Origin of the sequence: Nocardia brasiliensis ATCC 700358 (genome assembly GCF_000250675.2) — a bacterium.
Taxonomy (GTDB): domain Bacteria; phylum Actinomycetota; class Actinomycetes; order Mycobacteriales; family Mycobacteriaceae; genus Nocardia; species Nocardia brasiliensis_B.
In genome coordinates this window covers 115343-230685 of record NC_018681.1, presented here as the reverse complement: position 1 = coordinate 230685, position 115343 = coordinate 115343, and the positions used below count along the sequence as shown (strand labels likewise).

General features: G+C 67.9%; 93 protein-coding genes, 3 tRNA genes and 2 pseudogenes (2 of these 98 running past the window's edge). 50 read left to right on the top strand and 48 right to left on the bottom strand.

Annotated features, from left to right (window positions below; translation table 11 throughout):
- Nucleotides 1-811: the 5' portion of a histidinol-phosphate transaminase gene (gene hisC / locus O3I_RS00990; RefSeq protein WP_014981022.1), read on the bottom strand. The gene continues 269 nt to the left of window position 1, outside the view; the window shows 811 of its 1080 coding nt (coding positions 1-811); its start codon is at nt 809-811; the stop codon falls past the left edge of the window.
- Nucleotides 812-952: 141 nt separating this feature from the next.
- On the opposite strand from hisC, the gene O3I_RS00985 reads away from it, so the two are divergent.
- From O3I_RS00985 to O3I_RS44635, 4 genes are all read left to right on the top strand, one after another.
- Entirely contained in the window at nt 953-1678 is a 726-nt protein-coding gene (locus O3I_RS00985; RefSeq protein ID WP_014981021.1) for a dienelactone hydrolase family protein, read from the top strand.
- A 91-nt stretch (nt 1679-1769) separates the two neighbouring features.
- Nucleotides 1770-1859 (top strand) — tRNA-Ser (locus O3I_RS00980).
- Between the two features lie 35 nt (nt 1860-1894).
- A tRNA-Arg gene (locus O3I_RS00975) sits at nt 1895-1967 on the top strand.
- A gap of 483 nt (nt 1968-2450) precedes the next feature.
- On the top strand, nt 2451-2846 hold the full coding sequence (locus O3I_RS44635) for a hypothetical protein (RefSeq protein ID WP_141691660.1): 396 nt from the start codon (nt 2451-2453) through the stop codon (nt 2844-2846).
- Between the two features lie 40 nt (nt 2847-2886).
- Here O3I_RS44635 and O3I_RS00965 read toward each other — a convergent pair whose 3' ends face one another.
- The 5 genes from O3I_RS00965 to O3I_RS00945 form a co-directional block, all read right to left on the bottom strand.
- Nucleotides 2887-3144 carry a DUF4235 domain-containing protein gene (locus O3I_RS00965; RefSeq protein ID WP_014981019.1) on the bottom strand — a complete coding sequence of 86 codons (258 nt, stop codon included), beginning with the start codon at nt 3142-3144 and terminating at the stop codon, nt 2887-2889.
- Complete coding sequence (locus tag O3I_RS42285) at nt 3141-3632, bottom strand: DUF3618 domain-containing protein (RefSeq protein WP_014981018.1); 492 nt, start codon at nt 3630-3632, stop codon at nt 3141-3143. The genes O3I_RS00965 and O3I_RS42285 overlap by 4 nt, the downstream gene beginning before the upstream one ends.
- Nucleotides 3629-4042: a phage holin family protein gene (locus tag O3I_RS00955; protein ID WP_014981017.1), complete on the bottom strand. Its 414-nt coding sequence runs from the start codon at nt 4040-4042 to the stop codon at nt 3629-3631. The genes O3I_RS42285 and O3I_RS00955 overlap by 4 nt, the downstream gene beginning before the upstream one ends.
- A gap of 416 nt (nt 4043-4458) precedes the next feature.
- A tRNA-Ser gene (locus O3I_RS00950) sits at nt 4459-4543 on the bottom strand.
- Nucleotides 4544-4567: 24 nt separating this feature from the next.
- Nucleotides 4568-5068, bottom strand: coding sequence for a MarR family winged helix-turn-helix transcriptional regulator (locus O3I_RS00945; RefSeq protein ID WP_051066464.1), 501 nt, complete (start codon nt 5066-5068; stop codon nt 4568-4570).
- A gap of 187 nt (nt 5069-5255) precedes the next feature.
- Here O3I_RS00945 and O3I_RS00940 point away from each other — a divergent pair, with 187 nt between their 5' ends.
- A complete protein-coding gene (locus O3I_RS00940) occupies nt 5256-6245 on the top strand; it encodes an NAD(P)H-quinone oxidoreductase (RefSeq protein ID WP_014981015.1) in 990 nt (329 codons plus the stop codon).
- 474 nt (nt 6246-6719) lie between these two features.
- On the opposite strand, the gene O3I_RS00935 is transcribed toward O3I_RS00940, so the two are convergent.
- Complete coding sequence (locus tag O3I_RS00935; RefSeq protein ID WP_014981014.1) at nt 6720-7922, bottom strand: cysteine desulfurase-like protein; 1203 nt, start codon at nt 7920-7922, stop codon at nt 6720-6722.
- A 261-nt stretch (nt 7923-8183) separates the two neighbouring features.
- Here O3I_RS00935 and O3I_RS00930 point away from each other — a divergent pair, with 261 nt between their 5' ends.
- From O3I_RS00930 to O3I_RS00900, 7 genes are all read left to right on the top strand, one after another.
- The gene (locus O3I_RS00930) at nt 8184-8789 is read left to right on the top strand and encodes a bacterial proteasome activator family protein (protein WP_014981013.1); all 606 of its coding nucleotides are present in this window, start codon (nt 8184-8186) and stop codon (nt 8787-8789) included.
- A gap of 377 nt (nt 8790-9166) precedes the next feature.
- Nucleotides 9167-9994, top strand: a complete 828-nt coding sequence (locus O3I_RS00925) for an ABC transporter permease (RefSeq protein ID WP_051066868.1) — start codon at nt 9167-9169, stop codon at nt 9992-9994.
- Between the two features lie 10 nt (nt 9995-10004).
- Nucleotides 10005-10844, top strand: a complete 840-nt coding sequence (locus tag O3I_RS00920) for an ABC transporter ATP-binding protein (protein ID WP_014981011.1) — start codon at nt 10005-10007, stop codon at nt 10842-10844.
- Complete coding sequence (locus tag O3I_RS00915; RefSeq protein ID WP_014981010.1) at nt 10841-11887, top strand: glycosyltransferase; 1047 nt, start codon at nt 10841-10843, stop codon at nt 11885-11887. The genes O3I_RS00920 and O3I_RS00915 overlap by 4 nt, the downstream gene beginning before the upstream one ends.
- A 217-nt stretch (nt 11888-12104) precedes the next feature.
- Nucleotides 12105-13151 (top strand): ribosome small subunit-dependent GTPase A, encoded by a 1047-nt coding sequence (rsgA, locus tag O3I_RS00910; protein ID WP_014981009.1) that lies wholly within the window; start codon nt 12105-12107, stop codon nt 13149-13151.
- 185 nt (nt 13152-13336) lie between these two features.
- The gene (locus O3I_RS00905; RefSeq protein ID WP_014981008.1) at nt 13337-14188 is read left to right on the top strand and encodes an SDR family oxidoreductase; all 852 of its coding nucleotides are present in this window, start codon (nt 13337-13339) and stop codon (nt 14186-14188) included.
- Between the two features lie 153 nt (nt 14189-14341).
- The gene (locus O3I_RS00900) at nt 14342-14629 is read left to right on the top strand and encodes a hypothetical protein (RefSeq protein ID WP_237748233.1); all 288 of its coding nucleotides are present in this window, start codon (nt 14342-14344) and stop codon (nt 14627-14629) included.
- Nucleotides 14630-14712: 83 nt separating this feature from the next.
- On the opposite strand, the gene O3I_RS00895 is transcribed toward O3I_RS00900, so the two are convergent.
- Both O3I_RS00895 and O3I_RS00890 read right to left on the bottom strand, forming a co-directional pair.
- Nucleotides 14713-16614 (bottom strand): glycosyltransferase, encoded by a 1902-nt coding sequence (locus O3I_RS00895; protein WP_041563262.1) that lies wholly within the window; start codon nt 16612-16614, stop codon nt 14713-14715.
- Nucleotides 16615-16742: 128 nt separating this feature from the next.
- Entirely contained in the window at nt 16743-17285 is a 543-nt protein-coding gene (locus O3I_RS00890) for a GtrA family protein (RefSeq protein ID WP_237748232.1), read from the bottom strand.
- 147 nt (nt 17286-17432) lie between these two features.
- Here O3I_RS00890 and O3I_RS00885 point away from each other — a divergent pair, with 147 nt between their 5' ends.
- On the top strand, nt 17433-18425 hold the full coding sequence (locus tag O3I_RS00885) for a glycosyltransferase (protein WP_014981004.1): 993 nt from the start codon (nt 17433-17435) through the stop codon (nt 18423-18425).
- A complete protein-coding gene (locus O3I_RS00880; protein ID WP_014981003.1) occupies nt 18422-20008 on the top strand; it encodes a DUF2142 domain-containing protein in 1587 nt (528 codons plus the stop codon). The genes O3I_RS00885 and O3I_RS00880 overlap by 4 nt, the downstream gene beginning before the upstream one ends.
- Nucleotides 20009-20020: 12 nt before the next feature.
- Here O3I_RS00880 and rfbB read toward each other — a convergent pair whose 3' ends face one another.
- Nucleotides 20021-21022 carry a dTDP-glucose 4,6-dehydratase gene (gene rfbB, locus O3I_RS00875; protein ID WP_014981002.1) on the bottom strand — a complete coding sequence of 334 codons (1002 nt, stop codon included), beginning with the start codon at nt 21020-21022 and terminating at the stop codon, nt 20021-20023.
- A gap of 310 nt (nt 21023-21332) precedes the next feature.
- Between rfbB and O3I_RS00870 the strand changes: the two genes are divergently transcribed.
- Together O3I_RS00870 and O3I_RS00865 are read left to right on the top strand one after the other, a co-directional pair.
- Nucleotides 21333-22055 carry a hypothetical protein gene (locus O3I_RS00870; RefSeq protein WP_014981001.1) on the top strand — a complete coding sequence of 241 codons (723 nt, stop codon included), beginning with the start codon at nt 21333-21335 and terminating at the stop codon, nt 22053-22055.
- A 177-nt stretch (nt 22056-22232) separates the two neighbouring features.
- Entirely contained in the window at nt 22233-22937 is a 705-nt protein-coding gene (locus tag O3I_RS00865; protein WP_014981000.1) for a hypothetical protein, read from the top strand.
- 175 nt (nt 22938-23112) lie between these two features.
- On the opposite strand, the gene O3I_RS00860 is transcribed toward O3I_RS00865, so the two are convergent.
- A complete protein-coding gene (locus O3I_RS00860) occupies nt 23113-24105 on the bottom strand; it encodes an alpha/beta hydrolase (RefSeq protein WP_014980999.1) in 993 nt (330 codons plus the stop codon).
- A 225-nt stretch (nt 24106-24330) separates the two neighbouring features.
- On the opposite strand from O3I_RS00860, the gene rfbA reads away from it, so the two are divergent.
- A complete protein-coding gene (gene rfbA / locus O3I_RS00855; protein WP_014980998.1) occupies nt 24331-25203 on the top strand; it encodes a glucose-1-phosphate thymidylyltransferase RfbA in 873 nt (290 codons plus the stop codon).
- 2 nt (nt 25204-25205) lie between these two features.
- Complete coding sequence (locus O3I_RS00850) at nt 25206-25754, top strand: dTDP-4-dehydrorhamnose 3,5-epimerase family protein (protein ID WP_014980997.1); 549 nt, start codon at nt 25206-25208, stop codon at nt 25752-25754.
- Between the two features lie 65 nt (nt 25755-25819).
- Here the strand turns inward: O3I_RS00850 and O3I_RS00845 are convergent, their stop codons facing one another.
- Nucleotides 25820-27283, bottom strand: a complete 1464-nt coding sequence (locus tag O3I_RS00845) for an MFS transporter (RefSeq protein WP_041562330.1) — start codon at nt 27281-27283, stop codon at nt 25820-25822.
- Between the two features lie 85 nt (nt 27284-27368).
- On the opposite strand from O3I_RS00845, the gene O3I_RS00840 reads away from it, so the two are divergent.
- Complete coding sequence (locus O3I_RS00840) at nt 27369-27794, top strand: MarR family winged helix-turn-helix transcriptional regulator (protein WP_014980995.1); 426 nt, start codon at nt 27369-27371, stop codon at nt 27792-27794.
- Nucleotides 27795-27815: 21 nt separating this feature from the next.
- On the opposite strand, the gene O3I_RS00835 is transcribed toward O3I_RS00840, so the two are convergent.
- Both O3I_RS00835 and O3I_RS00830 read right to left on the bottom strand, forming a co-directional pair.
- Nucleotides 27816-28697: a helix-turn-helix domain-containing protein gene (locus O3I_RS00835; protein WP_014980994.1), complete on the bottom strand. Its 882-nt coding sequence runs from the start codon at nt 28695-28697 to the stop codon at nt 27816-27818.
- Nucleotides 28698-28916: 219 nt separating this feature from the next.
- Nucleotides 28917-29498 (bottom strand): DUF4282 domain-containing protein, encoded by a 582-nt coding sequence (locus O3I_RS00830; protein ID WP_014980993.1) that lies wholly within the window; start codon nt 29496-29498, stop codon nt 28917-28919.
- Between the two features lie 335 nt (nt 29499-29833).
- Between O3I_RS00830 and O3I_RS00825 the strand changes: the two genes are divergently transcribed.
- From O3I_RS00825 to O3I_RS00815, 3 genes are all read left to right on the top strand, one after another.
- On the top strand, nt 29834-30316 hold the full coding sequence (locus O3I_RS00825) for a hypothetical protein (RefSeq protein ID WP_014980992.1): 483 nt from the start codon (nt 29834-29836) through the stop codon (nt 30314-30316).
- A 282-nt stretch (nt 30317-30598) separates the two neighbouring features.
- Nucleotides 30599-32785 (top strand): molybdopterin-dependent oxidoreductase, encoded by a 2187-nt coding sequence (locus O3I_RS00820; protein WP_014980991.1) that lies wholly within the window; start codon nt 30599-30601, stop codon nt 32783-32785.
- A 238-nt stretch (nt 32786-33023) separates the two neighbouring features.
- Nucleotides 33024-33656, top strand: a complete 633-nt coding sequence (locus O3I_RS00815) for a pyridoxamine 5'-phosphate oxidase family protein (RefSeq protein WP_014980990.1) — start codon at nt 33024-33026, stop codon at nt 33654-33656.
- Nucleotides 33657-33669: 13 nt separating this feature from the next.
- Here the strand turns inward: O3I_RS00815 and O3I_RS00810 are convergent, their stop codons facing one another.
- Nucleotides 33670-34125, bottom strand: coding sequence for a GtrA family protein (locus O3I_RS00810; protein WP_167829093.1), 456 nt, complete (start codon nt 34123-34125; stop codon nt 33670-33672).
- Nucleotides 34126-34287: 162 nt separating this feature from the next.
- On the opposite strand from O3I_RS00810, the gene O3I_RS00805 reads away from it, so the two are divergent.
- The 7 genes from O3I_RS00805 to O3I_RS45300 all read left to right on the top strand — a co-directional run bounded on the left by O3I_RS00805 (nt 34288) and on the right by O3I_RS45300 (nt 45050).
- Nucleotides 34288-35775 (top strand): FAD-binding oxidoreductase, encoded by a 1488-nt coding sequence (locus O3I_RS00805; protein WP_014980988.1) that lies wholly within the window; start codon nt 34288-34290, stop codon nt 35773-35775.
- Nucleotides 35772-36533 carry a decaprenylphospho-beta-D-erythro-pentofuranosid-2-ulose 2-reductase gene (locus tag O3I_RS00800; protein WP_014980987.1) on the top strand — a complete coding sequence of 254 codons (762 nt, stop codon included), beginning with the start codon at nt 35772-35774 and terminating at the stop codon, nt 36531-36533. The genes O3I_RS00805 and O3I_RS00800 overlap by 4 nt, the downstream gene beginning before the upstream one ends.
- Nucleotides 36534-36840: 307 nt before the next feature.
- A complete protein-coding gene (locus O3I_RS00795; protein ID WP_424769595.1) occupies nt 36841-38778 on the top strand; it encodes a galactan 5-O-arabinofuranosyltransferase in 1938 nt (645 codons plus the stop codon).
- 126 nt (nt 38779-38904) lie between these two features.
- Complete coding sequence (locus O3I_RS00790; RefSeq protein ID WP_014980985.1) at nt 38905-40773, top strand: hypothetical protein; 1869 nt, start codon at nt 38905-38907, stop codon at nt 40771-40773.
- Between the two features lie 40 nt (nt 40774-40813).
- On the top strand, nt 40814-44209 hold the full coding sequence (locus O3I_RS00785; RefSeq protein WP_014980984.1) for an arabinosyltransferase domain-containing protein: 3396 nt from the start codon (nt 40814-40816) through the stop codon (nt 44207-44209).
- A gap of 136 nt (nt 44210-44345) precedes the next feature.
- On the top strand, nt 44346-44507 hold the full coding sequence (locus tag O3I_RS45305) for a hypothetical protein (RefSeq protein WP_014980983.1): 162 nt from the start codon (nt 44346-44348) through the stop codon (nt 44505-44507).
- A gap of 393 nt (nt 44508-44900) precedes the next feature.
- A complete protein-coding gene (locus O3I_RS45300; RefSeq protein ID WP_167829092.1) occupies nt 44901-45050 on the top strand; it encodes a hypothetical protein in 150 nt (49 codons plus the stop codon).
- Here O3I_RS45300 and O3I_RS00780 read toward each other — a convergent pair.
- Nucleotides 45028-45615: a Uma2 family endonuclease gene (locus O3I_RS00780; protein WP_014980982.1), complete on the bottom strand. Its 588-nt coding sequence runs from the start codon at nt 45613-45615 to the stop codon at nt 45028-45030. The two genes, O3I_RS45300 and O3I_RS00780, sit on opposite strands and share 23 nt — an antisense overlap.
- Before the next feature lie 90 nt (nt 45616-45705).
- Nucleotides 45706-49053 (bottom strand): arabinosyltransferase domain-containing protein, encoded by a 3348-nt coding sequence (locus tag O3I_RS00775; protein WP_014980981.1) that lies wholly within the window; start codon nt 49051-49053, stop codon nt 45706-45708.
- 137 nt (nt 49054-49190) lie between these two features.
- On the opposite strand from O3I_RS00775, the gene O3I_RS00770 reads away from it, so the two are divergent.
- A complete protein-coding gene (locus O3I_RS00770; RefSeq protein WP_014980980.1) occupies nt 49191-49688 on the top strand; it encodes a peptidylprolyl isomerase in 498 nt (165 codons plus the stop codon).
- A gap of 58 nt (nt 49689-49746) precedes the next feature.
- On the opposite strand, the gene O3I_RS00765 is transcribed toward O3I_RS00770, so the two are convergent.
- From O3I_RS00765 to O3I_RS00670, 20 genes are all read right to left on the bottom strand, one after another.
- Nucleotides 49747-51291, bottom strand: coding sequence for an acyl-CoA carboxylase subunit beta (locus O3I_RS00765; protein ID WP_041562329.1), 1545 nt, complete (start codon nt 51289-51291; stop codon nt 49747-49749).
- Nucleotides 51288-56708 (bottom strand): polyketide synthase Pks13, encoded by a 5421-nt coding sequence (gene pks13, locus O3I_RS00760; RefSeq protein WP_014980978.1) that lies wholly within the window; start codon nt 56706-56708, stop codon nt 51288-51290. Before pks13 ends, O3I_RS00765 begins: the two co-directional genes overlap by 4 nt.
- Before the next feature lie 143 nt (nt 56709-56851).
- The gene (fadD32, locus tag O3I_RS00755) at nt 56852-58768 is read right to left on the bottom strand and encodes a long-chain-fatty-acid--AMP ligase FadD32 (protein ID WP_014980977.1); all 1917 of its coding nucleotides are present in this window, start codon (nt 58766-58768) and stop codon (nt 56852-56854) included.
- A gap of 194 nt (nt 58769-58962) precedes the next feature.
- Nucleotides 58963-59982 (bottom strand): LLM class F420-dependent oxidoreductase, encoded by a 1020-nt coding sequence (locus O3I_RS00750; RefSeq protein ID WP_014980976.1) that lies wholly within the window; start codon nt 59980-59982, stop codon nt 58963-58965.
- A gap of 188 nt (nt 59983-60170) precedes the next feature.
- Nucleotides 60171-61157 (bottom strand): cutinase family protein, encoded by a 987-nt coding sequence (locus tag O3I_RS00745; RefSeq protein WP_014980975.1) that lies wholly within the window; start codon nt 61155-61157, stop codon nt 60171-60173.
- The gene (locus O3I_RS00740) at nt 61154-61690 is read right to left on the bottom strand and encodes a DUF732 domain-containing protein (RefSeq protein ID WP_041562328.1); all 537 of its coding nucleotides are present in this window, start codon (nt 61688-61690) and stop codon (nt 61154-61156) included. Before O3I_RS00740 ends, O3I_RS00745 begins: the two co-directional genes overlap by 4 nt.
- 101 nt (nt 61691-61791) lie before the next feature.
- A complete protein-coding gene (locus tag O3I_RS00735; RefSeq protein WP_051066866.1) occupies nt 61792-63585 on the bottom strand; it encodes an alpha/beta hydrolase-fold protein in 1794 nt (597 codons plus the stop codon).
- A gap of 219 nt (nt 63586-63804) precedes the next feature.
- Nucleotides 63805-64839 carry an alpha/beta hydrolase gene (locus tag O3I_RS00730; protein ID WP_014980972.1) on the bottom strand — a complete coding sequence of 345 codons (1035 nt, stop codon included), beginning with the start codon at nt 64837-64839 and terminating at the stop codon, nt 63805-63807.
- Between the two features lie 327 nt (nt 64840-65166).
- Nucleotides 65167-66162 (bottom strand): alpha/beta hydrolase, encoded by a 996-nt coding sequence (locus O3I_RS00725; protein ID WP_014980971.1) that lies wholly within the window; start codon nt 66160-66162, stop codon nt 65167-65169.
- Nucleotides 66163-66509: 347 nt separating this feature from the next.
- The gene (locus O3I_RS00720) at nt 66510-67571 is read right to left on the bottom strand and encodes an alpha/beta hydrolase (RefSeq protein ID WP_051066865.1); all 1062 of its coding nucleotides are present in this window, start codon (nt 67569-67571) and stop codon (nt 66510-66512) included.
- A 303-nt stretch (nt 67572-67874) separates the two neighbouring features.
- Complete coding sequence (locus O3I_RS00715; RefSeq protein WP_014980969.1) at nt 67875-68972, bottom strand: alpha/beta hydrolase; 1098 nt, start codon at nt 68970-68972, stop codon at nt 67875-67877.
- Between the two features lie 238 nt (nt 68973-69210).
- Entirely contained in the window at nt 69211-71169 is a 1959-nt protein-coding gene (gene zomB / locus O3I_RS00710; RefSeq protein ID WP_081593864.1) for a flagellar motor control protein ZomB, read from the bottom strand.
- A 4-nt stretch (nt 71170-71173) separates the two neighbouring features.
- Nucleotides 71174-72100 carry a decaprenyl-phosphate phosphoribosyltransferase gene (locus O3I_RS00705; protein ID WP_014980967.1) on the bottom strand — a complete coding sequence of 309 codons (927 nt, stop codon included), beginning with the start codon at nt 72098-72100 and terminating at the stop codon, nt 71174-71176.
- A gap of 58 nt (nt 72101-72158) precedes the next feature.
- Nucleotides 72159-72668: a phosphatase PAP2 family protein gene (locus O3I_RS00700; RefSeq protein WP_041563253.1), complete on the bottom strand. Its 510-nt coding sequence runs from the start codon at nt 72666-72668 to the stop codon at nt 72159-72161.
- Nucleotides 72669-72781: 113 nt separating this feature from the next.
- A complete protein-coding gene (locus tag O3I_RS00695) occupies nt 72782-74722 on the bottom strand; it encodes a glycosyltransferase (protein WP_041562325.1) in 1941 nt (646 codons plus the stop codon).
- Nucleotides 74719-75945 carry a UDP-galactopyranose mutase gene (gene glf / locus O3I_RS00690; RefSeq protein ID WP_014980964.1) on the bottom strand — a complete coding sequence of 409 codons (1227 nt, stop codon included), beginning with the start codon at nt 75943-75945 and terminating at the stop codon, nt 74719-74721. The genes O3I_RS00695 and glf overlap by 4 nt, the downstream gene beginning before the upstream one ends.
- Nucleotides 75946-76259: 314 nt before the next feature.
- On the bottom strand, nt 76260-76847 hold the full coding sequence (locus O3I_RS00685; protein ID WP_014980963.1) for a hypothetical protein: 588 nt from the start codon (nt 76845-76847) through the stop codon (nt 76260-76262).
- A gap of 87 nt (nt 76848-76934) precedes the next feature.
- Entirely contained in the window at nt 76935-77513 is a 579-nt protein-coding gene (locus tag O3I_RS00680; RefSeq protein WP_014980962.1) for a hypothetical protein, read from the bottom strand.
- An 80-nt stretch (nt 77514-77593) separates the two neighbouring features.
- Nucleotides 77594-78349, bottom strand: a complete 756-nt coding sequence (locus tag O3I_RS00675; RefSeq protein WP_014980961.1) for a MerR family transcriptional regulator — start codon at nt 78347-78349, stop codon at nt 77594-77596.
- Nucleotides 78350-78431: 82 nt separating this feature from the next.
- Nucleotides 78432-79370, bottom strand: coding sequence for an EamA family transporter (locus O3I_RS00670; RefSeq protein WP_014980960.1), 939 nt, complete (start codon nt 79368-79370; stop codon nt 78432-78434).
- 107 nt (nt 79371-79477) lie between these two features.
- Here O3I_RS00670 and O3I_RS00665 point away from each other — a divergent pair, with 107 nt between their 5' ends.
- Nucleotides 79478-79978: a MarR family winged helix-turn-helix transcriptional regulator gene (locus O3I_RS00665; protein WP_014980959.1), complete on the top strand. Its 501-nt coding sequence runs from the start codon at nt 79478-79480 to the stop codon at nt 79976-79978.
- A 32-nt stretch (nt 79979-80010) separates the two neighbouring features.
- Here O3I_RS00665 and O3I_RS00660 read toward each other — a convergent pair whose 3' ends face one another.
- Nucleotides 80011-81303, bottom strand: a complete 1293-nt coding sequence (locus tag O3I_RS00660; protein WP_014980958.1) for a SpoIID/LytB domain-containing protein — start codon at nt 81301-81303, stop codon at nt 80011-80013.
- A 331-nt stretch (nt 81304-81634) separates the two neighbouring features.
- Between O3I_RS00660 and O3I_RS00655 the strand changes: the two genes are divergently transcribed.
- Nucleotides 81635-84226 carry an N-acetylmuramoyl-L-alanine amidase gene (locus O3I_RS00655; protein WP_014980957.1) on the top strand — a complete coding sequence of 864 codons (2592 nt, stop codon included), beginning with the start codon at nt 81635-81637 and terminating at the stop codon, nt 84224-84226.
- 131 nt (nt 84227-84357) lie between these two features.
- Here O3I_RS00655 and O3I_RS00650 read toward each other — a convergent pair whose 3' ends face one another.
- The 3 genes from O3I_RS00650 to O3I_RS00640 form a co-directional block, all read right to left on the bottom strand.
- The gene (locus tag O3I_RS00650) at nt 84358-85158 is read right to left on the bottom strand and encodes a Cof-type HAD-IIB family hydrolase (protein ID WP_041562323.1); all 801 of its coding nucleotides are present in this window, start codon (nt 85156-85158) and stop codon (nt 84358-84360) included.
- A gap of 199 nt (nt 85159-85357) precedes the next feature.
- Nucleotides 85358-86035, bottom strand: coding sequence for a response regulator transcription factor (locus O3I_RS00645; protein WP_014980955.1), 678 nt, complete (start codon nt 86033-86035; stop codon nt 85358-85360).
- Nucleotides 86036-87220: a sensor histidine kinase gene (locus O3I_RS00640; protein ID WP_014980954.1), complete on the bottom strand. Its 1185-nt coding sequence runs from the start codon at nt 87218-87220 to the stop codon at nt 86036-86038.
- A gap of 226 nt (nt 87221-87446) precedes the next feature.
- Between O3I_RS00640 and O3I_RS00635 the strand changes: the two genes are divergently transcribed.
- Complete coding sequence (locus O3I_RS00635; protein ID WP_014980953.1) at nt 87447-88946, top strand: alpha/beta hydrolase; 1500 nt, start codon at nt 87447-87449, stop codon at nt 88944-88946.
- On the opposite strand, the gene O3I_RS42280 is transcribed toward O3I_RS00635, so the two are convergent.
- Nucleotides 88943-89986, bottom strand: coding sequence for a hypothetical protein (locus O3I_RS42280; protein WP_014980952.1), 1044 nt, complete (start codon nt 89984-89986; stop codon nt 88943-88945). The genes O3I_RS00635 and O3I_RS42280 overlap by 4 nt on opposite strands.
- A 158-nt stretch (nt 89987-90144) precedes the next feature.
- Between O3I_RS42280 and O3I_RS00625 the strand changes: the two genes are divergently transcribed.
- The 11 genes and pseudogenes from O3I_RS00625 (at nt 90145) to O3I_RS00575 (ending at nt 104267) form a co-directional block, all read left to right on the top strand.
- Nucleotides 90145-91122, top strand: coding sequence for an ABC transporter permease (locus O3I_RS00625; RefSeq protein WP_014980951.1), 978 nt, complete (start codon nt 90145-90147; stop codon nt 91120-91122).
- Nucleotides 91119-92039 carry an ABC transporter permease gene (locus O3I_RS00620; protein WP_014980950.1) on the top strand — a complete coding sequence of 307 codons (921 nt, stop codon included), beginning with the start codon at nt 91119-91121 and terminating at the stop codon, nt 92037-92039. The genes O3I_RS00625 and O3I_RS00620 overlap by 4 nt, the downstream gene beginning before the upstream one ends.
- Complete coding sequence (locus O3I_RS00615; RefSeq protein ID WP_014980949.1) at nt 92036-93883, top strand: ABC transporter ATP-binding protein; 1848 nt, start codon at nt 92036-92038, stop codon at nt 93881-93883. The genes O3I_RS00620 and O3I_RS00615 overlap by 4 nt, the downstream gene beginning before the upstream one ends.
- A 13-nt stretch (nt 93884-93896) precedes the next feature.
- Nucleotides 93897-95585, top strand: a complete 1689-nt coding sequence (locus tag O3I_RS00610; RefSeq protein WP_014980948.1) for an ABC transporter family substrate-binding protein — start codon at nt 93897-93899, stop codon at nt 95583-95585.
- A 37-nt stretch (nt 95586-95622) separates the two neighbouring features.
- Complete coding sequence (locus O3I_RS00605) at nt 95623-97314, top strand: ABC transporter family substrate-binding protein (protein ID WP_014980947.1); 1692 nt, start codon at nt 95623-95625, stop codon at nt 97312-97314.
- Nucleotides 97311-97967 carry a hypothetical protein gene (locus O3I_RS00600; RefSeq protein WP_014980946.1) on the top strand — a complete coding sequence of 219 codons (657 nt, stop codon included), beginning with the start codon at nt 97311-97313 and terminating at the stop codon, nt 97965-97967. The genes O3I_RS00605 and O3I_RS00600 overlap by 4 nt, the downstream gene beginning before the upstream one ends.
- An 826-nt stretch (nt 97968-98793) precedes the next feature.
- Nucleotides 98794-99165 (top strand): annotated as a pseudogene (locus O3I_RS00595) (FadR/GntR family transcriptional regulator); the annotation flags it as partial.
- A 540-nt stretch (nt 99166-99705) separates the two neighbouring features.
- Nucleotides 99706-100026: pseudogene (locus O3I_RS00590) on the top strand (FCD domain-containing protein); the annotation flags it as partial.
- A 23-nt stretch (nt 100027-100049) separates the two neighbouring features.
- On the top strand, nt 100050-100784 hold the full coding sequence (locus tag O3I_RS00585) for a sterol desaturase family protein (RefSeq protein WP_081593862.1): 735 nt from the start codon (nt 100050-100052) through the stop codon (nt 100782-100784).
- A gap of 286 nt (nt 100785-101070) precedes the next feature.
- Nucleotides 101071-101982 (top strand): hypothetical protein, encoded by a 912-nt coding sequence (locus O3I_RS00580; RefSeq protein ID WP_014980943.1) that lies wholly within the window; start codon nt 101071-101073, stop codon nt 101980-101982.
- A 41-nt stretch (nt 101983-102023) separates the two neighbouring features.
- Complete coding sequence (locus O3I_RS00575; RefSeq protein WP_014980942.1) at nt 102024-104267, top strand: heavy metal translocating P-type ATPase; 2244 nt, start codon at nt 102024-102026, stop codon at nt 104265-104267.
- Nucleotides 104268-104634: 367 nt separating this feature from the next.
- Here the strand turns inward: O3I_RS00575 and O3I_RS00570 are convergent, their stop codons facing one another.
- The 3 genes from O3I_RS00570 to O3I_RS00560 form a co-directional block, all read right to left on the bottom strand.
- Nucleotides 104635-105084, bottom strand: coding sequence for a hypothetical protein (locus O3I_RS00570; protein ID WP_014980941.1), 450 nt, complete (start codon nt 105082-105084; stop codon nt 104635-104637).
- Nucleotides 105085-105320: 236 nt separating this feature from the next.
- A complete protein-coding gene (locus tag O3I_RS00565; protein WP_014980940.1) occupies nt 105321-106064 on the bottom strand; it encodes a lysophospholipid acyltransferase family protein in 744 nt (247 codons plus the stop codon).
- Between the two features lie 16 nt (nt 106065-106080).
- Nucleotides 106081-106827: a lysophospholipid acyltransferase family protein gene (locus tag O3I_RS00560; protein WP_014980939.1), complete on the bottom strand. Its 747-nt coding sequence runs from the start codon at nt 106825-106827 to the stop codon at nt 106081-106083.
- Nucleotides 106828-107058: 231 nt separating this feature from the next.
- On the opposite strand from O3I_RS00560, the gene O3I_RS00555 reads away from it, so the two are divergent.
- The 4 genes from O3I_RS00555 (at nt 107059) to O3I_RS00540 (ending at nt 111165) form a co-directional block, all read left to right on the top strand.
- Nucleotides 107059-107853, top strand: a complete 795-nt coding sequence (locus O3I_RS00555; RefSeq protein WP_141691657.1) for a hypothetical protein — start codon at nt 107059-107061, stop codon at nt 107851-107853.
- Nucleotides 107854-107963: 110 nt separating this feature from the next.
- On the top strand, nt 107964-109499 hold the full coding sequence (locus O3I_RS00550) for a Rieske 2Fe-2S domain-containing protein (RefSeq protein WP_014980937.1): 1536 nt from the start codon (nt 107964-107966) through the stop codon (nt 109497-109499).
- Between the two features lie 65 nt (nt 109500-109564).
- A complete protein-coding gene (locus tag O3I_RS00545) occupies nt 109565-110401 on the top strand; it encodes an LLM class flavin-dependent oxidoreductase (protein WP_014980936.1) in 837 nt (278 codons plus the stop codon).
- Nucleotides 110401-111165, top strand: coding sequence for a class I SAM-dependent methyltransferase (locus tag O3I_RS00540; RefSeq protein ID WP_237748230.1), 765 nt, complete (start codon nt 110401-110403; stop codon nt 111163-111165). The genes O3I_RS00545 and O3I_RS00540 overlap by 1 nt, the downstream gene beginning before the upstream one ends.
- Before the next feature lie 209 nt (nt 111166-111374).
- On the opposite strand, the gene O3I_RS00535 is transcribed toward O3I_RS00540, so the two are convergent.
- Nucleotides 111375-112625, bottom strand: a complete 1251-nt coding sequence (locus O3I_RS00535; protein ID WP_014980934.1) for an oxygenase MpaB family protein — start codon at nt 112623-112625, stop codon at nt 111375-111377.
- Between the two features lie 106 nt (nt 112626-112731).
- Here O3I_RS00535 and O3I_RS00530 point away from each other — a divergent pair, with 106 nt between their 5' ends.
- Complete coding sequence (locus O3I_RS00530; RefSeq protein WP_014980933.1) at nt 112732-113379, top strand: TetR/AcrR family transcriptional regulator; 648 nt, start codon at nt 112732-112734, stop codon at nt 113377-113379.
- Between the two features lie 30 nt (nt 113380-113409).
- On the opposite strand, the gene O3I_RS00525 is transcribed toward O3I_RS00530, so the two are convergent.
- A complete protein-coding gene (locus O3I_RS00525) occupies nt 113410-113901 on the bottom strand; it encodes a nitroreductase/quinone reductase family protein (RefSeq protein ID WP_014980932.1) in 492 nt (163 codons plus the stop codon).
- Nucleotides 113902-113990: 89 nt separating this feature from the next.
- On the opposite strand from O3I_RS00525, the gene O3I_RS00520 reads away from it, so the two are divergent.
- Nucleotides 113991-114587 (top strand): TetR/AcrR family transcriptional regulator, encoded by a 597-nt coding sequence (locus tag O3I_RS00520; RefSeq protein ID WP_041562322.1) that lies wholly within the window; start codon nt 113991-113993, stop codon nt 114585-114587.
- Here the strand turns inward: O3I_RS00520 and O3I_RS00515 are convergent.
- A protein-coding gene (locus tag O3I_RS00515; protein ID WP_014980930.1) for an MFS transporter crosses the window boundary here: on the bottom strand, nt 114577-115343 show its 3' portion. The gene runs 631 nt beyond the window's last position; only the last 767 of its 1398 coding nucleotides appear in the window; its start codon lies off the right edge, out of view; its stop codon occupies nt 114577-114579. The two genes, O3I_RS00520 and O3I_RS00515, sit on opposite strands and share 11 nt — an antisense overlap.

The window sequence follows — 115343 nt, the reverse complement described above, 5'->3', positions numbered from 1 at the left end:
GGTCCAGCAATTCGTGCCGCGCCTCCAGCGAGGCGATCGCCGCCGCCTGCGCGAGCCGGTTCACGCTGAACGGGATGTGCACCTTGTTCAGCGCCGTGATCACCGCCGGATCGCCCACCGCGTAGCCCACGCGCAGGCCGGCGAGCCCGTAGGCCTTCGAGAAGGTACGCAGCACAAGGACATTCGGCCGGGTGCGGCCCAGCTCGATACCGTTCGGGTAATCCTGCGGCGCGAGCCGCATGTACTCGAAATACGCCTCGTCGAGCACGATCAGGATGTGGGCGGGCACCGAATCGAGGAAGCGGGTCAGTGCGGCCTGGCCGACCGCGGTACCGGTCGGGTTGTTCGGGTTGCAGACGAAAATGAGTTTGGTGCGTTCGGTGATCGCCGCGTGCAGCGCGTCCAGATCGTGCACCAGGTCCGCGGTGAGCGGCACCTGCACGGCGGTCGCGTTGCCCACCTTGGTGACGATCGGATACGCCTCGAACGAGCGCCAGGCGAACAGCACCTCGTCGGTCGGGGTGTCGCAGGTGATCTGCACCAGTTCCTGGCACAGCGCCACGCTGCCGCAGCCGACCGCGATGTTGGCCTGTTCGACGTCCAGGAAATCGGCGAGTGCGGCCCGCAACTCGACGGCCTGGTTGTCGGGGTACCGGTTGGCCAGCTCGGCCGCCTCCGCGATGGCCTTGGCCGCCGAAGGCAGCGGGCCGAAGGTGGTTTCGTTGCTGGCGAGCTTGACCGCGCCGGGGTGGCTGCGGCCTGGGACATACGCCGGAATCGCATCGAGGTCCGGCCGGGTTGACGCTGTCACCCCCCAACCATATGTCGGGAAGTCATGGGATCTTCTGGGTATCACGCACAAAGCCGGGCTTGCGTACCGAAAAATATGCGGCCGATAGGCTCTCAGCAGCAATTTCTACCGCAGAGCACGAAGTCGCCCTACCCTGGTTTCATGTCGGGCACTTACAACGACCTTGCCCCCTTACGCGGTGACGAGCCGGCACCCGAACATCGAGCCGCGCCCGCACATCCGTCCACCGACACCCAGGTGCCCATCATCGTGGTGGAACCCGAAGGCAACGCGCGCGGCGGCATCGTGATGCTGCACGAGTCCCGCGAGTTCACCGGCGCCCTGCTCGCCCTGATGAGCGCCCTGGCCTCCGAAGGCTGGACCGTGGTGGCGCCCAACCTCTTTCACCGGACCGGGCACGAACCGGCGCAGGAGGTGTTCGGCGACGAGCTCTTCGACGACTTCGACGCCTGCTTCGACTGGCTGACCCGCCGCGGCGTCTTCCCCGACACCATCGGCGTCCTCGGCTTCGACACCGCGGGCACCGCCGCGTTCCTCGTCGCCACCAACCGCCCCGTCGGCGCCGCCGTCAGCGTCGCCGCACCCGGCATCCTCGAGCCGCTCACCGAACAGGCTGACGCCCTGGTCCGGGTGGCGCCGAGTCTGCAAGCCCCGTGGCTCGGCCTGTTCGGCGCCGACGACCCGGCCACGCCGCCCGCCGAAGTCGAACGACTCCGCGACGCGACCGGCCGCGCCGCCGTCGCCAGCCTGGTCGTCAGCTATCCGGGACTGCGGCACCGGGCCGACCATCCCGACGTCGACGACGACAGCACGCTGGTCGATTCACAGACCCGCATTTTCGACTGGTTCGACAGCAACTTACGCTGATAACCAGCCGTTTTGCGATCTGGACAGCAGCTCCTGTAACCTTCATGCTCGGCGGTTCGAAAGGACCGGTGCCCTCGAAGAGAAGGCTCCAGGAGGCGTGCCAGAGCGGCCGAATGGGACTCACTGCTAATGAGTTGTCCCTTCACGGGGACCGGAGGTTCAAATCCTCTCGCCTCCGCCACACCCGGGTAACCGGGTACACAACTGAATACCCATGCGGCTGTAGCTCAACGGATAGAGCATCTGACTACGGATCAGAAGGTTAGGGGTTCGAATCCCTTCAGCCGCACAATTCAAAACAGCCCCTCCACGCGGAGGGGCTGTTTTGTTGTCTGGGCGATCGTGCGCATCTCGGTGCGGGTCGCGCACCGTGCGGATTCCAGAGCGCTCGACTCGGCGCGTCGATCGCATAATCAACTGTCTGAAGCCGATCGCGTCGATGAACGGCACCGCGACCGTGCAATGGATGCCGGTCAAGCAGGGCACGTATGAGTTCGCAACAAAGTACGTCTACACCGACCCCAAGGGCCCGAACGGGAGTTACGGACTGCGCGACTCAAGACGATCAAGGTCTATTGTCCGGGGCATCAAGGACAGTCCTGGGATTGCTCCCGAGGTCCCTGAACCGACTTCGCCGGCCTGCCAGATGCGAAACAGCCCATCCATTCAGAGGGCTGTTCTGCCTCCGGGGCAACGGGCGCGGGTAACGAGGGCATACAGTCCGCCGATCTTCGGACAATCGGAATGTTCGGGACTGCATGGGAGGAGCGGGATGAAGAACTTGTTGCGTGGAATGGCCGGGGCCGTCGTGGCGGTCGGGCTCGGGGCGGGGATGTCGATGGTGGGTGGTGGTGCGGCGAGTGCCGCGCCGACGGGGTGCGGAGTTGATCGTGGCGTGACGGCCGCGACGTCGCACTGTGCGGGCGGGGACGGAGTACATCGGGCCGGAGTGCGGTGCGTGGGCATCATGCCGCTGATCGCGGGTCCCGTGACGATCCCGTTCCCCGGGCAGTGGTCGGCACCGGGGCCGACGGTGGCGCCGGGCACCCCGTCGACCGCCTCGTGCTCGGATGCGCCGATGGAATTCGGCATCGTGATCGACGCGTGGGCCGATTGCGGGACACCGCATCCGCAGTGGAGCCACTACATCGACTGGCGGCGTTGCTGAGGCCCTCGAAACCGTATGAGGGCCGGGGCTTTTCGAGTGACTATTCGGGCCAGGTGCCGGTGAGGGACTGATAGCCGGTGGCGCCCGCGCGATCGATGGCCGCTTTGACCAAGCCGAAGATCGCGCCTTGCAGGGCGGCGGCGAGCAACACTTCCCGCCAGGTGTGGTTGCGCGCGGTGGCGGTGGGAGCTTGATCCTCGCCGCTCACGGCACGCCACACCCGGATGAACGCCGCGTTGGCCGCCAGTCCGCCGACGATGCTCACCAGCATGCCGAGCGGCTTGTAGAGAGTTTTCACGCCTGCCGCCTCCGCACGATCCACCACACCAGCACTGCCGCGAACGCCGCCGCCACGGCGACCGGAACGGGCTGACGGCGGGCGAAGCCGACCGCCTGCCTGCCACCGGTCACCACGGAATCGGGTGTCGCGGCCTCGGCCCGGTCCGCCAGTCGGCGGGCCTCGTTCTTGGCCTGGTCCGCGGCGATGCCGGCGACCTCCTTCGCCTCCGACGCCTTGCGGGACACGAGTTCCTCTGCCTGCGCGGTCTTCTCGGCCGCGGTGGTCTTCGCGTTGTCGGCCACCGAGGCCGCCTTCGCGCGGGCGTTGTCGGCGGTATCGTGCAGCTTGTCCTTGGTCCGCGCCTTGACGTCGAGTTTGTCGGTGAGCTCCGAAACCGTTTGGCCCAGTTGCTCTCTCGTCTCGTCGCGGTCCTGACGCAACGCTTCCTCGTCGATCGGCCCGCTCACGATCGGATCCTCGGCGTTGGCGCGTTTCGAGTCGCTCATGAGTGGCTCCCGTGCTTGATGGTTTCGATGTCCTGTTTGACGCCCGCGGCGGCTTCCTGCGGCACCGGCGGCACCGCGCGCTGAACGTCCTTCTTGCCGAGCACCGCGAACAGCGCGGCAGCGACCAGCAGCACCGCGCCGACGATCAACGCCGCCGCCCACCCGGGCAGCGGAATCGCCAACGCGAAAACGGCCGCCGCGACCAACGCCGCACCGCCGTACAGGCCGAGCAACGCGCCGACCCCGGCAAGCCCGGCACCCCGGCCGATCAACTTGCCCTTCTGCTGCACCTCCAGCCGGGCGAGCTGAATCTCGTCCCGCACCAGCCTGCTCACCTGCGCGGTGGCGTCGTTGACCAGCTCTGCCACGGACCGGGTGTCACCCGGCGCTCCGGTATGCGTTTCTGTCATGGTGAGACCTCCCAGTCGACGGCCGGGTACCCGGCGTATAGGGAGGCAAACTCGCCCGCCGCGCAACCAGGAGCGCAGAGGTCCCGGCCGCAAGCGATAACACGAAACCTTTGATCAGAGCGATCGGTGTTAAAGGATAAGGGTCCAACCTTTGATCTCGGGGCCTCTCATCAAGGGTTGGTGCCAAAGGTTTGACGAGGGTGGGTCCGCCGCGCAAATCGATCTGCGCTCTTTCCAGCACATACCGATCGTGGGCGTCTCGGACTGGCTCAGGCACGTCTACAGTCAGCCCGATGCGCGTTGGCCGAAGCCGCTCGGTGTTGGACGCGGTTGTGACAACCATGACAAGACGGCCTGGTCTTTTGGTTCGAACGTTGGGACGCCGCAGGCAAATGGCATGACCTGGGCGTCTGTTGCGGAGACGGAGGGATTTGAACCCCCGGTCGCTCTCGCGACGCTCGCTTTCAAGGCGAGTGCATTCGGCCGCTCTGCCACGTCTCCAGGATCACGATGGTAGCGGACGGGTCAGAGGGGGCGCGTTCCGATTTCCTGATCGATGCGGGCGAAGACTTCGGCGATGACCTCTAGCTGGTGCGGGGTGAGCAGGTCGACGAAATCTCGGCGGACGGCGTCGACGTGGCCGGGGGCGGCGGCTTCGAGGCGGCGCATGCCTTCGTCGGTCAGTTCGGCGAGCACCCCGCGGCCGTCCTCGAGGCAGGTGTTGCGGCGCACCATCCGCTCGGCCTCGAGCCGCCGGATCTGATGAGTGAGGCGGCTGCGGGAAGAGAGCACGCCGTCGGCCAGTTCACTCATCCGCAGGGCGCGGCCGGGCGCTTCGGAGAGCAGGACGAGGATGCGATATTCGGGGACGCTCAGGTCGCTGTCCCGTTGCAATTGCCGGTTCAGCGCGGTCATCAGGCGCTGATGTCCGTCCATATAAGCCCGCCAGGCTCGTTGCTGCGCCGGGGTGAGCCACCTCGGTTCGGCCGCAACGGGACTGCTCGGTTCGGGGTGCACGGTGCTCATTCTAAGCCGGGCGAACTGGGGAGATCCCTGGTGCGGGAAAGCCATACCGGACTACCAACGGAGTAGGTCTGCAGGCCGTTCGCCACAGCAAGATTTTGTGCCATCGCACAGATCGAAGCGCGAGGTTTGCGGTGCGGCGACCGGGGCCACCGCCCATGCGGGTGGGCACCGGGGCAGTATGGGTCTCGTGCATGCGATCAAGCTGAACGGTTTCGGCGGACCCGAGGTGATGGAGTGGGCCGAGGCGCCGGATCCGGCGCCCGGCCCCGGCGAGGTGCTGATCGAGGTGACGGCGGCCGGCGTGAACCGGGCCGATCTGCTCCAGCGCCAAGGGCACTACCCGCCCCCGCCCGGCGCGAGCGAGGTGCTCGGGCTCGAATGTTCCGGTGTCATCGCCGAACTCGGCGCCGGTGTGCACGACTGGCAGGTCGGTGACCGGGTGTGCGCGCTGCTGTCCGGTGGCGGGTACGCCGAGAAGGTGGTCGCGCCCGTGACGCAATTGCTGCCGGTCCCCGAGGGATTGGATCTCGGCGCAGCCGCGGGACTGCCTGAAGTGGCGGCGACCGTGTGGTCGAACCTGGTCATGACGGCGGGCTTGCAGGCCGGCCAGCTGCTGTTGATCCACGGCGGCGGCAGCGGCATCGGCACCCACGCGATCCAGGTGGCCCGCGCTCTCGGCGCGCGCGTCGCGGTGACGGCCGGCTCCGCCGAGAAGCTGAGCCGGTGCCAGGAACTCGGCGCAGAGCTGCTGATCAACTACCGCGACGACGATTTCGTCGCCGCGGTGCGCGCGGACGGTTCGGGCGCCGACGTCATCCTGGATCTGATGGGCGCGGCCTACCTGTCCCGCAATGTCGAGGCACTGGCGAACTTCGGCCATCTCGTGGTGATCGGGATGCAGGGCGGCGCGACCGGGGAGCTGAATCTCGGTGCGCTGCTGCGGAAATGGGGCAGCGTGCACGCGACGAACCTGCGGAACCGGCCGGCCACCGGCGTCGGCAGCAAAGCGGCGGTCATCGCCGAGGTGCGGCGGCACCTGTGGCCGCTGGTCGCCGAGGGCAGCGTCGTCCCCGTCATCGACGCCGAAGTACCGGTCGCCGAAGCGGGCGAGGCGCACCGGCTGCTGGAATCCGGCGACGCGTTCGGCAAGGTCACCTTGCAGATCCGCAAACCCTGACTCCCGCGCGCGAATTTGCGCGCCGCGCGCAGATTCGTCGGCGAATACGTGCGCGGCGAGCGAATACGTGCGCGGCGAGCGAACACGTGCGCAGCAGGAAATCACCTGCGCAGCAGGCGACTTCGCGCGGCAGGCGAACACGCGCACTGCTAGCAATACGCGCGCAACACGCGAACACATGCACGGCGGGCAAATACGCGCACAGCGGGCAAACACGTGTGCGGCAGACGAGTACGTGCGGGCAGGCGAACACGCGCACAGCAGGCGAACACGTGCACGGCGGAAATTACCTGCGCGGCAGGCGAATACGCGCACGGGGCGCACCAGCCCCGCCGAACTGACTCCAACGCGTCGAGCGTCCGACCCCCGAAGCGAATTCGCGCGCAGCGCATAGCAGTTCGCGAACTCACTCCAACACAACGAACGCCCGACCCCGAAGCGAACTCGCACACGCCGCACAACAGCCCGCAGCGCTCACTCCAACGCGACGAGCGCCCGGCCCAGCTGGTCGATCTCGAACATGGTGGTGTAGGGCGCGAGACCGATGGTGACCGCACCACCTTCGTCGTTCACGCCGAGCGCGTCGAGCAGCCTGCTGCCGCCGTGCACGCCGCTGACCGTGCCGATCCGGTTGTCGGCCAGCTTGGCCGCCACCTTCTCGGCCTGCATGCCCGCGAGAGTGAAACTGACGGTGGGGATTCGGGTGGAGGCGCGGCCGATGACGGTCAGGCCGGGGATCTTCTCCAGCACGTCCATCAGATGCTCGAACAGCTGATCGTGGTAGTCCTGCAGCGACGTGATGGACATTTCCAGGCGCTGGCGCCTGCTGCCGCGCGCCCGCTCGTCCAAGCCGGCCAGGAAGTCGATCGAGGTGGTCAGCCCGGCGAGCAGGGCGTACTGGTGCCCGCCGACCTCGAGCCGCTCGGCGCCCTTCGCGTAGGGGTTCAACGACATCGAGGGAATCCGGTCCAGGAAGGCCGGGTCGCGGAAGACCAGCGCACCGATCTGCGGCCCGCCCCAGGCGGGCGCGCTGAGCGCGACCACGTCGGCGTTGAGTTCGTCGATGTCGATGAGCGCGTAGGGCGCGGCGCCGAACGCGTCGGCGACGAGCAGTCCGCCCACCTCGTGCACCCGGTCGGCGGCCACCCGGACCGCGGGCGCGGAGCCGACGATCGGCGAGGCGGCGGTGAGCGCGACCAGTCGCGCGGTGGGGCCGATCAATTCCTCGAACTGCCAGGACGGCATCTCGCAGGTTTCGATCTCCACCTCGGCCCAGCGCACGTGCGCGCCGTAACGATTGGCGATGCGCAGCCAGGGCGCGACATTCGCCTCGTCGTCCAGCCGGGACAGCACGATGCCGGTACCGAGCCCGAGCCGCGAACTCAGCGATTCGGCGAGCCAGGCCAGCAGGACCGCACGGTCGGGCCCGAGCACGACACCCGCCGGATCGCCGCCGACCAGATCGGCCACCGCCTCGCGCGCCGCGTCCAGGATGGCGGCGCTGCGCACCGCCGCGCCGTTGCGGCCGATATGCGAAAAAGAGGATGTTCGGAAACCTGTTGAGACCGCGCGGGATACCGCATCGGGCACCAGCATGCCCGCCTGCGGGTCGAGATGAATCCAGCCGTCGCCGAGGGACGGTATCAGGCCCCGAACCCTCGCGACGTCGTAAGTCATGTTGGCCACTCTAAGGGCAGCGGGCGAGCCTGTGTAACTGTGTTCCCCTCCGCTTCCGCACGGGGGCACAGCGACCTGGGACTCAGCATGGCAACCGACTTTCAGCAAATCCGAACCACACGACCCGAACAGAATAGAACGCCGCCGCGCCGCCAGGGCGGGGACCGGGCACACCGGTCCGACAGCTCGTCGCGCCGCCGCGCGCGACGCTCAGCGCAGCCCCTTTAGCGCGTTCGGCGGCAACGCGACATGATAGGGACCATGACGCAATCGGATGAGTCACCGGACCACATCGTCGTCGTCGGACCGGACGGCCGCCCGTTGGTCATCCCGGCGGAGGCCGCATCGGACGCGCCCTTCACCGCGCAGGTGGTGACCGACGAGGACAAGAAGGGCGAGCCGGACGACCGCGACGACGCGGGCGAATCGCTGGCCGACATGGTCGAGCAGCCCGCGAAGGTCATGCGCATCGGCACGATGATCAAACAACTGCTCGAAGAGGTGCGCGCCGCTCCGCTCGACGACGCGAGCCGCAGCAGGCTCAAGGACATCCACAAGTCGTCGGTGCGCGAGCTGGAACAGGGCCTGGCCCCGGAACTGCGTGACGAACTCGAGCGGCTCACGCTGCCGTTCACCGACGACGCCATTCCTTCGGACGCGGAACTGCGGATCGCCCAGGCCCAGCTGGTCGGCTGGCTGGAAGGGCTGTTCCACGGGATCCAGACGGCGCTGTTCGCTCAGCAGATGGCCGCCCGAGCCCAGCTCGAGCAGATGCGCCAGGGCGCGCTACCGCCCGGCATCCACGCCGCGGACCCGCGCGGCGGGCCGGCGAATCACGTCACCGGCGGTTCCGGGCAGTATTTGTGAGCCCTGCCGCACGGCTGTGAGAGGCACCGGCCCGTGTGTGCCACGCGGGTCGGTACGAATGTCCAAGGGTAGGCTCGGGCACCGTGCCCGCCGCTGCCGCTCGCCCCGACTCGAATCAGAGTCCGGGGCGTCGTGAAGAGAGCTCAGTGCGTTCAGATGACAGCTCAGTGCGTTCAGAAAACCCCGAGCGTTCCGATGAGTCCGAGCGTTCCGATGCGTCCGCGCCACCAGACGCCGACGCCGCTGTGGCGCGCGCCGAGGACAGCCCGCCGGAAGCAGGCGCGGTGAGCGCCGGGGAGGCTCCCGCCGTGTCGAAGGAGACCGCGGCGGACGAGCAGCCGGCTGCCGCGCCGACCGAACCGGTCGACGATGCGCCGATCACCTCGGATTCGCAGACCTTCCAGCGCGCCTTCAAGGACTTCCGTGTCGGCTTCGGGCAGCGCGAACTGTGGCTTTCGCTCGGCTGGCAGGACATCAAGCAGCGGTACCGCCGCTCGGTGCTCGGCCCGTTCTGGATCACCATCGCGACCGGTGTGCAGGCGGCGGCGATCGGCCTGCTGTATTCGGCGCTGCTCGGCCAGCCGGTCAAGGACTACCTGCCGTATGTGGCGGTCGGCATCATCGTCTGGAATGTGATCAACGCGAGCATTCTCGAGGGTTCCGATGTCTTCATCGCCAACGAGGGTCTGATCAAACAGCTCCCGTCGGCGCTGAGCGTGCACGTCTATCGCCTGGTCTGGCGGCAGTTGCTGTTCTTCGCGCACAACCTGCTGATCTATTTCGTGGTGCTCGTCGCGTTCGGTGTGTGGGAAAAACTGCACTGGACCGCGATATTCGCGATTCCGGCACTGGGACTGCTGTTCCTCAACGCGATGTGGGTGTCGATCGTGTTCGGCATCTTCAGCACGCGCTACCGCGATATCGCGCCGATCCTCGGCAGCCTCACGCTGATGCTGTTCGTGCTGACCCCGGTGATGTGGAATACCAAGAGCCTGGAGGCGCAGGGCGGACAGGTCAGCGAGCGCGCGAAGCTGGCCGAGATCGTGCCGACGTTCCACTATCTGGAGATCATCCGCGCCCCCCTGCTCGGCGACGACCAGCACCTGTATCACTGGCTGATCGTCGGCGCCATCACGGTGGTCGGCTGGATCGTCGCCATCTTCGCGATGAAGCAATTCCGTTCGCGCGTGCCGTACTGGGTTTAGGAGCGGATCGATGACCGAGCATGTGAGTATCGAAACCCGCCAGGCCTGGGTCGAATTCCCGATCTTCGACGCGAAATCGCGGTCGTTGAAGAAGGCGTTCCTCGGCAAGGCTGGCGGCGCCATCGGGCGCAACAAGTCCGACGTGGTGGTGGTCGAGGCGCTGCGCGACATCACGCTGTCGCTGAAGGAAGGCGACAAGGTCGGCCTGGTCGGCCACAACGGAGCGGGCAAATCGACACTGCTGCGGCTGCTCTCGGGCATCTACGAACCGTCGCGCGGCAGTGCGCGCATCCGCGGCCGGGTGGCGCCGGTGTTCGACCTCGGCGTCGGCATGGATCCGGAGATCTCCGGCTACGAGAACATCATCATCCGCGGCCTTTTCCTCGGGCAGACGCGTAAGCAGATGCTGTCCAAGATCGATGAGATCGCCGATTTCACCGATCTCGGCGAATACCTGTCGATGCCGCTGCGCACCTACTCCACCGGTATGCGGGTCCGCCTCGCGATGGGCGTGGTCACCTCGATCGATCCCGAGATCCTGCTGCTGGACGAGGGCATCGGCGCGGTGGACGCGGAATTCATGAAGAAAGCTCGGCTGCGCCTGCAGCAATTGGTGGCCCGATCGGGCATCCTGGTATTCGCCAGCCATTCCAACGAATTTCTCGCACAACTCTGCGATACCGCGCTGTGGATCGATCACGGCGAGATCCGTTTGCGCGGCGGTATCGAAGAAGTGGTGCGAGCCTATGAAGGTCCGGACGCGGGCAACCACGTCGCGACCGTGCTGCGCGAACTGGAAGCCGAACGGGCCATGGAAAACGGACGAGAACTGGAGCGGAACCAGGTATGAGTGAGCCGACCGGGCAGGACACCCCGATCGAGACAGGGGCGGCCGCCCAGGTCGACTCCGCATCGAAGACGCCCGGTGCCGCCGCCGCGGAACCCGCAGTGGGCGGCTCTGATTCGAGCGCGGTGACCCCCGCCGGCACCGGACCGGACGCGCGCATCGTCGCCGTGGTGGTCACGCACAAGCGCCGCGAACTGCTCGCCGAGTCGCTGAAAGTCATTGCCTCCCAGTCACGTCCGGTCGACCACCTGATCGTGATCGACAATGCGAACGAGGCCGAGGTGGCCGACCTGGTCCGGGATCAGCCGATCGAATCCACCTACCTCGGTTCGGCGCACAACCTCGGCGGCGCAGGCGGTTTCGCGCTCGGCATGCTGCACGCGCTGAGCATGGGCGCGGACTGGGTCTGGCTGGCCGACGACGACGGCCGCCCCGACGGCGCGGAAGTGCTTGCCACCCTGCTGGATTGCGCGCGCCGGCATGGACTCGTCGAGGTGTCGCCGGTGGTGTGCGATATCGATGAGCCCGACCGGTTGGCCTTCCCGCTGCGCCGCGGCGTGGTGTGGCGGCGGCTGCGCTCGGAACTCGGCGACGAGGACTTCCTGCCCGGGATCGCGTCGCTGTTCAACGGTGCGTTGATCTCCGCCAAGGCCGTCGACGTGATCGGCGTGCCCGACCTGCGCCTGTTCGTGCGCGGCGACGAGGTCGAGGTGCATCGCAGGCTGGTGCGCTCCGGACTGCCGTTCGGTACCTGTTTGCAGACCGCGTACCTGCATCCCAACGGCGCCGCGGAATTCAAGCCGATCCTCGGCGGACGGATGCACACCCAGTACCCCGACGACCCGGTCAAGCGCTACTTCACCTACCGCAACCGCGGCTACCTGATGTCCCAGCCCGGCATGCGCAAGCTGCTGCCGCAGGAGTGGATCCGCTTCTCCTGGTTCTTTCTGGTCACCCGCCGCGACCCGGCCGGTCTGCGCGAATGGTTCCACCTGCGCTCGCTGGGCCGGCACGAGCAGTTCGGCAAACCGGACCCACGCGGGTAGCGGTGCGGATTTAATTCGGTTGCGTGCCCTCGGCGCGCATGCGATGGTGAGGGCCAACTGCGAGAGAGACGAGGAGGTGTGGACCGTGGCTAGGACTGTTCGGATTGCCGTGCCCGGACGAGCTGTGCGCATGCACGCCGCCACACGGACCTCCACCCTCATCTCCAGTCGCTGAGTCCGGTACGGGCTCGGTGCCCGACGAAGGATTCCCTCCATCATGGTCGAGTACGACCTTCTTGTCCCTTACGGCTGGACCGAAGCCGTAGCCGAGGAATACACCGCGCTGATCGAAGAGAACTGCGTGCCCGCCCGAGTGATTCGGATGGACCGCAGCGAATGCGATGTCGCGACACCCGCCGGGCTCGCACGAGCCCGCTGCCCTAGAGCCGATGCCGAGGTCAGCGGTCTGTGCACCGGTGACTGGGTGAGCATCGACGCCGACTCCACGGTCCGGCAGCTGCTGCCGCGCCGGTCGGTGATCATGCGGTCCTCGGTCTCCGGCCGGTCCCACGGGCAGGTGCTGGCCGCCAATGTCGACACGGTACTGATCTGCACGGCGGCCGACGCCGATGTCGATCTCGGACGGATCGAACGGATGCTCGCGCTGGCCTGGGAGAGCAACGCGCAACCGGTCGTCCTGCTCACCAAAGCCGATGCGGCAGTGGATATTCCGCTCGACGCAGTGCAGGCTGTCGCGCCCGGCGCGATGGTGCTCGCGGTGAGCGCCGAGACCGGAGCCGGGCTGGATGTGCTCACCGCGGTACTCGACGGGACGGTCACGCTGATCGGTCCGTCCGGTGCGGGGAAATCCACCCTCGCCAACGCGCTGCTCGGGCAAGAAGTGTTCGCCACCAACGCCGTTCGCTCGGCCGACAAGAAGGGCCGGCACACCACCGTACATCGGGAACTGCGGCCGCTGCCCAACGGCGGCACGCTCATCGATACACCGGGACTGCGCGGGATCGGGCTGTGGGATGCCGCCGAAGGTATCGAGAAGACCTTCAGCGATATCGAATCCCTGGCCGCGCGATGCCGTTTCGGCGATTGCGCGCACAACGGCGAGCCCGGGTGCGCGGTACTGGCGGCCATCGACAGCGGCGAACTCACCCAGCGCCGGTTCGACAGCTATCGGAAGCTGGCCAAGGAGAACGCCTGGATGGCGGCGCGCACCGACCGGCGATTGCAGGCGGAGCGACATCGCCAATGGCGGGAGATCACCAAACAGCAGCGGCAGATCTATCGGGAGCGCGGGTCGCGCCGCTGAACAGTGACCGGGCGGGTGGTGCAGTCGGCGATCGGCACCACCCGCCCGGTTGTCCTGTCGGCAGAGAGGAAGTTCACCCACTCACCCTATGCAACTGGTTGCATAGTAATGGGGGTTACGCTTAGTGTGCGAAGTGCGGAAGGCCGCGGGGCCCACCTGCGGCATGGACGACAGGAGCAGGTCACATGACGGAATCGGGATCGAAGCCGCTCGCGGGCGCGACGATGATCATGTCCGGTGGTAGCCGGGGCATCGGCTTGGAAATCGCCAAGCGGGCGGCGGCCGACGGCGCGAACATCACGCTGATCGCCAAGACCGATCAGCCGCATCCGAAGCTGCCCGGCACCATTCATACCGCCGCGGCGGAGCTCGAGCAGGCCGGCGGCCAGGTGCTGCCGTTCGTCGGCGACGTGCGCAGCGACGAATCGGTCGCGGAGGCGGTCCGGCAGACCGTGGAGCGGTTCGGCGGCATCGATATCGTGGTGAACAACGCGTCGGCGATCGACCTGTCCCCCACCGATCTGCTGCCGATGAAGAAGTACGACCTCATGCAGGACATCAACTGCCGCGGCAGCTTCCTGCTCGCCAAGCTGAGCATCCCGCACCTGCGCGCGTCGGCGGCGGCGGGGCGCAACCCGCACATCCTCACCCTTTCGCCGCCGCTCAACCTCGACCCCAAGTGGGCCGGCGCGTCGCTCGGCTACACCATCGCCAAGTACGGAATGTCGCTCACCACACTGGGTTTGGCGGAGGAACTGAAGAACGACGGCATCGGCGTCAACTCGCTGTGGCCGCGCACCACGATCGCCACCGCCGCGGTCAAGAACCTGCTCGGCGGCGAAGAAATGATCGCCACCTCACGCACCCCCGACATCTACGCCGACGCCGCCTACCTCGTCCTCACCTCCCCCGCCAAGGACACCTCCGGCAACTTCTTCATCGATGACGACGTCCTCGCCGCCCACGGCATCACCGACCTCGACAAATACCGCGTAGTCCCCGGCGACGGCCCCCTCACCACCGACCTCTTCCTCTGACGCACTCCCCCAGGCCACCTTCAGCCCCCAACCCAGCTGAAGGTGGCCTCCCGGTCGTTGTCACTGCGGCATCGGCGGCACCGCGCTGGAGCAGAAAGGTGGTTACACGAACGTGTATCCGGGTGGGAAGTCGCGATGAGTGGCGTCGGTACGGTGGTGGTGGAGGCCACCGGGGTTACCTATTATTCGGCGCTGGATGAGGCTGGGTTCTTCGGGTGGCTCGACCGGATTCGGTGTGTGGAGTCTTATCGCGGGGAACTGCGCACGCTGTATTTGACGGTGCGGCTCGGGGCGGTGGATGAGGACGGGTTGCGGGAACTCGTTGCGCTGTATCGGAGATACGACATCGATCTGAAACAGTTGCGCGTTCTCGATGCCGAGCGCGTGGGGCCTTGGTTCAGCGACCCCGAGCGCTGGTGGCATGCGGACGTTTTCGGGTAGCGACGAATCGAGGCCGACGTCAGTGCCTGAACGACCGCGAGCCGCCCGGCTGGGGTGCGGGGCGGCTCGCGGTGGGGTGCTGTCTATTCGGGGGTGATGCCGTAGAGGCGTTCCCAGTTGGCGCGGCTGGTGAGGTCGGGGACGGCGGCGCGGTATTGCTGTTGCAGGGTGGGGAGTTCGCGGCGCAGGCGGCGCAGGACGTGGAAGGTGCGGCGCAGGAGTTGGCGGGCGCGGGCCTTGTCGCGCTGCCGGACCCGGACACCGGACTGGGAGGCGTCGGTGACCACGACATGATCGAACAGCGACACATGCCACCAGTAGGCATCTTCGCGGGTGACGCCGATGACACCGTGCTGGGTGCGGCCGAACCACTGGTTGATCGCGCGTTTGATCAGCACGAGCAGCGGGCGGCTGGGTTCGCCGGTGGCACGGCGTAATTGGATGTCACCGGAACGCACCGGCGGCGTCGACGCTGGATGCTTCTTGGTCTCCGCGTAGTCGCCGCGACTGGTGCGAGCCGCCGCGAGCGCGGCGATACCGCCGTCCTGCAACACCTTCGGGCCCTGCAAGAAGTCCTCGATACCTTGCAGCGTGGTGTGCACCAGACCGTACTGCATGGCGACCAGCTGCTCGGACAGTTCCCGGAACAGCTTGCGGGTGATCGCCTTTCCATCCAGATCGGTGTGCAAGGCGCCGACGATCAGAGAGTTACGCGTGCTGAAGTAGCGCGCCCAATCGTCGTAGTCCTTCCAGTAGAAGTCCGCGTGCCAGACCGCCGCGTTCGGCAGGGTGACCGTGACGAAGCCGCTCTCCCTGGCCCGGATGCCGTATTCGACGTCGTCCCACTGGAAGAAGATCGGCACCGGCAGCCCGATCTCGGCGACCACCTCGGCCGGGATCAGGCAGGTCCACCAGGCGTTGTAGCCGGCGTCCACGCGACGTTCCTGGTTGCGCTTGAGCATGCTGGTGTTGCGCAACGCCTTCGGCACCTTCTGCCCGTGCCGCAGATCCTGCAGATGCACCTCTTCGGCGCCGACGTTCAGGTAATCGGGGTTGAGCAGGAACAACATCTGCGCGCCGACCAGGGTCGGTTCCACCGTCATGTTGGCGAAAGCGTTGAGCCGCAACACTGTTTCGGGTTCGCACAGGATGTCGTCGTCCATCAGGATGACGTCGGCGTGCTCGTTGGCGGCCGACACCTCGTAGAGCCCGCGGGTGAAGCCGCCCGCGCCACCGAGGTTGGGCTGGCGGATGTAGCGCAGCTTGTCCCCGAAGGTCGGCGCCACCTCTTGATAGAGCGGCCGGTTCTGCACCAGGTCGGTGCCCTGGTCGACGACGTACACCGCGTCGATCGCGCCGAGCACGACCGCGTCGGAGGCCAGCGCGGCGACGGTGTGCGCGCAATCCTCGGCGCGGTTGAAGGTGCAGATGGCGATGGCGACGGGCCGGATGTGGTCCGGCGCCGCGCTGGTCCAGCTGACCTCGGTGATGCCGAGATCGCCACCGACAGCGTCGAATTCGAGCCAGATGGCGCCACCGTCGACGTACTGGTCCAGCGTGGCCGATAGCGTCACCGGCCCGCTCGCGGTGACCTGCGCGGTGTCGATGATGCGGCGGTGCCCCGCGATATCGGAGGCGACCAGGCGCAGCTTCGCCTTCCCGCCCACATCGAGCACCATGGTCACGCGTACCTCGGTGACGGTGGTCCAGCGCTGCCAATAGCTGGCGGCGAACCGGCCGAAGTAGGTGTTGGTGTGCGCGGCGGCGCCCTTTTCCAGCCGCAACGCCTGACGTTCCCGGTGGGCGCGTCCCTTCACGACGGCGTACAGCTCGTCGCTGACCTTGGCCGACGGTCCGGTGAAGATGCCACGCTGCAGCACCAGCCGGTCCGGCGCCCGATGGTCGGAGCGCAGCGAAGCCGGGGCGTCAACGGCCGTCGCTCGATCTTTCGTTTCGGTAACGGCCTGGGTAGCCGACTGCTCCATGAAGTCCTCGAAATCGTTATCGTGCCGGACGGGACAGACACGCCCCTGGATGCCGTTCGCGGCGGGGGTGAGGATATCAATCACCCTCGGTAGCTGCCTGCTCAGGCGCTTCGCCGCCGTGTCCCATGCTATTGCTGGGAATTCGCTGCGCTGTCACCGTCGGTCGCATCGGCGCGCTCGGCCGCGCCGGTGAAAACGAACTTGTCGTAGGCCCAATACCGGAAGACCACGGCCACGATCTGCCCGATGAGCGTGCCGGAGATGTTGTCCGACAGCGGCGAGGACAGGTCGAGCACGTACCGGGAGAAGCCGAGGCACCCCAGTTGCAGGCCGATCGCGACGACATTGAACACCGCGTACAACAGATATTCGCGCCCGGGATTGTCGGTCTTCTTGTGCGCGAAGGTCCACCACTTGTTGCCGAAGTAGGTGACCACCGTCGCGACCGCGATCGCGATGATCTTGGCGGGCAACGGGTAGTGATAGAGCAGGCCCTCGCCACCCCAGAAGACCAGGAGGTTGTAGGTGCCCGCATCGACGAGGAACCCGATCGCGCCGACGACCAGGAACGCACTGCCCTGCCGCAACGCGGTCAGCACCTTCCGGACCATCGATCCCTCGGCGGCGGACACGGTCTGGCCCGCCTGCGCGGTCGACTCACTCGTTGGCACGGCCCGACGGTACCGCAGGGCCGCCGTCACCGACCGCGCCGCGAAATTCCTCGGTCGCCGCGGTGAGGTCGGGCACGCGTCGCCGGTGCGTTCCCTGTACCCTCCCGGTGTTCCCACATTCACCACCGATCGCGAGGATTGACCCGGGTGGACTCCACCGAGCTTCGTATTGCCGCAGTGGTGCCGTGCCACAACGAAGAGGCTTCGGTCGCCAAGGTCGTCGCCGACCTTCAGGCTGCCGTGCCGGGGATCGTTGTCTACGTCTACGACAATCTGAGTACGGACAAGACAGCCGAGCGTGCCCGCGCCGCGGGGGCGATCGTGCGCCACGAGTACACCAAGGGCAAAGGCAACGTGGTCCGCCGCGCCTTCGCCGATATCGAGGCCGATGTCTATCTGATGATCGACGGCGACGACACCTATGAGGCGTCGGCCGCACCGCTGATGATCAAGACGCTGCTCGACGGCCCGTATGACCATGTGCTCGGCGTGCGCAAGCAGGACGAGAGCGGTTCGGCGTACCGGGCCGGTCACGAGACCGGGAACAAGGTGCTCAACGGCGTGGTCGGGCAGGTTTTCGGCGAGAACGTCGAAGACATGCTGAGCGGCTTCCGGGTGTTCTCCCGCCGTTTCGTGAAGAGTTTCCCGGCCGTCTCGCGCGAGTTCGAGATCGAGACCGAGCTGACCGTGCATTCGCTGCACCTGCGGGTGCCGCGCACCGCGGTGCCGGTGGGTTTCCGCGACCGCCCGGCCGGCAGCGAGAGCAAGCTGCGCACCTACCACGACGGTTTCAAGATCCTGGCGCTGATCATCGGCCTGGCCAGGCACGAACGGCCGGTCGCGTTCTACGGCGTGTTCGGCACGCTGAGCTGGCTGGTCTCGATCATCTTGAGCATCCCGATCGTGGTCGAGTTCTACAACACCGGCGAGGTGCCCCGGTTCCCGACACTGTTCCTCGCGTTCACCTTGCTGCTGCTCGGCAGCCTGGCCTGGACCGCGGGCCTGATCCTGGACGGCATCCGGCGCTCCCGGCACGAGGCCGCGCGCCTGGTCTACCTGCGCTACTCCGCGGTGAGCGCGGACGACTTCCATCCCAACGGCAACGGCGGTGACGCCCGCACCGGCGGGGCCGGACGGTGACCACTTCGGCGGACAGCACGACGGCTGAGCCCAGCGCAACGACGCAGGCGCCCGACGAGACCGCGCCCGGCGCAACACCGACAGCGCGACCCGATAGCGCAGGCGACGAGCCGAAAGCGGGCAAGGCCGCGGTAGCGACCGCGGGCGCGCGTGTCGTGGAACGTTTCGGCGCGGCGACCATCGCCTTCACCGTGCTGGTCGCGATCTTCGGCGGGTTGTTCACGGTGCTCACCCCGCCGTTCTGGGGACATGACGAGATCACCCAGTTCGGCCGCGCCTACCAGGTCGCGCACGGCGGATTCCTGCCGCAGCAGATCCACGACGACCGCGGTGTCGCCTACGGCGGCGAGGTCCCGACCAGCATCACCGCCCTGATGGGCTACGCGCTGAAGGACTACACCACCAACCCCGACGAGCCGGACAACATGGTCGCCGACCCCGGCGCCTACGACCGGCTGGGCGGGGCCGCGGTGTCCGAGGCGACCGAGCCGGTCTGGTTCACCAACACCGCCGCCTATTCGCCGGTGCCGTATATCCCTGCCGCCGTTGGTATTCGGCTGGCCGAGGTGTTCGGCCTGGATGTCGGCGGGATGGTCGCGCTGACCAGGCTGGCCGGGCTGCTCTGCTATCTGGCCGTGGTCGGCTTCGGGTTGTACGCGCTGCGCAAGCATCGGGTGCAGTGGCTGGCGTTCACCGTCGCGGTGCTGCCGATCGCGGTGTTCCAGGCGGGCACCGTCACCGCGGACACGATGACCAACGCGCTGGCCATCATGGTCTCGGCCCTGCTGGTGAAGGCGCTGTTCCTCGGCGATCGGCTCGGCCGGGTGGAAACCGGTGCGCTGCTGGCCGCGACGGTGCTGCTGCCCGTCAGCAAGCCCACCTATGTGCTGCTGGCGATGCTGGTGGTGCTCGTGCCCGCGGAGCGGTTCGGCTTCACCGGCTGGCGACGCGCGCTCCCTTGGATTTTCGCGGCGCTGGGCGGTATCGCCTTCGCCGGGTGGATGAAGATCGCGGCGCCCACCGGCGACGGCATGGGCCTGATGCGGCCGGAGCACCAGTGGCGCTCGGTGCGGCCGGGTGACCAGCTGCACGGAATCCTCACCGACCCAGGGCATTTCATCGGCGTATTCGGCGAGAGCATCGCACTGCGGGACGAGCGGTGGTTCAGCCAGTTCTTCGGTGAGCTCGGCTTCGCCTATATCGACGTGCCGGCCCTGACCATGCTGGCCTGCCTGTTCGCCTTCGCGGTGAGCATCGGCATCGCGGATCGGATGAGCGCCGCCACCTTCCGGCGCACGTTGCTCGTCGCGCTCACCGTCGCGGCGAGCGTCGCGATGATCTACGTGACGCTGTACATGTCGTTCACCCCGGTCGGGTACTACATCATCGACGGCGTGCAGGGCCGCTACTTCGTGCCGCTGGCGATCGTCGCCTTCGCGGTGCTGCTGCGCTGGATGCCGTTGCGGCTCACCAACATCGCCGGACGGACCCCCACGCTCGGCCCGGCGGTCACAGTCATCGTGGCCACCGTCGTCGCCCTGATCGGCGCGGTCTGGAAGTACTACGAGATCGTTTGGGGCTGAGACCGCGCGGGACTACAGCGTCTGCTCGCCGGCCGCGACGTAGGCCCGCTCAGTGATCGCCTTGTGCGGACGCCACCAGGCTTCGTTGTCGCGGTACCACTGGATGGTCGCGGCGAGGCCGGCCCGGAAGTCGGCGTAGCGCGGAGTCCAGCCGAGTTCCTCGCGCAGCAGGGTCGCGTCGATCGCGTAGCGCTGGTCGTGACCGGGGCGGTCGGTGACGTGGTCGAAATCGTCGGGGTCGCGGTCGAAAGCTTCCAGGAGCATCCGCACGACCGTCTTGTTGTCGAGTTCGCCCTGCGCGCCGATCAGGTAGGTCTGCCCGATTCGGCCGCGCTCCAGCACATCCCACACCGCGCGGTTGTGGTCGTCCACGTGGATCCAGTCGCGCACCTGGTGCCCCGCGCCGTACAGCCGGGGGCGCACGCCGTCGATCAGGTTGGTGATCTGGCGCGGGATGAACTTCTCCACGTGCTGATACGGCCCATAGTTGTTGCTGCAGTTGGACAGTGTGGCGCGCACGCCGAACGACCGGGTCCACGCCCGGACCAGCAGATCGCTGGCGGCCTTGGTGGCCGAGTACGGGCTGGACGGGTTGTAAGGGGTCTGCTCGGTGAACGCGGGCGCCTCGGCGGTGAGGTCGCCGTAGACCTCGTCGGTGGAGACGTGGTGGTAGCGCACGTCGTAGCGGCGGACCGCCTGCAACAGTGAATAGGTGCCGACGATATTGGTCTGCACGAACGGCCACGGTTCGGCGAGGGAGTTGTCATTGTGGGATTCGGCCGCGAAATGCACCACCGCGTCGACACCGCTGACGAGTTCGTCGACCAGGTCGAGATCGGCGATATCCCCGTGCACGAAATCGATGCGGTCGGCCACTTCGTCGAGCGAGGCCTTATTTCCGGCGTACGTCAGCGCGTCCAGAACGGTCACGGTGGTGTCGGGATGATCGACAACGGTCGACTTGACGAAGTTCGCCCCGATGAATCCGGCTCCGCCGGTGACAAGCAATCGCACCCCACGACTCTACGTCGGCGGGCGCGACAAGTCGGGTTCTACGCCAAGACCTGGCAATCCGAGCAAAAAATTGCCACAGTTGCACTCTGTGACCTTCGTCTCCTACCGCCTGGTAGATGCCGAACGCCCAGTCTGGTTTCTGGCCCAAAACCACGACAGGAGTGCACATTTCGGACACCTCACCGGATCACGAGTCTCGCGGGTGAACATAATTTGAATTAACGGTCACAACCGGTTCACCACTCGTTAGCTGGTCTAGATTTCCATCGTCTAGTCCCCTCCGAACGCTTCACATCGAGGTTCTCCACAAATGCTGATGAGGAAATTCGCCGCGACTTCGGCGCTGATGATCGCCGCCCTCGGCGTCACCGCAGGCACCGTCAACGCGGCTCCGGCCACTGAGGCCGATAACGGAGCCGTCAACTTCACGGCGAGCTCCACCGACACCCAGACCACCATCAAGACCGACGCCGGTTCCATGGTCGTCGAAGATGGCGCCCTGAAGATCAAGGCCGCCAACGGCACCACGATCGCGGGCACCGACCTGCACTTCCGGGTCGATGACTTCGAATTCCCGATCGCCGCGGACATTTCCGATCGCACCGCGACACTGAGCCCCGAGTTCACCATGGACAAGGCGGTGTACAAGCCGGTCGCCCTGCCGTTCGAGGACAAGGCGCCGTGGAAGAACGAATACGACCGTGAACAGGCCGCCTTCAACCGGATGAAGGACACCATCGCGATGGGCGCCACCATCGGCACCCTGGTCGGTGGCCTCGGCGGCGCGGCCGTCGGCTGCGTGCTCGGCGGCATCGCCGGCGCCACCGTCGCCTCGGCCACCATCATCGGCCTGTTCGGCCCGTTCATCCCCGCGGCCGCCATCGGCTGCCTCGGCGGCATCATCGCGGTCGGCGCCCTGGGCACCGTCGCGGGCCAGATCCTGATCACCGCCCCGGTTGCCATCGGCGCGGCCATCCAGTACTTCGCCACCACCAGCGGCCCGTTCAACGCGCCGCCGGCCCCCGCGAAGTAGTCACGAAGTTCCTTCTCCCACAACTGAATTCGCACAACTGAAGAGAAGCGAGCCAGGAGACCCCGCTCGACCGTCCAGTCGGGCGGGGTCTCCTCAGCCCGGCCGAGTTACTGAAAGTTTGCGAACTCAGGTTTCCGGCCCCCACCCTGCCACAAGCACCTGGATGAGGACCCAGAAATGATTATCAAGAAATTAGCTACCACCTCCGCCCTGCTGATCGCCGCGCTCGGCGTCGCCGCGGGCACCGTCCACGCGGCTCCCGCCGACGAGGCCATCAACTTCACCGCCGAGTCCGCCGACTCGACCTCCATCATCAAGACCGATGCCGGCTCGATGGTCGTCGAGGACGGCGTCTTCAAGATCAAGGCCGCCAACGGCGCCACGATCGCGGGTGCCCCGTTGACCTTCCGCGTCGACGAGTTCGAATTCCCCATCGCCGCCGACATTTCCGATCGCACCGCGACGCTGACCCCGCAGCTCGACATGGCAAAGGCCACCTACAAGCCGGTCGCCCTGCCGTTCGAGGACAAGGCGCCGTGGAAGAACGAGTACGACCGTGAGCAGGCGGCCTGGAGCCGGATGACCAGCACCATCAGCATGGGCGCCACCATCGGCACCCTGGTCGGTGGTCTCGGCGGCGCGGCCGTCGGCTGCGTGCTCGGCGGCATCGCCGGCGCCACGGTGGCCTCGGCCACCATCATCGGACTGTTCGGCCCGTTCATCCCGGCCGCGGCCGTCGGCTGCCTCGGCGGCATCATCGCCGTCGGCGCCCTGGGCACCGTCGCGGGCCAGATCTTCGTGACCGCCCCGGTCGCCATCGGTGCGGCGATTCAGTACTTCGCCACGATCAACCAGCCGCCGGTGCCCGCGCCTGCCAAGTAGGCGAAACCGCACGCGCAAAACCGAATACCGCGTTACCCCGGCCAGCCGATCGCTGGGCGGGGTATCGCCGTTTCCGAGCGGGCGCCGAACCCCCTGCCGCCGAACGGGTCCCGACATGCGCGAGCCCCGTCCCGGCCACAGCGGAACGGGGCTCGCCTGGACAGGCCGGCCCGCTTTACGCGGTCCGCGCCTGCTGGCTCTCCTCGATCCTGGCTCGGACGAATCGCGACACCCGGGCCAGCGCGGCCCGGCTCTCGGGCAGGTTCGGCGCGATGCTCATGAAGGCGTGCACCTGGCCGCGCCACAGCTCCACCGCGTTCGGCACGCCCGCCGCGGTGAGCCGCTGGGCCATCAGCTCACAGTCGTACCGGAGCACCTCGTCTTCGGCCGCGATGAGCAGCACCGGCGGCAACCCGGCCAGTATTCCGTTCACCGGCGACAGCAGCGGGTCGAGTTCGCCGTCCACCTCCGCACCGATCCGGACCACGGCCGCCAGCGCGAGCAGCGGGATGTACGGATCGCGGCGCACATTGACGTGCCCGCGCTTGGCGGCGTAGTCGAGATCGAGCAGCGGGCTCAGCCCGACCAGACCGGCGGGCGCGGGCAGACCCTCGGCCAGCGCGCGCAGCGCGGTCGCGAAAGTCAGGTAGCCGCCCGCGGAATCACCGGCGAAGACGATGCGTCCCGGATCCGCCCCGTGCGCGAGCAACCAGCGATACGCGGTGAGGCAGTCCTCGACCGAATCGGTGATGCGCCGCCCTGGCAGTTGCCGATAGTCGACATTCACCACCGGCAGCCCCGTACGCCGCGCCAGGCTCGCGGCGACCGGACGGTGCGTGCGCAGGCCGCAGACCGCGAATCCGCCGCCGTGCATATACAGCATGGCGCCGTGCCGCAGCGCCCGCGCCGCACCCGCGGGGCGGATGATCTCCATCCGGAAACCGTTGAGCGACACCCGTTCCCGATCGATGCCCGTCGGCTCCGGCCGCAACCGCGCCAGGGTGTCGATCGCGGCGGCGCCGATCGGGATGGTGGCGCGGGTGATCGGCGCCGCGCGCAGCGCCGGACGGATCACGCCGAGGCAGGCCGCAAGCAACAGGCGCGCGGGCGCGCTCAAATTTTCCGGATTCATGACCATGCCGGGATCGCCGACTCGACTGGCAGCCATCGCGCACCTACCTCACCACTGGCGCGCCGAGTCCCGACCGGGCGGTCCCAGGCGAGCTGTCGGCGCTGACAACTCACACGATGTTGTTTCAGAACAACATGTGTTGTGTGACCTAAGCAACAGAATCTCCCCCCGGCCCGCCCGCGAAACCACGAAGGCCGATTCCGTAATCAATTCGAAAGGCCGCCCGTACCGAAACGGCAGTCCCCTGGCAGACTCCTCGGCATGCGCGGAATCATCTTGGCGGGCGGCACCGGTTCGCGGTTGCACCCGATCACGCGCGGCGTGAGCAAGCAGCTGGTCCCGGTCTACGACAAGCCGATGATCTACTACCCGCTGTCCACGCTGATGCTCGCGGGCATCCGGGACATCCTGGTCATCACCACGCCGGGCGATGCCGCCGCGTTCACCCGGCTACTCGGTGACGGCACCCAATTCGGCCTGTCGATCAGTTACGTGGTGCAGCCGGAACCGGACGGACTGGCGCGGGCCTTCGTGCTCGGCGCCGAGCACATCGGCACCGATACCGCGGCACTGGTGCTCGGCGACAACATCTTTCACGGACCCGGTTTGGGCACCAACCTGAATCGCTTCACCGGCATCGACGGCGGCGCGGTGTTCGCCTACTGGGTGTCGGACCCGACCGCGTACGGCGTGGTGGAGTTCACCGGGGGGCGCGCGGTCTCCATCGAGGAGAAACCGAAGACGCCGCGTTCGAACTACGCCATCCCCGGGCTGTACTTCTACGACAACGACGTGGTCGAGATCGCCCGCACGCTGCGCCCTTCCGCGCGCGGCGAGTACGAGATCACCGATATCAACCGGGCTTACCTGGAACAGGATCGGTTGCAGGTCGACGTGCTCGCGCGCGGCACCGCGTGGCTGGACACCGGCACCTTCGATTCGCTGCTGGACGCCGCCAACTACGTGCGCACCATCGAAGAACGACAGGGACTCAAGATCGGCGTGCCCGAGGAGGTCGCCTGGCGGATGGGCTACATCGATGACGAGCAGCTGTGCAAGCTGGCCGAGCCGCTGGTCCGCTCCGGCTACGGCAGCTATCTGCTCGATCTGCTGCAGCGCGGACGGGATTGGTGAGTATGGAGTTCCGTGAACTGGCCGTGCCGGGCGCGTGGGTGATCACCTCGCGCCAGTTCGGCGACGAGCGCGGCATGTTTCTCGAGAGCTTCAAGGCCTCGGAGTTCGAGAAGGCGACGGGCCGGGCGCTCGATCTACGCCAGGTGAACTGCTCGGTGTCCGCGGCGGGCGTGCTGCGCGGCATCCACTACACCGAAGACCCGCCGGGGCAGGCGAAGTACGTCACCTGCGTGCGCGGCGCGTTTCTCGATGTGGTGGTCGATCTGCGTCCCGGTTCACCGACCTACGGGCGATGGGACAGCGTGCTGCTCGACGACGTCGACCGGCGTTCGATGTTCCTGTCCGAGGGGCTGGGCCACGCCATCCTCTCGCTGGAGGACCACTCCACCGTCACCTATCTGTGCTCGCTGGAGTACACGCCCGAATTCGACCGGGAGATCGACGCTTTCGATGCCCGGCTCGGCATCGACTGGCCGACCATCGGCCGGGACGGCAACCCGCTCACGTTCGTCCGGTCCGCCAAAGACGCTGCGGCACCGCCTTTTTCCTGACCACGGAAACAGCCGGCCGGCACCACCCCTCGGGGTGATGCCGGCCGGTCTTCACTCGTGCGTAATCAGCCGACGAGTTCGAGCTCCGGTTCCGCGACCGGCTCGGCCTGCTTGCCGCGCTTCCCGAAGAAGGCCGAAAGCGCAACCAGCGCACCGACGATCGAGACCGCCGCGGCGAAGATCAGACCCGGACGGTAGGTGTCCAGCATCGCGGTCGGTGAGGTCCCGCCGTGCGCACCCGAGGCGATGATCGCGGTGGTCACCGCGAGCACGATGGCGGCACCGACCTGCATGGAGGTCTGCAGCACGCCCGCCGCGAGGCCCTGTTCCTCGTCGTCGATCCCGTTGGTCGCCTGAATGTTGATGGCGGGGAAGCCGACCCAGCCGATGCCGATCAGCAGGATCGCGGGCAGCAGCATCGTCCAGTAGGACGGCGCGGTGTCCAGTCGCAGGAACAACAGGTAGCCGACGGCCATCACGGCCATGGTGACGCCGATGATCGGGCCGGTGCCGAAACGGTCGACCAGCTTGTCGGAGAACACCGCGGACAGCGCGACCATCAGGCCCACCGGCAGCAGCGCCATCGACAGCTTCAGCGGCGACCATCCCAGGGTGTCCTGCATGAACAGGGTCACGATGAACTGCCAGCTGAAGTAGGAGCCGGCCACCGCGACGATCGCCAGGCTGGCCCGCACCAGCGACACCTTGCGCAGGATGCCGAGCCGGACCAGCGGGTGCTTGACCCGCTTCTCCACCGCGACGAACGCGGCGAACAGCACGAGCACGGCAGCGAACGAACCGAGCGTGCGCGCCGAGGCCCAACCCGCTTCCGGCGCGGTGACCACGGTGTAGACCAGCAGCAGCATGGCGGAGGTGGACAGCAGCGCACCGAAGAGGTCGTGGCCGCCTTCCTCGGCGGGCTTGTCCTTCGGCACCAGCACCCAGGCGGCGGCCAGCGCGGCCAGCGCGATCGGGACGGGCAGCAGGAAGGTCCAGCGCCAGCCGACGCCGGTCATCAGACCGCCGAAGAGCAGACCGGACGAGTAGCCGCCCGCGCCGAACACGGTGTAGATGGACAGTGCCTTGTTCCGGGCCGGGCCCTCGGCGAAGTTGGTGGTGATGATCGACAGACCGGTCGGCGCGGTGAACGCGGCGGCCAGACCCTTGATGAAGCGGGTGAGGATCAGCAGCGGGCCCGAGCTCACCAGGCCACCCGCGAGCGAGGCCAGGGCGAACACACCCAGCGCGATCAGGAAGACCTTGCGGCGGCCGAACAGGTCGGCGGTGCGGCCACCGAGCAGCAGCAGGCCGCCGTAGCCGAGGATGTAGCCGCTCACCAGCCACTGCAGGGTGGACGTCGAGAGATCGAGTTCATTGCCGATGGACGGCAGCGCGACGCCGATCATCGACACGTCGAGGCCATCGAGGAACAGCACGATGCACAGCGTGATCAGCATGCCCCACAGGCGGGTAGTCCATTTGGTGGGATCGGTCGCGGATGCGGCCGCCAGGGTTGCTGGTGAAGTCATGCGGGGTACGTTACATGCATGCGCATTAAATGCCAACACATCTAATGCAGTTGCATAGATAGCTGCGGACCACTAGGATGGGGCCATGTCGAAGCCGTCGACAATCGAGACAGCCCGGCGCACCGTCGCGCCGACCGGGCTGGTGGGTGAGTGGCGTGAGCTGCTGGACCGGCACGCGACGGTGAGCTGCGCCATGGAAAAGGCGCTACAGGGAAAGCACGGGATCGGACTCAGCGAGTTCGAGACGCTGGACCGGTTGATCGACGCCAACTGCGGCGACTATCGAATGAGCGATCTGGCCAATGACATCTATCTGAGCCAGAGCGCGCTGTCCCGCGCGGTCGCCCGGCTGGAGCGCGACGGCCTCGTCGCGCGCACCATGTGCCAGGACGACCGGCGCGCGGTCTTCGTCTGCCTCACCGAGAAGGGTCGCGCGGCCTACCAGCAAGCGCTGCCGACCCACCGCGCCGTGCTGGCGGACACCTGGGGCGTGCCCGGCCAAAAGTGCTGAGGCACCAGGAGATTCCCGCCCTCAGAACACGCGGCTGCTGCGCGCCTGCTCGATATCGTCGCGCGCGTCCACCGCGACCGATTTGATGCTCGCCAAAGCCCTTCGGTACCGGTCGATCTCGTTCTCCTTGTCCAGATACACCGGACCGGTGAACGATTCGACGTAGACCACCGGCGGTTCGGGCGACTCGCCCGCACGCAGCTCGGGGAACTCGAGCATGACGAAACGGCCCGAGTCCATGCCGTCGTGGTAGCCGGAATCCGTTGGCGCCACCTGGATCCGGACGTTCGGCAGGTCGCACATGCGCCGCAGGTGCTCGAGCTGCGCGGCGGTGACCGCGTCACCGCCGATGCGCCGCCACAGCACCGACTCGCTGATCACCACGTCCAAGTGCAGGGGCGCGTGCGCGCGGGTGACCAGGGCTTGACGTGCCATGCGCAACTGCACCCGCCGGTCGAGTTCGTTCGCGGGCATGTCCGGGCGCGCGGCCGTGAGCAACGCCCGCGTGTAGTCCTCGGTCTGCAGCAGGCCGGGCACCAGTTCGTTCTCGTAGGTCGACAACCGGGTGGCCGCCTCCTCCAGGCCGATGTAGACCTCGAACCCCTCCGCGATCACGTCGCCGTACGCGGTCCACCAGCCACGGGCCTTCGTCTCCCGCGCCAAAGCGGTGAGCGGACCGATCAGATCGGACGGCGCGCCGTAGACCTTGCACATCGCCTCGACGTCGAGGCTGCGCAGCGAGGTCTGGCCGGTCTCGATCCGCCAGATCTTGGCCTCCGACCATTCCAGTTGCTGGGCAGCGGTTCTGGTGGTCATCCGCGCGCGATTACGCAGGTCGCGCAGATGCCGGCCGAGTTGGCGCCGGGGCATGGTCGAACCGGTCGTCCCCTGCGGTAATGCCATAGGTGTTCCCCCCTTGTAGCCGAGCACCGGGCACTGTGACCGGACTACTCCGAAGCCCGGCAGTGTGACCCTTCTCTATCGGACACCGTCCCAGCCGGAGCTGGAGCATCCAAACGGCATTGTTTCACAGCAAAACAACCCCCGGTCACTATGGGCGACACCACAACCCGAGGGCGGGCAGATTGCGGGGAAACCCGCCGCGCGCGTTGTGCACCGGACCTAGCGCCGGGGGCCTCGCTTGCGGAAACGCCAGAACTGCACCGCGCGAACGTCTTCGGAGAGCTGGTTCACCGGTTCGGCGACATCGGAGAGCGCCTGGAACAGATCGTCGGCCAGTTCGCTGATGTGCTCGACCCTGGTGGCCAGCCGCGACGCGTTCACCAGGAACTCGAGCATCAGGCGGACCGCGGCCGCGATGGTCAGTCCCAGCGGCACGCCGAGCAACGCGGCCAGCACGCCCAGCACCGCCGACACCCGCCACATGAGCACGGTGAGCGCGATCGGGACGGCGACGGCGAAGGCGAGTCCGAGAATATAGGCCAGCGGCAGCAGGGTCCGGGTGGCCGGGCGATGGAACTGCACATCCAGCAAACCGCGGGCGGCCTCGACGCTCCACTGCCCGAAGGCACGCGGGCTCTCGAACGGCTCCAGCGGCTGCTCGGTCGCGGCGGTTTCCGTGCGCGAGAACCTGCGGGCCGCCGATTCCTTCCACGTGATCCAGCGCGATTCGGCTTCGAACTCCTCCGGGTCCGGCAGCGGACTCCCCTTCGCCGCACCGGTTCCGTTGGACTCATCGCTCATGGCAAGAAATCCTCCCCGCAATCGCGCGTCCGGGCCAGCGGGGATTCGGGAGCGGACCGATACGTCACATCATCCTCACACCGCGGTCACATCATTCCCAGGTTCTGCTCAGCGAGATCCCAGGGAAAGAACAGGTCAGCGCCCCAAAGTGGCGGCAGCACAACGATTCCGGATGGAAAAACCCAGGTTATAGCGAACAGCTTTTACGCACCCGCAGAAGAGACGTGAGCAACAGTCGTGAAGAAGTTTTGAAGATCGCGTAACGCTGCGGACGGCCACCACCGATACGACCCATGAATGCAGGACCCAGATCTACCGGGGAATGGAGAAAGACAGTGCGCACCACGTTTCCGACTTCCGTCTCGGCGGCTGCCATGACCGCCGCAGCGCAGGAATACACCCAGCGCGGATGGACGGTCGCCGAAACGGCCAACGGTCTTTGCCTGATCACCGATGACGAGCTTTCGGCCATCGAGGTCAGCGGCGAACTGGCCGGTCAGGTCCGCCGCTTCCTGCGAGCGAACAACCTGTCCGGGCCGGTCATCGAGATCCCGGGCACCGAGCGTCGCGAGATCCACTTGGTCACCGGCGTCCGCAAGGCCGCCATGGCGCTGGCGGCGCTGACCGCCGCGGGCGCTGTCGTCCACACCGACGGCGCGGGCGTCCCGCTGCCGCCCACTCAGCTCTCGGCAGGCTCGGCCTGCTGGGGGGTCGCACCCACCGAGGCCCGCTGGGTTCCGCCGGTGGTTGCGCTCAGCGCGGCCGTCCGGGCCGCGACCGCACGCAGCAAGACGCAGCTCACCAGCGTCGCCTGCTGACACCGCACAACCTGCTGAACACAGACCGGGACTGGGACTACCCGGACTGCACGACCGATATCCGCCACCAAGCCGGCCTGCACCGGCGTGCGGATATCGGTCGTTTTGCGTGGACGGCCGTCTGTGACGCCGATCTCGATTACGCTATGGATTGAGACACTCGGGACGTCACGACTGAATTGCGCGTACGTGGGTCAGCCCGGCCGATGCGCCACCCCGCCGCGCGCCAGCCACCGGCGCGACGCTCGAGCCCAGCCGGAACACGCGAAAAGGCGGACGAGCATGGCCGACGTCACCGATCAGCGGAATCTGTTGCGCACCTGCCCCCTGTGCGAGGCGGTGTGCGGCCTGGAGATCACGCTCGATCCCGAGGATCATGTGACCGCGGTGCGCGGCGACAAGGCCGACCCGTTCAGCAAGGGGTTCATCTGCCCCAAGGGCGCGAGCTTCGGCCATCTGGACGAGGACCCGGACCGGGTGCGCGAGCCGATGATTCGCGACCGGGCCACCGATACCTGGCGCACCGCGTCCTGGGACGAGGCGTTCGACCTCATCGCAGAGCGCTTCCCCCAGATCGTCGCCGAGCACGGAAAACAATCCGCGGCAGCGTATCTGGGTAATCCCAACGCGCACACCGTGGCGGGCGCGCTGTACGTGCCGGTGCTGCTGCGGGCGTTGAGCACGCGCAACATCTTCTCCGCGAGCACCGCCGACCAGATGCCGAAACAGGTGGCCAGCGGCTTGATGTTCGGCGATCCGCTCACCGTGCCGGTGCCCGACCTGGACCGCACCGACTATCTGCTGATGCTCGGCGCCAACCCGCTCGAATCCAACGGATCGCTGTGCACCGCACCGGATTTCCCCGGCAGGCTGAAGGCGCTGCGCCGCCGCGGCGGCCGCTTCGTGGTGGTCGATCCCCGCGTGACGCGCACCGCGAAGCTGGCCGACGAGCACCTGTTCATCCGGCCGGGCAGCGACGCGTATCTGTTGTTCGGCATTGTGCACACCTTGTTCGCCGAGAACCTCATCGATATCCGGGTCGAGGCCACGGGCGTGGACGAACTGCGCACGGCCGCAGCGGCGTTCAGCCCGGACACGGTGGCCACACGGACCGGCGTGCCCGCCGACACGGTGATCCGGCTCGCCAGGGAGCTGGCCGCCGCGCCGACCGCGGCCGTTTACGCCCGGATCGGCACCTGTACAGCGGAATTCGGCACCATCACGCAGTGGCTCGTGGACGCGATCAACGTTTTGACCGGCAACCTCGACACCGCGGGCGGCGCGATGTTCGCGACCGCGGCGGCGGGCGGCATCGTCCGCAGCAAGCCGTTCCGGCCCGGCCGCTGGACCAGCCGGGTCCGCGGCCTGCCCGAGGCGATGGGTGAGCTGCCCGTCGCGACCTTGGCCGACGAAATCAGCACCCCCGGCGAGGGGCAGATCCGCGCGCTGGTGACGGTCGCGGGCAATCCGGTGCTCTCCGCGCCGAGCGGCGCCCGGCTCGACGCTGCCTTCGCCCAGCTCGACTTCATGGTCAGCGTGGACCGGTATCTCAACGAAACCACCCGGCACGCCGACGTGCTCCTGCCGCCGCCGCGGCCTGTGCAGTCACCGCACTACGACTTCGCGTTGCTGCAATTCGCGGTGCACAACTACGCACGGTATTCGCGCCCGCTGGTGCCGCTGGGCGACCGGCCGTCGGAGTCGGCGGTGCTCGCCAGGCTGGCGGCGGCGGTGTCGGGCATGCCGCACGCGGGCACCGACGGCGTCGACCCGCTCACCGGCGTCGACGAACTGATCATCGCGGGCATGCTGCACAAGGCCGGAATGACCGAGCGGCGCGCCGAATTGATCGGAGCCGACACCACAGAACAACGCATCGACCTGATGCTGCGGCTCGGCCCTTACGGCGAATGGGCCGGTGGGCACCTGAATCTGCAAGTGCTGCTGGACAATCCGCACGGCGTCGACCTCGGGCCGTTGCAGCCCAAGCTGCCCGGTGCGCTGCGGACAGAATCGAAGAAAGTGGAACTCGCGCCGCGGCCGTTGCTCGACGACGTGAGCCGGATGCGGGCCCGCCTGGCCGACGCGGCCCCGGACGTGGTGCTGATCGGGCGGCGGCAGCTGCGCTCCAACAACAGCTGGATGCACAACGTCGCCACGCTGGTGAGCGGCTCGAATCGCTGCACGCTGCAGATCAATCCGGCCGATATCGCGCGGCTCGGCCTGCACGAGCACGCGGTGGTGAAATCGGCGGCGGGCATGCTGACGGTGCCGCTGGAGCCGACCGACGCGATCATGCCGGGGGTGGTGAGCCTGCCGCACGGCTGGGGCCACACCGACAGCACGCAGAGCGTCGCCAAAGAACACGCCGGAGTCAACGCGAACGTGCTGACCGACGACTCGATAGTCGACGTCCCATCCGGCAACGCGGTCTTCAACGGCGTCCCGGTGACCTTGACGCCGGCCTGACGGGCGCGGAAAATCGGACTGTTTCCGGTAGGCCAGTCGGCGGAAAAATTCCGGCCGGTCGGAATGCAGCTAATCCGTGGAAACCCTTGCGCTAATTACGCATTCAGTGCATTCTCAACGTGGATTTCGTACTTTTGCCAAGCCGAATCGGACTAAAATGGGCAGGATTTCGGTTTAGTCGCGGGCGCGATCTCGACCCCTCGACGGAACCCGATTCCGCCTACCAGAGGGGGCACGAATGCCCGGCGCGCAGCACGGCAGCGACGGCGAACGCGAGCTACAGGATCGGTACGGCACCCAGGACAGAGCCGCACGCTTCTACAACGACCAAGTGCTCGATCACCTGAACCACACCATGATCGAGTTCATCGGCCGGATGGAGATGGCCTTCATCGCCACCTCGGACAAACACGGCGAATGCGACGCCAGCTTCCGCGCCGGCGAGCCCGGCTTCCTGCACGTGATCGATGAACGCACGATTGCCTACCCCGAATATCGGGGCAACGGCGTACTCGCCAGCCTCGGCAACATCCTGGAGAATCCGCACGTAGGCATCCTGCTAATCGATTTCGTGCGCGATCTGATCGGCCTGCACGTCAACGGCTCGGCCCGGATCATCGCCGACGACACTTTGCGCAAGATCACCCCGGGACTGCCCGCCAACGCCAAGGGCCGCGCGGCCGAGCGCTGGGTCGTCGTCGACATCGAAGAGGCATACATCCACTGCCGCAAGCACATTCCGCACCTCGTCCCCGCCGACCGGGAACAGCGTGATTGGGGCACCGACAGCACCCGCGCGAAAGGCGGGGACTACTTCGGGGCCAAGGCGCAGGGACGCGAACTGGCCGAAGCCCTGCTCACGAACGGGTGAGCGGGGCCGAGCCTCACTTGATCTTGAAGATCACCAGGCGCTGGACGACGAAGTTGATGACGGTGGCGGTGCCCTGCGCGACCACGAAGGCGAGCAGCTGGCGCCACGCCGCGTCCGGCAGCGCCTCGTACAGCACCGCGTTGATGCCGACCTGTACGGCGAAGGTGACCGCGTAGAGGATCACCACCGCGACGAAGCGGGCCCGGCTCGGCGGCGCCTGGAAGGTCCAGCGCCGGTTGATCAGGTACGCGGTGGTGGTGCCCGCGATGAAGCTGAGCGACTTGGCCGCCTCGCGCGGCAGCCCGATCAGGTTGAAGAGCAGGCTGTACAACCCGAAGTCGACGATCGCCGACAGGCCGCCGGTCAGGGTGAACCGGACGATCTGCGTCTTGAGGTCGACATCGGTACCGCCCGGCTCGTCGACCAGCGGCAACTCGACCGGAAGCGGCAGGTGGGGTTCGGCAGGCACGGGCACGAGCGTAGCCGGGGCCCGCCGCGGCGGCGCGCGGACCGGCCGACCCCGGGAACCCGCGATGTGGGCGGCGGGCGTGTCCAGCGCCATAGCGACGTATATGTCACTACTCCGGAGTAAGAGACATCGACCGGATGTCCGGTCATACCTGTAGCCTCTATGCCGATGTCCACGAAAGCTCCGACCGCCACCACGACGACCGGGAACGAGAACGGCGCCACCGTCACAAACGGGGACGCCGACGCCGGGAGCGCGTTCGCCTTGCCGACGCAAACCCGCACGTTGACCGGGTGGGGTCGCACCGCACCAACCTCATCCGAAGTGCTCTCGACCGGCGATCCGGAACTGATCGCCAAGGCCGTCGCCATGGTCGCCGAGGACAACGACAGCAAGCCACCACACCTGCGCCGCGGTGTCATCGCGCGCGGGCTCGGCCGCTCCTACGGCGACCACGCGCAGAACGCGGGTGGGCTGGTGGTCGACATGACGGCGCTGAACAACATCCACCGGATCGACCGCGACACGCGGATCGTCGACGTGGACGGCGGGGTCAGCCTGGACCAGCTCATGAAGGCGGCGCTGCCGTTCGGGCTGTGGGTTCCGGTGCTGCCCGGCACCCGTCAGGTGACGATCGGCGGCGCCATCGCCTCCGATATCCACGGCAAGAACCATCACAGCGAAGGCAGCTTCGGCAACCACGTGCGCTCGATCGAGCTGCTCACCGCCGACGGGCAGGTGCAGCACCTCACGCCGAAGCGCAACGCCAAGCTGTTCTGGGCGACGGTCGGCGGCAACGGCCTCACCGGCATCATCCTGCGCGCGACCATCGAGATGACGCCGACCGAATCGGCGTACTTCCTCAACGACGGCGTGAAGACCACGACGCTGGACGAGACCATCGCGGCGCACAGCGACGGCAGCGAAGCCCACTACACGTACTCGAGCGCCTGGTTCGACGTGATCAGCCCGCTGCCGAAGCTGGGCCGCGCCACCATCACCCGCGGCAGGCTGGCCAAGGTCGACGAGCTACCCAAGCGCCTGCGCAGTAAGCCGCTGAAATTCGATGCGCCGCAACTGATGACGGTGCCGGACATCTTCCCGAACTGGACGATGAACAAGCTGACGCTGCGCTCCATCGGCGAGGCGTACTACGCGATGGGCGGCAACTACACCGGCAAGGTGCAGAACCTGACGCAGTTCTATCACCCGCTCGACATGATCGCGGAGTGGAACCGTGGCTACGGCTCCAACGGATTCCTGCAGTACCAGTTCGTGGTGCCGACCGAGGCGGTCGAGGAGTTCAAGCGGATCATCATCGACATCCAGGCCTCGGGTCACTACTCGGCGCTCAACGTGTTCAAGCTGTTCGGCGCGGGCAACCCGGCGCCGCTGAGCTTCCCGATGCCCGGCTGGAACATCTGCGTCGACTTCCCGATCAAACCCGGGCTGAACGAGCTGGTCAGCGAGCTGGACCGGCGGGTGCTGGAGTTCGGCGGGCGGCTGTACACGGCGAAGGATTCGCGCACCAGCGCGGAAACCTTCCACCAGATGTACCCGCGGATCGACGAGTGGATCAAGATCCGCCGAAGTGTCGATCCCACAGGCGTTTTCATGTCCGATATGGCGAGAAGGCTGGAGCTTCAGTGATCAATGCCGTGGGAAACCCGCAGGCCATTCTGCTGCTCGGCGGGACCTCCGAGATCGGCCTGGCGATCTGCGCGGAATACCTGAAGAAGGGGCCCGCACGGATCATCCTGGCCGCCCTGCCGAATGATCCGCTGCGCGAAGATGCCGTCGCGCAGATGAAAGCGGCGGGTGCCAGCAGTGTCGAGCTGATCGATTTCGACGCGCTCGACACCGATGGCCACCCGAAGGTGATCGACGCGGCCTGGGACGGCGGCGATGTCGATATCGCGATCGTCGCGTTCGCGCTCGACGGTGACCCGGAAGAGCTGTGGCAGAACCAGCGCAAAGCCGTGCAGGTCGCCGGAATCAACTACACCGCATCGGTTTCGGTCGGCGTGCTGGTCGGCGAGAAGATGAAGGCGCAGGGCTTCGGGCGGATCATCGCGATGTCCTCGGTCGCCGGTGAGCGGGTCCGTCGCACGAATTTCGTCTACGGGTCCACCAAGGCCGGCCTGGACGGTTTCTACCTGGGGCTCGGCGAGGCGCTGCGCCCGCACGGGCCGCGCGTGCTGGTGATCCGGCCGGGCATGGTGCGCACCAAGTTCTCCGCGCACGTCAAAGAAGCGCCGCTCACCGTGGACAAGGAAGTCATCGCCGAGCTGGCGGTTTCGGCCGCGCAGAAGGGCCGGGAACTCATCTGGGCACCGGGCACCTGGCGCTACGTCATGATGATCCTGCGCCACATCCCGCGCCCGATCTTCCGCAAGCTCCCCATCTGACGCACGCTGCCGCGCCGGTCCGCGCCGCTGTGCCGGGGCTAACCGGCGGCGGGCGGGCCTGCGCGAAATCAGGCGGCACCGGCATGGGTCGCCCCATCCGGCACCGGACCTGGCAGCATGTTCGCGGATCGTCCGAACGCCGCGGTGCGGGCGTCGTGACGCCGACGTGAAAGCCGAGCCCGAACGAAGCCGGAGATGCCATGCGAGTGTTCGACTGTGACGACTGCGGAGCGCCGCGGTGACCACCGCGACCGCACCGAGCGGTGCATCGACGGAGCACGGCGAGCGGGCGCCGGGTAAAGCGCCGCTGCTGGCCCGCCACCTCGGCTCCGGGGTGGGCGAGGCACTGCTGGCGGCGGTGGTCGCCACGGTGGTGACCGGCGTTGGGCTGCTGGCGTTCTCGCGGGTGCAGTGGCCCGCGTTCAACTCCTCCAACGTCACTCGGGCGCTGACCACGGTCGGACAGGTCGTCGCGGCGGTCCTGCTGATCGCGGCGATCGCGCTGCTGCGCCGCCAGCGCTGGCCCTGGGCGGCGAAAGTGCTGTCCTGGGTGGGTGTTTCGACCTTCGTCACGTTCACGCTGGGGATGCCGCTGGCGGCGACCAAGCTGTATCTGTTCGGCGTCTCGGTGGACCAGGAGTTCCGCACCGAGTATCTGACCCGGCTCACCGACACCGCGGCGCTGCGCGATATGACCTATGCCGACCTGCCGCCGTTCTATCCGGCGGGCTGGTTCTGGATCGGCGGCCGGGTCGCCAACGTGCTCGGCCTGACCGGGTGGGAAGCTTTCAAGCCGTACGCGATCGGTTCGCTCGCGGTCGCCGCGGTGATCTCACTTGTGCTGTGGTCCAAGCTGATTCGTGCGGACTGGGCGGTCGCGGTGACCGCGGCCGTGACCGCGCTCGCCGTCGCGTACGCCGCGCCCGAGGCCTACAGCGCGGTGATCGTGATCCTGCTGCCGCCCGCACTCGTGCTCGCCTGGGGTGCGCTGCACCGGCCCCTCGACGCGGGCAAGACCCTCGGCGGCTGGGGCGCGGTGCTCGGCACCGGACTGTTCCTCGGCTGGTCCGCCACGTTCTACACGCTGTACGCGGCGTTCGCGGCCTTCGCCGTCGCGCTGATGGGTCTCATCGCGGCCGGGCTCGCGGTGCGCGAACAGCGGGCCGCCACTCATCCCCGCCGCGCGCGCGGCGCCGCCGAGACCCGCCCGCCATGGCGGGCGGCGGTCCCGCCGCTGGTCCGGCTGGCGGTGATCGCGGTGCTCGCCGCGCTGGTCGCGCTGATCGTGTGGCTGCCGTACCTGCTGAAGACGCTGAGCGGCAAGGTCGCCACCTCCGGTTCCGCCTTCCACTACCTGCCCGAATCCGGGGCCGAACTGCCGTTGCCGATGGCCGAGTTCTCCCTGCGCGGCGCGCTCTGCCTGATCGGGCTGCTCTGGCTGGTGGTGCGGGCCGCCTCGTCGCGGCGGGCACAGGCGCTGGGCATCGGGGTGCTGGCCGTGTACCTGTGGACCCTGCTGTCCATGGCGGCGACCGCGGCGGGGACCACGCTGCTCTCGTTCCGGCTGGAATCGGTGCTGCTCGCGCTGCTCGCGGCGGCCGGCGCATTCGGTTTCGTGGAGGGTGCGCGGGCGATCTATCAGGCGTTGAACGAGCCGCGGCAGTTCCGGATCGCCGTGGTCGCGGTCGCGGTGGTCGGCGCGCTCGCGTTCACCCAGCACATCCCGCACATCCTCGCGCCCGAGATCACCACCGCCTACACCGACACCGACGGCAACGGGGAACGCGCCGACCAGCGCGCCCCGTCGGCGGTCGCGCACTACCGCGCGATCGACGCGGCGCTGCTCGCGCAGACCGGCCGGCCGCGCTCGGACACGGTGCTGCTCACCGCCGACACCAGCTTCCTGTCCTTCTACCCGTACTACGGCTTCCAGGCGCTCACCTCGCACTACGCGAACATGCTCGCCGATTTCCCCGGCCGGGCGGCAGCCATCGAGAGCTGGAGCAAGCTGAAGACGTCCGCAGCGCTGCTCGATGCATTGGCGGCCTGCCCGTGGCGGGCCCCGGACGCCTTCCTGTTCCGGCGCAGTGGCGACACCTACACGCTGCGCCTGGCCAAAGACGTCTATCCGAACGATCCCAACGTGCAGCGCTACTCGGTGGCCTTCCCCAAGGACCTCTTCGCCGATCCGCGCTTCACGAGCACCGATATCGGCCCGTTCACCCTGGTCACACTGCGCAAATAGGATTCGAGCACGCCTGGGCCGGGCGGGTCCGGTTCATCACATCCCTACCCGACTGCCAGGCAGAACACAGGGTTGCCGGGTAGGGTCGGCGGCTGAGTTTCAGCTAGGCCGAGGAGAAGTTTGCAGGTGGTACGGGCACGACAGGCCGATCCGGTGGTCACGAACGGGTCGGCGGTAGGGATCGCGGAACGGGAAGCCACCGCGATCGGAGTGCCCACCGCGGAGCCCTCGGCTCCGGCGCGCCGCCGAAGACTCCCCCGGATCCGGGTGCACCGGGCCGACCTGCTCGTCACGATCGGGTACCTGGCGCTGGCCGCCACGGTGCTGTCCGGTCAGTGGCGCAACACCGAGAGCGGGTACCTGATCAAGAGCGGTCAGGACCAGACGATGTGGGAATGGTTCTTCGCGGTCACCGCGCACTCGGTGGCGCACCTGGAGAATCCGCTCGGCACCGATCTGCAGAACTTCCCCGCCGGGGTGAACATGATGGCCAACACGGCCATGTTCGGGGTCGGCGTGCCGTTCACCCCGATCACCCTGTTGTTCGGGCCCACGGTGACCTTCGTCCTGGTGCTCACGCTCGGCCTCGCCAGCACCGCCGCGGCGTGGTACTGGCTGTTCTCCCGGGAACTGGTCGAATCCCGGGTCGCGGCCGCGATCGGCGGGCTGTTCTGCGGTTTCGCGCCGGCGATGATCTCCCATGCCAACGCGCACCCGAATTTCGTTGTGCTGCTCCTGCTTCCGATCATGGCCGGACTGTTGATCCGGATGGCGCGGCGGGCGGGTGTGCGCGACACCGACGCGCGGCGCTGGCGCGTCCGCGATGCCGTCTGGCTGGGATTCCTTGTCGCACTGCAGATCGCGCTCGGCGAAGAACCGCTGTTGATCTTCGCGCTGGCATTCGGCCTGTTCTCGGTCGTCTACCTGCTGCACACCCCCCGGCACGGGCTGCGCGTGCTGCGCGGACTCACCCCCGCGCTGCTGCTGGCGGCGGTGATCGCGCTCATGCTCACCGAAATCCCGCTGTGGTGGCAGTTTTTCGGACCGCAGAGCTACCGCTCCATCGATCACGGCCCGATGGGCAACGATCTGAAGGCGATCGTGCAGTTCCCGTCCGAATCCCTCGGCGGCCTCTTCGCGCCCGGACAGAACGTCGCGATCAACGAGACCGAGCAGAACGCCTACTTCGGCTGGCCGCTGCTGCTGGTGCTGACCGCCACCCTCGCGCTGCTCTGGCGCGAACGGGTGGTGCGCGCGGCGGGCGTGGTGATCGCGGTGTTCGGCGTGCTCTCCCTCGGCGCCGTCGCCATGTTCGGCAAGCAGGACACCGGCATCGAATTGCCTTGGCGCTGGGCCGAACACGTGCCGCTGCTGAGCACGGTGCTGGAGACCCGGCTCACCATGGCGGCGATCCCCGCCATCGCGGCGGTGCTGGCCCTGGCCACCCAGCGGGCGATCGACCGGTGGCGCGAGTCGCCGGGCGACTGGCGGCCACTGGCCTGGTGCGGCGCGCTGCTGTGCGCGCTGGTTCCGTTGACCCCGACCATCCTGCCGGTGGTCCAACGGCCCGCCACACCCGCGTTCTTCGCGGACGGGACGGTGCGCGACTACGTCCACGGCGGGTCGGTGGTCATGGTGCCGCCGCCGCGGCCGCTGGACGCGGGCGCGCTGCGCTGGCAGGCCGACGCGGGCTTCGACTTCCCGCTCGCCGGAGGGTATTTCGTCGGCCCGACCGGCACCCAGAAGAAGGGGATCTACGGTCCCGAGATGCGTCCGACCACCGCACTGCTCGTGCAGGCGCAGGACACCGGCACGGTCCCGCCGATCACCGAGGAAACTCGCGCCGCCGCCCAGGACGATCTGAGGTTCTGGCAGGCCGACGTTCTGGTGCTGCCCGCCACGAAGAACGGCGACACGCTGCGCACCACCGTGACCCAACTGCTCGGCTTCGCCCCGGCCCGCGTCGACGACGTGTGGCTCTGGAAGCTGAGGTGATCATCGGCAGCGGCCGGTCGAGTAGCTAGCATCAACGACCGTGCGAGCGGACCGAGCAACTCGAGCGTTCACCCGTCCCGGCGACAGCGACGGGGCCGACGGTGGTCGGCGCCGGGATCGGGCCGCTCGATATCGCCTGATCGCCGTCGTCGCCGGACTCCTCGGGTTCGTGCTGGCGCTGCTCACCCCGATACTGCCGGTGAAACAGGACCGGGCAACGCTGGACTGGCCACAGGCCGGGACGAGCAGCGTCGAGGCGCCGCTGGTGTCCTACGTGCCGCTGCGGATGCACGCGACGCTGCCGTGCGCGCTGGTGCGGGCCGTGGGACCGGCGGGCACCGTGGTGTCCACCGCGCCCGTCGCGTCGGGTCAGGCGGCGACCAAGGGCCTGGTCGTCTCGGTCGCCGACGGCGTGCTGTCGGTGATCCTGCGCGACGTGCCGCTACTGTCCGCGCCGGTCGAGGAGATCACCGCGGGCACCGGCTGCACGGCGCTGACCATCGACTCGACCGCCGCCGCGACGAGCACCGAGATCACCGGCGTGACCCGGCAGGACGGAACGCCGTTCCGCAACACCGTGACTCGCGACATCCGGCCCCAGATCGCCGGTGTCTTCACCGATCTTGCCGCCGACCGGCTCGATGGCGCCGAGGTGCACGCCGATATCGATTCGCGCTTCTCCTCCTCCCCTACCGCGCTGAAACTGGCCGCGATCGTCGTCGCCGCGCTGAGCACCGTCGTCGCGCTGCTCGCGCTGCATCTGCTCGACACCAGCGACGGGCGCCGGGCCCGGCGCTTCCTGCCCGCCCGCTGGTGGCGGTTCGGCGCGACCGACGCGGTGGTGCTCGGCACGCTCGGCCTGTGGCACTTCATCGGCGCCAACACCTCCGACGACGGCTACATCCTGAACATGGCGCGGGCCTCCGGGCACGCCGGTTTCATGGCGAACTACTACCGCTGGTTCGGCGTGCCCGAGGCGCCGTTCGGCTGGTCCTACGAGGTGCTCGCGTGGATGACCCGGGTCTCCGACGCCAGCCCGTGGATGCGCTTGCCCGCACTGCTCGCGGGCATCACCTGCTGGCTGGTGATCAGCCGGGAAGTGCTGCCGCGCTTGGGCGCTCGGGTACGGCGCAACAAGGTCGCGTTGTGGACCGCGGGCCTGGTGTTCCTCGCCTTCTGGCTGCCCTACGACAACGGCCTGCGGCCGGAACCGCTGATCGCCGCCGGCGCGCTGCTCACCTGGTGCTCGATCGAACGCGCCATCGCCACCGGGCGACTGCTGCCCGCCGCCATCGCCGTGCTGATCGCGGGCTTCTCGCTGGCGGCCGGCCCGACCGGGCTCATCTGCATCGCGGCGCTGATCGCCGGATCACGACCGGTGTTGCAGATCATCATCAAACGCGCCCGCGGTGTGGTCCCCGCGCCGGGCGGCGGTGTGGCCGAAAGCCCCACGGCCGCCGCCGATACCGGCACCCCCCAGCTCGCTCGCCGAAACTCGCTGCCCGCCTCGATCTTCCGTTATCTGGCACTGCTCGCGCCGGGCCTGTCCGCCGGAACCCTGGTGCTGGTGGTGGTTTTCGCGGACCAGACGCTGTCCACCGTGATGGAGGCGACCCGGGTACGCACGCTCGTCGGGCCGAATGTGGCCTGGTTCGACGAACGCACGCGGTGGGATTCACTGCTGATGCTCTCGCCGGACGGCTCGCTGGCCCGGCGCTTCGGCGTGCTCGTCATGCTGCTGTGCCTGCTCGTCTGCGTGCTGCAGGTGCTGCGCAAGGGCCGCATCCCCGGCACCTCGCGCGGGCCGTCGGTGCGGATTCTCGGCATCGTGTTCGCCTCGCTGTTCCTGATGATGTTCACCCCGACCAAGTGGACGCACCACTTCGGCGTGTACGCCGGGCTGGCCGGCTCGCTCGCCGCGCTCGCGGCCGTCGCGGTCGGCACCGAAGGGATTCGCTCGCCGCGCAACCGGGCCCTGTTCGCCGCCGCGGTGCTGTTCCTGCTCGCGATCACGTTCACCGGATCTAACGGCTGGTGGTACGTGTCCAGCTACGGTGTGCCGTGGTGGGACAAGGCGCCGCTGGTGGCGGGCAAGGGGTTCTCCACGCTGTTCCTCGGGTTGAGCGGCGTCGCGCTGCTCGTCGCGGTGTGGGCGCACTATCGGGAGCCGTACCGCCGGGATCGGTTGGCGCCCAGGCGCTTCGACCGGTTCGCCAGCGCGCCGTTGACCATCGCCGCCGCGGTGCTGGTGCTGTTCGAGGTCGCGTCGCTGGCCAAGGCGGCGGTCGCGCAGTACCCGGCCTACTCGATCGCCAAGTCGAATCTCGAATCCCTGGCCGGTGATTCGTGCGCCCTCGCGAACGAGGTGCTGGTCGAGACGGATACGAAGAACTCGCTGCTGCTGCCGCTCACCGGCGCTCCCGCCGACGGTTTGGCCGCCGAGACAAAGGGATTCACGCCGAACGGGGTCGCGAGCGACCTCACCGCCGACGCCGAGGAGACCGTGTCCGGCGGCGCCAACTCGGTGAACAGCGACGCCAAGAACAAGACGACCAAGACCACCGGCGCGGGTACCGGCGGCGGCACCACCGCCCAGACCGGTATCAACGGCAGCACGGTCGCGCTGCCGTTCGGGCTCGACCCGGCCACGACCCCGGTCCTGGGCAGCTACCAGGAGAACGAGCAGCAGCAGGCCTCGCTCACCTCGCAGTGGTACGGCTTGGACCTGACCGACAGCATGCGCCACGACCCCGCCTACCAGGTGCTCGCGATCACCGCGGCGGGCCGGATCCGGCACATCGACGCCGACGGCGTGCTCACCTACGGACAGGAGCTGCACCTCGAATACGGCGTGCGCGAGGCGGGCGGCGCGGTGCGCAAGCTCGGCTCGATCGACCCGCTCGACATCGGGCCCGCACCGTCCTGGCGCAACCTGCGGGTGCCGCTGGACCAGCTGCCGGTCGAGGCGAACGCGGTGCGCTTGGTCGCGGTGGACAACGACATCACGCCCAAGCAGTGGCTCGCGGTGACCCCGCCGCGGTTGCCCAAGCTGGCCGCGCTGAATTCCGTTGTCGGCAGCAAGGATCCGGTGCTGCTGGACTGGCACGTGGGGCTCGCGTTCCCGTGCCAGCGTCCGTTCGACCACCACGACGGGGTCGCCGAGGTGCCGCGCTGGCGCATCCTGCCCGACCGGGTCGGCTCCGATGCCTCCAACGCCTGGCAGGACGATATCGGCGGCGGACCGCTCGGCTGGACGGGGCTGCTGCTGGAATCCGAGACCGTCCCCAGCTACCTCGAACACGACTGGTCGCGTGACTGGGGTTCGCTGGAGAAGTTCACCCCGTATGACCCGAATGCCCGTCCCGCCGTTATCGGCGGCACGGTCGAAACGCGCAGCGGATTCGCCAAGGACGATCCGATTCGCGCACGCGGATGAATGGTCGCCGCCGCGCACCCGAACCGACCGGTTGGGTGTTGCGGCGGCGAAAAAATATCGTAAACAGACCGGTTGGACGGCAAATTCACGGTGCGATCACAGGACGAGTTCAGCGAAAAACCGTAATCTGTGCAGTATGACGTCGGCTTTCGATCAGATGGATCTGCGCGATCTCGTCGGTCTCCTCACCGAGGACGAACAACGCGAACTGCGCCCCGCGGTCCTGCGCGTACTCAACCGCCTCCCCTCCCAAGAAGTGCTCCGCCGCGAACTCGGCCTGCGTATGACCAAGGTCTGAGCAACCCCCCGGCTAGCCCGATCCGCGCCCTACACCCCCGGCCCGCGTCAGCCCCGCCCGAACGTACCCGGCCCGGATCGCAACCCCAACGAAACCTCTTGCCCACCACCGCTGCCCAAGCCCAGCGGCAATCGTCGGCAACTCCGAACCGCGCGCCCCGCATCACCCGCCCCGAACCTGATGCGGGCGCACCACTTTCACCCCGCGCACCACGCACCCCCAACGTCGAGTGCCCCGCGGTAGCCACACGCCCGGCCCATTGAGCCACAAGTCCCAAAGAAGCCATCAACGCCATTACCTCCCGTGGCGACCACACCGGCACGACCTTCGTAGACCCCGGGTCGGTAGGCCGATCGACCCCGAAGTCCAATTGCCGAGGGATAGGTTGCACGCATGACGGCGTCTTTCGATGACCTGGATCTGCCCGCGCTCGTCTGCCTCCTGACCGAGGACGAGCAGCGCGATCTGCGCCCCCTCGTGCTGCGATTCATCGCATGCCGTGAGCCGTCGGCCGAGCGGACTACCCCGAAGACAGTTCGCTGAAGGCGATGTCGACGGCAATGGGGGAATCGATGGTCAGGCGGCGGGTGTGCAGGCAGACGAGGTGATATCGCCCTTCGGAAAGGCGGTACTCCTCGATCAGTTCGATGCCGTCACCGGCTTCGGTGAGAAACACGATGAGGTAAACCGGGATGCCCGCCGCGGCGTAAGCCGCCTTCTTCTCTACGGTGTCGGTGTGGAAAGAGCTGTCCGGCGAGACGATCTCGACGGCCAGCACAGCGTCACCCGAGTACAGCCGCGCATCGTCGGCGAGGCAGCGGTACACGACGACGTCAGATCTGCGCAGACTCAACGGGACATCGCTGATTCGCACATCGACGTCGGTCTCGACCATCAGGCACGGCTCCGGCTTACGGCCCGCCTCCATCCGCTCTGCCGTGCGGCGCGCCACTCGGTTGTGCAGGCGTGATGGACTCTCGCACTTGACGATGTGGCCGTCGACCACCTCGATGGTGCGGCAAAAATCTTCGGGGAGCAGTTCATAATCCCGAGCAGTGATCTGCTCCGGTATCCACCGGTACCAGTCGGTCGGAGCGCCGCTCGTCATGCGCCGAGCCTACCCGGAGGGACCGAGCTGGGCCCGGTACGCCCGCAGGCCCGCTGAGCTGGTGCTCGGCGGGCCTGCGGGGTGGTGGGGCTAGAAGACTCGGAGGTTTCCGGGGGTCCAGAAGCCTGAGCGGGTGGCGGTGCCGGTGTCGAGTTTCGCGGGGGTGGCGCTGCGGTCGTACTGGTCGTAGCGCTCCAGGGAACCCCAGTCGCGGGCGTAGTTGTCCTTCAGGTAGGTCGGGACGGTCACCGACTTCGCCAGCATCTGGGAGAAGCCGAGGATGCCGCCGAACTCTTCGGCCTGCCAGGTGTTGGTGGAGCTGATGGCGAGGGGGCGGTCCGGCAGGATGCGGTACCCGGGGACCTCGGCCACGCCGTTCTTGTGGTTGAACGGACGCTGGCAGGGGAACTGGAGACCGACCGCCCAGTCCTCGAGCACGGGCTGCTCGGAACCGATGAAGGTGTTGAGCGACTGCAACTTCGGCATCCGCGGCGGGGTGAACGCCAGCCACTGGTCACCGATCAGGATCGGATCGTTGGCGACGATGCGGACCGCGTCGGCCTCCGGCGCGATCTCGGCGAGCGGGACGCGCAGGTTACGCCAGGACGGGAACGGGCCGATATCGCGCGGCAGGTAGGTGCCGAGCTTCTCGACGCTGCCGTCGGGCAGCTTCCTGCCGTAGTCGACGGTCAGCGACTGCCCGTAGCGGGTGTCCCCGGTGTCGTCGACGGACAGGATGCGCCCCGCCGCGCTGATCACCACGAGGGGGCTGTCCGCCGACCGCGGCGAGAGCCCGTACCAGCTCGAGGTGAGATGCGCGGGCTGCTGCACGCCGTTCTGGTAGCTGCCGAGGATCGGCGTGGTCGCCGGGTCCAGCCCGAACGGCAGCGCCACGGTACTGCCGTTGACGCCACGCGCGCCCTGGCCGCCGCCGGTGCCCGCGCTCTGCCCCTCGGCGAACGCGGCGCCGACCGACTGGGTCGAGGTATTGCCGGTGCCCGGCTTCACCTCGACACTGTCGGCGGACAGATCGTTGGGCACGCCGTTCGGATCGAACCCGACCGGGTCGACGCCGGCCAGCGGATCGCTCGCATCGGCGAGCGCCGGATCGGGGAGCGGCTGCAACCGGCCGCCGTTCGGATCCGCTTCCACCAGAACGTCATTGGCGAGGCCGCAACTGTTGCCGCCGAGCGCGTCGAGGTTCGAACGCGCCAGCGAGTACGCGGGGTACTGCGAGACCGCGCCCTTGACCAGCGAGAGCACCTCGAGCGCGACCATCAGCGCGGCGACGACGGTGAGCGGGATCGCGGCGAACTTGCGAATCCGTTTGCCGCGCGCCGACCGTGGCGAGGCCTCCGGCTTCGCGTAACCCTCGCGCAGCGAGTGCCAGGCGACCAACGCGAGCGCCAGCCCGAACAGGCCGAGCATCAAGGTGTTCGACTGGTAGCCGTGCAGCGAGATGCGCTTGTCGAACCACGGCACACCGAAGCTGGACACGTACCAGTAGCCGTTGATGCCGGAGAACGCCAGCGCGAGCACGAACAACAGCCCGGCCAGGAAGATCGCCCGGTTCTTGCGCGCCCGCAGGGCCGAGGCCGACACCGCGACCGCGGTCACCGCGGCCAGCGAACCGGCGATGCCCGCGTACGCGCCGAAGTGGTGCGTCCACTTGGTCGGGTTGAACATCATGAAGAAGATGGTGCCGAACACGACGCCCATCAACCGCCAGGTCGGCGCGCTCGCGATACCGGGCACCCGCCTGCGCCGCAACAGCACCAGCATGGTGGTGAACAGGCACAGCAGCATCACCAGGAACGCGAAGCGGCGCGACAGCGAACCGTCGACGGTCTCCACGAACAGGTAGTAGTAGCGCAGGTAGTCCTCGTACCAGGCGAGGTTGGGCCCGGTGACCTGACGCACCCGGTTCGCCTCCTGGATGCCCGCGAACGTCTGATCGCTGTACACCACAATGAGCACGAGCACCCCGGCCGCCGCGATGGGGGCCAGCAACGGCAGTGTGGCCCACCACTTTCCGCCCTGCTCGGCGAACTGGCGCCGCTTGCGCACCACGATCCAGATCAGCGGGCGGATACCGGCGAGCAACGCCGCCACACACATCAGGCCGGTCGGTGCGGCCGCGAGGGTGAACGCGGCGACCAGGACCGCGACCCCGGCGGGCAGCAGCCTGCCGGTCGCGATGGCTCGCTCGATCGACACCCAGGTGAGCAGCGCGCCGAGCGCGACGATCGGCTCGGACCGCAGGCCGTTGTCGAACGGCAGCCAGAACGCCAGGAACACCAGGCCGCCGGTCCACAACGCCACCTTGCTGTTGCGCACGCCGCGCCCGAGGCGGGGCACCACCTCGCGGCTGATCACCAGCCAGCAGAGGATGGCGCAGAGCAGTGCGGGCACCCGCACCCAGGCGCTGGCGGTGGAGAACTCCGCGAAGAGCTGGATCACGTAGTAGTACCAGCCGAACGGCGCCTCCGGGACGCCGTACCAGCGGAAGTAGTTGGCCATGTAGCCGGCGTGCGGGGCGACCCGCACCATGCTCAGGATGTAGCCGTCGTCGGAGGTGTTGGCACCGACGAAATGCCACACCAGCAGCGTGCCGACGACCGCACCGTCGGCCCAGGTGGGCTTCAGCCAGTTCGACGGCAGGAAGCGGCGGTGCCCGCGCCCGTCACTGCCGTCGAGCCGGGCCAGCGCCGCGAGCGCGACCAGCGTGCACAGCACCGCCGCGATCATCGCGATCAGCTTGATCAGGGTCGGGCTGGTGGAGAACCGGGTGTCCACCGTCATCGTGAAGCCGAGACCGGCGGGCGCGGCGCCCTTGAGGTCGGAGAAGACGCCGACCACCTGCGGCCGCAGGTCGCCGTTGAGCGAACCCTCGACCGGCACCTGCACCTGCTCCTCGGCCCCGCCCGCGACCGGCTTGGTGACCGTGGTGGTCAGTCCCTCGAACACCGCGCGCGTGCGATCGTGATCGGAGGTGAGCACCAGCGACGAGCACTGTTCCATATCCGCCCGCGGCGCCGACACCACCACCGCATTGCGATCGATCACGTCGACCGAGGTCTCCGACACCCGGATGAACAGGGCCTCCAGCGCGGCCCGGTCACCCTGCGGTGGCGCGGTGGCCAGCAGCATGCCGCCGCGTTCGGGCAGCTGCGCGACCGTGCTGCACGGAATCGTGGCCTTCAGGTCGATCGGGACCTGAGACATCAAGGGGGCCTGCACGTTGCCGAGCGTCGAGGTCTGCGGCCAGTTCAACACCGCCGTGGTCTGCGTGACCGGCAGGAAAGGGGTCGCAATGGCGAACAGCGCGCCGAGCAGACCGGCGATCAGCGCGATTATTCGCGCGGTCCGGAAATCGGCCGGAGAGGCCGCCGGAGCGGCGGGCGGTTTCGTCAGAACAGCGGTAGCGGCGTCGGGCACGATTGGCAATGCTAGCTGTGTTCAATATGCCGCGCCCGCAGCACGCCATTGTTCGTAAATGCGCGCCGTGATGGTCAAGGGGGCCTATACACACGACCGGCAAAAGGCGCGCGGGAGCGGGCTGGCAAGGTGGGGGTATGACCAAGGTGAATCTTCAGACCAACTTCGGCCCGATCGTCCTGGAACTCGACGACGAGAAGGCGCCGACCACGGTGCAGAACTTCGTGAGCTATGTGAAGGCCGGCCATTACGACGGCACCGTCTTCCACCGCGTCATCCCGGGCTTCATGATCCAGGGTGGCGGCTTCGAGCCGGGCATGCGGCAGAAGCCGACGCAGGCGCCCATTCAGAACGAGGCGAACAACGGACTGAAGAACAACAAGTACACCGTGGCAATGGCGCGGACCAACGATCCGCACTCGGCCACCGCGCAGTTCTTCATCAACGCGAGCGACAACGACTTCCTCAACCACAAGGCGCCGAACCCGCAGGGCTGGGGCTACACCGTGTTCGGCGCGGTGGTCGAGGGCCAGGACGTGGTCGACAAGATCGAGGGCGTGGCCACCGGCAACAACGCCGGGCACCAGGACGTGCCGAAGGACGACGTCGTGATCGAGTCCGCCAGCATCGCCTGAAACCCGCAACGGTTGAATCGGGCTGCGTCCCAACGGATGCGGCCCGATTCCGCGCGAACTACAGCGGCAGCAGGTGGTGTTTGCGCGGGTTGCGCGCCTGCGTCTTGTCCCGCAGCAACTGCAGCGCGCGGCGCAGCTCCAGCCGGGTGGCCGACGGCTCGATGACCGCGTCGATATAACCGCGCTCGGCGGCCACCCACGGCGTCGCCATGGTGGCGTTGTAGAAGTCGATCATCTGCTGGCGCACGGCCGCCCGCTGCTCCTCCGGCGCGGCCTCGATCTGCTTGCCGCCGATCAGGCTGACCGCGCTCTCGGCGCCCATCACCGCGATCCGGGCGGTGGGCCAGGCCAGGTTCACGTCGGCGCCGAGCTGCTTGGAGCCCATCACCGCGTAGCCGCCGCCGTACGACTTGCGAATCACCACAGTCACTTTCGGCACGGTCGCCTCCACGAAGGAGAACAGGAACCGGCCGCCGCGCTTGATCACGCCGATCTTCTCCTGCTCGACACCCGGCAGGAAGCCGGGGGTGTCCACCACGAAGACGAGCGGGATCTCGAACGCGTCGCACAACCGCACGAAGTGCGCCGCTTTGTCCGAGGCGCGGGCGTCCAGCGCACCGGCGTACACCATCGGCTGATTGGCGACCACGCCGACGCTGCGACCGTCCACCCGGGCGAACCCGGTGATGATGTTGCGCCCGGCCGAACCGCCGACCTCGTGGAACGCGCCGTCGTCGAAGATCCGCAGCAGGATGTCGTGCATGTCGTACGCGGCGTTGTCCGAGTCCGGCACAAGGGAATTCAGTTCCAGGTCGCTGTCGGTGCGCTCCGGTTCCAGACCCGGGTTCACGATCGGCGCGAGTTCCTGGCAGCTGGTCGGCAGGAAGCTCAGGTAGTCGCGCACCCACTCGAAGGCGGCCTTCTCATCCGCCGCGACATGGTGGATGTTGCCGTACTCGGCCTGGCTCTGCGCGCCGCCGAGTTCCTCGAGGCTCACGTCCTCGCCGGTGACCTCCCGGATCACCTTGGGGCCGGTGACGAACATGTACGCCTCTTCGGTCGCCACCACGACGTCGGTGTTGATCGGCGCGTACACGGCGCCACCGGCGCACTTGCCGAGGATCATCGAGATCTGCGGCACCAGACCGGACAGCGGCTCCTGGCGGCGGCCCAGCTCGGCATACCAGGCCAGGGAGGTCACCGCCTCCTGCACCCGGGCGCCGCCGGAGTCGTTGATACCGACCACCGGGCAGCCGACCTTGGCCGCGTACTCCATGATCCCGGCGACCTTGCGGCCGAACATCTCGCCGACCGAACCACCGTAGACGGTCTGGTCGTGCGAGAACACCGCCACCGGCCGGCCCTCGACCAAACCGTGCCCGGTGACCACGCCGTCGCCGTACAGCGCCGTCGGGTCACCCGGTTTACGCACCAGCGCACCGATTTCCACGAAGGTGCCCGGATCGAGCAGCATGTTGATCCGGTCGCGGGCGCTGGGAATTCCCTTTTTCGCCCGCTTGGCCACCCCCGCTTCACCCGCCGGTTCCTGCGCTAGATCAAGCCTTTTGCGCAGGTCGGCGAGCTTCTCGGCAGTCGTAGTCACTGAGCCCCTTTCACATCGATGGCAGCGAGCTTCGCGGTGAGATCGGCTCCGATCTGCTGGATCCGCGGCTCATCGATGATCTGCAGGTGGTCACCCGGGATGTGGATGACCTCGAGGTTAGGAATGTATTCGTCCCACCCGCCGTTCGGGCGGCGATCGGCAAAGCGCGGCTCCAGCTCGATCATGCCGTCCTGGTACCGCTCCGCCAGGTACAGCACGACATCGCCGTCGTAGCGGGTCGGCTGGGTCTTGGCCAGGTGCCTGCTCTCGATCCACGACGTGCGCTGATGTTCGAGCACGCCGCCGGGGATCTTGGTGCCGCTGATCTTGATCAGGTCGCTGATCATCTTGAACTGTTCCTCGTCGGAGGCCGCGGCCAGCGTCTCCAGCTGCTCGCGATCCAGCTCACCCTCGACGCCATAGGTCTTCTTCGCGAAGACCTGGTATCGCTCGATCCGGCGTACCCGCTCCTCGGGACTGTTGTCCTCGTCCTCGATCGGCAGCGCCAGGTCGATCAGGCCGACCAGCCGCACATCGGCACCCTCGGCCCGCAGCAGCTGCGCGACCTGCAACGCGAACACCGCGCCCAGCGACCAGCCGTACAGCACGTACGGGCCGTCGCCCTGGATCTTGCGGAGTTCGGTCAGATACTGCTTCGACCGCTCCAGGATGTCGCCCTCGACGCGCTCGAAGCCGTACATCGGGGTGCCCTCTGGCAGGCGCTTCAGCAGCGGTTCGTAGACCAGCGTGTTACCGCCCGACGGGTGGAACACGAAGACCGGCAACGCATTCGAACCCTCGGCCCGCGGGCGCAGCGGCCGGATGAAACCGTCCACGTCGGCACCGCTGTCCTGCAGGTTGCGCACGACATCCGCCAGCTGCTCGATGGTCTCGCAGTCGAGCACATCGTCGACGGTGACCTCGGCCTTGACCCGTTCGGTGAGCCGGGCCGCCAGCTTCTCGGCGACCTCTTCCTCGAGGATCGGCAGGGTGTTGAAGATACCGCCGGCGGACTTACCGGTGACCACCGCCCAGGTGGCGAAGGTCAGTCGTTCGGCGGCGTCGCGCGGCGGGACGTCGTCCTCGTCGGTGGCCTGCTGACCGCCGAAGGCCGGGGCGGCAGCAGGCGCGGCAACCGGCGAAACAGGTTCGGCCACCGCAGGTTCCGCCGGTGCGGCAGGTGTCTCGGCTACCGGCGCGGCAGCGGCGACCGGCGCGGCGGCTTCGGTAGCCGGCGCAGCGGCCTCGGCATCCACGTTCGACGGCGAAACAGCCTCGGGTGCAGCGGTATTCGCGGCGGCAGCGGCGATCGCGGCCGGGTCCTCGCCGGCAGCCACCGCCGCGCGAGCCGCCTCGATGAAGCCGGCGTCGACGGTGACCTCTTCGCCCGCAGCCTGTTTCGCGGCGACCGCCTGCAACTCGTCGCGGTGTTCCACCGCGTAGCGCAGCACCTTGCCGACCTCGTTGAGGTTGGCATCGCGCACGGCCTGGATCTGCAGCTGCGGGATGTCGAATTCGTATTCGACGCGGTTCTTGATGCGCATCGCCATCAGCGAGTCGAGGCCGAGCTCCATCAGCGGGATCTCCATCGGGAGGTCCTCGACCGCGTAGCCCATGGACTCGGCGACGATCAGCGCGAGCCGGTCCTCCAGCTTCTGGCTGCCATTCGGATCCCAGCGGTCACCAAAGGTCTCCACCACGTCGAGGTCGGTGCCCGCCGACGGTTCGACCACGGCGGCGGCCGCCGGAACGAGTTCGGCCACAACGGGTTCGGGCAGCGGCGCACCGGAGGTGACCACGGCGTCGAAGAGCAGCCGGAAGTTCGCGCCCTCCTTGGCGTGGACCTGCACCGACGCACCGCCGGGGTGCGGGGTCAGCGTGGTGGTCAGCGTGCCCGATGCCGGAACAGTCGCGTGCCCGATCGAGGCGCCGAGCGAGACCTCGCTGAGCACCTGTGCCGCAGCGGCGTGCACGAGCGCGGCCAGGTCACCGGCCGACGCGGCCTGCACCTCCCAGGCGTGCCTGCCGTCCGGCAGCGCCACGTGCGCGCCGGGCACCCTGGTGTTGCCGCCGCCCGCGGACAGCGACGCCTTCGGCCAGTACTCCTTGCGCACGAACGTGGTTCGCGGCACGTCGGCGTACGCGCCGGGGGTCAGCAGCGAGGACAGGTCCACCTTGTGCCCGTGCACGTACAGCTGCGCCAGCGCGCCGATCACGCCGGCCGCCTCGTCTTCCTTGCGCTTGAGCGTCGGAATGAGCTGCGCGTCGTGCAGACCCGCGGCGAAGGTGGTGCCGAGCACCTGCATCAGCGCGACCGAGTTCGGCGCGAGCTCCAGGAAGGTGGTGTGGCCCGCGTCGACCGCGAGCTTCACCGCGTTGGTGAAGTACACGCTGCCGCGCATGTTCTTCACCCAGTAGTCCTCGTTGTGCACCGGATCGGTGCCCGCGCGGTAGAACTCGCCCTTGTGCACGGTCGAGTAGAGACCGGTCTTCAGCTTGGTCGGCTCGATGCCGGCCAGCTCCGCGGCCAGCTCGCCGAGCAACGGATCCATCTGCGAGGTGTGGCCCGCGCCGCGGGTCTGCAGGATCCGGGCGAACTTGCCCTCCGCCTCCACCCGCGCCACGATCGCCTCGACCTGCTCGCGCGGGCCGCCGATCACCGTGTTGGTCGGGGCCGCGTAGACGCCGACCTCGACGTCCGGGAATTCGGCGAGCAGCTTCTCGATGTCCTCGGCGCTGTATTCGACGAGCGCCATGTTGCGCACGTCGTTGTCGGTGAGCATCTGCTCGCCCTCGTACATCAGGCGCGAGCGGGCGCAGATCACCCGGACCGCGTCCTCGAGCGGCAGGCCACCGGCGATGTACGCCTCGGCGACCTCGCCCATCGAATGACCCACCACCGCATCGGGTTCCGCACCGTGCGCGCGCAGCAGCGCGGCCAGGCCGATCTGGATGGTGAAGATGCCGACCTGCGAGGTGCCGACGTTGTAGTCCTGGCCGTCGTCGAGGAACATGTCCCGGATCGAGTACCCGGCCTCGTCCTGCACCAGCTCGTCGACCTGGTCGACGGCCTTGGCGAAGATGGAATTCTCCAGGTACAGCGCCTTGGCCATCTTGCGGTGCTGGGCACCGAAACCGGAGAGCACCCACACCGGGCCGACGGCGGCGGGCGCGTCCGCGGTGAACACGCCGTTGCCCGGCTTACCCGCCGCGATGGCACGCAGCCCGGCGACGGCCTCCTCGTGCGTCTTGGCGAGCACCACACCGCGCGAACGCCAGTGGCTGCGCTTGGCCAGCGACCTGGCCACGTCCTCGAGCGAAACATCGCGGCCCGCTTCGGATTCCAGCCAGTCGGCCAGTTCACCGGCGGCGCGGCGGCGGCGTGAGGGCAAGTAACCGGAGACCGGCAGGATCATCGGGAGCGGCTCGGTACGCTCGGCGGTCCACTCCGCAACGGCGGCAACCACTTCCGTGACCGGGGCGGCGGTCTCCGCGACCGGCTCGGGGACGTCGATGTCGTCTTCGTCCGCGGCGGCGACGATCGCGTCCGCTTCCGCGATCACATCTGTCGTTTCGTCGTCGAGTTCGGCCTGCAGCTCGGCGACATCGGCCGCCGACTCGGCGACATCGGCGTCAACAGCCGCGACCGCCTGGGACGCGGGCTCCGGGGTGGCGGCGATCTGGGCCGCAGCCGGAACGTATTCCTGCACAACGACATGCGCGTTGGTGCCGCCGAAGCCGAAGCCCGAGATGCCGACCGTGGCGGTGCCGCTGTAGCGGGGGAATTCCGTCGGCTCGGCGACCACCTTCAGGTGCGCCTGATCCCACGGGATGTACGGATGTGGTCCCGCGTAGTTGATGTTCGGCGGAATCACGTTGTGCTGGAAGGCCATCACGACCTTGGCCAGGCTGGCCGCACCCGCACCGGACTCCAGGTGACCGACGTTGGTCTTCACCGAGCCGAGCAGCGCGGGCTTGTCGGCGTCGCGGCCGCGGCCGACCACCCGGCCGAGCGCGTCGGCCTCGATCGGGTCACCGATCGCGGTGCCGGTGCCGTGGGCTTCGATGTAGTCGACCGTGGACGGCACGATGCCCGCATCGCGGTACGCGCGGCGCAGCACATCGGCCTGCGCGTCGGGGTTCGGTGCGAGCAGGCCGTTGGACCGGCCGTCGTTGTTGACGGCGGAACCCTTGATGACGGCCATGATTCGGTCGCCGTCACGCTCGGCGTCGGCCAGGCGCTTGAGCACCACGAGGCCCGCGCCCTCGGAACGCACCATGCCGTCCGCGTCGGAGGAGAACGCCTTGATCCGGCCGTTCTTCGCCACGCCGCCGTTCTGATCGAAGCCGAGGGTGGTGACCGGGGCGAGCAGCATGTTCACGCCACCGGCCAACGCCACGTCTGCGTCGCCTTCACGCAGGGCGCGCACCGCTTGGTGCACAGCGACCAGCGTCGAGGAGCAGGCGGTGTCGACCGTGACGGACGGGCCGCGGAAATCGAAGAAGTAGGAAATGCGGTTGGCGATGATGCCGTTGGAGCTACCCATGATGCCGTACGCCTGTGCGGACGCGGGGACGTTCGGATCCAGTTCCGCGCCGAGGCCGAGGGCGGCGATCAGCATGAAGTCGCTGGTGGACGAGCCGACGAACAGGCCGACCGCCTCGCCTTTGAGCTCGCTGGCGGGAATCCTGGCGTGCTCCAACGCTTCCCAGGTCAGTTCCATCATCAGGCGCTGCTGCGGGTCGACCCGCTCCACCTCGATGGGCGACATGGCGAAGAACTCGGCGTCGAAACCCTTGACGACGTCCTCGTCCAGATAGCCGCCCAGCGTATTGCCTTCGGCGACGGCCTTGGCGATCGCGGGCTCGTTCATGAACTCCGCCCAGCGGCCTTCCGGCCGCTCCCGGATCCCGTCCCCGCGATTGATCAGGAACTCCCAGGTCGATTCCGGCGTATCGCCCGCGCCGGGCAACCGGGTGGACAGGCCGACGATGGCGATGTCGTGTGCCTGGCCCGGCTGGTAGCCCGCGGTATAGAAGGAGTCGTCGGAGCCTTCGTCCACGCTTTCCGGCTCGCCGTTGATGACCACCTCGGCCAGCGACGCGATGGTCGGATGCTGGTAGACGACGGTCGCGTTCAGCACCACGCCGGTGAGTTCCTCGATGTCGCCGCCGAGGGCGAGGGCGTCGCGCGAGGCGAGCCCGAACTCTTCCATCGGCCGGTCCACGGTGATCGCCTCGATCGACTGCCCGGTCGCGTCGGCGACCCAGCGGCGCAGCCACTCACGCAGCTCGGCCACGGACAGATCGGTCCGCGCACCACTCGTGGCGGCAGCGGTCACCGGCGCGGGCGCCTGGTCGGCACCCTGCTCGGCGGGCAAGTTATCGGTCGTCTGGGTGGACTCGTTGTCGGCCATCAATTCCTCAAGCTACCTGTCTGCGTGCGGTTGCGCGGCGGGGATTGACGGCCCGGATCACTCGGTGTCGTTCCGGCACAGGCCGGAACCGAGTGGCGAGCCAGACAACCACTGTTCCGACCTGATCGAGGCGGGAACTTCCGTCATTCTTCCTCGGGTGCATCGGGGAAGGCCTGCTGGGTGTAACCACCGCGCAGTGTTCCCTCCAGATAGGCGGCCTTGCAGGCGCGCCGGGCGATCTTGCCGCTGGAGGTGCGCGGGATCGAGCCCGCGGGGACCAGCAGGACGTCACGGACGGTGACGCCGTGGCGCGCGGCCACCGCGGCGCGTACTTCGTCGGCGATCGGCAGTGGGTCGGCTTTGCCCGCGCCGGGGCCGCGCTCGGCCACGATCACCAGTTGCTCGGAGCCGTCGTCGGCGTCGAACTTCAGGCCGGAGTGGCTGCCCTGGTCGAAGACGAGCGCGGGCAGCTGGTTCGCGGGCACCGAGAACGCGGCGACGAAGCCGGGGCGCAACGCCTTGGAGGCTTCCTGTGCGGAGAACTCGAGGTCCTGCGGGTAGTGGTTGCGGCCGTCGACGATGACCAGGTCCTTGACCCGGCCGGTGATGTAGAGCTCGCCGTCGAGGTACACGCCGTAGTCGCCGGTGCGCATCCAGTTGGCGTCGCGGTCGGTGCCTTCGGCGTGGCTGCCCTCGGCGAGGCGATGGGGCACCTTGTTCTGGAAGGTGGCCGAGGTCTCGTCGGGGCGACCCCAGTAGCCGATGCCCATGTTGTTGCCGTGCAACCAGATCTCACCGACCCGGCCGTCGGGTAGTTCCTGGCCCCCATCGGCCTCGACGGTTTCCGGATCGACGATCACGGCCCACTGCGACAGCGCGACGTAACCGCAGGAGACCTGCGCGATGGCGTTGTCGGTGCCCTGCTCGACCTTGACCATGCGGCCGGCATTGAGCTCGTTGCGATCGACCCAGGTGACCTTGGCCTCGTCCTCGGCCTTGGTCGCCGACACGAACAGCGTCGCCTCGGCCATGCCGTAGCACGGCTTGATCGCGGTCTTGGGTAGGCCGTAGGGCGCGAAGGCCTCGTTGAACTTCTTCATCGACGCGGTGGTCACCGGCTCGCTGCCGTTGATCAGGCCGATCACGTTGGACAGATCCAGCGACTCGCCGTTCTTCGGCAGACCACGCGCGGCGGCATGCTCGAACGCGAAATTCGGTGCGGCGGCGAAGGTTCCGGCACCGTCGGACTGCGCGGCCAGTTCCTTGATCCAGCGGTAGGGGCGGCGCACGAACGCGCTCGGCGACATGATGGTGATGAACTTGCCGCCGACCGCCGGCAGGATCACCGTGAGCAGGCCCATGTCGTGGAACAGCGGCAGCCAGGTGACACCGCGCGAGTTCCAGTCCAGGTTGATCGAGTTGACCATCTGCAGCAGGTTGGTGCCGACCGCGCGGTGGGTGATCTCCACACCGGCCGGGGTCCGGGTCGAGCCCGAGGTGTACTGCAGGTAGGCGATGTCATCGATGGCGATGTCCGGACGCACCCAGCCCTCACCGACGCTGTCGGGGATCGCGTCCACCGCGATGATGCGCGGGCGCTGGGCGGCGGGCAGCGAACGGAAGAACTGCCGCACGCCGGCCGCGGAGGAGCTCGCGGTGAGGATGGCGGCAGGCTCGCAGTCGCCGAGCACGGCGTGCAGGCGGTCGGTATGACCCGGCTCGTCGGGGTCGAACAGCGGCACCGAGATGGTGCCCGCGTAGATCGCGGCGAAGAAGGAGACCACGTAATCCAAGCCCTGCGGCGCCAGGATCGCGACCCGGTCGCCCGGGTTGGTCACCTGCTGCAGTCGAGCGGCCACCGCGCGCAGCCGAATGCCGAACTCACGCCACGTCAGTTCCTGGGCCTCACCATCACGCTCACGCGAGTAATCGATGTAGCGGTACGCCAGAGTGTTCGCGTCGTTCCGGGTGTGCTTCTCGACGTGATCGACCAGGGTGTGATCCTCGGGAATTCGGATGTTCCCGGTCTCGTCCAGGTAGTCGTCGAAAGTCTCTTCCATTCCTTCTTCTCCTCCGAGGCACACGCAGCAAGACGGCGACTACGCCGCTGTTACCTGTGAGGCCCCGACTCGCTTTCGCCCGCTGGCTGCTCCCACTGTGCGGAGAGTCAGCTTGCAGATTCTGGGCGGTCTGCGCGGTGACCGCTATCGGCTAGATGTACTCAAACCAGGGTTATGTTACAGAGAAGGCCCGGTCACTCGTCTCGCAGCAGGGGAATAACGGGGGCGAATGCGTCCATCTGGGTGGGAAATACCCCGACATACGACATCGAGGTGAGTTGGCGCACACGCCGGATCTGCTCGGCGATTTCCTCGAACGTTCCGATGGCGACGTAGGGCGACTCGAGGATCTCCTCGACCGAAAGCTTCACGTCCACCTCGAGATCCGGGTGCAGGCCCCGATCGATCGCGGAAAGCGCCATCTCAGCGGTCTTCTCGCGGTCGTCGGTGATGACGATCGCGGTGATGGCCCAGTTCAGCTCGATATCGGCGAACCGATCACCCGCGGCCTCGCGGATCAGGTTCACCTTCTCGATCGTCTTGGCCATGGTGATGCCCGACAAGAGGCCTTTACCGTGCTTGGTGGTGACCGGGACGACGGAGATGATGTCGGCGTGCTTGGCGGCCAGGCGCAACATCTTCGGACCGCCGCCGCCGGTGCAGATCGGCGGGCGCGGACCCTGCCGCGGACGCGGCGTGCCCTTGACGCCGTGCACCTGGTAGTGCTTGCCCTCGAAGGTGCACTCCTGACCGCGCAGCAGCACGTCGAGAATGGTCAGCGCCTCGTCCAGCTTCTCCAGGCGGACGCCGGGCGTCTCGTAGGCGATGCCCGCGGCGGCGAACTCGTCCTGCTTCCAGCCCGCGCCGAGACCGACCTCGAGCCTGCCCTTGGACAGCACGTCGATGGTGGCCAGATCCTTGGCCAGCACCACCGGGTTGCGGAAGCCGTTGGCCAGCACCGAGGTTCCGAGCCGGATCCGCTCGGTGGCCTGGGTCAGCGCGCCGAGCGCGGCGATCGGGCCGATCTGGTCGCCGAGGTGGTCGGGCACGACGAAACTGTCGAAGCCGTACTCCTCGGCCTGCTGCGCCGTCTGGATGAACTTGCGGGCGCCACCTTCTTGCTTGTTTCCCTCACCAGCTGCCGCGAAGCGGAAGCTGCGCAGCGGCGTACCCAGCGCGGTCAACTCACCGGCCGGGGCGGCGGCTTCTGTCATGAACTCATGCTCCTGGCTGTAAGGAAATCCGGGCGCGACAGTGCGGGGCGGTCATACCCGACACTCGGTACGGGTTACCCGCGTCGCGATCACCAGCGCACTTTACAGCGTCGTGTCCAGCCGGACGCGCGCTTGCTCCGGCACTACTGGGTGTACTGGGCACACACCGGAGGACGGCCTGTGAGATCTCACGAGTGCGGCGGATGCGGGGCCGACTCGATGAGGCCGTTCGCCCAGTTCGCGGTCCACTGGGTGGACGTGGTGCCGTTGTCGTCGACGATGAATCCGTTGTACAGCGCGTGCACCGGATTGCCCGCCGCGCGCACCAGCGCGCCGACGCTGCCCATGATGTTCCATGGGCTCAAGGCCTCTCGCGGTGCGTCACAGATCAGGTCGCCCTGTGCGCAGATGGTGAAGGTCCGCTCGGCCAGCTCGCCGAAGCCGCCCGGGCGCGGTCCGGTCATCGTGATACCGGGCACATTGAGACCCTTCAACGCCACCTCGGCGCCCACGCCGGCGGGCACCGCACCGATCTGCACCGCCTGACCGGGACCGGTGTCACCGGTGCGGCGGCCGTCCGAGATCAGCGTCACGCCGAGGATCCGCTTCGCCGGGACCGGTCCCTTGCCCGCGGCGATCTGACTGGTGACGTCACCCGCGATGACCGCGCCCTGGGAGAAGCCGGCGATCACGTAGTTGGTCAGCGGACACCTGCTCGCCCGCTCCTGCATGGCCTTGACCATGTTCTGCGTGCCCTCGGTCCGGCTGTTGTTGTACGACTGCTGCCCGTCCGGGGGGATCGCGATCGGATTGGAGAACTGCGCGACATAGGGGACGGTGTAGACGTCGAGCCGCTCCTTGGGGAACTGCTGCGCCACCGGACCGGAGATGTTGAGCATCAACGAGTTCGGGTTCGCCGTCGGGTTGTGCGGATCGTCGTTGCTGTTCGATTCCCAGGTGCCGGGCACCGAGATCATCTGCACGTCCGGGCAGTCCGCGGGCTGAGAGGTGGGCTCCTCCGGCGGCTTGGGCCCCGGCTTGGGTTGCCGCAGCGGTCCGGCGAGCAGGTACCACAGCAGCAGCACCACGATGATGATCAGCACCGGGATCGCGAGCAGCAGCAGGCATCCCGCCGGCCGGGACCGGCGGGATGTCGTTCCGCGGCGCGGGCTCACTGGCAGTACGTCTGCTTAGCGGCGCTGACGTAGATCTGCCCGGCCTTCTCCACCGGCATCTTCGCCGGATCGAAGGACGGGTCGGAACCGGCCATCGCGGTCACGAAGGTCATCAGGTCTTGATCGGACGCACCGGAGGCGATGCCCTGGCAGACGTAGCCCGCGACGCTGAGCGCGATATCCGGGGTGGACGGCGTGACACCCTGCTGCTTCAGCGCGTCGAGGTACTTCTTGTCCTTGTCGGTGAGCTTCGAGGTGTCGGCGGGCGGCGCGGACTCGATCGGCTCCGGCCGCTCCGGCGCGGGAGCCGGCGCCTGCTCGGATTCGGGCGCCGGTGCCGGGGCGGGCGCCGGTGCCGGGGACGGTGCGGTGTCGCCGGGGGTGGACGAGGCGGGCGGCTGCGTTGCCGCCGTGGTGCGGGTCAGCGTCGGCGTGCTCGACGCGGTGGAATCGTTGCCACCACAGGCGGCGAGCAAGCCGGTCGCGGCGATCGCCACGACAACGCCGAATACCTTGCCACGGGTCCTCTGCATGAATTCTGTCCTCGATCTGTTCGCAAACGGGGGAGGTCGCCCACCAGGCTAAAGGAAAGTCGGCCCAGAGCGCGGCCGGTCAAGAAACAGACCGGTCCGTACTAAAGGCCGTGCACCTCGGGCTTACCGTCCTTCACGACGATGTAGCCGGCCTGGAAGTTCTGCTGCACACCACCCGGGACGGGGAACTCGTCGCTGATCGGATACCCGAGTTTGCCGTTCTCATAGCCGAGCACCTGCCAGGCATCCATGAGCGGACCGTTCTTCACCGCCCAGGCGCCGGACAGCGGGCTCCAGTAGATATTGCCGCCCTCGAAACGGCTGTACCGGCCGAGATCCTTCAGCGACTGCTCCTCGGTGGCGGGGAACCCGAGCCAGCTGTTCTCGTAACCCATTTGGGCGAACTTGTCCAAGATCAGGCCCTGCACCCGGTGCACCCCGGTCTTGGCGCCGTAGTAGAACGGGCCGTGCTCGAACGCCTGCACCGCGCCGTCCCGGTTCGGCGTCTTGACCTCGGGCGCGATCGGGTAGCCCGCCGGGCCGCCCTCGTAACCCTGCCTGCCCCACTCGTCGAGGATCGCGCCGCGCACCACCTGGGCGCCGGTCTGCGGAGTCCAATAGAGGGCACCGTGCTGGAACGACTGCATGCGGCCGCGGCCGTCGGGCAGGCCGCGCTCGTCACCGGTCGGCAAGCCGAGCGGACCGGCCGGGCCCTGCGCGGCCTGGTAACCGCCGCCGATCATGCCGCCGACCGGATGCGCGCCGTCGGCCTGCGTGTAATAGACCCGGCCGGACCGGAAGTCCTGGGCCACACCGCCCGCCACCGGATACTCCGGGGACTGGCAATCGCCGAGCCAGGCGTTCGCCGCGGCCACCGGCGCGATGGAGCCGCCGACACTGCACGCGCCCTTGCCCGCGTCGACACCGAGCGCGTTGGCGGCCTGCGCCCAGGACTGGCGCATCTCGAAATCCCAGTAGGGCCACGAATGCGTGCCGGACGGGCGGTAATTCACCTGCGCGGGAATGGCCAGCCTGCCCAGCTTGGTGACGAAGTTCTGCGAGGTGAGCCGGGACAGGATCTCCAGACCCATGCCCGCGTAGTTGGTGCTGACTCCGGGGATGGCCGACGCCTGGTCGAACGGGCCGGTGGCACCGCTGCCGCTGGACACGTAGAGCGAGACGCCCTTCAGCTTCTCGGCCTGGGTGTACGGGTCGTGCGCGGCCCACTCCGGGCCGCCCGCCGGGCCCCACATGGCGCCGACGTCGTAGCCGCCCGCGTCCCGCATGGCGAACTGGATGGCCTGCGGCATGCCGATGGTGGTCGTGGTGAGGAAGCCCGAGTAGGAGGCCGCGTACTTGACGAAGCCGGGGTTGCGGGCGGCCAGGAACATGGCCGCCGTGCCGCCCATCGAAAGTCCTTCCATGCCACGGACATCCGTGGCCCGCCACTGGCCCTCGAGCAACGGCGGCAGTTCCCTGGTCAGGAAGGTTTCCCACTTGTAGGTCTTGCCGTTGTTGGGCTGCAACCAGTCCGAGTAGAAGCTGGACTGACCGCCGATCGGCAGCACGACGGTGACGTTCTTGTCCGCGAAGAAATCGACGGCGCCCGCGTCCTTGGTCCAGCCGCTCTCGTCGTCGGTGGCGCGCAGGCCGTCGAGCAGGTACAGCACCGGGAACCGGGCGTCGGGGCGGGTGGCCCAGTCTCGGGCGAGCAGCAGTTGCACCTGGATCGGGGCCGCCATCGACGGGGAATTGATCCACAGCGCGACCCGGCGGTCGGTCAGCCAGATCACCTTCTGCACCGTCGCCGCCGCGACGGGATCCACCGCGGGTGCGGGCTCGGGAACAGGCTGGGCGGCGGCGGGCGCGATACCCGCGGCGAGCGGGATGACCATGGCGGTGGCGAGCAGCACCGACCGCCCGCGCGACGGACGACCGCCGCGACGCTCGCGTCGCCCCCATCTGCCGCGCCGAATCCCTGCCACAAGAGCTTTCTACCCCCGTAACGGCCAGGTTTCGGGGAGACACGCGCAGGACCACGCGAAACCACCTGTCCCGAAAAGCAACTCGGGCCGCACCCGAGAAGGGTGCGGCCCGAGCCGTCGGTCAGCAGGTCACCAGGCGCCGGTGGCGTCCAGGATCTGGTTGCGGGAGGCGAAGAGCTGGCCCTCCCAGTACTTCCAGGAGTGCGTGCCGGTGGCCGGGAAGTCGAACCGGGCCGGGATGCCGAGCGAGGCCAGGCGAGCCTGGAACGCGCGGGTGTTCACCAGCGAGAGCGCCTCGAGCGCCATCGCGTTACCGGTGTTGAACACGCCGACCGCCGAGTTCGGGTTGTCGTACTGGCCCGGCAGACCACTGGCCGCCGAGATGTACATCGGCAGGCCCTTGAGCTGCGGCGCGAACACGAACGGGTCCATCCGCAGCCATGCGGGGCTCCACGGGGCGGCCATCGAGTCGACGTTGAACTTGCCCGCGTCGAGCATCGCGATGCGGATCGCCTCGCGCATACCGGGCGCGGAGATGTTCAGGTAGCCCGAGTAGGACGCGGCGAACTTGAACTGATCGCGGTGGTACGCGGCCAGCGCCAGGGCGCCACTGCCACCCATCGAGAGGCCGGCCACCGCGTTGTTGGTGCGCGAGACGCCGTAGCCCTCGAGGAAGGCGGGGAGTTCCTTGGTCAGGAAGGTTTCCCACTTGTAGGTGGTCTTCTGGCCGTTGGTGTTGCTCGGCGCGTACCAGTCCGTGTAGAAGCTGGACTGGCCACCGACCGGCATGACCAGGGTGATGTTGTCGTTCGCGAACTGCTGCAGCGCGTTCGTCTCGAACGACCAGGCGTTGCGGTCGTCGCGAGCACGGAGTCCGTCGAGCAGGTAGAGCGCCGCGTTGCCGCCGCGCGAGGCCCACTGCACCTGGACCTTGATCGGGCCCATGCTGGACGGGACCATCAGATCTTCGAAGCCGCCTGCGGGAGAACGCAATACCGGCGCCTGCACCGGCGCCGCGGTGGCGATCGGGGCCGCCACACCGGCGGCGATCGGTAGCGCCAGCGCGGCGGCACCGACAGCCAGAATTCGTTGGCGCCAACTACGCGGTGCGCCGCGCCGGCCCGACTTGGTTCTCATCGGCGCGGCCGCCCTGCCGAAACGCATGAATCCTGCTCTCTTTCTGCTTTTCTGCCTGTTGTGGTGCGGTCGGCGACCCGGGAGGGCGCAACCACACCAGTGCTGCCAACGAGACGCACGCCGCTCCACACCGGACCCCGACTTTCCGGCACAGGCGACCGCGCTACAACGATCTGGTCACACTTGCGCTCGCTGGACGATATTCGACGCCCGAAGCCTTAGCAAGGCCGAGGCAACCAGGTGGCCGAAATCCGCCCGTACGCAATCTGTGATGGTGCGGTGACCCTATCGCGTCGACGCGGTGATTGTCGTGCCGGAGCACCAAATTTTCACCTGATGGCCGGAAGTGTCAGCTCACCCCAAATTCGCGCTCAGGTCGGGCAGCATCTGGAACACCTGGTCCTGCCAGTAGTTCCAGCTGTGCACACCCACCGGGGTGTAGACGAAGTTCGCGTTGCTCGGGCCGAGACTGTTAAGCCGCGCTTCAAAGGCGCGAGTGTTGGCCAGTGCGATCGTTTCCAAAGCCATCGCATTACCGAGGTGGTAGACGTCGATCGGCGAGTTGATCACGTCCCGTGGTCCGTTGACGCCATTGCCGGTGGCGATCCAGAGCCGAGTTCCGTTGGCACGCAACAGCGGCGCGAACATGAACGGATCGTTGCGCAACCAGCGCGCATCCCATGGCGGACCCCACATGGCGTCGATGTTGAACCCGCCCGCGTCGAGCATGGCCAGGCGCAAGCCTTCTTTCATGGCGGGCGCCGAAATGTTCAGATAGCCGGAATAAGAAGCGGCATAACGAAACTGGTCGGGATGGTAAGCCGCCAGTGCGAGCGCGGCACTGCCACCCATGGACAGGCCGAACACCCCGTTGCCGTACGGGTGGAAACCCAGCCGGTCGCGCAACGCCCAACGCAGATTGTTCGACAGGAAACTCTCCCATGCGTACGGCTGCAGCTGCCCGTTGGTATTGCTCGGCGCGACCCAATCCGAGTAGAAGCTGGACTGCCCGCCGACCGGCATCACCACGTTGATGTTCCAGCTCGTCAGGACCCGCGAGATGTCGGTGTCGATTTCCCAGCCGCTCAGATCGTTGCGGGCGCGCAGTCCGTCGAGCGCGTAGACCACCCGGCGGGTGTTGCCGTCGGCGGCACGGAAGATCCGGGATTTGATCGGCCCCATGCTGGAGTCGACCCAGAAGTCGAAGCCCGCGGGGTCGAAACCGGCCCGCGCGGCCGGGCCGAGACCGCCGAGCGCGGCGCCGAACGGCAGGGCCAGCGTCACGGCGAGGCCGAGCAGCGCGCGCCGCAGCCAGCGCCGATCCGCCCGCACGGCACGTCCGGCAACCATCCCGCGTACTACACCTGCTCGCATCGATCCGACCTTTCACCGCGCGCTCGCCATTGACCGCAACTGTTGTGCACAGAGATCGACACTCGGGACCGAAGACTTCCATACGAAGTTCTCGATTTTATCGCTCTTCTATATGCAGTTATGCGCGGAATGCGGTTTCGAAAACGCGCTGCGATGCCGGATCGTGACAAAGCCAGAAATTTGCCAACGAAGTGAAATGGCAACGAACGCAATGTTTGCCACGCACAGCATTCTCACACCAGCGACCGTTCAGACAACAAGAGCGGTAAACGACGGACCGCCCGGCGCTGAGCAGCGCCGGGCGGTCCGTCGGGTCGAGTGCGTCAGCCGATGTTGGCGGACATGTCCGGGATCATGCGATTGGCCTCGTCGATCCAGTTGTTCCACGCGTGGATACCGAACGCCGGGTAGGAGTACACAGCGTTGCCGCCGCCCAGGGTGGCCATCCGGACCTCGAACGCGCGCGTGTTTGCCAGTGCCAGCGCCTCGAGGCCCATACCGTTCAATGTGTTGAAGCTCGGTCCGTCCTGCGCCGTCGGCAGGCCGCTCGCCGCCGCGATCCACAGCCTGGTGCCGTTGCGGACGAGGTTGGGCGCGAACACGAACGGGTCCATCCGCAGCCACTGCGGGCCCCACGGCGGCGCCATGGAATCGACGTTGTAGCCGCCCGCGTCGAGCATCGCGATGCGGATCGCCTCCCGCATGCCGGGCGCTGAGATGTTCAGGTAGCCCGAGTACGAACCCGCGAAGCTGAACTGGTCCGGGTGGTACGCGGCCAGGGTGAGCGCGGCGCTGCCGCCCATGGACAGACCGAACACGCCGTTGCGGTTCGGATTGAAGCCGAGCCGGTCGCGCAGCGCGTTGCGCAGGTCGCGGGTCAGGAACGTCTCCCACTGGTACCGGTAGCTCTTACCGGGACCGGCGGCCAGGATGTTCAGCGCGCCCGAACCGGAGGACGAACCGCTGCCGGCGGGGATGCCGAGCAGCTCGCTCGGCGCGTTCCAGTCGGCGTAGAAGCTGGACATGCCGCCGACCGGCATGACGACGTTGATGTTCCAGTCCGCCAGCTGCTGGGGGACGTTGGTCTCGATCTCCCAGCCGTTGAGATTCTCCGGCGCCCGCATGCCGTCGAGCACGTAGGCGACCCGGCTGGTGTTGCCGTCGCGGGCCGGGATGATGCGGGTCTTGATCGGGCCCATGCCCGAGTCGACCCAGAAGTCGAAGGCCGCGGGGTTGAATGCCGCCGACGCGGTGGCGCCGCCGCCGGCTGCCGCCAGACCGAAGGGCACCAGCAGTGCCGTAGCTACCCCCAGTGCGGATCGCTTGACCCAGGCACCGGTCGCGCCCGGTTTTCCGGGGCCACGTCTCCAGCGGGCAAATCGCATCAACTCGACCTTTCGTTCAGGCAGCCAGGGCAGCAAATATCTGGCAATCTACACCGGCCCCCGTATCGGACACCAAGAGCCCTCGTCCGAACAAATCGGACGAATCGACCTCAGCACATGTTCTCCGTGTATCAATCGGTCCTGGATGCTTCTATGTTGCTGGAAAGTGACCCAAGCCACAACTTCCGCACCCGTACCCTTCTCATTCGTTACCAAACAAGCGTTGGACGACCGCCCTGCACAAAAGAAACCGCCCGGTGCTGATGCACCGGGCGGTTCGTGTCGAAGCGACCTAACGGAAGATCATCCGATATTGGCGGACATGTCCGGAATCATCCGGTAAACCTCATCGGCCCAGTAGGTCCAGTTGTGCACGCCGACGGCCGGGAAGTCGTAGGTGGCGTTATCGGCGCCCAGCGTGAGCATCCGGACCTGGAACGCGCGGGTGTTGGCGAGCGCGAGCGCCTCGAGTCCCATCGCGTTGAGGGTGTTGAAGCTCAGCCCGTCGGCACCGCTGGGCAGGCCGCTGCCCGCGGAGATCCACAGCCGGGTGTTGTTGGCCTTCAACCGCGGCGCGAACACGAACGGGTCCATCCGCAGCCACTGCGGGCCCCACGGCGGCGCCATCGCGTCGATGTTGAAGCCGCCCGCGTCCAGCATGGCCACCCGCAGCGCCTCGCGCATACCCGGCGCCGAGATGTTCAGGTAGCCGGAATACGAACCGGCGTAACGGAACTGGTCCGGGTGGTAGGCCGCCAGGGTGAGCGCGGCGCTGCCGCCCATGGACAACCCGAAGACCGCGTTGTTGTTCGGGTTGAAACCGAGCCGGTCACGCAGCGCGTTGCGCAGGTTCTGGGTGAGGAAGGTCTCCCACTTGTAGGTGTTCGACTTGCCCATCCCCGCGGAACCGGAGAGCAGGCCGGAGCCGGAGTTACCCGAACCCGTACTGGCCGAACCGGTGGAGGAGGAACCCGCGCTGCCGACGCCGAAGAAGTTGCTCGGCCCGTTCCAGTCGGCGTAGAAGCTCGACGGGCCGCCGACCGGCATGACGACGTTCATGTTCCATTTGGTCAGCTCGCGCACGACCTCGGTATCGACTTCCCACCCGCTCAGGTCGGGGCGCGCCCGCATACCGTCGAGCGCGTAGACCACGCGCCCGGTGTTGCCGTCGGCGGCGCGGAAGACCCGGCTCTTGATCGGCCCCATCTCGGAGTCGACCCAGAAGTCGAAGCCATCCGGATTGAAGGCGGCCGACGCGGTTCCGGCGGGCCCTGCCACCGACACCCCGAGCGGGAGCAGAATCGCCATCGACACCAGCACCGAACGCTTCAGCCACGATCCGGCTCTTCGAGTATTCAGACGCCCGAACACGCCTCGCATCAGTTTCGACCTCTCGTTCATGCAACGGCATCGGCCGTGTCTCACGATGACCCGCCGATGCCCACAACAAGTTGACGTCATGACGGGCGTACTTTCGCAGCGTAGCGCTTCATCGTTGCGGGGGCGTTATCGAAACGAGACTAAGCGGTGGACGCCACGTTGTAGAGCCCCGCCAATGCGACCACTGGGCCCCCTGTGAAAGGTGGGCCCAGTGGGTACGCGTTGGGTGGCCGCAATGCGCCACCGTGGCGGAATTGCGTCAGCGCGGCGGCTGCGGCGGCCTGGGGAACGGATCGACCAGACCGCAGCGCTCGATCTCGTACTTGGGCACGCGATCGATCCGGTACTCGGCGAAGCGCAGCGCGTTCTTCAGGTTGTGCCGGAAGCGCTCGAAGGTGAGCGGTTCCCGGGAGGAGATCAGCAGCGCCTGGGTGTCCGGGCAGGACATCGCGGTGCGCGCCTGGGTCACCCACTTCTCGTCCATGTACCAGGGCATCCACGGGTGCCGGTCGACCATGCCGGTGTCCACGACCACCCAGTCCGAATACAGGTTCTTGTCGTGCCCGATCCGGCCGTCGACGAGCCGTTCGGTATGCGCGGCAAGCGGATACGCCAGCCCCATCTGATCGATGACGCGCACGTTCAGCGGCACGTTCATGCTGGTCATGCCGAGGTTCAGGAAGTAGACCGTGTGCCCGGCGCCGCCCGCGGGGATCGGCTGCGGTGGCGGGGCGATGTACCAGAACATGAACGACGGCGAGTTCAGCAGCAGCCCACCGTTCGGGGTGTCGGCGATGCCGTTGACCATCGGCCGGATGCGCGGATAGTCGAGATAGTCCTCGGCCAGGATCGGGTGATCGTGCCCGGTGTTGAGCACGTAGTAGACCCGTTCGTCCACGATGCCGGACGAGCTGATCTTGGTACCGGTCTTGATGGCAGTTGTGTTGGCCGCGAACAGCGCCCAGCCCGCGGTGCCGAGCAGCGCAAACAGCACCACGGCGAAGGACCAGTCGGCCACGGTCGCCGCGCGCAGGCCGCCCTGCGGCAGCCGGACCGGCACCACCGCGACCGGCAGCAGCAGCAAGAACAACTGCGCCAACAGCATTCGGCCGTGCATGAAGTCACCGCCGACGCGCAGCGCGTACACGGTGAGGACGAATCCGCTGAACAGCACCAGGGTCACCACGGCGGCAGGCGAACGCAGCCACTCACGCACCCGGCGCACGCTGCGACGCTGCGGTTCGTCGGGGGTGGCGTGCCGCCCGGCGGGCGCGGCCGCGGGCCGCGAGCGCGCCGCCACGACACCGGCGACGAGCAGCACCAGCAGCGGCACCCACAGGTAGTACGGGCCGACCAGATCCCAGAGGTAGGTGAAGCCCTGCCCCCACTTGGCGCCGCCGGCGTCCTTGGCCACCGCGGTGTTCGGGTAGGGCAGGCCGTAGTAGCCCATCCGCCAGATCTGGTAACCGAGCGGCAGCACGCCCGCGACGGCGATGATCAAGGCGCGCAACACGATCGGGCGCAGCTTCGACTCGGGCATCGGGGCGAGGAAGATCATCAGCAGCGCCAGGCCGCCGACCACCGCCATCTCGGGCCGGATCAGCGGCGCGAGTCCGGCGAGGAACACCAGGCCGAGCAGTCCGGGCAGGCGCACCCGCTCGGCCTGGCTCCAGCGCACCAGTTGCCACCACAGCAGGCCGAGCCAGCAGATGACCAGGCAGCTCTCCAGACCCGAGGTGACGTAGTCGCGCGCGGGCGGCACCGCGATGTAGACGAGCGCGCCCGCGGGCAGCAGCAGTCCCGACTTCGTGCCGCCCCACAGGCGGCCGGTGCCGAGCATGGCGAACACCATCGCCGCGAGCGAGAGCGTCAAAGCCACACCGAGCACGACATATTCGAGCCTGGCCTGGGTGAGCCAGCTGAAGAACCAGACGATGTAGGTCCACGCGGTGCTGGTGTTGGTCTCGACCCGCTCGTCCATGTTGAAGACGGGGCCGTTGCCTGCCAGCAGATTGCGCACCGTGCGCAGCACGATGAGTCCGTCGTCGGCGATCCAGCGACGCTGCCAGCCGCCGACGGCGAAAAGGACGACGGTGAGCACGATCCCACCGACGAACGTGGCTCGGGATAGCCGGGCGAACCGCGACGCCGAGCGGGCCGGCTGCTCAGCCGGCCCGTCGTTCGCGTTCTCCGAACGCTGCACTCCCGCTACCAACATCTCGTCAGGTGAGATAGACAGCGACACCTACCGCTCCGATCAAGGCGATTGCGAGGAGCTGGAGGACGCGGTCCCCCAGCGCGATCTCTTCAGGTTCACCGGCCTGGCCACCATCGACGTCGACCGCGTAACGCAGAATTGCGATGGTAAACGGAATCATAGAGATTGCGTACCAATTGGTGTCTTTCAGGCTGTCCTGTTGGAACGCCCACAGACCGTAGAACACCACGACGGCGGTGGCCGCGAGGGTCCAGACGAATCGCAGGTAGGTCGGCGTGTAGTACTCCAGCGACCGGCGGATCTTGGCGCCCGTGGCCAACGCGATCTGCAGTTCGGCGTAGCGCTTACCGGCCGCCATGAACAGCGAGCCGAACGCCATGACCAGCAAGAACCATTGCGACAGATCGATATTCGCGGCCGCGCCGCCGGCGACCGCGCGCAGCAGGAAGCCCGAGGACACGATGCAGATGTCCAGCACCGCCTGGTGCTTGAGGCCGAAGCAGTAGGCCAGCTGGATGCCGATGTAGACCGCCATCACCACGGCGAGATGCCAAGAGGCGAGGAACGATCCGGCGATCGAGCCGACCAGCAGCACCAGCGACAGCGCGTAGGCGAGGTTGACCGGGACCACGCCGGCCGCGATCGGCCGGAACCGCTTGGTCGGATGCGCCCGGTCGGCTTCCACGTCGAGCGCGTCGTTGACCAGGTAGATGCCCGAGGCCGCCATGCAGAACACCACGAACGCGATGCCGACATGCGCGAGCACGTCGATCTCGTTCGCCGTGCCCGCGGCCAGCGGGGCGGCGAGCACCAAGACGTTCTTCACCCACTGCCGCGGGCGGATCGCCTTGAACAGCCCACCGGCCAACGTCTTCGGCGGGCCCTTGACGACCGCTTCCGCTAGGTCTGCTCCGGTCGGCTCTTCACTCATGACCGCACCTCGCTCACGCTCGGCTTCGTCATGATTCGCTCGCTGCGCTCCCTCATGGTCAACTACCAGTGCTCTTTCTTGTGCGGTCATCGAGTCTCTTTTCGGCGGCAAGCACAACGGCGGCGGATGCGGCACCGAGTGCGGAACCGGCGAGCACATCGGAGGGATAGTGCACCCCGAGGACAACCCGGGACAGCAGCATCGGCGGCACGAGCACCGCAGGCAAGGGTAGCCCGGTCAATCGGCCGAGCAACACGGCCGCCGCGGTGGTCGAGGTGGCATGCGAGGACGGGAAGCTCAGCTTGCTCGGCGTCGACACGTTGACCTGCACCGACGGATCGTTCGGGCGCGGGCGGCGGACCACCCGCTTGATCACGATCGAGGCCGCGTGCGCGCCGACGGCACCCACCGCGACCCCGGCCCACTGCCTGCGCCGCGGCTTGTCCACGACCCAGCCCGCGGCCGCGATGCCGATCCAGCCGAGCGCGTGCTCACCGAAGTGCGACATCGCGCGGGCCGCCTTGATCACCTCCGGGGTGGCGATCTTGGCCTGCACGGCGTTGAGCATCTTCACCTCGGCCGGGACCTGCGTGCTCGACGGCACAGCCGAGACCGGCCCGCCGTGCCCGTTCGAACTCTGCAGCGGCTGATGCACCGCCGTGTTGTCGACTGCACCGGAACTCAAGACTTCTCGCCCTTCGTCTGCGCACCGAGGCCGAAGGCGTTCTCCCAGGCCGCGGTGCTGGTCAGCTGCGGATGCGCGGCGCGGTAGCGCTGCTGCATCTCGGGGAAGCGCGCGGCCAGTTCCTTGCGCAGGCGCATCGCTTCTTTGAACAGGCCGAGGGCCTGGCGCGGGTCACGCTTGCGGTAGACCACGCCACGTCCGTCGGCGGTGGTGACGGTAACCCCGTCGACCTGCGACAGCAAGAACCACCGCGCGTCCAGTGTCGGGACGTTCAGCTGCGGGGTCTCGTGATGCCGGGCGTGCGCCGGACGCAGGTTGTGCAGCACGCCCTTGGCCAGCCGGACCACCTTGGCGATCGGATTGGCCGGTTCGGCGACCGCGCCCACCTCGAGGTGACTGGCCAGCGGCAGCTCGGTGGACGAGGGCAGGATCACCGCGTCCGGGTACTGCTTGCGCAGCGCGTGCACCGCGCCGAGCGCGCTCGGCAGCAGCTGGAACAGCCGCTCCGGTCCGGCGAGGTAGTCGCGGATGGCCAGGTTCTGGATGGCGACCGTCGAATACTCCAGGCAGAGTAGGTGTTTCAGGGTCGCCTTGATCGTGTTGACCACCATCGCCTTGCCGTTGCCCGGCAGGTGCAGCGACGCGACGACCAGGCGATTGCGCAGGTGGAAGTAGGCCTGCCAGTCGATGGCGTCGTCCTTGTCGCTCCACGCCATATGCCAGACCGCGGCACCGGGCAGGGTGACCGTCGGATAGCCGTGATCGCGTGCGCGCAGGCCGTATTCGACGTCGTCCCACTTCAGGAACAGCGGCAGCGGCTGCCCGATCTGCTCGGCGACCTGCCGCGGGATCACGCAGGTCCACCAGCCGTTGAAATCGACGTCGATGCGCCGGTGCAGCAGCTTGGAGTTGTCGCGGTCCTTGAGCGGGTGCTTGGCGAAGTCGTGGTCGTATTCGACGTTCGGCGCCGAGGTCCACATGAAGATGCCGCGGTCCACCACCTCGCCCATGCTGTGCAGGTGCGAACGCTCCTGCAGGTTCAGCATCTGACCGCCGACCAGCATCGGCGACTTGGCGAACCGGGCGAAGGCCAGCGCGCGCAGGATCGAGTCGGGTTCGATCTCGATGTCGTCGTCCATGTAGACGATGTACTCGGCGTCGGTGTTCTTCAGCGCTTCGTACATCACCCGGCTGTACCCGCCGGAGCCGCCGAGGTTCGGCTGGTCGCGGATCACCAGGCGGTCCCCGAGCACGGCGGCCGCCTCGTCGAAACCGGGTTCGTCGACCACCTTGCGGTTGCCCTGATCGGCCACGATCACCGCGGCGACCTGCCCGAGCACCAGTGGGTCGGAGCCGAGCGCGCCGAGCGTTTTCACCAGGTCCGTCGGCCGGTTGAAGGTCGGCATGCCGCACGCGATGGTGCCCGCGCCGGGCGCCTCGATCGGCGCGTACCAGCCGCCGGCCAGCAGGGTGACCGCGGTGTCGGAGGTGATGTCGAACCAGATCCAGCCGCCGTCCTCGAACGGGCCGAGATCGGTCTCGAACTCCACGGACACCGATTCGGTGCCGGGCGCGACGGCGAACTCCTTGCCCTGCACGTGGATTCGCGAACCGTCCGCCTTCGAGCGGTACACGTCGACCCGGCCGTGCCCGGCCAGTTCCAGCCGCAGCACCACCGCGGACAGGATGCTCCAGCGGCGCCAGTAACTGGCGGGCAGCGCGTTGAAGTAGGTGCAGAACGACACCTCGGACTCCGCGCCGATGGACAGCGAGGTCCGGGTGGCGGCGTGCGCGCGCCGGGCATTGGTCGCGGATTCCTCGACGTACAGGGTGCGCACGTCCAGCGGCTCACCCGGCCGGGGCAGGATGATCCGTTGCAGCAGCGACTTCGCGCGGGTCTCGGTGGCCATATCGTCCAAAAGGGATTGGGAGGTCATTCTGCACTTTCAGCGGTCAGCGGGGCGCCGGTCTCCAGGTGCGGCCGCAGCACATTGTCGAACATGCTCAGCGCGCTACCGATCGCCATGTGCATGTCCAGGTACTGGTAGGTGCCCAGGCGGCCGCCGAAAAGGACCTTCTCCGTTGCGGTTTCCTTCTTCGCGAGCGCGCGGTAGGCGGCCAGCTTGGCGCGGTCCTCCGGCGTGTTGATCGGGTAGTACGGCTCGTCGCCGGTCTGCGCGAAACGGGAGAACTCGCGCATGATCACCGTCTTGTCGTTCGGGTAGTCGCGCTCCGGGTGGAAGTGACGCGGCTCGATGATCCGGGTGAACGGCACGTCCGCGTCGTTGTAGTTCATCACCGAGGTGCCCTGGTAGTCACCGGTCTCGAGCACCTCGGTCTCGAAATCGATGGTGCGCCAGCCGAGTTCGCCTTCCTGGTAGTCGAAGTAGCGGTCCAGCGGGCCGGTGTAGACGACCGGCGCGTCCGGGTTCGCCGCGCGCAGTTCCTCGCGCACCTCGAACCAATCGGTGTTCACCCGCACCTCGATGAGCTCCGAGGCGGCCATGTTCTCCAGCCACTTCGTGTAGCCCTCTTTGGGCAGGCCCTCATAGGTGTCGTTGAAGTAGCGGTTGTCGAAGGTGTAGCGCACCGGGAGCCGGGTGATGTTGCCCGCGGGCAGTTCCTTCGGGTCGGTCTGCCACTGCTTGGCGGTGTAGTCGCGGATGAATGCCTCGTACAGCGGGCGCCCGATCAGCGAGATCGCCTTCTCCTCCAGGTTCTGCGCGTCCTTGGTCTCGATCTCCGAGGACTGCTCGGCGATGAGCTTGCGCGCCTCCTCCGGAGTGAAGTAGCGGCCGAAGAACTGCGAGATCAGGCCCAGACCCATCGGGAACTGGAAAGCCTGGCCCTTGTGCATCGCGAAGACCCGGTGCTGGTAGCCGGTGAACTCGGTGAACTGGGTGACGTAGTCCCACACGCGCTTGTTGGAGGTGTGGAACAGGTGCGCGCCGTACTTGTGGATCTCGATGCCGGTATCCGGATCCGGTTCCGAATAGGCATTACCGCCCATGTGATAGCGACGGTCGAGCACTAGAACGCGTTTGCCGAGCACCGAGGCGGCGCGTTCGGCGACGGTCAGGCCGAAGAAGCCGGAGCCGACGACGATCAGGTCGTACTGTGCGGAGTTGGCGGAGGTACCCGGGGACGATGCGACGGTCACGGGAGCCCAGAGTATCCGAAGTCCGCGCGGGCTCCGGGTGGAGTCACGAGGAGCACCGAACCGGCCCCTGTCCCGGCCCGCTCTCATGTCCGCGCCATCCGAATTTCGCCCGGAATTCGCCGATCATCGCGGTCCCGGTAAGGCGCCGCCGGTTGACTGTTCGGTCACCCGCTGCCGCGCACGTTTCGTCACGCCGCGCGGGTGTCGTTCGAATGACACGCGCGCGGGACGACGGAAGTAGCGCGGCGGTCACGAATCGCCCGCCTGAAATCGCGCGACTCGGGGCGTGCGGCCCGCAGGGATGCGCCCGGCGATCAGGGGCGGATCGGCTGCGGGGGATGCCCGCCTTGGGGATTCGGGTGTGGATGGGGCGCGGGGAAGGGTTGCGGGGCGGGGACCGGGGCGGTCGGCGGCGTGGTGAGGGCGAGGACCGTGGCGGTCAGCGCGACCACCGTGCCGCAGACGAGCACCATGAAGGAGAACTCCGCGTCGACGGCCAAGCCGCGCTCGCCGCCGTAGACCGCGCTGACCAGGCCGCCGGCGAAGGTCCAGGCGCCGCCGATGAGCAGCATCGGGCGACCGAGCGGCTTGCCGGCCAGGTACAACAGGCCGCCCAGCGCGAGGATCCCGGCCATGAACGCGGATACGACCAGCAGGATTTCCAGCCCGAAATGGACGTCCGCGGTGAGTTTCCAGGCGTCGTAGGTCTCCAGGAACGTGCGGTCGCCGCTTTTCGGCTTCTTGATCCCGTCTACCGTCCGCAACACGTGGACGCCGAGGAGCGAACCGCCGCCGATACCCACGCCGCCGACGCATGCGGCCAGACCTGCCAGCACCTCGGTTGGCGAGCGCGGCACCGGTGGCGGAAAGTAATTGCCGGGTCGGCCATATGGATCGTTCATCGAAACCCCCCTCGTGATACGGGGGAACCCTACCGGGTGCGGGACTGGCGATCGAGCCCTTGTCTACGCGGGCAGTGCCACCGGGGGTCAGGCGTCGAGGGTGTCGTAGTCGATTCGCTGGACACGGTGGCGGGACGGGACGTACTCGAGCCAGCGGGCGGTGTAGCGGGAGGAAGCCAGGATGAACACGGCAAGGGGGAAGACCGCGGAGGCGAGAGCCGCCAGCCATTCGCGGTGCAGCAGCGCGGTCAAGCTGCCGATGAGCCCGCCGAACAGTCCGTTGACGGTTTCGAGCACCCGGCTTTCCTCCGGCATCCAGTCGATGCCGTAGTCGGGCTGGTATCCGGTGAGCGAAACCACCAGGGCGGCAAGGGCTGTCACGGTCAGCACGCCCGAGGTGACGATCAGCAGGTAGCGACCCGTCTCGTTGCGGCGCAACAGCAGGACTGCGCCGTAACCTAGGCCGAGCGCGGCCAGCAACCCACCCACGATCGAGAACGCGGCGAGCGATTTGTCGATATGCGGCGGCTGATGGCGCAGGGCGTTCCACACCGCCCGCTCGCCCCACAGTTCGAACAGGGCGGTACAGAGCGCGAGCACCCCCGCGACGGTCGCGACCACGCCACCGGGTTCCGTGGTGCGTGTACCCGGCTCGGCCTCTGCCATGTCTGGCCCCCTTTCGGTCGACCGCACCGAAAACGGCCGGCACGCATCATTATGCGCACCGGCCGTCGGTCGAGCTCGATCTACAGCTGTGTCTCCGCGTAGACGCGCATGGCGTCCCGGACGAACTCGGCTGTCCCCGCGCCGTGCACGTCGTAGTTCGCGCCGAAGCGCGGATCCGCGACATACATCTCGCCGAGCCCGATGAAGGCCTCCTTCACCACGGCCCGGCCCTGCCAGCCGTCGCCGATCCAGGCGCGGTGGCGGGCGGTGATGGCCTGGGCCTCGGGGCTGTCGGGCGTGAGCCCGGCGGCGTGTGCCCGGCCGTAATCCGCGGCGATGTCCTTGGCGGCCTGCATGTGCGCCTGCTTCTGCTCCGCAGTGAGCCCGCGCCACCATTTGTCACCGCTGTCGTAGGCCTCCCGGCCCCAGCGCTCGACCACCTCGTCCTTGTACTGCGTGTGGTCGAAGCCGTCGAAAACCTCTGCTGCCATGAGTTGTTCACCTCTTTCCGTCTTGTGCAGCGTTGTTTGCACCGACTCGATCTGGCGCCGGATCCGATCCTGTTCCTGCCGGAGCAGTTCCAGGTGCGTGCGCAGTGCGGCACCGGTGTCCTGTTCGCCCGCGAGCACTTCGGCGATGACCGGCAGGCCCAGGCCGAGCTCACGCAGCAGCAGGATGCGTTGCAACCGCACCAGGGAGTCCTGGTCGTAGAAGCGGTAACCGTTGGTGCCGATCCGGCTCGGCGGCAACAGCCCGAGCTGCCCGTAGTGGCGCAGCGTGCGACTGGTGGTACCGGCCGCCTTGGCCAGATCCTGGATGGACCATTCGGTATGCACGACCTTCTCCCTTCTTTCTCGTCGGTGTGTCCAGCATGCAAGTTGACGTTACGTCAAGGTCAACCTGTTTACCCGGCGAGTTTCAGCGGGACCCGACCAGCACGGGGGCTGGGGCCGCGACGACGACCGCCGCGGGCTTCGGACGCCCGGCCAGCTGGCCGTACACGGTGCCGGCCAGCGCGATGACCAGCCCCGCCACCTGCAGCGGGCCGAGCGCCTGACCCAACGCGATCCACCCGATCACCGCGGCCGATACCGGACTCAGCAGTCCGAGGAAGGCGACCGAGGTGGCGGGCACCTTGGAGATGCCGCGCACCCAGAGCCAGTAGGCCACGGCGGTTCCGATCACGGCGAGGTACAGGTAGCCGCCGATCGCACGCCCGTCCAGCGCGGGCGGCGCGCCCTCGATGAGCAGGGCCAACGGCAGGATGAACAGGCCGCCGGCGGTCAGCTGCCAACCGGTCAGCACCAGCGGGCCGACCCCCTCGGGCCGCCCCCAGCGCTGGGTGAACACGGTGCCCGCCGCCATGGACGCGGCTCCGGCCAGTCCGGCGATGACGCCGACGGTGTCCAGCTGCGCGTTGGCCTTCAACACCACGAGCGCGACGCCGAAGATGCCGATCAAACCGGCGATCACCTTGCGTCCGTTGGGCTTTTCCGCGAGCACGACGGTCGCGAAGGCGAGGGCGAACATCGGTGCGACCGCGCCGAGGACGCCGGCGACACCACCGGGCAGCCGGTACGCGGCCAGGAACAGCAGCGGGAAGAACGCGCCGATATTGAGGATGCCGAGGGCGACGGCCCGGCCGATCCAGATGCCGCGGGGCAGCAGCCGGGTGAAGGCGAGCAGCACGAGGCCGGCGGGCAGCGCCCGCATGAGCGCGGTGAACAGCGGGCGGTCCGGCGGCAGGAATTCGGTGGTGACGGCGTAGGTGGAACCCCAGACGATGGGGGTGAGGGCGGTCAGCGCCAGGGTGCCCGCGTACGAGGTGCCGGTGCGCGGGGTTGGGCTTATGGTCATGTCGTTCGCTCCTCATTGATAATCTCAACGTTGAAATATCTACTCGCAGAGGTATCTCAACGTCAAGTTGTTCAACATTAAGATTCTTGAAGATGATAGGAGTCACAATGGCGGACGCGGTGGACCTGTTCACCCAGCACTGGAACCGGGAACGACCCGAGGTCGATGTCTCGCCGATGGCCGTGATCGGCCGGGTTCAGCGGCTGTCGCGACTGTTCGAGCACGAGCTGAAGCACTTCTTCGGCGGCTTCGACATGGAGTTCTGGGAGTTCGACGTACTCGCCACGCTGCGCCGCTCCGGCAGCGAGGAAGGACTCACCGCGGGCGCGCTGCTCAAGGTGGCGATGGTGACCTCGGGCGCGATCACCAACCGGATCGACCGCCTGGCCACCAAGGGCTGGGTGGAGCGCATCCCGTGCCCGGAGGACCGCAGGGTGATCCGAGTCCGGCTCACCCCGGAGGGCCGCCGGACGATCGACGAGCTACTGCCCCAGCACATGGCGAACGAGCAGCGCATGCTCGCCGCACTGGACTCGGACGCGCGCGAGCAGCTCGCGGGACTGCTCCGCACGCTCACCGAGTCACTGGGCGACGGCGTACCGGAGTGATTGCCGCACAACAACGCTCGCGGTAGCGGCGCTCAGCGACCCCCGTCCGCGGGCGTGGCAGGAAGCGGCAGTCCCGGCGTCGGCCGCGGGGTCGGCGTCGACGCGGTGGTCGGCGCGGCGGTGCTGCCCGGCCACGTCGCGGGCGCCGTGGGCGGGGTGCCACCGGTCGGCGCGGACTCGTGCGCGACCGGGTCCGGCACCAGTTGCAGCAGCGTGGTGAAGTCGACGACCTGGGCGCCGAGCGTCTCGGTCGAGATGATGACGCCGTTGGTGAACATGCGGTAGGTGCCCGCGTTCTCGGGCAGGACCATCTCCGGGCCGAGCGGTGTGCCCACCGCGCTCGCCGCACCGCCGATCCGCCGGTACTCGACATCGATCGCCGATTCCCCGACGGCCGTCTGCGTGCGTGGATCTATCGGCGGCGCAACCACATTCGGTGCGAGGTCGGTCAGGGCGGGTCCGACCTCGAAGGTGTAGATATCGGCGGGTTCGCCGCCGCCGGGCGCGGAGGAGTACTCCGACCGCAGAATTCGCCCGTCCCGCACCATGACCGTGCCCGCCGTCGTGGCGATCGCGGCGGCCGCGCGCGGATCCTCTTTGTCCGTACCGGGATACACCTGGCAGTCGGTGGTGTCGCAGCTCTGCGCGTACGGATAGCGGTGCTCCGCAAGCACATACGAGCGCGCCGCGATCGCCTGCGCGCGCAGCGCCTCGTTCGCGCCCTTGTCCGCCCAGTTGGCCTGCACCTCGGCCGGGACGACCCCCAGCAGGTAGTCCTCCACATCGACCCGGTTGACGGTGCGCGCCGCCCCGTTCTCGTCCGCCAAACCGAGCGCACCCCGGTACGCCGAGCCGCCGCACAGCGTGAGATGTTCGGCGGCAGGACGATTCGGGCCGGGATCGACGGGATGGATCCACGGATCGTCGGTCGCGGACTGCCACAGCACTTCGCCGTCACAGCCGACTGTCACCACGACGTTCGCGCCGCCACCCGGCAGCAGTGTGAGGTGCGCGGCCTGGCCCGGCTCGACGAATTGCCCGGCGACGCGCAGCCCGGCGGCCGAGAAGGCGTCGAGTGTGGAGTCGTCCTGCGCGGTGAGCCGGATGCCGACGGTGGTTGCCGGAATGGTGCCGAGCTTGGCGCCCGGGTAGTAGTAGTCGAGGATGCGTTCGGCCGTCCAGCCCTCCTGGGCGTTCGCCAGCGCGCCGAGCTGGCTCATGCCACGGCCGTGACCGGGCCCGGCCACCGTGCGATACGGCAACTCCCCCGGCGCGGACCAGAGCAGCAGCAGCGTGGCGGCGGCCGAGCCCGCCACGCCCGTCACGAGCACTCTTCGCAGAGTTATCACAGGTGACAGGCCCGGTCGTCGCCGGACGAAACCACCTCGCGGGCTACGCGCGAATTTCACCCGCGTTTGTGCTCCCCCTGTGCGCTGTGCTGTGTCGCGTCGCATCCGTTCACTCCCACGGTTTTCCAGGGCCGGGCGGATTCGATACCTGTCGGCATGTCGTTCCATCCGGCCACAATCCGAGAGCTACATTCGAGCAATCATATAATCCTCAACAAGAGGTTTAGATATGTGACAGTTGTGACTATTGTGATCGTTGATACATCAGGAAGCAACCCTGTTCGACACGATCACTGGTTCGACCTGAATGGAGAAGCTCGTGCCGTACCGCAAACCGAAACGTTCCTACGTCCTCCCGGTTGTCACCACCCTTGCGGTAGCGGCCCCGCTCGCGGTGCTCACGATGAGCGACTCGTCCGAATATCGGCAGACCACCGACACCGAACTCGCCGCCGTACCGGCGCAACTCGCCGAGGTGGTGCTGAATTCGGCCCCCGATATCGTGCTGCCGCTGCGCGAACTGACCGGACTGGACCTGCCCGACCTGCGCCTGTCCGACCTGCGGATGCTGCCGTTGCCCGCGTCCATCCGAATCCCCGAGGGCCTACCGCTGCCGCCGGGCGTGCAGCTACCCAAGGAGATCCCCCTACCCAAGCTGAACGGCCCCGCCGCTCCCGGCCGGCCGACCGTGCCAGGTCAGCCCGCCGCTCCCCGCCCCGGACAAGCCGCCACACCTGGTCAGACACAGGTCCCAGGACAGGCCGCCGCTCCGGGCCACACGCCGCTTCCCGGACAGGCCGCCACGCCCGGCCAGACGCCGCTTCCCGCGCAAGCCGCGACCCCGGGGCAAACACCGCTGCCCGGCCAGGCCGCAGCACCAGGACAAGTGCCGCAAGCCACCGCGCCGGGACAGACACCGTTGCCGGCACAGGCCGCCGCTCCCGGACCAGCACCGCAGGCCGCGGTTCCGGGGCAGACACCACTTCCCGCACAGGGCACAGCGCCGGGCCAGACGCCGCTGCCCGGACAGAACGTCCCAGTTCAGAGCCCAGTTCCCGCCCCAGCGCCGGCTGATGCCGCGGGCACGCGGTTCATCGCCGATCCCAGCCACCTGCCGCCGGGCACCACGCCCGACACGCCCGCGCTGGCTCCCGGCGCGGTCCCGCCCGAGCTGACCGATCAGGTCGGCGCACAGGTGAAGGAGGTCTCGCGGGACACGCCGTTCAGCGTCGTCGCTCTCACCTCGAAGGATCTGGCGAACACCAAGGCGCTGATCCGGGCCCGCCAGGCCGACGGCAGCTGGGGTCCGTGGTTCGACACCGAAGAGGTCGACACGCGCCGCACCGATCGCACCGCCGCCGGCGGCAAGACCGGCACTGAACCGCTCTACGTCGGCACCACCAACGCGGTGCAGATGCTGGTCACCCGCAAGCCCGCCGTGGCGACGACACCTGACGACACGGTCGCCCCCGTAACGCCCGCGCGCTCGGACGATCCCGCGCAGATGTCCGCGCTCGACCTCACCGCCGTGCTCATCGATCCGGGCCGCGGCGCCATCGACGGCGCGCTGCACAAGGTCGCCGAGGTGCTGCCCAGCGGCGGTCCCGCCGTGATCAGCCGCGCCGGCTGGGGCGCGGACGAGAACATCCGCTGCGAAGAACCCACCTACGACGACGGACCCGGCGGTGACGGCCTCGGCGGCATCACCGTGCACCACACCGCGGGTCGCAACGACTACTCCCCCGAGGAATCCGCGGGCATCGTCCGCGCGATCTACACCTATCACGCACAGACCTTGGGCTGGTGCGATATCGGCTACAACGCGCTGGTCGACAAGTACGGCCAGATCTTCGAGGGCCGCGCGGGCGGACTCACCCGCGCGGTGCAGGGCGCGCACGCGGGCGGCTTCAACGAGAACACCGCGGGCGTCGCATTGATGGGCAACCACGAATCCGAGCCGCCGAGCGAGGCGGCGATCAACGCCATCGGCAACTTCATCGGCTGGCGCTCGAAGATCGCGCACCTCGACCCGACCGGCTACACCACGATGTACTCCGAAGGCACCGAATTCACCTCCTACGCCATGGGTCAGGCGGTGCAACTGCCCATCGTGTTCGCCCATCGCGACGTCGGCAACACCTCGTGCCCCGGCGACGCCGCCTACGACATGATGGATCGGATCCGCGGCATCGCCGCGAGTGTCGCGGGTGGTGCCGGGCTCGCCGACAGCGGGAACAGCACCGACAGTTACGCGGACAACGGGACCGGCACCGAGCAGAGCCAGGCCGCGCCGGCCGCACCCCAGGCCACGCCACGCACCAAACCCGACCTCGCCGCGCTGGCCGCGCTCACCAAGAAGCTGCTCGCCATGGTCGACCAGAACCCCATCGCCAAACACTGGGCCGCCAAGGGTGGCGCGGACGGGCCGCTCGGCGCGCCGCAAACCGAGCCGATGACCGCCGCGCAGGGGCGGCAGTACGCCAAGTTCGCCAACGGCTACGTCTACGCCGCGCCGGACGGCAAGGTCATCGAGGTGCTCGGCAAGATTCTCGACCGCTTCCTCCAACTCGGCGGCGACGCGGGCGTTCTCGGCATTCCGCAGAGCGACGCCTACACCGTGCCGAACGGCTTGCGCTCGGACTTCGAACACGGCTCGCTGATCCTGAACCAGGCGACCGGGATCGTCACCACGGTGTGGAAGACGTTCAACGACACCTATCAGCAGGAGGCGAGTCGCCAGGCTCCGGGCCAGGGTGGCGTCCCCGCAGGTGCTCCGGCACCAGCTCCAGCCGCTGCCCCTGCCCCTGCCCCTGCCCCTGCCGAGGCTCCGGCCCCTGAGGGTCTGCAATTCCCGTCCCCTGCCGACTTCCTCCCACCGGAGCCTGCCCCGGCAGGCTGACACGACTCGACCCCGACTGCGGAGCCCGCTGCCCGTGACCTCGTCACCGGCAGCGGGCTCCGATCATGTTGGCGCCCAGTTCATTCCGGGACGGCAGCAGATAAATGACGCAGGGCTGGTGCGGACCGGACTCAGACCCACCAGCGTTCGAGCACGCGCGCGACGCCGTCGTCACGGTTGGATTGGGCGACTTCGTTTGCGGCGGCGAGGGTTTCGGGGTGCGCGTTGGCCATGGCGACGCCGTGGCCGGCCATGGTGAGCATCGGGACATCGTTGGGCATATCGCCGAACGCGATGATGTTGGCGGATTCGACGCCGAGGCGTTGCGCGACGACCGCGAGGCCGGAAGCCTTCGTGACGCCCGGCGCGGAGAGTTCGATCAGACCGTGTTCGGTGGAGTACGTGATGTCGGCTCGCTCACCGATCAGCGGGGCGAGCACGGTGCGCATGTCCGAGCTGCGCGCCCCGGGTAGTCGGATCAGCATCTTGATCGCCGGCGCGTCGATGACCTCGTCCCGGGCCACCGACGTGTCGTCCGGGTTCAGCCAGGCGTGCTCGTACAGCGGCGAGCTGACGAATTGCGGGGTGACCGCGTCGTGCGCGCTCGCCCCGACCCGTTCGGCCGCGAGACCGCAGCCGGGCAGCGCCTCCTCGGCCAGGTCCGCGATCCAGGACAGGGTGTCCACGTCCAGCGTCATGCTGGTCAGCACCCGGTCGGTCGCGCTGTCGTAGATCACCGCCCCGTTGCCGCACACGCACAGCGGCGCGTAGCCGAGCCCGTCCACCACCGGGTCGATCCAGCGCGGCGGGCGTCCGGTGGCGAGTACGAACGGCACACCGTCGCCGATCAGCGCGTCCACCGCGGCCTTCGTGCGCGCGGTGACCCGCTCGTCGTGATCGATGAGGGTGCCGTCCACGTCGGTGGCCACCATCTTCGGCTTGGGCAGGTGCAAGTGGGTCACCTATTCCATCCTGCCGGACAACCGTCCCCCGGGTGACCCGGTGCCACCGGTTGATACCCACCAGTAAGCCGCGCACCCCGACACCGGCCCCAGCGACCCGAACTCCACGAACCGGTTCCGGCCTATCCAGCCGAGGCCGGGCTGGTTGCCCTGTGGGGTGGCTGCCCGGTCATTGTTCTGCGTCGCGGACCAACAGCGCGATCTGTACTCGATTAGCGACGCCCAGCTTGGTGAACAGATTGCCGGTGTGCGCCTTGACGGTGGCGACGGTGACCTGCAGCCGCGCGGCGATCTCCGGGTTGCCGAGCCCGTCCGCGATGGCGCGCGCGGTATCGAGCTCGCGTTCGGAGAGGGCAGCCAGGCGTTTCCGCGCGGCGTCGCGGGAGGCGTTGCGGGCTTCGGTGGAGCCCGGCCCGGTGGCCGCGGCTATCACCCGCGCCGTGACCGTGGGGGACAGCACCGGGTTGCCCGCCGCGACGGTGCGCACCGCGTCGGCGATCCGGGCAGGTGGCGTGTCCTTGAGCACGAAGCCGAGTGCCCCCGCGCGCAGGGCACCGAGTACCAGCTCGTCGGAGTCGAAGGTGGTCAGCATGAGTACCGCCGGGGCACCCGGCACGGCGCGCAGGCACCGGGTGGTGTCGACGCCGTCGCGGCCGGGCATCCGCACATCCATCAGCACCACGTCCGGTCGCTGTTCGTCCACTACCGCGAGCGCGGCGTCCCCGTCGGCGGCCTCCGCGACGACGGTCAGATCCGGCTCGCCGTCGATGACGAGTCGTAGTGCCATCCGCACCAGTTGGTCATCATCGACGATGACGACGCGCACCGTCTCCTGTTCGCTGTGCACTCATGCTCTTTTCTCGTGGTCGTGCCCCGGCCAGGGAAGTTGCGCGGTGAGGACATACCCGTCGTCGGAGGTGCGATGGTGGTCGAGCGATCCGCCGGCGAGGGTGATTCGTTCGGCGAGGCCGAGGAGACCGAAGCCCGAGGCCGGTGGCCGGGCGACGGCGGTGGCGGCCGCCGAATTGCGGACGCTGACGTGCAGTTCGCCGCCGGGCGTCCCGGCTACGGTGATGTGGACCCGCGCGGCCGGGGCATGTTTCGCGGCGTTGGTCAGCCCTTCCTGAATGACCCGATAACCGGTCCGTCCCACGGTCTCGGGCGGGGTGGCGGTCACCGTGCTCGCGAGCGTGACGTCCAGGCCCGACGACCGGGCGTCGGCCACCAACTCCGGGATCCGGTCCAGGGTGGGTTGCGGTGGTTCGGGGCGGTCGGGGTCGGCGCGAAGGACGCCGAGGACGTCGCGGAGTTCTTCCAGCGCTTGCCGGGAACCGTCGGCGATCCCGCGGATCAGCGTGCGCTTCTCCGCGTCCGCGAGGTCGTCACGGTGATCCAGGACGCCGGCCTGCATGGCGACCAGCGAGATCCGGTGCGCGAGTACATCGTGCATTTCGCGGGCGATCCGGTTACGTTCGGTGGCCTTTGCCTGCGCCGCCCGGGCGGCCTGTTCGCGTTCGGCGCTGTCGGCGCGGTCCCGCAGCGATCGCACTTCGACGCGACGCGCGTCGATGGCCACACCGATCGCGACCGCGATCCCCGCGCTCGCCAGCGGCAGCACGAGCTGCAGCCAGACCGGAGCGGCCGGCATGCCGATCGGATAGAGGTCTTCGGCGAACTGCGCCGCGGCCACGAACGACACGACGACCACTCCGATCTCGACCGGACGACGGCGAGTGGACAGCGAACACAGTGCCAGCAGCGCGGCCCCGGTGGCGAGCGCCGACGCGGCCGAGGCGATCACGACCACCAGGGCGACGGCGAACGGGAACCGCCGCCGCCACAGCAGTACCGTCAGGCAGCCGAGCGCGATCAGCGGATCACCGGTGACGAACCAGGAACACGTATCGGCTGTGCAGCCCGCCGGCAGCGCCGTGGCGACAGCGAACCAGAAGGCCGCGCCGAGTACCGCTGCCGCCATCAGCCGCCAGGTCTGCTGCCATACCCCGAGTCGTGCGGCGCCGTCGGTGTCCACCCGGCCATTATCGCGACATCGACCGGCCGGAAGCAGCAGCCCAGCGGCTGATGTGGGCTCGACCCGGGGCGAATCGCCGCCTCGACTTTCGTCGAATCTGATTGCCGTCTCCGGAGCGATGTGTCGGCGAGACCGGCTCGACAGACTCGTTCAGGTACCAGCCGGACACGAGCCGAACGGACAGCTTTCTCGTGGTTGGCGCCATGCCGTCAAGGAGTAGCAGCGTATGAATCGACAACGGACCTGGAGCCTGCTGGCCGTTCTCGGTCTCACCGGAGCGTTGGTCGCGGCGCTCATCGTGGTCGCGGAGCCGGCCGAAGACCAAGCAGCACAGGTGCAGTGGGGCGCGTGCCCGGACGGGGTCGAAGATCCCGCGGCCGGGCCGGCCCAGTTGCAGTGCGCCACCGTGACGGCGCCCTTGAATTACCGCGAGCCCGCGGACGCGCAGATCGAGATCATGATCTCCCGGCTGGCGAGCAAGAACCCGGACAAGCGTCGCGGAGTGCTGTTGCTCAACCCCGGTGGTCCGGGTGGCGCCGGGTTGGACCAGCCCAAGTTCCTGGCTGCGCACGGGCTGCCCGCCGAGGTGCTGGACAGCTACGACGTGATCGGTATCGACACCCGCGGGGTAGGCCATTCGGCACCGGTGAGCTGCGGGTTCACCGATGATCAGGTGTACTTCGGCAATATCCCGCCGTATGCGGTGAACGATGCGGCAGTCACCGAGCGGGCCAAGGTCGCGCAGGGGGTCGCCGAGCAGTGCGCGGCCAACGACCACGAGGGCCGGTTGCGGTACGTGTCGACCGCGAATATGGCCCGTGACCTGGACCGGATCCGGGAGGCGCTGGGTGCGGACAAAGCCAGCTTCCTCGGTTACTCCTACGGAACCGCGCTGGGTGCCGCCTACGCCTCGATGTTCCCGCAGCGGGCCGACCGCATCGTGCTCGACAGCAATATCGGCGACACCTACCTCGACCACGACGGGATGCGCCTGTACGGCCGCGGCATGGAAGAGACGTTTCCCGACTTCGCTGCCTGGGCCGCCGCCCGCCACGACACCTACGGTCTGGGCCGCACACCGGAAGAGGTGCGACGAACGTACTTCACCCTCGCCGAGCGACTCGACGCGAACCCGGTGGACGGGATGGACGGCAACCTTTTCCGGTTCGGCACCTTTTTCACGCTCTATCGCCCGGCGTTGTACGCGTCGGCGGCCGAAAGCTGGAAATCGCTGCTCGACACCGGACGACCCGGACCCGCGGGCGGGCGGCCACCGGGTACCGGCGCGGCTTCGCCGAACGATAACGCCTGGTCGGTCTTTCTGGCTGTGACCTGCAACGACGTCGAGTGGCCGGAGGACGTCCAGGCCTACCACCGTGCCGTCGCCGAGGACCGGGAACGGTACCCGCTCTATGGCGCTGCCACCGCGAACGTCATGCCCTGCGCCTACTGGAAGCTCGGGCCGTCCGAGCCGCCGGTGCGGATCGACGACACCGGCCCGGCCGATGTGCTGATCGTGCAGAACCAGCGCGACCCGGTCACCCCGCTACGCGGCGGCGAGCTGCTCGACGAGAAGTTCGGTCGACGGTCCCGGTTGGTCACTGTCGACGGGAGTGGACACGGGGTCTATGTGCTCGGTGCCAACCGCTGCGCGTCCGACGTCGTCACCAGCTACCTGGTGGACGGCATCATGCCCGAACACGACACGACCTGCCCCGCGGGCTAGGCGGAGGGTGGGTGCCCGACCGTGCCGTCCGAGTCCGGGGAGGGCGGCGCGGGTTTCGCGAAAGACGGCTGCTGCCAAGCCGAATCGTCGTGCTGCGCCGGGGAATCGGATTGGGCTCGCGGGGCCGCTGCGGATCGGCCGTCTTGCGGCGCAGGGCCCCACGTTGCGGGCGGGGTTTGGCCCGTCGGAGCTTCGGCACCGGGCGTGGCCCACGCGGGGACGGCTTGGGTTGCGGCTTCCGGTGCTCCCCAGCTCGGTTGCCCGTGGGCGGGCGGCTGGTCGGAGGGTGCGGGAGCCCCGGCCGGGGGCGGGGTTGGGCTGTTGGGCGCCGGGGCGGCCCAAGGAGAGTGCGCGGCTTGGTTTCCCGGCGCGCCCCAGGCGGGTTGCTCGCCCGGGGTCGGTATCGCGGGTGTGGCCTGCCAATTGGGTTGGGGTTGGGATTGGTTGGGGTAGGGAGGCTGCCACGGCTGCGGGGTCCAGGGGGCGCCTGGAGGTGGGGCGTAGGGATAGGCGGCCGGGGTGTGAGCGAGCCAGCGGGTTGTGGCGGGGACCAGGGCGAGGGCGGCGGTGCCGACGGGGAAGAGCAAGGTGACGAGTCCGCTGATGCCGGTGCTCAGGCCGAGGGAACTGTCCCACGAACCGCCCGCGGATTGGACGAGGGCGAACGAGACGATGCCGAGCACGATCACCACCGCGCAGCCGACCACGACGAGCATTCGGCCGAACTGTTTGCGGCGCAACAGGCCGATCGCGCCGACGCCGAGCAGCACCGCGCTCAGCATCGCCGCCACCCCGCTGGTGAGGGCGAAAGTCCGGTACCAACTCTGCCCCAGCAGTCCGGTGGCATCGTATTCGCCGAGTTCATGGCCGATATCGACGATCCCGAACACCAGGTTCACCGCGCCGCCGAGTAATTGCCCGAACGCCCCGACACACGCGAGCACACCCGCGGTGATCGCGGTCGCGCTACTGGGCGCAGGCACAACGCCCGGATAGCCGGGATACGGGTTGTAGCCGCTGGGATATTGCGGTGACACCATGACTCCCCCTCAGCGGGAAAACCCCGCACATGTCTGTGCCGCACAGAATAAAGGACATGCCCGAACGCCACGTGCCACGCGCGTTCGGGTCGACGTCCTTATGATCAGGGGCTAATACTCGTCGCTGGTCCGTCCAGCCGAAAGACACACGAGGACTGATGACCGGCTTCCTGCTACGACGCGCGCTTCACTATGTCGTGCTGTTGCTGCTGGCGTCGTTCCTGACCTTCAGCCTGGCGTCGTTGACGTTCCGGCCGCTGGACAGTCTGGAACAACGCAATCCGCGCCCGCCGCAGGCGGTGATCGACGCCAAGGCCGAGGAGTTACATCTCAACGACCCGATCCCGCAGCGCTATCTCACCTGGCTCAAAGGAATTCCGCAAGGCGATTTCGGGAAGACGCTGGCGGGTCAGCCGGTGAGCGCGGAGTTGCCGCGCCGGGTCGCGGTGAGTCTGCGGCTGCTGATCATCGGTTCTCTGGTCGGCACGGTGCTCGGTGTCCTGATCGGTGCGGCGGGCGCGATCCGGCAATACAAATTCAGTGACTACTTCACCACGATCATCTCGCTACTGGTCCTCAGCACGCCGGTGTTCCTGCTCGCGACATTGCTGAAATACGGTGCGCTGGAAATAAATTCGCTCACCGGCGCGCAGATTTTCCTCTATACCGGGGAAACGTCGGCGAACCGGATCGATGGATTCTGGCCGCAGTTGCTCGACCGGTTGCAGCATCTCGTGCTGCCGACCGCGGGCCTGGCCCTCGGCGCCATGGCGGGCTACAGCCGCTATCAGCGCAACGCCATGCTCGACGTGCTGCAGAGCGATTTCATCCGAACCGCCCGCGCGAAGGGTCTCACCCGCAGCAAGGCGCTGTACAAACACGGTCTGCGCACCGCGTTGATCCCGATGGCGACGCTGTTCGCCTACAGCCTGCTCGGCCTGATCACCGGTGCGACGTTCACCGAGAAGATCTTCGGCTGGCACGGGGTCGGCGAGTGGCTCGTCGATTCGATCAACGCCCAGGACCTGTACCCGGTGGTCACGGTGACCGCGTTCGCCGGATTGGTGGTGCTGGTCTCAGGCCTGCTCTCCGATATCGTGCTGGCCCTGCTCGATCCGAGGGTGCGAGTCTCATGACCGAAGCGGAAATCATTGTTCAAGGCGCACCGGAGCCCGCTGCGGCGGGCCGGCGCAAATTGGTGTGGCGCCGGTTCCTGCGCAACAAGCCGGCCGTGGTCGGCGGCGTGATCCTGATCCTGCTGTTCATCGCGAGTTTCGCGCTGCCGCCGCTGCTGAAGTACGACTACCAGCAGCTGGACTACACCGCGCTGCTCAAGCCGCCGAGCGCGAAGCACCCGTTCGGCACCACGCAGATCGGGCAGGACGTGCTCGCCCAGACGCTGCGCGGTATGCAGAAATCGCTGGTGATCGGCCTGTGTGTCGCCGTGATCTCCACCGTCATCGCCGCGACGGCGGGCGCGACGGCCGGACTGCTCGGCGGCTGGACCGATCGCGCGATCATGTGGCTGGTCGACCTGCTGCTCGTGGTGCCCAGCTTCATCATCGTCGCGCTGTTCGCGCCGCGGACGAAGGGCAGCGGATCGATCCTGCTGCTCATCCTGTTGCTCAGCGTGTTCGGCTGGATGATCAGCGCGCGCATCGTGCGCGGTCTCACGTTGAGCCTGCGCGACCGCGAATTCGTCAGAGCCGCAAAATATATGGGCGCGCCGACGCGCACGGTCATCGTCAGCCACATCCTGCCGAACATCGCCTCGATCCTGATCATCGACACCACGCTGGCGGTGGGCGCGGCGATCATGGCCGAAACCGGGCTCAGCTTCCTCGGTTTCGGTGTGCAGCCGCCGGATGTCTCGCTCGGCTCGCTGATCGCGGCGGGCACCAAATCGGCGCTGACCTATCCGTGGCTGTTCCTGTTCGCCGGTGGCCTGTTGATCACCATCGTGTTGTGCGCCAACCTGGTCGGCGACGGACTGCGGGACGCGTTCGATCCCGGGGCCAAGCGGGCGCGCTCGAAGAAGAAGGCAAAACCATGACCGGGAACTTCACCGCGCCGCTGCTGGAGGTGACCGATCTGCGTGTCTCCTTCCCCAGCGAGGAGGGCCGCATCGACGCGGTGCGCGGGGTCAATTACACGGTGTCCGACGGCGAAGTGCTCGCCATCGTGGGCGAATCCGGCTCCGGCAAATCGGTGTCCTCGCTCGCGGTGATGGGGCTGTTGCCGGAGCAGGCCCGCATCGGCGGCTCGATCCGGTTGCGCGGCCGGGAGCTGCTCGGCCTGGGTGATCGCGAATTGTCCAGGCTGCGTGGCAGTTCCATCAGCATGGTGTTCCAGGATCCGCTGTCGGCGCTGACCCCGGTGTACCGGGTCGGCGAGCAGATCGCCGAAGCCCTGCTGGCACACGGCAAGCTGAGCAAGTCCGAGGCCGCGGCCAAAGCGGTGGAACTGCTCGGCCTGGTCGGCATCGGCGAACCCGAGGTGCGCGCCAAGGCGTTTCCGCACGAGTTCTCCGGCGGCATGCGCCAGCGCGTGGTCATCGCGATGGCGATCGCGAACGATCCGGCGCTGATCATCTGCGACGAACCGACCACGGCGCTGGACGTCACGGTGCAGAAGCAGATCCTGAATCTGCTGCGCAAGGCGCGCGATATCACCGGCGCGGGCGTCGTCATGATCACCCACGACATGGGCATCGCGGCGACCCTGGCCGACCGGGTCGCGGTGATGTACGCCGGAAAGATCGTCGAAACAGCCTCCACCGCAGCGCTTTTCAGCGCGCCGCGAATGCCGTACACGGTGGGCCTGCTCGGTTCCATCCCGCGGATGGACGGCCCCGCAAGGTCGCCGCTCATCCCGATCGTCGGCTCGCCGCCCGCCATGCACGATCTGCCACCGGGCTGCTCGTTCGCGCCGCGCTGCCCGATCGCGATCGACGAGTGCCGGGTCGCCGAACCGCCGCTGGAGAAGACCAACCCCGGCCACGCCGCGGCCTGCATCCGCACCGCGGAGGTCGGCAGCGACGCGCTGTTCGAGGCCTATCGGCAGGAGGTGTCCGCGCCGGAGGCCGAGGCCGAGGTGAGCGACCGGGTGGTGCTGCGGGTCTCGGATCTGGTGAAGACCTTCCCGATCACCTCCGGCATCGTGTTCCGCCGCCGCAAGGGCGAGATCCGCGCGGTCGACGGGATCAGCTTCGAGATCCGGCAGGGTCGCACGCTCGCGCTGGTCGGTGAGTCCGGTTCCGGCAAATCGACCACGCTCACCCAGATTCTCGACCTGATCAGCCCGGAATCGGGCACGATCGAGATCATGGGCAGCGATGTCGCGTCCCTGAACAAGGCGCAACGACGCGAGATCCGGCGCAAGATGCAGATCGTCTTCCAGGATCCGACCGCGTCCCTGGACCCGCGCCTGCCGATCTTCGACGCGCTCGCCGAGCCGATGCGCATCGACGGACGCCCCCGCGCCGAGATCGAGCGGCGCGTGCCGGAACTACTCGAGCAGGTCGGCCTGCGGCGCGAACATGCCGAGCGCTACCCCGCCGATTTCTCCGGCGGCCAGAAGCAACGCATCAGCATCGCCCGCGCGCTGGCGCTGGACCCGGAGATCCTGGTGCTGGACGAGCCGGTGTCCTCGCTGGACGTCTCCATTCAAGCCGGTGTGCTGAACCTGTTGCGCGACTTGCAGGTCGAACGCGGCCTCTCCTACCTGTTCGTCTCGCACGACCTGTCCGTGGTGCGCAACCTCGCGCACGACATCGCGGTGATGTACCGCGGCAAGATCGTCGAATCCGGTGCCGCGGAACAGATTTTCGCCGCGCCTCGGCACGAGTACACCCGCGAGCTGATCGACGCGGTGCCCGTGCCTGCCGTCAGCCGATAGTAAGGGGAGCGCGATGAGGGTCCGATCGAGCCGAATACTGGCACCGCGCTGCGCGATCGCGGTGGTCGCGCTGACCCTCATCGCGACTGGCTGCGGCGCGGACGACGGCGGCTCGGTCAGCGGGGTGACCAGCGCGCTGGGCAGCACCAGCGATATCAACCCGAAGGACCCCGCCGAGCTACGCGACGGCGGCAATCTGCGCCTGCCGACCACCGCGTTCCCGGCGAACTGGAACACGCTGTCCATCGACGGCAACGACGGCGAGATCGCCGATATCGAACGACCGTTGATGCCGCGCGCGTTCCACACGAACGCGGCCGGCGAACTCACCATCAACAAGGACTATTTCACCGACGTCCAGCTCACCAGCACCGAGCCGCAGGTGGTCACCTACACGATCAATCCGAAAGCCGTGTGGTCCGACGGTAATCCGATCACCTGGGAAGACATCGCGGCGCAGGCGAAGGCGCTGGACGGTACCGACAAGCGCTATCTGATCGCCATCACCGTCGGCTTCGACCGGGTGGCGAAGGTGGAGCGCGGCGTCGACGACCGGCAGGCGGTCATCACCTTCAAACAGCCGTTCACCGAGTGGCGGGGACAATTCGCCGGGAACATGTCGCTGTTCCCCAAGTCGGTCACCGCCGACCCGGAGACCTTCAACAAGGGCCTGGTCGACAATATGGGGCCGACCGCGGGCCCCTTCCTGGTCCAGTCGACCGATCGCGGCCAGGGCCGGATCGTCTTGGGCCGCAACCCGAACTGGTGGGGTGACAAGCCCAAACTGGACACCATCACCTACAGCGTGCTCGACAGCACCGCCTGGGTACAGGCCGTGCAGAACAACGAGCTCGACGCCGCACTGCTGCGCACCCTCGACGATGTGACCACGCTGCGGCGCTCCTCGGATGTCGCCATCCGGCGCGCACCCGGTAATCGCTGGCGCCACATCACCTTCAACGGCGCGCCGGGCTCCATCCTCGCCGATCCCGCACTGCGCGTGGCGATCTCGAAGGCGATCGACCGGCAGGGCATCGCTAACGCCGTACAGAACGGGCTGGTAGAGCAGCCGAAGCCGCTGAACAGCCACGTCTTCCTGGAAGGCCAGGCGGGCTACCAGGACAACAGCCTCGGCTTCGACCCGGCCGCCGCCGCAACGGAACTCGACGCGCTCGGCTGGAAACTCAACGGCGACACCAGGGAAAAAGACGGCCGCAAGCTCGAGATTCGCGACGTCATGTACAAGGACGACGTCTGGGTGCAGATCGCGCAGATCATCCAGCAGAACCTGGCCCAGATCGGCGTCAAGCTGGTGATCGACACCAAGCCCGGCGCAGGCTATTTCACCGATGTCATCATCCCGGGCAACTTCGACGCCGCGCAGTTCATCTTCGTCGGTGACGCGTTCCCGTTCAGCAGCATCCCGCAGACCTACGGGTTCCATCCCGGCGACTGGCAGAACAACTTCGGCCAGATCGGCTCACCGGAACTCAACGACCTCATCGATCGCACCCTGTCCGAACTGGACCCGAAGAAGGCGATCGAACTCGCCAACGAGGTGGACCGCAAGGTGTTCGAGGAGGGGCATTCGCTGCCGCTCACCCAGTCCGAAGGCAACTGGGGCGTGCGCGCCGATATCGCCAACTTCGGGTCACCGGGGTTGGCGTCGTACGACTACACCAAGATCGGATTTGTGAAGTGATCGGACCCCATGACCGCACGGAGATCGGAAACGTGAAATGAACTCACGCACACGGAAGCCTCGAACGATCCGTTCGATCGGCGTGCGATGCGCCGCACCGGCAGTCGCATTGGCGCTGATCGTTACCGGATGTGGTTCGGGCGACGAGCCGGAAGCAAGCTCGGTCGGGATCGGCTCGGTCAACGACGTCAATCCGAAGGACGCGAGCGAGCTGCGCGACGGTGGCAATCTGCGGCTTACCCTCACCAACTTTCCGGCGACATTCAACGCTCATCACGTCGACTCCGATGGCGAGGCCTCGGATCTGATTTCGTGGGCGATGCCCGGCACCATCACCTCGAATGCGGCCGGCGAAATCTCGGTCGACCACAACTTCTTCACCGACGTGAAGCTGACCGGTACAGAGCCGCAGCAGATCACCTACACCATCAATCCCAAAGCGATCTGGTCGGACGGGTCCCCGATCACGTGGGAAGACATGCGGGCGCAAGCGGAGGCGCTGAGCGGCCGCAACACCGAATTCCAGGTGGCGGCGACGCAGGGCTACAGCCGCGTCGACAAGGTGGAACGCGGAGTCGATGATCGGCAAGCGATCGTCACCTTCGGAAAGCACTACGCGGAATGGCAGGGCCTGTTCAATCCGCTCTACCCGAAGGCATCGATGGCGACGCCGCAGGCCTTCAACGACGTCGACCGAAACAACCTGCCGGTGTCTTCCGGGCCGTTCACGATCACGTCGATCGATAAGGCGCAGCAGCGGATTGTGCTGAGCCGCAACCCGAAATGGTGGGGCGACACACCCAAACTCGACACCGTTACCTTCAGCGTGCTCGATTACTCGGCCAGGATGAGCGCGTTGCAGAACAACGAACTCGACTTCGCCACCGTGTCCGGAATCGATGAGGTGAAGACCGCGACCAACTCGCCGGGCATCAAGGTGCGTCGTGCCCCGCGCCCGACGTTCTCGCACTTCACTTTCAACGGCGCGCCCGGCTCGATTCTCGCGGATCCGAAACTGCGCGTGGCGATCTCGAAGGCCATCGACCGGCAGGGTATCGCGACCGCGACGCAGAACGGCGTGGTGCAGGATCCGAAACCGCTGAACAACCACATCTTCATGGAAGGCCAAAAGGGCTACCAGGACAACTCCGCCGTCGTCGGTTATGACCCCGATGCCGCCGCGCGCATGCTCGACGAACTGGGCTGGAAACTCAACGGGGATGTCCGGGAAAAAGACGGCCGTAAACTCGTGATTCGCGACGTGATGTACCAGCAGGATGCCTGGGTGCAGATCGCGCAGATCGCGCAGCAGAACCTGGCGAAAGTCGGCGTCAAACTCGAGATCCAGACGGTTCCCGGCAACGGCTTGTTCACCGACGTGGTCGACCCGGGCAACTTCGATGTCGTCCAGTTCACCTGGTCCGGGAGCATCTTCCCGCTCGGCGCGCTGCCGCAGATCTACGCATACGATCCCGCGGTACCCCAAAGCAACAAGGGCAAGATCGGCACGCCGGAACTGAATGCACTGATCGAAGAGGTCATTTCGGAGCTCGATCCGCAGAAGGCGGTGGAGCTGGCGAACAAGGCTGACCGGATGATCTTCGAAGAAGGCTTCTCGCTGCCGATCGTGCAGTCGCCGGGTGCCGTCGCGGTCCGCGACAACCTCGCCAACTACGGCGCTTTCGGCCTCGCCTCGGTGGACTACACGAAAGTCGGTTTCTTGAAGTGACTTTCGGATCAGGCCACCCCCTGGCCTATCCGATCGGTGTGACGATCGGCGCCCTGGTGGTTTGTTTCGCCTGGGCGCCGTTCGGCGATCCGGACCAGGTAGCGGCGCTCGCCACGGTGGTGCTCGGGATTGCCGGGTATTCCGGCTACCGGATCGGTGTCGCGCGTGGGCTTTTCGCCTTCTGGCCGGGAGGAACCGCACGTGAGGTGGGTGTTTCGCGGATCCGGCAGCAGTATCGGCTGGTCAGCCGGTCCTGGCTGGAGATCAGCGGAACCGGTAGGCCGCGTTGGCTTCCCGTCTATTTCGATCCGGCCCTGTTGACGCTCACCGAAGGACGGGCCGAACTCACCGACCGCACTCTTCGCCTCGCAGGTCACCGCCTCTACCCCTCGGGCCGTATCCGCGCCACCGAACCGCCGGGCCGCCTCGTGGACAACCCGTCCCGCCCCGACCCCGCAGCCCCCGTCCACACCGCCACCCGCGTGCGCCGCCGCCTGCTCTTCGACGCCCAGCCCACCGTCGCCGCCCCCTTCGCCGCCCTCCTCTGGATCTACATAGACGGCGGCGACGTCGTCACCTTCCTCGCCGCCACCACCGTCGCCGCAGCCGCCGCCCTCTGGCTGGCCGCCATCCGCGGCTCCGACCCCAGCTGACTCCGCGCCGGACTCGCACCGCTCCGTCGAGCCACGCACGCTCTGACGTGCGGAATGGGTTGTGCGACGGCAGAAGAGGTCCGGCTGATCTGGGGCCAGCGCGTCCACTCAGGTCTTCGAGTGTCGAGGTGGATACTTGCACGGCGTCGACGCATGTCAGCCGCCGTAGTCGACGGTCTTTGGCTGCGGCCGAAATCGTCACGCACCGTTGGGCTTTGGCTGCGTCCGGAGGTGGTTGGCTCGGATACCGCGGTCGGGGTGGGGATCATCGTTGGGCTTGTGGTGTTGCGTTTGGGCTTGTTGGCTGGCTACCGAAGTTCGACTAGCCCAGTTTTGTGTTCCTGCCGCGGGGGTTACATGGGTTATGCCGGGCACGTCGCCTGCCGTTCCCGGCTTCAGGCGGGTGCCGGGCACGCGGCGTCTCGTCCCAGCGTGGTCGTCGGCCTGTGGTGCCGCTCTCGAGAGGGACTTTGGCTCGGGGGCAGCGGGTTTCAAGTGGGTGTCGTTGTGCCTCGGCGGGTTCACAGAGTCTCCGTACCGTTCACAGGGCTTATAACCCCTGTGGACCGTGTGGACGCTCTGTGATTCAGGCCCCTATCTGTCGCTTGGTACACAGTGCGGCTCGCTTCTGGGCGAACGCACCCCTTTGGGTTCCCGCACATGTTCGGGCCTGCGCAAACGGGTGCGCTAGGAAGCGCGCGGATAGTTCGATCCGTCGGCATGCTGCGCGACCTCGGCGCATCTCGTGGCCTAAGTCCCGGTCGGCTAACGAGTAAATTGGTCTGACCACTTGACCTCCTTACCTTTGCCGGTGCAGAGTGGGGCTATGGCGTTGCAACCTGTGGTCAAGCGGTCGGTGTCGGGGGATGTCTTCGAGCAGATCGTGGCGGATGTGCTGAGTGGGGAGTTGGCGCCGGGGGCGACGCTGCCGAGTGAGCGGCAGTTGGCCGAGGCGCTGGGGGTGTCGCGGCCTGCGGTGCGGGAGGCGTTGCAGCGGCTGGCGGCGGCGGGGCTGGTTTCGGTGCGGCAAGGGGATGCGACGACCGTGCTGGACTATCGGCGCGGCGCCGGGCTCGAGGTACTACCCCGGCTGCTGGTGCAGGCCGGCGAACTGGATCCCGCCGTAGCGCGCAGCATCCTGGAGGCGCGCCTGCACAACGGCCCCAAAGTCGCCGAACTCGCCGCCGCCCGCTCCCCCCGCGCCCACACCGAACCCGACGCCGCCCCATACGCCGACGGCACAGCTACCACCACTCCCTCAGCCGACCGGTCGGGTCGCACCACCCCCACCTCAACATCGAGCGCGACAGACAAGGGCGACACCTCGCACACGGAGAGCGCCGAGACAACACCTCCCTCGGGCACAACCGCCTCCTCCACCACCACCCCGGGCGCAACCACCCCTGGCGCGACCACCTCGGACAGATCCGCCTCAGGCACGACCACTTTCGGCACCACCCCCTCGGACACAACCACCCCCGACAAAACCGCCTCTGGCACAGCCGTTTCCGGCGCAACCACCTCGGGCACGAACGATTTCGGCGCAACCACCTCCGGCGCAACCACCTCCGGCGCAACCACCTCCGGCGCAACCACCTCCGGCACGACCACCTCCGGCGCAACCACCTCCGGCACGACCACCTCCGGCACGACTACCTCCGGCGCAGCTGCATCGAGTGCGAGACCCTCCGGTGGAACCGCCACCACCGCGGACACCGGCCCCGCCATCTTCGACGCGCTGCTCGCGAGCGTGGAAGCGCTTGCGGCGGAGGGGGATCCGGTGGTGCGGCAGCGGTTGGCGTTGGATTTTTGGGATCACGTGGTGGATGCGGCGGATTCCATTGTGTTCCGGTTGATGTTCAACATGTTGCGGGCCGCTTATGAACCGGCGCTCGTGGCGCTGGCTCCGATCATGTCCGCCGAGGTGGGCAATGTCGGGGCGTACCGCGAACTGGCCGCCGCCATTGTGGCGGGCCGGCCGCAAGAGGCCGCCGAGACCGCTCGGGCGCTGCTCGAGCCGGCGACCACCGCTCTGATCGAGGTCCTCGGCGGCCACTGATCACGCTTCATCGAGGAAGTACCATGACGAAACCCGCAGCTGGGAAACAGGATTCAGCAGCCGGACGCGATCCGGTCGAGGCGAGTGCGCGTGAGCGAGTGCGCAAGGACGAACGGTCGTTGCGCCGGGGGCTCACGCTCGGGGCGGCGGCACGCGAGTTCCTCCGCCATCCGTCGCCGTGGCTCATCGGCGGCACGCTGGTCGCGGCGCTGATCGGCCGTATCCTGGTCGGCGACTGGCAGGTGACCGACGCCATGGTGCCCGCGGTGATGCTCGCGGTGTTCCCGGCCTTCGAATGGATTGTGCACGTCACCGTGTTGCATTGGCGGCCACGGCAGCTCGGCCCGATCGCGATCGACAGCGAGCTGGCGCGCAAACACCGCGAGCATCATGTGGATCCGCGCGATATTCCGCTGATCTTCATCCCGACCAAGACCCTCTCGGTGCTGGTGGTCGTCCTGATCGCGTTGGCGCTGTTCGCGTTTCCGCGCCTCGGGCTCGGCCTGTCCTTCCTGTTGACGATCACGGTGCTCGGACTCGGCTACGAGTGGACCCACTACCTGATCCACACCGACTACAAGCCGAAAGGCGCGCTCTACCGGGCGGTTTGGCGTAATCATCGGCACCACCACTACAAGAACGAGCACTACTGGTTCACCGTGACCACCTCCGGCACCGCGGATCGCCTCTTCGGCACCCACCCCGACCCCGCGACCACCGAAACCTCCCCCACCGCCCGCAACCTCCACGCCACCTAGTCGCCGAGGGGGAACTGGTGGCGGCGTCGGCCGAGTAGGTCCCGCCACCAGTTCCCCCTCGCCGGACAAGACCGCCGCGCAGCGCTGCGCGGCGGTCTTTCTCGTTGTGTGACGTGGGGCATTCGGGAGATCCGCCGTCGCGGGCTTGACTTAGTACCCTAGGGGGGTATGGTAATCAACGAGAGCGAGCCGCTGGCGCAGGAGGAGACCGATGAGCACCGTGACCATTCCCGGACCGAGTTGCCGTCGCCACTGCCGCACCGCCTGACCAAAAACGGAGCATCCGATGAAAACGTCCACCAAGTTCGCCGGCTTCGCCTTGGGCCTGGCCGCCGTCTTCGGGATCGCACTCGCGACCGGCGCGGCGCTCGGCCCCGACGGCGCCGCTGATTCGAAACACGAGGCCGGGCCCGCCCCCGCCGACCAAGCACCTGGAGGAATGATGAGCACCGAAAGCGGATACACGCTGCGGCTCGACACCCCGATCACCACTGCGGCGCAATCGGTTCCGCTGCGATTCCGCATCCTGAACCAGGACGGCACGCTGCTCACCCGCTACACCCGCGCACACGACAAGGATCTGCACCTGATCGTGGTCCGCCGCGACCTGGCCGGCTTCCAGCACGTGCACCCGGTGCTCGGCACGGACGGCACCTGGAGCGTCCCGCTGAATCTGGCACGCGCCGGCGACTACCGGGTTTTCGCCGACTTCACCCCGGCGGGCGGCGCGAACCTGACCCTCGGCACCGACCTGCGCGTCGCGGGCGCCTACGACCCGCAGCCGCTGCCCGCACCCGCGCCCACCAGCACGGTCGACGGTTACGCCGTCACCCTCGACGGTACGGTCGCACCCGGCCAGGCCTCGAAGGTCACGCTGACGGTCCGCAAAGACGGTAAGCCCGTCACAGACCTGCAGCCCTATCTCGGCGCCTACGGTCACCTGGTCGCGCTGCGCAGCACCGACCTCGGCTACCTGCACGTACATCCGGACGGCGCACCCGGCGACGGCGTCACCCCGGCCGGACCGGGTATCACGTTCTACGTGACCGCACCGACCGCGGGCGACTACCGGCTGTTCCTGGACTTCCAGCACGAGGGCGTGGTCCGCACCGCGGAGTTCACGCTGACCGTCGCGCCGGACGCCGCACCCGCGACCGACGGCCACGGCACCCACGCCACCGCCGGCCACGGCCACTGACCCGCCGATCCACCACTGTGCCGCAGAGAATGGAGCACACAATGACCACCGCGACGCAACCACCCGGAACCGGGCAGGTCGAACTGGTGATCGGCGGCATGACCTGCGCATCCTGCGCCAACCGCATCGAGAAGAAGCTGAACAAGCTCGACGGTGTCACGGCGACGGTGAACTATGCGACCGAGAAGGCGCGGGTCGACGTCACCGGTGACGTCTCGCCCGCCGAGCTGATCGCCACGGTCGAGCAGGCCGGGTACAGCGCGACCCTGCCCACCCCCGCCCCTGCGGAAACCGCTGCCGTGGCAGCAGATCCGACCGCCGCGTTGCGCACCAGGCTGCTGGTCTCGCTGGTGCTCACCGTGCCGGTAATCGCGATGGCGATGATCCCCGCCTTGCAGTTCACCAACTGGCAGTGGCTCTCGCTCACGCTGGCCGCACCCGTCGTGGTGTGGGGTGCGCTGCCGTTCCACCGGGCGGCGTGGGCCAATTTGCGCCACGGCACGGCGACCATGGACACGCTGGTATCGATGGGCACCCTCGCCGCCTTCGGCTGGTCGCTGTACGCGCTGTTCTGGGGCACCGCCGGGACGGCGGGCATGACGCACCCGTTCGAGTTCACCATCTCGCGGATGGACGGTTCGGGCAGCATCTACCTGGAAGCCGCCGCGGGCGTCACCACCTTCATCCTGGCCGGGCGCTACTTCGAGGCCCGTTCCAAGCGACAGGCCGGCGCCGCGCTGCGCGCGCTGCTCGAACTCGGCGCCAAAGAGGTCTCGGTGTTGCGCGACGGTGCGGAGCAGCGAATCCCGGTGGAGCAGTTGGTCGTCGGCGATCGGTTCGTGGTCCGGCCCGGTGAGAAGATCGCCACCGACGGCGTGGTGCTGGAGGGCTCCTCGGCGGTCGACGCCTCGATGCTGACCGGCGAATCGGTGCCGGTCGAGGTGGGCCCCGAGGACACCGTGGTCGGCGCGACGGTGAACGTCGGCGGGCGAATCGTGGTGCGCGCCACCCGGATCGGCTCGGACACCCAGCTGGCGCAGATGGCGAAGCTGGTCGAAGACGCGCAGACCGGCAAGGCGCAGGCGCAACGACTGGCCGACCGGATCTCCGGGATCTTCGTGCCGATCGTGCTGGCGCTGGCGGTCGCGACGCTCGGGTTCTGGCTCGGCACCGGCGGTTCCGTCGCGGCGGCCTTCACCGCGGCGGTCGCGGTGCTGATCATCGCGTGCCCGTGCGCGCTCGGCCTGGCCACGCCGACCGCGTTGCTGGTGGGTACCGGTCGCGGCGCGCAGCTCGGCATCCTGATCAAGGGCCCCGAGGTGCTGGAATCGACCAAGCGCGTGGACACCATCGTGCTGGACAAGACCGGAACCGTCACCACCGGCCGGATGACCCTGCTCGACGTGGTCGCCGCCGACGGCGAGGACGCCGACGAGGTGCTCGCACTCGCCGGGGCGCTGGAGGATTCGTCCGAGCACCCGATCGCGCAGGCGATCGCCAAGGGCGCCAAGGAACGTGGCGAACTGGCCGCGGTCGAGGGCTTCGAGAACATCGAAGGGCTCGGCGTGCAGGGCGTGGTCGACGGGCACGCGATGCTCGTCGGACGAGCCCGGCTGCTCGCGGACTGGTCCCAGCAGTTGGGTGCCGATCTGGAACGGGCCATGCAGGCTGCCGAGACAGACGGTAAGACCGCGGTCGCGGTGGGCTGGGACGGAAAGGCACGCGGCGTGCTGGTCGTCGCCGACGCCGTGAAACCGACCTCGGCCGAGGCGATTTCGCAACTGCGTGCGCTCGGCCTGACCCCGATCATGCTGACCGGCGACAACAAGGCGGCCGCCGCGGCGATCGCCGCCCAGGTCGGGATCGGCGAGGTGATCGCGGAGGTGCTGCCGCAGGACAAGGTGGACACCGTCAAGCGGTTGCAGGCCGAAGGCAAGGTCGTCGCGATGGTCGGTGACGGCGTGAACGACGCCGCGGCGCTGGCGCAGGCCGATCTGGGCCTGGCCATGGGCACCGGCACCGATGTCGCCATCGAGGCGAGCGACCTGACCCTCGTCCGGGGCGACCTGCGTGCCGCCGCCGATGCGATCCGGTTGTCCCGTAGGACCCTGGGCACCATCAAGGGCAACCTGTTCTGGGCCTTCGCCTATAACGTGGCCGCGATCCCGCTGGCCATGGCCGGGCTGCTGAACCCGATGCTGGCCGGTGCGGCGATGGCGTTCTCGTCGGTCTTCGTCGTCAGCAACAGCCTGCGGCTGCGCGGATTCCGTTCCACCGCAGCGTGATACCCGGACGGGGCGGCAGAACGTGCCGTCCCGTTCGGTGTTTCCGGGGTCTACTGCAGAATGCCGCTGTTTCCCAACACCATCGCGGCACTTCCGGTGGCCCATGCCGCGGCGGCACTTCCCGTCGCGGCCAGCAGCGAGAGCAGAATCATGAGGTCGACCTTCCGTAGAGCGATGTCCGGTACCCGAAAAGTACTGTCGCGCAACGGCTCTCCACAACGCTCTCAGTCGAACTCTCGGCAACTTCCCGTCCACCTGCCAGCCGACTCACAGGACCGAGTCGCACTAGGTGATGGGCACGCGCGCGGCCGACGCGGGGTCGAGAAACGCCGAAGCGTCCGCCGCCGCCCAGCTTCGAACCGGGGATCTAACCGTGTACGGCCTCGCTCAGGCAATACGCCGCCTTGGGTCCCAGCTCTGCCTCTCGGTCTCCGCTGACCTGAACCTCGATATCCGAGAGCAGGGGTTCAAGGCAGGGTCGAGCCTTCTGAAATGCCGCTTTATAGGCGGCACGAGACTGCTCGCTCGTGTCGACCTGGTCGACCGCATCGTCCGTGCATTTGAGGAATTTGGAGACGTTGTCGCCATCCCCCGTGACCTGATGCAGGCAGCCCTCGCTCAGGCATCGCAGGAGCAACTTCTCCCTCAGGACCCCCTCGCTCTCGGGTATGGAGTTGACCTCTTCCAAGCAGCCGGGCAGCCGTTTCGGATTGACCTCCTCCGGGTCCGCCGCAGCCGGAGTAACGACCAGCACACCGGACAACAACGCACCGACGAGCAATGGAACGAAGCGAACCCTGTGGTTCCAGTGAGTCATGTTCGTGCTCCTTCGTGAGTCGATTCTGATAGCTCACAGCTGCACTACGCATTCGGAACTGCGGACGCTTCCGGATGGGAACACGCGTTGTAACCACCGAGTTCATTTGCTTATCGGCGGCCAGAATTCGGACGTCGCCGTTACCCGACGCCAACCCCTACATCGCATGGAGGACGCCGATGACCCGTGTGCCCTCTGGCAATTCGCTGTGCGAGCTGGCGACAACCCCTGTGGGGCTAGTGGTCGCGGGCGGCGCGGCGGCGGGCGAGTTCTTCCTGTTCCAGGACGGCGGCCTCGTCGAGGGTGGGGGCGGTGCCGCCCAGGCGGGCGGGGACCCAGCGGGCGCCGGGCTCCATCGGATAGTCCTGCTGGGCCTGGCCGAGCAGGGTGGACATGGCGGTGCGCAGGGTGGCGGTGAGGGTTTCGGCGGGTTCGGTGGCGGGGATGGGCGTGCCGACCCGGATGTTGATCGGAAAGTTGTGGCGGCCCAGCTTTTTCGGGATGTCCTTGGTCCACACGCGGTGTGCGCCCCAGATCACCACCGGGACGATCGGCACGTCCGCCTCGATCGCCATGCGCGCGGCCCCGGACTTGAATTCCTTCAACTCGAAGCTGCGGCTGATGGTGGCCTCGGGATAGACCACGACCAGTTCGCCGTCGCGCAGCGCCTGCACCGCGCGGCCGTAGGATTCGGCGCCCGCGGTGCGGTCCACGCCGATGGCCTTGCAGTGCTTCATCAGAAAGCCGACGATGCCGTGTTCCAGCTCGGCCTTCATCATGTATCGGACGTTGCGGCCGGACTTGCGGCCGACCAGTCCCACCTCCATGAAGTCCAGGTACGCGGTGTGGTTCACGGCGAGTACTGCGCCGCCGGTCCGCGGGATGCGTTCCTGTCCGGCGATATCGATCCGCAGGCCCTGCACCAGGAATATGGTGCGGACCAGGCCGGTGAGTAGGTCGTAAACCGGTTCCCGCGCCATCCGAAACTCTCCGCTGCTACGAGGCCGACTTCTTGCGTGCGGCCTTTTCCGCGGCCTCGGCGGCGTCGAGCGCGTCGGCCTCTTCCAGGGTAGGAGCGCTACCGCCGAGGCGGGCCGGGACCCAGTACGCGCCCTGTTCGTGCACGTAGTCCTTTTGCAGGTCGAGCAGCATTTCCTGCATGGTCGCACGCAGCTTCGCGGTGAGTTCGGCGGCGGGCTCGAACGGCGCGATGGGTGCGCCGACCGCGATGGAGATCGGGGTGTTGGTGCGACCCAGACGCTTCGGGAAGCCCTTGGTCCACACGCGCTGCGCGCCCCAGATGACGATGGGGATGATCGGCACGTCCGCCTCCAGCGCCATGCGCGCGGCACCGGATTTGAACTCCTTGATCTCGAAGCTGCGGCTGATGGTCGCCTCGGGATAGACCCCGACGAGTTCACCACGGCGCAGGTACTCCACCGCGGCTTTGTAGGAGTCGGCCCCCGCACCCCGGTCGACCGGAATGTGCTTGAGCGCGCGCATGATCGGGCCGGAGATCTTGTCGTCGAAGACCTCTTTCTTGGCCATGAACCGGATGTAGCGCTTGGGCGTGCGCACCGGCAGCCCCGCGTAGGTGAAGTCCATATAGCCGGTGTGGTTGACCGCGAGCACGGCACCACCCTGCGCGGGGATATGTTCATCGCCCTTGACGGTGAACTTCAGCCCCTCGACGAAGAAGACGGTTCGGGCCAGGCCGATGATCGTGCGGTAGACGGGTTCCACAATTCCGCTAGCGTAGTCGCAGACTGTCCCATCCGGCAGTGCGCCATCACGATGTGGGCCGCACCCGGTTCGGAACAGACCCCGATCGGCCCGCCGCCGGAGGCAGAGAAGAGGATCGTCGAAGTGGACTGCGCCCTACCGAAATTGTGTGGACGCGAACAGGAATCAGCGCGGGATGACCATCGGGCGGTACGGCGGGCGGCCCGCCGCGCCGTCCTCGGCGGATTAGCCGTGACCAGCGCCTTCGCCCTCGTGGGCTGTGACTCCACGGTCGGCATCCCGCAGGATGACGCGCCGAGCGCGGTCGCCGCGGCTGGCACCCCGGCGGCCGCGGTGCCGACCGCGACGCCGGCGACGACCACCCCGTCGGTGGTCGTCCCCACGTCGGGCACGGTGCGCGAACTGCCGCAAGCCGTGCAGCGCTGGGCCGACGACCTGCCGACCAGCACTGCCGAGCAGCTGAAAACCAAGTGCTGGACCATCGCGCCGCGCAACGTCGCCGACATGTACGGCAACGAGCAGGCCATTCTGGCCGCGCTCGCGCAGCCGGGTACCGCGACCTCGAACGGCATCACCTGGCAGAACCGGGGCACCACGGTCACCGTCGAACGCGCCGCACTGGACACCGAATACGCCTGCCCGCGGGTGGCCACCGGCGGCGCGGAGATCGAGTACAACGACGCCGACGCCCGGCACACCGTGCGGCGCTACCTGGCCCGATTCGTCGGCAAGCCGCTGGATCCGGCCGACAAGGAAGGCACCTACCCGCTGGTGTGCCCGGCCGCGCCCGCGGCCTGGGATCCCAGCGGCACCGGTAAGCCGGTCGCCGCACCGCTGGCGAACAACCCGGGCAAACTCACCGGGGCGACCAAGTTCGCGGATCAGGAGATCAGCTCCAAGGCGCTGCGCGGGGACTACCTCGCCGTCGAGGTGCCCGTGACGAATTCGTCCGGTGTGACCCAGACACGGACCTTCACGGTGCTGGCGGGCGCGCAGGGCTACTGCATCGGCGACGTTTCGGCGTAGCGCACGCACCGCCGTGGTCACGTGCCCGCGCGACCACGGCGGCCGCCGACCGGGCCGCTCGGCGCAGCCATTACCCTGGATGACTGGCAACGCTTCAGGAGGAGCAGCTCGTGCAGATCACCAGCGTCGGACACGCCGGATTCCACATCCGCACCGCGGCCGGGTCGATCCTTTGCGATCCGTGGGTCAATCCGGCCTACTTCGGTTCGTGGTTCCCGTTCCCCGACAACACCCAGCTGGACTGGGACGAGCTGGGCAACTGCGATTTCCTCTACGTCTCGCATCTGCACCGCGACCACTTCGACGCGAAGAATTTGGCCGAGCACGTCAACAAGGACGCGACCGTGCTGCTGCCGGACTACCCGGTGCCGGATCTGAAGCGCGAGCTGGAGCAGCTGGGCTTCACCAAGTTCTTCGAGACCGAGGATTCGGTCAAGCACACGGTCACCGGTCCGGGCGGCGATATCGACATCATGATCATCGCGCTGCGTGCGCCCGCCGACGGCCCGATCGGCGATTCCGGACTGGTCGTCTCCGACGGCGAGACCACCTGTTTCAACATGAACGACGCCCGCCCCGTGGACATGGACGTGCTGCACGACGCGTTCGGGCACGTCGACATCCACCTGCTGCAGTACTCGGGCGCGATCTGGTACCCGATGGTCTACGACATCCCGAACCGCACCAAGGCGAACTTCGGCAAACAGAAGCGTCAGCGCGGCATGGACCGCTGCCGCAGCTACGTCGAGCAGGTCGGCGCGACCTGGGTGGTGCCCTCCGCCGGTCCGCCGGTGTTCCTCGACGACGAACTGCGCTACCTGAACGACGACCGCGGCGACGAGGGCAACATCTTCCCGGACCAGATGGTGTTCCTGGAGCAGATGCGCATCCACGGCAACGAGGGCGGGATCCTGATGATCCCCGGCTCGGTCGCCGACGTGCGCGGGCGGGAACTCGAGCTCACCCACCCGTTCGAGCCGGGCCTGATCTACGACAACAAGGCCGAGTACATCGAACTGATGGCGCAGCGCCTCGCGCCGGTGCTGGCGGCCGAAAAGGCTTCCTGGGCAACGAATGACGAGCCGCTGCTGGAGCCGCTGCGGGCACTGTTCGAGCCGATCATGGCGCAGAGCGATCTGATCTGCGACGGCATCGGTTACCCCGTCGGGCTGGTGCTCGGCGACGAGACGGTGGTGCTGGACTTCCCGAAGCGGGTGGTGCGCGGCCCGATCGAGGGCGAAGGTAAGTACCGCTACGGTTTCCGCATCGCGCCGGACCTGGTGCGCACCGTGCTGCGGGACCGGGAACCGGACTGGGTGAACACCATCTTCCTGTCCACCCGCTTCCAGGCGTGGCGGATCGGCGGCTACAACGAATTCCTCTACACCTTCTTCAAATGCCTCACCGATGAGCGCATCGCCTACGCCGACGGCTGGTTCTCCGAGGCGCACGACGATTCCGCGTCCACCGAACTGGACGGCTGGGAAGTGCAGCGGCGTTGCCCGCACCTGAAGGCGGATCTCTCGAAATTCGGTGTAGTGGAAGGCAATACCCTCACCTGCAATTTGCACGGCTGGCAATGGGATCTGGAATCGGGACGGTGTAAAACGTCCAAGGGGCACGAATTGCGCTCGCGCAAGCTCTGATCCCCGTCGGGCTGCCCGGAAAACTACTGCTTTCAGGGCCGACATCCCCGGTCTAGCGTTGCCACATGCACGACGACGTCTTCCGGTCCGCCCTCTGGCTGCCGCTGTTCGACGAACTCGCGGATCCGATCGCGGTCGCGCGGCTGGCCGCGGAGGCCGAGGAAGCCGGTTGGCACGGCGTGTTCGTGTGGGACCATCTGCGCTGGCAGGCACCGGTCCAGCTGGCGGCCGACCCGTGGATCACCCTGGCCACGATCGCCACCGCCACCGAACGCCTCCGGTTCGGGCCGATGGTCACCCCGCTCGCCCGCCGCCGACCGGCCAAGGTCGCCAAGGAGACCGCGACGCTGGACCGGCTCGGCGGTGGCCGGCTCACGCTCGGTGTCGGCCTCGGCAGTAATCGGTTCGGCGACGAATTGCGCGCGACCGGCGAGGAACTCGACGACCGGCGGCGCGCGCAGATGCTCGACGAGTCGCTGGCGATTCTCGCCGCGGCCTGGTCGGGTGAGCCGGTGCGGCACCACGGACAGCACTACACCGTCGACGACGTCTCGTTCCTGCCCAGGCCGGTGCAGCGGCCCGGCGTGCCGGTGTGGGCCGCGGGATTCCCGGGGAAGGTCGCCCCGCTGCGACGCGCCGCCCGGCTCGACGGATTCTTCCCGGTCAACCTCGAACACCCGGATCAGGTCGCCGAGATCGCCGGCACGCTCACCGGTCTGCGTGCCGAACCCGCGACGCCGTACGACATCGCGGTCGCGCTTCCGGCGGGCACCGACTCGGCGCCCTATGCCGCGGCGGGCGCCACGTGGTGGCTGGCGGAATTCGAGCCGGACACAGTGACACTCGACCAGGTGCGGGGCGTCCTCCGCGACGGGCCGGTGGATCCGGGAAGGGGTCGATGATGCCGGAGTTGTTCGACTACGACGCGGAACTGCGGCGGCACAACGAACACTTCCGTGCCGCCGTCGACGTGGGCGCGGGCGAGCGCGTGCTCGATATCGGTTGCGGGACAGGACAGTCCACGCGGGAAGCCGCGCGCGTCGCCGAGCGCGTGCTGGGCGTCGATCGCTCCGCGCCGATGCTCGAACAAGCCCGTCGGATCAGTGCTGAGCAGGGCTGCACCAACGTCACCTACCAACTGGCCGATGCCCAGGTGCATCCCTTCCCCACAGCACATTTCGACCTGTGTATCAGCAGATTCGGCACGATGTTCTTTCCCGACCCGGTCGCCGCGTTCACCAACATCGGGCGGGCCTTACGCCCCGGTGCGCGGATGGTGCTGCTGGTCTGGCAGCAGCGTGCGCGCAACGAATGGGCCACCGCGATCCGTGAATCCCTCACCAGCACACCGGCTTCGCCCGGCGGGCCGGACGCGTTCTCCCTCGCCGATCCGGCGGTCACCGAAGGCATCTTGCAGGCCGCCGGATACACCGACCTCACCTTTACAGACGTGCACGAACCCGTTTACTACGGCCCGGACACCGCCACCGCCCTGGATACGGTGCTCCGCCTGTGGGAAGTCAAAGACCTGCTCGCCGCTCTGGAACCCGCCGCCGCCGAACAAGCCCGCGCCCGCCTGACCGCCACCCTCGACGCCCACCACACCGAAACCGGCGTCTACTTCGACTCCCGCGCCTGGATCGTGCAGGCGCGCCGCAGTCGGTGAGGGCGCGAAGTCCTGTTGACCTGCCGCGCACATTTCGTCGTCCCGCGCGCGTGTCCGTCGGCTGACACGCGCGCGGGAAGACGAAATGTGCGCGGGAGGGTAAGACGTGGCCGCGGGTGCGGCTCGGGGCCGGCCGGAATCGGCCTGGCGTGGCAGCAGGCGGGCTCGTCCGCCTCTGCGGCATCGCCGAAATCCGTCGGGGCCGATCCCTACCCCGCGCGGAGGGCGGGGCGGGCGTAGGTGTCGTGCCGGGCGTAGGTGCGGTCGCCGCCGTTGCGGGCGATGGAACCGCGGACGAGGCGGGTGCGGACGCGGGCGCCGAGGTTTTCGCTGAAACGGGTGGCGCCGGGCAGGATTCGGCGGGGCACCTCCAGCGCGCCGTTCACGACGGCGGTCGCCAGCACCGCGCTCTGGAAGAAGCGACTGTCCGGGAGACCGAGGAAATCGGCGTTGCTGCGGCCCAGGATGATCCGGCTGTAGGCCACCATGTAGCTGGTCAGCACGGCACGGACCGCCCGGCGCGGCGCGGTGGTGTTGTCGATGAACAGACCGCCCGCCGCGGGAATCAGCGCCTGGGCCAGGCGCTGGGAATCGGCGTCGGGGATGAATTCGGTGTCGGCGAGAATCCAGAACGCGCGCCAGGTATCGGTCTCACAGGTCGGCAGGATTTCCTGATCGATACCGAGCAGGAACCCGACATAGCGCCACAGCTGGAAGACCGCGTCCTTCTCTTTGGGCGAGAAACGCAGGCCGAGTGCTTGCGCGCCAACCAGATTCGCCATCGAGAACAGGCCCAGGGTGCCGACGGTGAGTACCTGGTTGACCGGGTGATCCCACGCGTCGTAGTCCCAGTCGGGTCTGCGGTTCATGCCCGCCCGCACCAGCGCGTGCATCAACCGGACCCGCAGCACGCTCTTGTAGCCGACGGCGTTGCGCGCCAGCCCGCCCGGCGTGGTCACGTCCAGCCACCACTGGGTGGTTTCGGCAAGCCGGCGCGGCGCCATCGCGTCTAGGTCGCCGGTGCCGACGAGGGTTTTGTCCGCGCGGGACGCGAGGTAGCCGCCCATCAGGGCGAACATGCCCATCGCGATACCGCCCCAGACGCTGGTGCGCCCGACCACCCGGGCCCCGCGGTCGAGCTTGTCCCGGTCCAGCCAGTACGGGTCCGCTTCCACCTGCGCGAAGAAGGCGGTCAGTTCCGCGGGCGCGTCCGGCACCGCGTCGATGCCGCGTTCCACCGCGATCTCGAACATCCGGCGTCCTTCACCGACGGGCAGCCGCTTGAACATCGCGACCACGTCGTCCGCGAGCGGGTCACCGACCTGTGCGAAGCGCCGGAACGAATCACGTTGGGCGGCAGTGCAGCTCAGATCGCCGGGTGCCAGCACCGGCACCGCGTATTTGAACGGGAACTCCGTGAACAGCTGCGGAGTCGGCAGCTTCTGGTTGTCATGCGCCATTGCACTTCACCCGTCGGGTCGAGGTTCGGCTCGGGGTCGAGCACATTCTGACAAGACCGTCCCACACAATCGAATATCTGGCAAGGATGTATGCCAGAATGGTGCCGTGGCTACCACCTCGCGGTCCTACGGCGGCGTGCCCATCGAGCAACGGCGCGCGCGGCGGCGCGCGGCCCTGCTCGACGCCGCTCAGGACATCATCGGCACGTCAGGTTTCGCCAAACTGACCGTTTCCGGGCTGTGCACCCAGGCCAAGCTGTCCGAGCGGTACTACTACGAGAGCTTCACCGACCTCGACACCGTGTTCAGCGAGCTGTTCGAGCGCATCGTCGACGAGATCGGCCAGGCCGTGGTCGCCGCGTTCGTCACCACGTCGGCCGATATCCGCGCCAAGACCCGGGCCGCCATCGCCGCCGCCGTCGACCTGATCGCCGACAACCCGCGCAAGGCGCGCATCGTCACGGTCGAAGCCCAGTTGAACCCGGCCCTGCTGCAGCGCCGCGCCGAGGTGATGCGTTCCTTCGCGGGCATCATGATGGCGGTGTGCGCCGCCGAGGTCGGCGCGGAGATCGTCGAAAATGCCGGGGACCGCGCCGAATTCGCGGCCACCCACCTACTCGGCGGCCTCTGGGAAACCACCAACAGCTGGTTGTCGGGCACCCTCCCCATCTCCCGCGCCGACCTCATCGACCGCTCCACCGACCAATTCCTGCTCACCGCAGAGCATTTGATCGGCGCACCGCTCACGCAGTGAGGACTGCGTGCGCCGCCGGGCCGAACAGCCCTAGGTGGCGCGCTCCAGCAGGACGACCGGAATCTGCCGGCCGGAAGCGACCTCGAAGTCGGCGAACTTCGGCACGAGCGCTGTCTGCTCGGCCCAGATCTGCGCACGCTCAGCCCCTTCGGTGAGCCGGGCTACGGCGGACACCGTTTCCGCGCCCGCTTCGACGGTGACCTGCGGGTCGGCCATGAGGTTGCGGTACCAGGCCGGATGGTGCGGGCTGCCGCCGTGCGTGCCGAAGACGGCCCAACTGTCGCCGACCGGCAGATAGAACAGCGGGCTGATCCGGGCGCGTCCGGTTTTGGCGCCGGTGTGGTGGACCAGGATCAGCGGCATGCCGCGGGAGTCACCGAAGCCCGGGATGCGGGGCGGGACCGGGCGGCCCGCGGCGAATTCGGCCTCGCTACTCCACGCGGCGTACCCGCCGCTCGCCCGGACCTCGGCGATGATTCGGGCGTTCCAGTCGTTGATATCGGGGGTGGGTTGGTCGGACATGGCATCTCACTTCACTATCCGGAGCACTTGCTCCGTTAAGCTAGCACGTACCGGAGCAGATGCTCCACATAAGGAGCTATGCTGGCCCGATGGCAGTACCGGAAAGCATCAGCCGACGCCGTGCACCCCGGGTGGACGCGATCCGCAACCGGGAGGCGATCGTCGAGACGGCTTCGGCGGTTCTGGCCGCACACGGCACTGCGGTGGACGTCCGCGAGATCGCCCGCCGCAGCGGGGTGGGCATGGGCACGCTCTACCGGCACTTCCCGAAAAAGGAAGACCTCGTGCAGGCGGTGCTGCGCCGGGACTTCACCACGTGGGCGGAATCCGCGCGGCACACGGCGATCGACGCCACGGACCCCTGGACCGCACTGACCGACTTCTACCAGCAGGCCCTCACCGGCTACGCCCGGCACCGCGCGATCGTGGAGAACTTCGCGCTCACGTGGACCGACCCCGACCTCGAAGGCATCGAGCAGCTTCGCCTCGTCATCGAGCAACTCCGCGCCCGGGCCACCGACGTGCTGCGGCCCGGCGTGACCACCGACGATCTACTGCTCCTACTGGTTTCGCTGGGGCACGCCGTCCAGATCACCGGCGACGGCAACCCGCACCGGTGGCAGCGGCTGCTGCACATCTCGCTCGACGGGCTGCGTGCCGATCACCAGGAACCACTCATTCAGTAAGCGCGGGTTTCGGGGGGAGCCAGGCGGGGGTGACGAGGGCCATGGGCAGGAGGGTCGCACCCAGGAGTGCAACGGTTACCGGGAGCGAGCACACGGTGCCGGCCAGGGCGGCGAAGGCGAAGACTGCCAGGGCTACGACCTCGCCGAGCAGGCCGGAGACCGAGGTGACGGTGGCGCGGGCCGGTCCTTCGATGGCGTCCTGGAGTCGGGCCGCGGCGACGATGCCCGCGTTGTACACGAGGCCGTAGGACAGGCCGATGGCGGCGAACCCAAGGCCGGCAAGCAGATACACGGCGCCCGGGTGGTGCTCGGCCAGTCCGGTGATCAAAGCACCGCCGACGAACAAGAACCCACCGGCCCCGACGACGTAAGCCATGGTGCGCGCCGACATCCCCTCGGTGCGCCCGGCCAGCAGCGAGCCGACCAACGAGCCGACGACCGTGAGACCCACCAGTAACGGCACCACCGCCGTGCTGACGCCGACCGCCTCGGCCAGCAACGCGAAATACTCGTCGAACGCCGTCACGCCGAACAGCAGCGCACCGAGGAACACGCCGTTGCGCACCGCCCGCACCCGGATCGCCTCCCCCACGCCGGTTTTCAACATCTCCCAGTAGCGCGCGAACGGGCTCGTGGCGTCGTCCACCAGCGGGCCGACCTTGGTCAGCGCCGCGCGGTGATCGTCCACCGTCGGCCCCGCTTCGCTCGGCCCGGCGGCGTAGGGCTTCGCCGTGTCGATCCAGCCGCGCTCGTCGG

Excerpts from the sequence above, each read along its gene's own strand:
- O3I_RS00955 (WP_014981017.1), bottom strand. The coding sequence starts at position 4,042 with ATGACAGAAACGCATACCGGAGCGCCGGGTGACACCCGGTCCGTGGCA.
- O3I_RS00815 (WP_014980990.1), top strand. The coding sequence starts at position 33,024 with ATGCCCGGCGCGCAGCACGGCAGCGACGGCGAACGCGAGCTACAGGAT.
- O3I_RS00520 (WP_041562322.1), top strand. The coding sequence starts at position 113,991 with ATGGCAGTACCGGAAAGCATCAGCCGACGCCGTGCACCCCGGGTGGAC.
- O3I_RS00565 (WP_014980940.1), bottom strand. The coding sequence starts at position 106,064 with ATGGCGCGGGAACCGGTTTACGACCTACTCACCGGCCTGGTCCGCACC.
- O3I_RS00830 (WP_014980993.1), bottom strand. The coding sequence starts at position 29,498 with ATGAGCGATGAGTCCAACGGAACCGGTGCGGCGAAGGGGAGTCCGCTG.
- O3I_RS00930 (WP_014981013.1), top strand. The coding sequence starts at position 8,184 with ATGACGCAATCGGATGAGTCACCGGACCACATCGTCGTCGTCGGACCG.
- O3I_RS00780 (WP_014980982.1), bottom strand. The coding sequence starts at position 45,615 with ATGACGAGCGGCGCTCCGACCGACTGGTACCGGTGGATACCGGAGCAG.
- O3I_RS00935 (WP_014981014.1), bottom strand. The coding sequence starts at position 7,922 with ATGACTTACGACGTCGCGAGGGTTCGGGGCCTGATACCGTCCCTCGGC.
- zomB (WP_081593864.1), bottom strand. The coding sequence starts at position 71,169 with ATGTTGGTAGCGGGAGTGCAGCGTTCGGAGAACGCGAACGACGGGCCG.
- O3I_RS00860 (WP_014980999.1), bottom strand. The coding sequence starts at position 24,105 with ATGGCTGCCAGTCGAGTCGGCGATCCCGGCATGGTCATGAATCCGGAA.
- O3I_RS44635 (WP_141691660.1), top strand. The coding sequence starts at position 2,451 with ATGAAGAACTTGTTGCGTGGAATGGCCGGGGCCGTCGTGGCGGTCGGG.
- O3I_RS45300 (WP_167829092.1), top strand. The coding sequence starts at position 44,901 with ATGACGGCGTCTTTCGATGACCTGGATCTGCCCGCGCTCGTCTGCCTC.
- O3I_RS00750 (WP_014980976.1), bottom strand. The coding sequence starts at position 59,982 with ATGACAGAAGCCGCCGCCCCGGCCGGTGAGTTGACCGCGCTGGGTACG.
- O3I_RS00605 (WP_014980947.1), top strand. The coding sequence starts at position 95,623 with ATGAACTCACGCACACGGAAGCCTCGAACGATCCGTTCGATCGGCGTG.
- O3I_RS42280 (WP_014980952.1), bottom strand. The coding sequence starts at position 89,986 with ATGGTGTCACCGCAATATCCCAGCGGCTACAACCCGTATCCCGGCTAT.
- O3I_RS00575 (WP_014980942.1), top strand. The coding sequence starts at position 102,024 with ATGACCACCGCGACGCAACCACCCGGAACCGGGCAGGTCGAACTGGTG.
- O3I_RS00625 (WP_014980951.1), top strand. The coding sequence starts at position 90,145 with ATGACCGGCTTCCTGCTACGACGCGCGCTTCACTATGTCGTGCTGTTG.
- O3I_RS00615 (WP_014980949.1), top strand. The coding sequence starts at position 92,036 with ATGACCGGGAACTTCACCGCGCCGCTGCTGGAGGTGACCGATCTGCGT.
- O3I_RS00715 (WP_014980969.1), bottom strand. The coding sequence starts at position 68,972 with ATGAACGAGAGGTCGAAACTGATGCGAGGCGTGTTCGGGCGTCTGAAT.
- pks13 (WP_014980978.1), bottom strand. The coding sequence starts at position 56,708 with ATGGCCGACAACGAGTCCACCCAGACGACCGATAACTTGCCCGCCGAG.
- O3I_RS00945 (WP_051066464.1), bottom strand. The coding sequence starts at position 5,068 with ATGAGCACCGTGCACCCCGAACCGAGCAGTCCCGTTGCGGCCGAACCG.
- O3I_RS42285 (WP_014981018.1), bottom strand. The coding sequence starts at position 3,632 with ATGAGCGACTCGAAACGCGCCAACGCCGAGGATCCGATCGTGAGCGGG.
- O3I_RS00720 (WP_051066865.1), bottom strand. The coding sequence starts at position 67,571 with ATGCGATTTGCCCGCTGGAGACGTGGCCCCGGAAAACCGGGCGCGACC.
- O3I_RS00735 (WP_051066866.1), bottom strand. The coding sequence starts at position 63,585 with ATGGTCATCCCGCTCGCCGCGGGTATCGCGCCCGCCGCCGCCCAGCCT.
- O3I_RS00730 (WP_014980972.1), bottom strand. The coding sequence starts at position 64,839 with ATGCGTTTCGGCAGGGCGGCCGCGCCGATGAGAACCAAGTCGGGCCGG.
- O3I_RS00540 (WP_237748230.1), top strand. The coding sequence starts at position 110,401 with ATGCCGGAGTTGTTCGACTACGACGCGGAACTGCGGCGGCACAACGAA.
- O3I_RS00770 (WP_014980980.1), top strand. The coding sequence starts at position 49,191 with ATGACCAAGGTGAATCTTCAGACCAACTTCGGCCCGATCGTCCTGGAA.
- O3I_RS00740 (WP_041562328.1), bottom strand. The coding sequence starts at position 61,690 with ATGCAGAGGACCCGTGGCAAGGTATTCGGCGTTGTCGTGGCGATCGCC.
- O3I_RS00845 (WP_041562330.1), bottom strand. The coding sequence starts at position 27,283 with ATGACTTCACCAGCAACCCTGGCGGCCGCATCCGCGACCGATCCCACC.
- O3I_RS00870 (WP_014981001.1), top strand. The coding sequence starts at position 21,333 with ATGCTGATGAGGAAATTCGCCGCGACTTCGGCGCTGATGATCGCCGCC.
- O3I_RS00655 (WP_014980957.1), top strand. The coding sequence starts at position 81,635 with ATGGAGAAGCTCGTGCCGTACCGCAAACCGAAACGTTCCTACGTCCTC.
- O3I_RS45305 (WP_014980983.1), top strand. The coding sequence starts at position 44,346 with ATGACGTCGGCTTTCGATCAGATGGATCTGCGCGATCTCGTCGGTCTC.
- O3I_RS00635 (WP_014980953.1), top strand. The coding sequence starts at position 87,447 with ATGAATCGACAACGGACCTGGAGCCTGCTGGCCGTTCTCGGTCTCACC.
- rfbA (WP_014980998.1), top strand. The coding sequence starts at position 24,331 with ATGCGCGGAATCATCTTGGCGGGCGGCACCGGTTCGCGGTTGCACCCG.
- O3I_RS00620 (WP_014980950.1), top strand. The coding sequence starts at position 91,119 with ATGACCGAAGCGGAAATCATTGTTCAAGGCGCACCGGAGCCCGCTGCG.
- O3I_RS00545 (WP_014980936.1), top strand. The coding sequence starts at position 109,565 with ATGCACGACGACGTCTTCCGGTCCGCCCTCTGGCTGCCGCTGTTCGAC.
- O3I_RS00850 (WP_014980997.1), top strand. The coding sequence starts at position 25,206 with ATGGAGTTCCGTGAACTGGCCGTGCCGGGCGCGTGGGTGATCACCTCG.
- O3I_RS00865 (WP_014981000.1), top strand. The coding sequence starts at position 22,233 with ATGATTATCAAGAAATTAGCTACCACCTCCGCCCTGCTGATCGCCGCG.
- fadD32 (WP_014980977.1), bottom strand. The coding sequence starts at position 58,768 with ATGGAAGAGACTTTCGACGACTACCTGGACGAGACCGGGAACATCCGA.
- O3I_RS00820 (WP_014980991.1), top strand. The coding sequence starts at position 30,599 with ATGGCCGACGTCACCGATCAGCGGAATCTGTTGCGCACCTGCCCCCTG.
- O3I_RS00840 (WP_014980995.1), top strand. The coding sequence starts at position 27,369 with ATGTCGAAGCCGTCGACAATCGAGACAGCCCGGCGCACCGTCGCGCCG.
- O3I_RS00725 (WP_014980971.1), bottom strand. The coding sequence starts at position 66,162 with ATGGTTGCCGGACGTGCCGTGCGGGCGGATCGGCGCTGGCTGCGGCGC.
- O3I_RS00985 (WP_014981021.1), top strand. The coding sequence starts at position 953 with ATGTCGGGCACTTACAACGACCTTGCCCCCTTACGCGGTGACGAGCCG.
- O3I_RS00670 (WP_014980960.1), bottom strand. The coding sequence starts at position 79,370 with ATGACCATAAGCCCAACCCCGCGCACCGGCACCTCGTACGCGGGCACC.
- O3I_RS00700 (WP_041563253.1), bottom strand. The coding sequence starts at position 72,668 with ATGCTCAACGCCGTGCAGGCCAAGATCGCCACCCCGGAGGTGATCAAG.
- O3I_RS00680 (WP_014980962.1), bottom strand. The coding sequence starts at position 77,513 with ATGGCAGAGGCCGAGCCGGGTACACGCACCACGGAACCCGGTGGCGTG.
- O3I_RS00570 (WP_014980941.1), bottom strand. The coding sequence starts at position 105,084 with ATGACTCACTGGAACCACAGGGTTCGCTTCGTTCCATTGCTCGTCGGT.
- O3I_RS00665 (WP_014980959.1), top strand. The coding sequence starts at position 79,478 with ATGGCGGACGCGGTGGACCTGTTCACCCAGCACTGGAACCGGGAACGA.
- O3I_RS00695 (WP_041562325.1), bottom strand. The coding sequence starts at position 74,722 with ATGACCTCCCAATCCCTTTTGGACGATATGGCCACCGAGACCCGCGCG.
- O3I_RS00585 (WP_081593862.1), top strand. The coding sequence starts at position 100,050 with ATGACGAAACCCGCAGCTGGGAAACAGGATTCAGCAGCCGGACGCGAT.
- O3I_RS00895 (WP_041563262.1), bottom strand. The coding sequence starts at position 16,614 with ATGGAGCAGTCGGCTACCCAGGCCGTTACCGAAACGAAAGATCGAGCG.
- O3I_RS00580 (WP_014980943.1), top strand. The coding sequence starts at position 101,071 with ATGAAAACGTCCACCAAGTTCGCCGGCTTCGCCTTGGGCCTGGCCGCC.
- O3I_RS00525 (WP_014980932.1), bottom strand. The coding sequence starts at position 113,901 with ATGTCCGACCAACCCACCCCCGATATCAACGACTGGAACGCCCGAATC.
- O3I_RS00835 (WP_014980994.1), bottom strand. The coding sequence starts at position 28,697 with ATGGCATTACCGCAGGGGACGACCGGTTCGACCATGCCCCGGCGCCAA.
- O3I_RS00915 (WP_014981010.1), top strand. The coding sequence starts at position 10,841 with ATGAGTGAGCCGACCGGGCAGGACACCCCGATCGAGACAGGGGCGGCC.
- O3I_RS00705 (WP_014980967.1), bottom strand. The coding sequence starts at position 72,100 with ATGAGTGAAGAGCCGACCGGAGCAGACCTAGCGGAAGCGGTCGTCAAG.
- O3I_RS00905 (WP_014981008.1), top strand. The coding sequence starts at position 13,337 with ATGACGGAATCGGGATCGAAGCCGCTCGCGGGCGCGACGATGATCATG.
- O3I_RS00805 (WP_014980988.1), top strand. The coding sequence starts at position 34,288 with ATGCCGATGTCCACGAAAGCTCCGACCGCCACCACGACGACCGGGAAC.
- O3I_RS00920 (WP_014981011.1), top strand. The coding sequence starts at position 10,005 with ATGACCGAGCATGTGAGTATCGAAACCCGCCAGGCCTGGGTCGAATTC.
- O3I_RS00610 (WP_014980948.1), top strand. The coding sequence starts at position 93,897 with ATGAGGGTCCGATCGAGCCGAATACTGGCACCGCGCTGCGCGATCGCG.
- O3I_RS00650 (WP_041562323.1), bottom strand. The coding sequence starts at position 85,158 with ATGGTGGCCACCGACGTGGACGGCACCCTCATCGATCACGACGAGCGG.
- rsgA (WP_014981009.1), top strand. The coding sequence starts at position 12,105 with ATGGTCGAGTACGACCTTCTTGTCCCTTACGGCTGGACCGAAGCCGTA.
- O3I_RS00535 (WP_014980934.1), bottom strand. The coding sequence starts at position 112,625 with ATGGCGCATGACAACCAGAAGCTGCCGACTCCGCAGCTGTTCACGGAG.
- O3I_RS00685 (WP_014980963.1), bottom strand. The coding sequence starts at position 76,847 with ATGAACGATCCATATGGCCGACCCGGCAATTACTTTCCGCCACCGGTG.